The 115,343-nt window shown below is 60.2% G+C and carries 95 protein-coding genes and 2 riboswitches (1 of these 97 running past the window's edge); of the genes, 65 read left to right on the top strand and 30 right to left on the bottom strand.

Translation table 11 applies throughout. The features are described from left to right. Positions 1–104: 104 nt before the first annotated feature. Positions 105–1,298 carry a knotted carbamoyltransferase YgeW gene (gene ygeW, locus H8S62_RS05870; protein ID WP_186918766.1) on the bottom strand — a complete coding sequence of 398 codons (1,194 nt, stop codon included), beginning with the start codon at positions 1,296–1,298 and terminating at the stop codon, positions 105–107. Positions 1,299–1,503: 205 nt separating this feature from the next. Between ygeW and H8S62_RS05875 the strand changes: the two genes are divergently transcribed. The 3 genes from H8S62_RS05875 (at position 1,504) to thrC (ending at position 4,951) form a co-directional block, all read left to right on the top strand. After that, positions 1,504–2,160, top strand: a complete 657-nt coding sequence (locus H8S62_RS05875) for a helix-turn-helix transcriptional regulator (RefSeq protein ID WP_155151281.1) — start codon at positions 1,504–1,506, stop codon at positions 2,158–2,160. Beyond that, entirely contained in the window at positions 2,157–3,632 is a 1,476-nt protein-coding gene (locus H8S62_RS05880) for a pyridoxal-phosphate dependent enzyme (RefSeq protein WP_186918767.1), read from the top strand. Before H8S62_RS05875 ends, H8S62_RS05880 begins: the two co-directional genes overlap by 4 nt. An 80-nt stretch (positions 3,633–3,712) precedes the next feature. Next, positions 3,713–4,951 carry a threonine synthase gene (gene thrC, locus H8S62_RS05885; protein WP_186918768.1) on the top strand — a complete coding sequence of 413 codons (1,239 nt, stop codon included), beginning with the start codon at positions 3,713–3,715 and terminating at the stop codon, positions 4,949–4,951. 254 nt (positions 4,952–5,205) lie between these two features. Here thrC and H8S62_RS05890 read toward each other — a convergent pair whose 3' ends face one another. From H8S62_RS05890 to H8S62_RS05900, 3 genes are read right to left on the bottom strand one after another with little or no spacing between them, the layout of a single operon-like run. Continuing rightward, on the bottom strand, positions 5,206–7,230 hold the full coding sequence (locus H8S62_RS05890) for a hypothetical protein (RefSeq protein WP_186918769.1): 2,025 nt from the start codon (positions 7,228–7,230) through the stop codon (positions 5,206–5,208). Further along, positions 7,184–8,086, bottom strand: a complete 903-nt coding sequence (locus tag H8S62_RS05895) for an ABC transporter ATP-binding protein (RefSeq protein ID WP_155151291.1) — start codon at positions 8,084–8,086, stop codon at positions 7,184–7,186. Before H8S62_RS05895 ends, H8S62_RS05890 begins: the two co-directional genes overlap by 47 nt. Continuing rightward, positions 8,083–8,478: a GntR family transcriptional regulator gene (locus tag H8S62_RS05900; RefSeq protein ID WP_155151296.1), complete on the bottom strand. Its 396-nt coding sequence runs from the start codon at positions 8,476–8,478 to the stop codon at positions 8,083–8,085. Before H8S62_RS05900 ends, H8S62_RS05895 begins: the two co-directional genes overlap by 4 nt. Before the next feature lie 232 nt (positions 8,479–8,710). Here H8S62_RS05900 and H8S62_RS05905 point away from each other — a divergent pair, with 232 nt between their 5' ends. From H8S62_RS05905 to H8S62_RS05920, 4 genes are all read left to right on the top strand, one after another. Then, positions 8,711–9,199 (top strand): HD domain-containing protein, encoded by a 489-nt coding sequence (locus H8S62_RS05905; RefSeq protein ID WP_186918770.1) that lies wholly within the window; start codon positions 8,711–8,713, stop codon positions 9,197–9,199. Positions 9,200–9,542: 343 nt separating this feature from the next. Continuing rightward, the gene (gene ygfK / locus H8S62_RS05910; protein ID WP_155151301.1) at positions 9,543–12,536 is read left to right on the top strand and encodes a putative selenate reductase subunit YgfK; all 2,994 of its coding nucleotides are present in this window, start codon (positions 9,543–9,545) and stop codon (positions 12,534–12,536) included. A gap of 58 nt (positions 12,537–12,594) precedes the next feature. Continuing rightward, the gene (gene hydA / locus H8S62_RS05915; RefSeq protein WP_155151305.1) at positions 12,595–13,977 is read left to right on the top strand and encodes a dihydropyrimidinase; all 1,383 of its coding nucleotides are present in this window, start codon (positions 12,595–12,597) and stop codon (positions 13,975–13,977) included. A 136-nt stretch (positions 13,978–14,113) separates the two neighbouring features. Then, positions 14,114–14,683: a nucleotidyltransferase family protein gene (locus tag H8S62_RS05920; protein WP_243141964.1), complete on the top strand. Its 570-nt coding sequence runs from the start codon at positions 14,114–14,116 to the stop codon at positions 14,681–14,683. 537 nt (positions 14,684–15,220) lie between these two features. Here H8S62_RS05920 and H8S62_RS18320 read toward each other — a convergent pair. Together H8S62_RS18320 and tadA are read right to left on the bottom strand one after the other, a co-directional pair. Continuing rightward, on the bottom strand, positions 15,221–15,349 hold the full coding sequence (locus H8S62_RS18320; RefSeq protein WP_256285871.1) for a hypothetical protein: 129 nt from the start codon (positions 15,347–15,349) through the stop codon (positions 15,221–15,223). Positions 15,350–15,412: 63 nt separating this feature from the next. Then, entirely contained in the window at positions 15,413–15,877 is a 465-nt protein-coding gene (gene tadA, locus H8S62_RS05925; protein WP_155150523.1) for a tRNA adenosine(34) deaminase TadA, read from the bottom strand. 135 nt (positions 15,878–16,012) lie between these two features. On the opposite strand from tadA, the gene H8S62_RS05930 reads away from it, so the two are divergent. The 6 genes from H8S62_RS05930 (at position 16,013) to H8S62_RS05955 (ending at position 20,871) form a co-directional block, all read left to right on the top strand. Continuing rightward, entirely contained in the window at positions 16,013–16,570 is a 558-nt protein-coding gene (locus H8S62_RS05930) for a manganese efflux pump MntP (RefSeq protein WP_341481025.1), read from the top strand. Positions 16,571–16,604: 34 nt separating this feature from the next. Next, positions 16,605–17,324: a selenium cofactor biosynthesis protein YqeC gene (gene yqeC / locus H8S62_RS05935; RefSeq protein WP_186918771.1), complete on the top strand. Its 720-nt coding sequence runs from the start codon at positions 16,605–16,607 to the stop codon at positions 17,322–17,324. Next, positions 17,312–18,112: a selenium-dependent molybdenum cofactor biosynthesis protein YqeB gene (gene yqeB, locus H8S62_RS05940; RefSeq protein WP_155150529.1), complete on the top strand. Its 801-nt coding sequence runs from the start codon at positions 17,312–17,314 to the stop codon at positions 18,110–18,112. Before yqeC ends, yqeB begins: the two co-directional genes overlap by 13 nt. Before the next feature lie 229 nt (positions 18,113–18,341). Next, the gene (locus H8S62_RS05945) at positions 18,342–19,097 is read left to right on the top strand and encodes an XdhC family protein (RefSeq protein WP_186918772.1); all 756 of its coding nucleotides are present in this window, start codon (positions 18,342–18,344) and stop codon (positions 19,095–19,097) included. A gap of 34 nt (positions 19,098–19,131) precedes the next feature. Next, positions 19,132–19,383 carry a thioredoxin family protein gene (locus tag H8S62_RS05950; RefSeq protein WP_279233779.1) on the top strand — a complete coding sequence of 84 codons (252 nt, stop codon included), beginning with the start codon at positions 19,132–19,134 and terminating at the stop codon, positions 19,381–19,383. A 180-nt stretch (positions 19,384–19,563) separates the two neighbouring features. Continuing rightward, positions 19,564–20,871, top strand: a complete 1,308-nt coding sequence (locus H8S62_RS05955) for an alpha-amylase family glycosyl hydrolase (RefSeq protein ID WP_186918774.1) — start codon at positions 19,564–19,566, stop codon at positions 20,869–20,871. Between the two features lie 784 nt (positions 20,872–21,655). Here H8S62_RS05955 and H8S62_RS05960 read toward each other — a convergent pair. The 5 genes from H8S62_RS05960 to H8S62_RS05980 all read right to left on the bottom strand — a co-directional run bounded on the left by H8S62_RS05960 (position 21,656) and on the right by H8S62_RS05980 (position 28,338). Next, positions 21,656–22,642 carry an ABC transporter permease gene (locus H8S62_RS05960; RefSeq protein ID WP_155150539.1) on the bottom strand — a complete coding sequence of 329 codons (987 nt, stop codon included), beginning with the start codon at positions 22,640–22,642 and terminating at the stop codon, positions 21,656–21,658. After that, positions 22,635–23,744, bottom strand: a complete 1,110-nt coding sequence (locus H8S62_RS05965; RefSeq protein WP_173023924.1) for an ABC transporter permease subunit — start codon at positions 23,742–23,744, stop codon at positions 22,635–22,637. Before H8S62_RS05965 ends, H8S62_RS05960 begins: the two co-directional genes overlap by 8 nt. Continuing rightward, positions 23,741–25,363, bottom strand: coding sequence for an ABC transporter ATP-binding protein (locus tag H8S62_RS05970; RefSeq protein ID WP_186918775.1), 1,623 nt, complete (start codon positions 25,361–25,363; stop codon positions 23,741–23,743). Before H8S62_RS05970 ends, H8S62_RS05965 begins: the two co-directional genes overlap by 4 nt. A 666-nt stretch (positions 25,364–26,029) precedes the next feature. Then, positions 26,030–27,283, bottom strand: a complete 1,254-nt coding sequence (locus tag H8S62_RS05975) for a BMP family ABC transporter substrate-binding protein (RefSeq protein ID WP_155150545.1) — start codon at positions 27,281–27,283, stop codon at positions 26,030–26,032. 482 nt (positions 27,284–27,765) lie between these two features. Further along, positions 27,766–28,338, bottom strand: coding sequence for a xanthine phosphoribosyltransferase (locus H8S62_RS05980; protein ID WP_155150548.1), 573 nt, complete (start codon positions 28,336–28,338; stop codon positions 27,766–27,768). Positions 28,339–28,639: 301 nt separating this feature from the next. On the opposite strand from H8S62_RS05980, the gene H8S62_RS05985 reads away from it, so the two are divergent. The 27 genes from H8S62_RS05985 (at position 28,640) to H8S62_RS18670 (ending at position 59,512) form a co-directional block, all read left to right on the top strand. Beyond that, entirely contained in the window at positions 28,640–29,092 is a 453-nt protein-coding gene (locus H8S62_RS05985; RefSeq protein WP_186918776.1) for a hypothetical protein, read from the top strand. Between the two features lie 73 nt (positions 29,093–29,165). Next, positions 29,166–30,830 carry a glycosyl hydrolase family 18 protein gene (locus H8S62_RS05990; protein ID WP_186918777.1) on the top strand — a complete coding sequence of 555 codons (1,665 nt, stop codon included), beginning with the start codon at positions 29,166–29,168 and terminating at the stop codon, positions 30,828–30,830. A gap of 63 nt (positions 30,831–30,893) precedes the next feature. Further along, positions 30,894–31,763, top strand: coding sequence for a YitT family protein (locus H8S62_RS05995; RefSeq protein ID WP_341481026.1), 870 nt, complete (start codon positions 30,894–30,896; stop codon positions 31,761–31,763). Positions 31,764–31,971: 208 nt separating this feature from the next. Beyond that, positions 31,972–32,673, top strand: a complete 702-nt coding sequence (locus H8S62_RS06000; RefSeq protein ID WP_155150556.1) for an ABC transporter ATP-binding protein — start codon at positions 31,972–31,974, stop codon at positions 32,671–32,673. Positions 32,674–32,822: 149 nt separating this feature from the next. After that, positions 32,823–36,818 carry an FtsX-like permease family protein gene (locus tag H8S62_RS06005; RefSeq protein WP_186918778.1) on the top strand — a complete coding sequence of 1,332 codons (3,996 nt, stop codon included), beginning with the start codon at positions 32,823–32,825 and terminating at the stop codon, positions 36,816–36,818. A 209-nt stretch (positions 36,819–37,027) separates the two neighbouring features. Continuing rightward, positions 37,028–37,843 (top strand): ParB/RepB/Spo0J family partition protein, encoded by an 816-nt coding sequence (locus H8S62_RS06010; protein ID WP_155150562.1) that lies wholly within the window; start codon positions 37,028–37,030, stop codon positions 37,841–37,843. A 237-nt stretch (positions 37,844–38,080) separates the two neighbouring features. Further along, on the top strand, positions 38,081–38,842 hold the full coding sequence (locus tag H8S62_RS06015; RefSeq protein ID WP_186918779.1) for a ParA family protein: 762 nt from the start codon (positions 38,081–38,083) through the stop codon (positions 38,840–38,842). A gap of 86 nt (positions 38,843–38,928) precedes the next feature. Next, complete coding sequence (locus tag H8S62_RS06020) at positions 38,929–39,840, top strand: ParB/RepB/Spo0J family partition protein (RefSeq protein WP_155150569.1); 912 nt, start codon at positions 38,929–38,931, stop codon at positions 39,838–39,840. Beyond that, complete coding sequence (locus tag H8S62_RS06025) at positions 39,837–40,400, top strand: hypothetical protein (RefSeq protein ID WP_186918780.1); 564 nt, start codon at positions 39,837–39,839, stop codon at positions 40,398–40,400. Before H8S62_RS06020 ends, H8S62_RS06025 begins: the two co-directional genes overlap by 4 nt. A gap of 161 nt (positions 40,401–40,561) precedes the next feature. Beyond that, positions 40,562–41,866 carry a serine--tRNA ligase gene (gene serS / locus H8S62_RS06030; protein WP_186918781.1) on the top strand — a complete coding sequence of 435 codons (1,305 nt, stop codon included), beginning with the start codon at positions 40,562–40,564 and terminating at the stop codon, positions 41,864–41,866. 218 nt (positions 41,867–42,084) lie between these two features. After that, positions 42,085–42,507: a large-conductance mechanosensitive channel protein MscL gene (gene mscL / locus H8S62_RS06035; protein ID WP_186918782.1), complete on the top strand. Its 423-nt coding sequence runs from the start codon at positions 42,085–42,087 to the stop codon at positions 42,505–42,507. A 111-nt stretch (positions 42,508–42,618) separates the two neighbouring features. After that, a complete protein-coding gene (locus H8S62_RS06040; protein WP_155150581.1) occupies positions 42,619–42,981 on the top strand; it encodes a hypothetical protein in 363 nt (120 codons plus the stop codon). Between the two features lie 3 nt (positions 42,982–42,984). After that, positions 42,985–43,704 (top strand): 16S rRNA (guanine(527)-N(7))-methyltransferase RsmG, encoded by a 720-nt coding sequence (gene rsmG, locus H8S62_RS06045; protein ID WP_155150584.1) that lies wholly within the window; start codon positions 42,985–42,987, stop codon positions 43,702–43,704. A gap of 149 nt (positions 43,705–43,853) precedes the next feature. Then, positions 43,854–44,594, top strand: coding sequence for a septum site-determining protein MinD (minD, locus tag H8S62_RS06050; protein ID WP_186918783.1), 741 nt, complete (start codon positions 43,854–43,856; stop codon positions 44,592–44,594). A gap of 456 nt (positions 44,595–45,050) precedes the next feature. Beyond that, positions 45,051–45,659, top strand: coding sequence for a zinc ribbon domain-containing protein (locus H8S62_RS06055; RefSeq protein ID WP_186918784.1), 609 nt, complete (start codon positions 45,051–45,053; stop codon positions 45,657–45,659). 43 nt (positions 45,660–45,702) lie between these two features. Beyond that, positions 45,703–46,119, top strand: coding sequence for a methylglyoxal synthase (locus H8S62_RS06060; RefSeq protein WP_155150593.1), 417 nt, complete (start codon positions 45,703–45,705; stop codon positions 46,117–46,119). 962 nt (positions 46,120–47,081) lie between these two features. Then, the gene (gene hisS, locus H8S62_RS06065; RefSeq protein ID WP_186918785.1) at positions 47,082–48,437 is read left to right on the top strand and encodes a histidine--tRNA ligase; all 1,356 of its coding nucleotides are present in this window, start codon (positions 47,082–47,084) and stop codon (positions 48,435–48,437) included. Further along, positions 48,430–49,074, top strand: coding sequence for an HD domain-containing protein (locus H8S62_RS06070; protein WP_155150598.1), 645 nt, complete (start codon positions 48,430–48,432; stop codon positions 49,072–49,074). Before hisS ends, H8S62_RS06070 begins: the two co-directional genes overlap by 8 nt. A gap of 119 nt (positions 49,075–49,193) precedes the next feature. After that, a complete protein-coding gene (locus tag H8S62_RS06075) occupies positions 49,194–50,147 on the top strand; it encodes an S-layer homology domain-containing protein (protein ID WP_186918786.1) in 954 nt (317 codons plus the stop codon). Between the two features lie 134 nt (positions 50,148–50,281). Beyond that, a complete protein-coding gene (locus H8S62_RS06080; RefSeq protein ID WP_186918787.1) occupies positions 50,282–51,421 on the top strand; it encodes an S-layer homology domain-containing protein in 1,140 nt (379 codons plus the stop codon). 39 nt (positions 51,422–51,460) lie between these two features. Beyond that, positions 51,461–53,254 (top strand): aspartate--tRNA ligase, encoded by a 1,794-nt coding sequence (gene aspS, locus H8S62_RS06085; protein ID WP_186918788.1) that lies wholly within the window; start codon positions 51,461–51,463, stop codon positions 53,252–53,254. Next, positions 53,251–53,553, top strand: a complete 303-nt coding sequence (locus H8S62_RS17970; RefSeq protein ID WP_186918789.1) for a DUF2087 domain-containing protein — start codon at positions 53,251–53,253, stop codon at positions 53,551–53,553. Before aspS ends, H8S62_RS17970 begins: the two co-directional genes overlap by 4 nt. A 113-nt stretch (positions 53,554–53,666) precedes the next feature. Then, positions 53,667–54,485 (top strand): tyrosine-protein phosphatase, encoded by an 819-nt coding sequence (locus H8S62_RS06095; RefSeq protein ID WP_186918790.1) that lies wholly within the window; start codon positions 53,667–53,669, stop codon positions 54,483–54,485. Between the two features lie 765 nt (positions 54,486–55,250). Next, positions 55,251–56,759 (top strand): aminotransferase class I/II-fold pyridoxal phosphate-dependent enzyme, encoded by a 1,509-nt coding sequence (locus H8S62_RS06100; RefSeq protein ID WP_186918791.1) that lies wholly within the window; start codon positions 55,251–55,253, stop codon positions 56,757–56,759. Beyond that, positions 56,756–57,079 carry a cyclic-di-AMP receptor gene (locus tag H8S62_RS06105; protein WP_155150620.1) on the top strand — a complete coding sequence of 108 codons (324 nt, stop codon included), beginning with the start codon at positions 56,756–56,758 and terminating at the stop codon, positions 57,077–57,079. Before H8S62_RS06100 ends, H8S62_RS06105 begins: the two co-directional genes overlap by 4 nt. After that, positions 57,080–58,078 carry a DNA polymerase III subunit gene (locus tag H8S62_RS06110; RefSeq protein ID WP_186918792.1) on the top strand — a complete coding sequence of 333 codons (999 nt, stop codon included), beginning with the start codon at positions 57,080–57,082 and terminating at the stop codon, positions 58,076–58,078. Positions 58,079–58,186: 108 nt separating this feature from the next. Further along, positions 58,187–59,512, top strand: coding sequence for a PSP1 domain-containing protein (locus H8S62_RS18670; RefSeq protein WP_186918793.1), 1,326 nt, complete (start codon positions 58,187–58,189; stop codon positions 59,510–59,512). Between the two features lie 263 nt (positions 59,513–59,775). Here the strand turns inward: H8S62_RS18670 and jag are convergent, their stop codons facing one another. The 5 genes from jag to rpmH form a co-directional block, all read right to left on the bottom strand. After that, entirely contained in the window at positions 59,776–60,603 is an 828-nt protein-coding gene (gene jag, locus H8S62_RS06120) for an RNA-binding cell elongation regulator Jag/EloR (RefSeq protein ID WP_186918794.1), read from the bottom strand. Positions 60,604–60,638: 35 nt separating this feature from the next. Beyond that, a complete protein-coding gene (locus H8S62_RS06125) occupies positions 60,639–62,048 on the bottom strand; it encodes a YidC/Oxa1 family membrane protein insertase (protein WP_186918795.1) in 1,410 nt (469 codons plus the stop codon). A 180-nt stretch (positions 62,049–62,228) separates the two neighbouring features. Beyond that, positions 62,229–62,447, bottom strand: a complete 219-nt coding sequence (yidD, locus tag H8S62_RS06130) for a membrane protein insertion efficiency factor YidD (RefSeq protein ID WP_155150638.1) — start codon at positions 62,445–62,447, stop codon at positions 62,229–62,231. Then, positions 62,444–62,797, bottom strand: a complete 354-nt coding sequence (gene rnpA, locus H8S62_RS06135; RefSeq protein ID WP_155150641.1) for a ribonuclease P protein component — start codon at positions 62,795–62,797, stop codon at positions 62,444–62,446. Before rnpA ends, yidD begins: the two co-directional genes overlap by 4 nt. 282 nt (positions 62,798–63,079) lie before the next feature. Continuing rightward, positions 63,080–63,214 (bottom strand): 50S ribosomal protein L34, encoded by a 135-nt coding sequence (gene rpmH, locus H8S62_RS06140; protein WP_006570963.1) that lies wholly within the window; start codon positions 63,212–63,214, stop codon positions 63,080–63,082. A 426-nt stretch (positions 63,215–63,640) separates the two neighbouring features. Between rpmH and dnaA the strand changes: the two genes are divergently transcribed. The 9 genes from dnaA to rnhA all read left to right on the top strand — a co-directional run bounded on the left by dnaA (position 63,641) and on the right by rnhA (position 74,090). After that, positions 63,641–64,957: a chromosomal replication initiator protein DnaA gene (dnaA, locus tag H8S62_RS06145; protein WP_186918796.1), complete on the top strand. Its 1,317-nt coding sequence runs from the start codon at positions 63,641–63,643 to the stop codon at positions 64,955–64,957. 317 nt (positions 64,958–65,274) lie between these two features. Beyond that, entirely contained in the window at positions 65,275–66,387 is a 1,113-nt protein-coding gene (gene dnaN, locus H8S62_RS06150; RefSeq protein ID WP_186918797.1) for a DNA polymerase III subunit beta, read from the top strand. 75 nt (positions 66,388–66,462) lie between these two features. Beyond that, entirely contained in the window at positions 66,463–66,675 is a 213-nt protein-coding gene (locus H8S62_RS06155) for an RNA-binding S4 domain-containing protein (RefSeq protein ID WP_155150646.1), read from the top strand. Next, positions 66,672–67,775, top strand: a complete 1,104-nt coding sequence (gene recF, locus H8S62_RS06160; protein WP_155150649.1) for a DNA replication/repair protein RecF — start codon at positions 66,672–66,674, stop codon at positions 67,773–67,775. Before H8S62_RS06155 ends, recF begins: the two co-directional genes overlap by 4 nt. A gap of 325 nt (positions 67,776–68,100) precedes the next feature. After that, positions 68,101–68,412 carry a Tat pathway signal protein gene (locus H8S62_RS06165; protein WP_155150652.1) on the top strand — a complete coding sequence of 104 codons (312 nt, stop codon included), beginning with the start codon at positions 68,101–68,103 and terminating at the stop codon, positions 68,410–68,412. Positions 68,413–68,436: 24 nt separating this feature from the next. Beyond that, positions 68,437–68,706 carry an extracellular matrix regulator RemB gene (remB, locus tag H8S62_RS06170; RefSeq protein ID WP_155150656.1) on the top strand — a complete coding sequence of 90 codons (270 nt, stop codon included), beginning with the start codon at positions 68,437–68,439 and terminating at the stop codon, positions 68,704–68,706. A 250-nt stretch (positions 68,707–68,956) separates the two neighbouring features. Then, positions 68,957–70,909, top strand: coding sequence for a DNA topoisomerase (ATP-hydrolyzing) subunit B (gene gyrB, locus H8S62_RS06175; protein ID WP_155150659.1), 1,953 nt, complete (start codon positions 68,957–68,959; stop codon positions 70,907–70,909). Between the two features lie 98 nt (positions 70,910–71,007). Next, positions 71,008–73,545, top strand: coding sequence for a DNA gyrase subunit A (gyrA, locus tag H8S62_RS06180; RefSeq protein ID WP_186918798.1), 2,538 nt, complete (start codon positions 71,008–71,010; stop codon positions 73,543–73,545). Positions 73,546–73,646: 101 nt separating this feature from the next. Beyond that, positions 73,647–74,090: a ribonuclease HI gene (rnhA, locus tag H8S62_RS06185; protein WP_155150665.1), complete on the top strand. Its 444-nt coding sequence runs from the start codon at positions 73,647–73,649 to the stop codon at positions 74,088–74,090. 246 nt (positions 74,091–74,336) lie between these two features. Here rnhA and H8S62_RS06190 read toward each other — a convergent pair whose 3' ends face one another. From H8S62_RS06190 to H8S62_RS18325, 4 genes are all read right to left on the bottom strand, one after another. Then, on the bottom strand, positions 74,337–74,540 hold the full coding sequence (locus tag H8S62_RS06190; protein ID WP_186918799.1) for a helix-turn-helix transcriptional regulator: 204 nt from the start codon (positions 74,538–74,540) through the stop codon (positions 74,337–74,339). Then, positions 74,540–74,743: a hypothetical protein gene (locus H8S62_RS18765; protein ID WP_480175757.1), complete on the bottom strand. Its 204-nt coding sequence runs from the start codon at positions 74,741–74,743 to the stop codon at positions 74,540–74,542. Before H8S62_RS18765 ends, H8S62_RS06190 begins: the two co-directional genes overlap by 1 nt. Positions 74,744–75,003: 260 nt before the next feature. Continuing rightward, positions 75,004–75,657: a pentapeptide repeat-containing protein gene (locus H8S62_RS06200; RefSeq protein ID WP_186918801.1), complete on the bottom strand. Its 654-nt coding sequence runs from the start codon at positions 75,655–75,657 to the stop codon at positions 75,004–75,006. A gap of 421 nt (positions 75,658–76,078) precedes the next feature. Continuing rightward, positions 76,079–78,028, bottom strand: coding sequence for an FAD-dependent oxidoreductase (locus H8S62_RS18325; protein ID WP_186918802.1), 1,950 nt, complete (start codon positions 78,026–78,028; stop codon positions 76,079–76,081). 193 nt (positions 78,029–78,221) lie between these two features. Here H8S62_RS18325 and H8S62_RS06210 point away from each other — a divergent pair, with 193 nt between their 5' ends. The 5 genes from H8S62_RS06210 to H8S62_RS06230 all read left to right on the top strand — a co-directional run bounded on the left by H8S62_RS06210 (position 78,222) and on the right by H8S62_RS06230 (position 82,906). Beyond that, positions 78,222–79,481: a helix-turn-helix domain-containing protein gene (locus tag H8S62_RS06210; RefSeq protein ID WP_186918803.1), complete on the top strand. Its 1,260-nt coding sequence runs from the start codon at positions 78,222–78,224 to the stop codon at positions 79,479–79,481. A 77-nt stretch (positions 79,482–79,558) separates the two neighbouring features. After that, complete coding sequence (locus H8S62_RS06215) at positions 79,559–80,866, top strand: SPFH domain-containing protein (protein WP_155150685.1); 1,308 nt, start codon at positions 79,559–79,561, stop codon at positions 80,864–80,866. A 3-nt stretch (positions 80,867–80,869) separates the two neighbouring features. After that, the gene (locus H8S62_RS06220) at positions 80,870–81,562 is read left to right on the top strand and encodes a hypothetical protein (protein ID WP_186918804.1); all 693 of its coding nucleotides are present in this window, start codon (positions 80,870–80,872) and stop codon (positions 81,560–81,562) included. Further along, positions 81,562–82,134 (top strand): PCI domain-containing protein, encoded by a 573-nt coding sequence (locus H8S62_RS06225; RefSeq protein ID WP_186918805.1) that lies wholly within the window; start codon positions 81,562–81,564, stop codon positions 82,132–82,134. Before H8S62_RS06220 ends, H8S62_RS06225 begins: the two co-directional genes overlap by 1 nt. Positions 82,135–82,156: 22 nt before the next feature. Next, complete coding sequence (locus H8S62_RS06230; protein ID WP_155150695.1) at positions 82,157–82,906, top strand: hypothetical protein; 750 nt, start codon at positions 82,157–82,159, stop codon at positions 82,904–82,906. Between the two features lie 331 nt (positions 82,907–83,237). Here the strand turns inward: H8S62_RS06230 and H8S62_RS06235 are convergent, their stop codons facing one another. The 3 genes from H8S62_RS06235 to gpr all read right to left on the bottom strand — a co-directional run bounded on the left by H8S62_RS06235 (position 83,238) and on the right by gpr (position 87,719). After that, positions 83,238–85,052 carry an LTA synthase family protein gene (locus H8S62_RS06235; protein ID WP_186918806.1) on the bottom strand — a complete coding sequence of 605 codons (1,815 nt, stop codon included), beginning with the start codon at positions 85,050–85,052 and terminating at the stop codon, positions 83,238–83,240. Positions 85,053–85,235: 183 nt separating this feature from the next. Next, complete coding sequence (locus H8S62_RS06240) at positions 85,236–86,660, bottom strand: glycine--tRNA ligase (protein ID WP_155150701.1); 1,425 nt, start codon at positions 86,658–86,660, stop codon at positions 85,236–85,238. A 153-nt stretch (positions 86,661–86,813) separates the two neighbouring features. Then, on the bottom strand, positions 86,814–87,719 hold the full coding sequence (gene gpr / locus H8S62_RS06245) for a GPR endopeptidase (protein WP_256285461.1): 906 nt from the start codon (positions 87,717–87,719) through the stop codon (positions 86,814–86,816). Between the two features lie 232 nt (positions 87,720–87,951). On the opposite strand from gpr, the gene rpsT reads away from it, so the two are divergent. Together rpsT and H8S62_RS06255 are read left to right on the top strand one after the other, a co-directional pair. Beyond that, positions 87,952–88,215 carry a 30S ribosomal protein S20 gene (gene rpsT, locus H8S62_RS06250; RefSeq protein ID WP_155150707.1) on the top strand — a complete coding sequence of 88 codons (264 nt, stop codon included), beginning with the start codon at positions 87,952–87,954 and terminating at the stop codon, positions 88,213–88,215. Positions 88,216–88,486: 271 nt separating this feature from the next. After that, positions 88,487–89,374, top strand: coding sequence for a YihY/virulence factor BrkB family protein (locus H8S62_RS06255; protein ID WP_173023927.1), 888 nt, complete (start codon positions 88,487–88,489; stop codon positions 89,372–89,374). A gap of 161 nt (positions 89,375–89,535) precedes the next feature. Here the strand turns inward: H8S62_RS06255 and H8S62_RS06260 are convergent, their stop codons facing one another. From H8S62_RS06260 to H8S62_RS06275, 4 genes are read right to left on the bottom strand one after another with little or no spacing between them, the layout of a single operon-like run. Then, complete coding sequence (locus tag H8S62_RS06260) at positions 89,536–90,360, bottom strand: AraC family transcriptional regulator (RefSeq protein WP_155151128.1); 825 nt, start codon at positions 90,358–90,360, stop codon at positions 89,536–89,538. Between the two features lie 55 nt (positions 90,361–90,415). Next, on the bottom strand, positions 90,416–91,174 hold the full coding sequence (locus tag H8S62_RS06265; RefSeq protein WP_173023883.1) for an ABC transporter ATP-binding protein: 759 nt from the start codon (positions 91,172–91,174) through the stop codon (positions 90,416–90,418). 15 nt (positions 91,175–91,189) lie between these two features. Further along, positions 91,190–92,257: a FecCD family ABC transporter permease gene (locus tag H8S62_RS06270; protein ID WP_155151122.1), complete on the bottom strand. Its 1,068-nt coding sequence runs from the start codon at positions 92,255–92,257 to the stop codon at positions 91,190–91,192. Positions 92,258–92,266: 9 nt separating this feature from the next. After that, positions 92,267–93,289 carry an ABC transporter substrate-binding protein gene (locus H8S62_RS06275; protein WP_155151119.1) on the bottom strand — a complete coding sequence of 341 codons (1,023 nt, stop codon included), beginning with the start codon at positions 93,287–93,289 and terminating at the stop codon, positions 92,267–92,269. Positions 93,290–93,504: 215 nt separating this feature from the next. Next, positions 93,505–93,684: riboswitch (cobalamin riboswitch) on the bottom strand. Between the two features lie 805 nt (positions 93,685–94,489). On the opposite strand from H8S62_RS06275, the gene H8S62_RS06280 reads away from it, so the two are divergent. The 8 genes from H8S62_RS06280 (at position 94,490) to H8S62_RS06315 (ending at position 108,636) form a co-directional block, all read left to right on the top strand. After that, positions 94,490–96,403, top strand: a complete 1,914-nt coding sequence (locus H8S62_RS06280) for an S-layer homology domain-containing protein (RefSeq protein WP_155151116.1) — start codon at positions 94,490–94,492, stop codon at positions 96,401–96,403. A gap of 8 nt (positions 96,404–96,411) precedes the next feature. Then, on the top strand, positions 96,412–97,269 hold the full coding sequence (locus tag H8S62_RS06285; protein WP_155151113.1) for a DUF4430 domain-containing protein: 858 nt from the start codon (positions 96,412–96,414) through the stop codon (positions 97,267–97,269). Then, positions 97,263–98,189, top strand: coding sequence for an energy-coupling factor transporter transmembrane component T (locus tag H8S62_RS06290; RefSeq protein ID WP_155151110.1), 927 nt, complete (start codon positions 97,263–97,265; stop codon positions 98,187–98,189). The genes H8S62_RS06285 and H8S62_RS06290 overlap by 7 nt, the downstream gene beginning before the upstream one ends. Then, a complete protein-coding gene (locus tag H8S62_RS06295) occupies positions 98,162–99,868 on the top strand; it encodes an ABC transporter ATP-binding protein (RefSeq protein ID WP_155151107.1) in 1,707 nt (568 codons plus the stop codon). Before H8S62_RS06290 ends, H8S62_RS06295 begins: the two co-directional genes overlap by 28 nt. Then, positions 99,847–100,788 carry an ECF transporter S component gene (locus H8S62_RS06300; RefSeq protein WP_155151104.1) on the top strand — a complete coding sequence of 314 codons (942 nt, stop codon included), beginning with the start codon at positions 99,847–99,849 and terminating at the stop codon, positions 100,786–100,788. The genes H8S62_RS06295 and H8S62_RS06300 overlap by 22 nt, the downstream gene beginning before the upstream one ends. Before the next feature lie 11 nt (positions 100,789–100,799). After that, a complete protein-coding gene (locus H8S62_RS06305; protein ID WP_155151101.1) occupies positions 100,800–101,357 on the top strand; it encodes a bifunctional adenosylcobinamide kinase/adenosylcobinamide-phosphate guanylyltransferase in 558 nt (185 codons plus the stop codon). After that, positions 101,357–101,719 carry a bifunctional adenosylcobinamide kinase/adenosylcobinamide-phosphate guanylyltransferase gene (locus H8S62_RS06310; protein WP_155151098.1) on the top strand — a complete coding sequence of 121 codons (363 nt, stop codon included), beginning with the start codon at positions 101,357–101,359 and terminating at the stop codon, positions 101,717–101,719. The genes H8S62_RS06305 and H8S62_RS06310 overlap by 1 nt, the downstream gene beginning before the upstream one ends. Before the next feature lie 296 nt (positions 101,720–102,015). Further along, positions 102,016–108,636, top strand: coding sequence for an S-layer homology domain-containing protein (locus H8S62_RS06315; RefSeq protein ID WP_186918807.1), 6,621 nt, complete (start codon positions 102,016–102,018; stop codon positions 108,634–108,636). A gap of 640 nt (positions 108,637–109,276) precedes the next feature. On the opposite strand, the gene istB is transcribed toward H8S62_RS06315, so the two are convergent. Genes istB through istA form a run of 3 tightly spaced genes read right to left on the bottom strand, consistent with a single transcriptional unit; the run spans position 109,277 to position 111,497 of the window. Then, on the bottom strand, positions 109,277–109,762 hold the full coding sequence (gene istB, locus H8S62_RS06320) for an IS21-like element helper ATPase IstB (protein ID WP_087397874.1): 486 nt from the start codon (positions 109,760–109,762) through the stop codon (positions 109,277–109,279). A gap of 6 nt (positions 109,763–109,768) precedes the next feature. Further along, positions 109,769–110,011 carry a hypothetical protein gene (locus tag H8S62_RS06325; RefSeq protein ID WP_155151092.1) on the bottom strand — a complete coding sequence of 81 codons (243 nt, stop codon included), beginning with the start codon at positions 110,009–110,011 and terminating at the stop codon, positions 109,769–109,771. Next, complete coding sequence (gene istA, locus H8S62_RS06330) at positions 110,004–111,497, bottom strand: IS21 family transposase (RefSeq protein ID WP_155151090.1); 1,494 nt, start codon at positions 111,495–111,497, stop codon at positions 110,004–110,006. Before istA ends, H8S62_RS06325 begins: the two co-directional genes overlap by 8 nt. 250 nt (positions 111,498–111,747) lie before the next feature. Beyond that, positions 111,748–112,023: riboswitch (cobalamin riboswitch) on the top strand. A 627-nt stretch (positions 112,024–112,650) separates the two neighbouring features. On the opposite strand from istA, the gene H8S62_RS06335 reads away from it, so the two are divergent. Continuing rightward, positions 112,651–115,343: the beginning of an S-layer homology domain-containing protein gene (locus H8S62_RS06335; protein WP_186918808.1), read on the top strand. The gene runs 2,863 nt beyond the window's last position; 2,693 of the gene's 5,556 nt are visible here — the first part of the coding sequence; it begins with the start codon at positions 112,651–112,653; the stop codon falls past the right edge of the window.

The raw sequence follows: 115,343 nt of genomic DNA on the forward strand, positions 1-115,343 counted from the left end.
CCAGGAAGGCCGTCTCACGGAAGGCTTTCCGGTTCCGGGGCGAATCGGAGGACATAGCGCCCCGACGTCCCGAGGGACGTTCGGCAGGCCGAGGCGCGTGGCTATTATCTCTTTTTCCGGCTCTTCCCCTCCCGCTCAAGGGATTTCAACATTTCCACGGGGTTTTCCACCTGGGCGAGGAAAATCATCGCCGCTATCACATAGGGCTTGAAGGACGCCTCCCGGTACAGGGGCGTGCGGTAGCGGTCGAAGACGCTGGCGGCCACCTCTCCCTGATTGCAGGACACGCCGGAGATATCGGCGGGCAGGCAGTGCAGGTACAGCCCCCGCCCGCCGTTGGTGCGGGCCATGCGCTGCTCCGTGCACTCCCAGTCGGTGTGCCGGGCATTCTGGGCCAGCAGCTCCTGCTCCAGCGCGGCGATGCCCGCGCTGTCCCCCGCGCCGTAGAACCCGGTGCGCTCCTCCATGGCGGCGAAGGGGGCCCAGCTCTTGGGGTAGACGATGTCCGCCCCCTCAAAGGCCGCGTCCATATCGTTCACAACGCTGAACCGTCCCCCGCTCTGCTCCGCATTGCGCCGGGCCAGCTCCGCCACCTCGGGCATGATCTCGTAGCCCTCCGGATGGGCCAGCACCACATCCATGCCGAAGCGGGTCATCAGTCCCACCACGCCCTGGGGCACGCTGAGGGGCTTGCCGTAGCTGGGGGAGTAGGCCCAGGTCATGGCAATCCTCTTCCCCCGCAGCTTGTCCACGCCGCCGAAGTGGTGGACCAGGTGGAGGGCGTCTGCCATGCACTGGGTGGGGTGGTCGATGTCGCACTGGAGGTTTACCAGCGTGGGCCTCTGCTCCAGGACGCCGTCGGCCTTCCCCCGGGCCACCGCATCGGAGACCTCCTGCATATAGGCATGTCCCCGGCCGATGTACATATCGTCCCGGATGCCGATGACGTCGGCCATGAAGGAGATCATGTTGGCGGTCTCGCGCACGGTCTCGCCGTGGGCGATCTGGCTCTTGCCCTCGTCCAGATCCTGGACCTCCAGGCCCAGCAGGTTGCAGGCGCTGGCGAAGGAGAAGCGTGTGCGGGTGGAGTTGTCCCGGAAGAGGGAGACGCCCAGCCCGGAGTCAAAAATCCGGGTGGAGATATTCCGCTCCCGCAGGTTGCGCAGGGCGTCCGCCACGGCGAAGACCCCGCCCAGCTCCTGCATGCTTTTGTCCCAGGTGAGGAGAAAATCCTGCCCGTACATCCCCCTCAGATCCAGCGTGCCGAGTTCTTTCAGAATCTCTTCAAACTTACTCATGTAAAAAGCCCCCTTTTCATTCCGGTTTCGTATTATCATATCGTCTCTTATCCGGTTGAATCAACAGACATTTTGTAAACATTGGGACGCATTCCTTGATAAATTTTTAGCACGCCTAAAACTTTTTTATTTTCTGCTTGCTTTCTCCCGCGCCTGTGCTATGATGGAGAAAAGAAACTCTCATCCCCGGAAAGGAGCCCTGCCCATGTTGGATGAAGCGCGCCTCACCCTGCTCAAGCAGATGGCCCACGGTCTGGCCGCGGAGTTCGGCCCCTCCTGCGAGGTGGTGATTCACGACCTGACGGTGGAAGATTTGGAGCACACGGTGGTCCATATTGAAAACGGCCAGGTGACGGGCCGCAGCCTGGGGGGCGGCCCGTCCCACGCGGTGCTGGACCTGCTGCGGGAGGGGGCCAAGGCCCCGGAGGACCATCTGGCCTACCTGACCCGCACCCCGGACGGAAAGATTTTAAAGTCCACCACCCTCTATATCGGCAATGCCGACGGCGTGCCCGAGGCGGTGTTCGCCATCAATTACGATATCTCCGCCCTCCTGACGGTGGAGACCGCCCTCAAGTCCCTCACCGGTCCCCGGGAGGAGTCCGGCCGGGAGCCGGAGCGGATCACCCGCAGCGTATCGGACCTGCTGGACGATCTGCTGGAGGAGTCGGTGGCCCTGGTGGGCAAGCCCGTTGCCCTCATGGACCGTGAGGACAAGGTGCGGGCCGTCCGTTTCCTCTCCGACTCAGGCGCCCTGCTCATCACCAAGTCCGGCGATAAGATCGCAAACTATTTTGGGATCTCCAAGTATACACTGTACAGTTACTTAGATGACAATAAATCGAAGGAGGCAGTGCAATGATCGACCTGAGCGTGAACCGCGAAAATTTGGACCGAAACATCAAGAAGGCCCGGGAGAACCATGTCGTCATCCCCACCTACCAGCAGATGAAGCACCCCGACACCATCCCCGGCAAGGTGCGCGACGCCCTGAAGGACGTGGGCCTGTGGGACGTGAACCCCCTGAACCTCTTCCGCGTCACCTGGAAGAACGAGGCCAAGGAGACCGGCGGGCTGTTTCAGGCCGTGCCCAACTACGTGGAGCTGCCCCCCTCCCTCACCGGCGTGCCCTGCCGGATCGTGGCCATGGTGGGCAAGTGGTTCCCCACCGGCTGCCATAAGGTGGGCGCCTCCTTCGGCTGCCTGGTGCCCCGTCTGGTCACCGGCCAGTTCGACGCCACCTACCACCGGGCGGTCTGGCCCTCCACCGGCAACTACTGCCGGGGCGGCGCGTTCAACTCCAAGCTGCTGGGCGTGAAGTCCGTCGCAATCCTGCCCCAGGGCATGAGCCGGGAGCGGTTCGACTGGCTGAAGACCATCGCCGGCGAGATCATCGCCACCCCCGGCTGCGAGTCCAACGTGAAGGAGATCTTCGACAAGACTCACGAGCTCTCCCAGGAGCCTGACTGCATGATCTTCAACCAGTTCGCCGAGATGGGAAACCACCTCTGGCACTACCAGGTCACCGGTGACGCCATCGCCACCCTCTTCGAGGCCGTCAAGCGCCCGGGCGACAGCCTGGCGGGCGCCTGCTTCACCTCCGGCAGCGCCGGCACCATCGGCTGCGGCGACTACCTCAAGGAGCGCTACCCCGGCATGAAGCTGGGCGTGGGCGAGGCCCTCCAGTGCCCCACCATTCTGAATAACGGCTTTGGCGACCACCGGATTGAGGGCATCGGCGACAAGCACATCCCCTGGATTCATAACGTCAAGAACACCGATATGGTCATCGCCATCGATGACGAGGACTCCCAGCGTCTGCTCCGCCTCTTCAACGATCCCGCGGGCCTCCGATACCTCAAGGAGGAGGCCGGGGTGGACGACGAGACCATTGAAAAGCTCTCGTGGCTGGGCATCAGCGGCATCGCCAACGTCCTCTGCTGCATCAAGATGGCCAAGTACTACGAGTTCACCGCCCGGGACGTGGTGGCCACCGTCCTCACCGACTCGGCCAGCATGTACGGCTCCCGCATCCAGGAGCTGGCGGACCAGTACGGCCCCTATTCGGATAAGGCCGCCGCCGTGGACCACAGCCTTCATATACTGGGCGTGCGCACCGACTCCATGGAGGAGCTGACCTATCAGGAGCGCAAGCGCATCCACAACCTGAAGTACTACACCTGGGTGGAGCAGCAGGGCAAGACCGCCCAGGAGCTCAACGACCTCTGGTATGACGAGGACCGGACCTGGAAGGGCGTCCACAGCCAGGCCGACGCCCTCGACGAGCTGATCTGTGCCTTCAACGAGGCCACCGGCGTGCTGAAAGCGCTGTAAAAACCGCGGCCCTTTTCCCGGCGCGCCGCGCGTTTCCCATCCCCTTCTCCCCGCATCACCCAAAAACGGAGGTTGAAAGCATGAAAAACGTCCGCTGTGCCAAATGTACCAAGTGCGGCAGGGAGTACGAGGCTCTTCCCGGCATTACTACCTGCGCCTGCGGCGGCATTTTGGACATTGAGTACCACTATGACTACATCAAATCCGTCTTTTCCCGGGAGAGCCTGGCCCGCTGCGGCGACTACTCCATGTGGCGCTACCGCCCCTTCCTCCCCGTGGAGCCGGATTCGCCCCCCACGCCCCTGCGGGTGGGCTGGTCCCCGCTCTACCGGGCGGACGCCCTGGCGCAGGCGCTCGGCCTTCACACCCTCTACATCAAGGACGACGGCCAGAATCCCACCGCCTCCCTCAAGGACCGGGCCTCCGCCATGGCGGTGGTCAAGGCCCGGGAGGCGGGGGCGGACACCATCGCCTGCTCCTCCACCGGGAACGCCGCCTCCTCCCTGGCGGGCAACGCAGCGGCGGCGGGGTTCAAGACCTACATATTCGTCCCCTCCCGGGCGCCCAAGGGCAAGGTGGCCCAGCTCATGATCTTCGGGGCCACCGTCATCAGCGTGGACGGCTCCTATGAGGACACCTTCGAGCTCTCCAAGGCCGCCATCGACAGGTGGGGCTGGTACAACCGCAACGCCGCCATCAACCCCTACCTCTCCGAGGGCAAGAAGACGGTGACGCTGGAGATTATGGAGCAGCTCCACTGGCAGGTGCCCGACTATATCGCCCTCTCCGTGGGCGACGGCTGCACCATCGCCGGGGCCTGGAAGGGCCTCAAGGACCTCTACGCCGCAGGATTTATCGACCGTCTCCCCAAATTGATCTCCGTCCAGGCCGAGGGCTGCTGCCCCCTGAACCGCGCAATCGCCACCGGAGAGCCCTGGACCCCCATGGAGGAGAACACCCTGGCCGACTCCATCGCCGTGGGCGTTCCCCGGAACGCGGACAAGGCCCTGGCCGCCATCCGGGAATCCCAGGGCGTGGTGGTGAACGTCTCCGACGAGGAAATTCTGGCCGCCATGCGGCTGCTGGGCCGCACCTGCGGCGTCTTCGGTGAGCCCGCCGGAGTCACCGGTACCGCCGGAGTCAGGAAGGCTCTGGAGCTGAGCCTCATCGACCCGGACTCCTCCGTGGTCAGCGTGGTCACGGGCAACGGCCTAAAGGACACCGCCAACGGCATACGGGCCGCGGGCGAGCCGATGCTGGTGAAGCCGGAAATGGGCGCTCTGCTCTCCGCCTTCGGCGCGCGGGATATCCGCCCCTGACCGGGCAGAGCACGGAGCCTCCACCCCCGCAAGGCTCCATTCAGCCTCTCACCGCCGCAGGACTTGAACCTTTGGTTTCCACAAAAAGCCGCGTCAACGGCCCGGCCCGGTGTCTGTGCATCGGACCGGGCCGTTTTTTCTGCGCATGTTCCCCGCGCCCTGTCCCGCCCGCGGCGCGCTGTCCGCCCCCATCATGCGCAGGAACCCCGGCGGTCCGATGGACCGCCGGGGTTCCTGCGTTATTTCAAGTATCTTTAAGGCGTCCGGGGCGCAGCCTCAGCCGGAAGGGCTTCGTCCGCGGCCCGGATTACCCACTCCTCCGCCTCCCCCGCGGCATTCGTCTCCGCTCTGGTCTCGTACTCGCTCACATCCTGGTCATGGGTGACCAGGATGTGAGCGTCGTCGATGAGGCCCAGCTCCGTGAGGCACCTGAGGGTCTCGGTGGCCGTGGTCTGGAGGGAGATCTCCACCCGGCCGTCCCAGCTGCGGTCATAGGGCTTCCCATCCTCGTCCAGCACGGTGGAGGACCGGTAGAAGATAAGCCGCAGATTGGCGGTGTAGCAGGTGCTGCGCCGCTCCGCGTCCTCAAAGAGGAACCGCTTTCCGATCCGCCCGGCGGCCAGGTCGGCCTTCACCGCGGCCAGCAGGGCCTCCCGGTCCGCCTCAGTGTCGGCGATCACGCTGTTATAGGTGGCGGTGGCGGTGTCAAACACGCGGTCGATGCTCACCTCCACCAGCTCCGCGTCCCCGGGGATTTTGTTAAAATACTGTCCCTCCACCAGGTCCCACCGGCCGGCCAGGGCGGCAATCTGGGCGGTGATGGACTCCGGGTCGCTGAGGTCTGCGAGATAGAGGGGCAGCTCGTACCGCCGCGAGAGGGAGGTGCCGTCGGCCATCTCGTAGTAGAGATAGAGCCGTTCCTGGTTGTACTCCCCGTACTCGTAATTGTTTAAGCCGCTGATGAGCCCCTCCTGCAGCTCCCGGCGTTCCCGGGCGATGGTGCTGTGGAGGTCCAGAACGGCCTGGATGTCCTCGGGGTCGGTGAGGTAAAAGCTGGCGTTGGAGGCGTCGTCGCTGGGCCAGGTGTTGAGGCCGCTCACCTGCACCGCCGCCACCCGGTCGGCGCTGGGGGCCCGGTTGAAGCCCAGCAGGTCGAAATCCATGACGCAGCAGGCGCCCACCAGCACCAGGCAGAGGGCCAGGCCGCCCTTCCAGCTCTTCGCAAATACCCTGAAGCTCTTGCGCAGCAGCATCTCGGAGGCAAAGTAGCCGATGAGGCCGCTCAGGAGGATGAGGCACAGCATGGGCCAGATTCCACCGGGAAGCACGCCGCCGAAAAGGAAATAGAGAAACTGCCCCAGGGTCACGGCCACGCAGAAGGCCACGCCGTACTTAAAGACCGGCCGCACCCACCGCACGGACACCACGTCCCCCGCGGTCTCCAGGCTCCTGCGCCGGTAGACCGCCAGGGCGGCGCCCGCCAGGACCAGTCCCACAAGGGCGTAGAGCAGGATGATATGAAGCCCATACAGGCGGTAGCCGCCCCCGCCCGTCACCGCCACCTCCCCCGCCCGGTAAAAAACCAGGGCGGGAGTAAGCCAGTAGGCCGCCCGCTCCATGATGTAGGACCCGTAGTAGCCGTAGACAAACTGCTGCAGCAGTTGATTGAGCAGCAGATAGAGTCCCCCGGCCAGGAAGTTAAGAACGCCGTAGAACACCGGCAGAGCCAGGATGTTTCCGGTAAACATGGCGCAGAAGACGGCGAAGGAGTAGAAGAAGAGCACGAAGCAGACCTGGCTCAGCAGCCACTGGATCAGTGCGCCCACGGGTACCGCCCCCAGGAGGGCGCTGACACCCAGGGTCAGCAGGAAAACCACGACCTGGGGCACCACCATGAAGGCCAATCCCGAGACGTAGTTGGTAAGGAAAAGCCCCTCCCGCCGGATGGGCAGCGCATGCATCAGCCCCACGCTGCGGGGATTGTAGAGGTAGGAGAAGACCGCCATGGCGGCGAGGATGGAGAAGACCGCCGCCAGCACCAGCCCGATGGGGCAGGCCATAACAAGAATGGACTCCGACAGGTAAGATACCGTGGGTGGCCTCCGGTTCAGCCCGTCGGTGAGCAGCAGCAGGGGCATCAGCAGCAGCGCGGCGCCGTAGGCCCCCCAGATGGGCCAGAAGCGCGTGGCGTTCTTCCTGAGCAGCGCCGCGTTCCACCAGGGATTGGGCGCTTTAGAGCACGATGTCCCGGACTGCATAGTCTTCACCTCCCAGCTCATAAATAAAGATCTCCTCCAGCGTGAGGGGCAGGGCCTCCATCAGGATGGGCGCGTAGACCGCCAGCCGGTTGGTGACCTCCACGGCGGATCCGCGTATAATAAGCGTGTGAATGCGTCCCACCTGGGAAATATTGAGGACCTCCATATCGTCCGGAAGAGGCGGCAGAACCTTCTCCTGGAAGACGATCTGCATCTTCACCAGATTCTCCTGGAGATCGGAGAGGCTGCGCTCCACGAGCACTTTACCGTGGTTAAGGATGCCCACATGGTCGCACACGTCCTCCAGCTCCCGCAGATTGTGGGAGGACACCAGCACCGTGGTGCCGTGCTCCGCCACGTCCCCCATTAAAAGGCCCCATACCTGCCGCCGCATCACCGGGTCCAGGCCGTCCACCGGCTCGTCGAGCACCAGGATATCAGGCCGGCAGCACAGGGCCAGCCAGAAGGCGGCCTGCTTCTGCATCCCCTTGGAGAGGCGGCGGATGGACTGCTTCTCGTCCACGGTGGTGAACACATCCCGCAGCGCTGCGTACCGGGCGGCGTCGAACCTGGGGTAGAAGCCCCGGTAGAACCCCGCCATATCCTTGGTGGAGGCGGAGAGGAAGTAGTAAAACTCGTCGGGGATGGAGGCGATGCGGGCCTTGACGGCGGCGTTTTCATACACCCGCTCGCCGTCCACCAGCACATCGCCGCCGTCCTGCCGCCACACGCCGGTGATGTGGCGCAGCACGGTGGACTTGCCCGCGCCGTTGGGCCCCACAAGGCCGTAGATGGCGCCGTCGGGGACGGTCATATTCAGCCCGTCCAGGGCCTTGAAGCCGTCGAAGCTCTTGACCAAATCCAGGACCTGTATCATGGGCGCACCTCCTGCTGAATTCCCGCCACCGGAGCAATCCGGGCCCGGCGCAGCCGCTGGGCCAGCTCGTCGGGTGTGAGCCCCAGGAACAGAAGCTCCGCCGCGGAATCGTCAAACTGCTTCAAAAGCCGCTCCCGGCGGTCCCGGTTCACGTCGGTCTGGGGCGCGGCAAAGGACCCCTTCCCCTGCACGGAGTAGAGATACCCCTCCTGCTCCAGGGACTCATAGGCCCGCTGAATGGTGTTGGGATTGATGGCCAGATTGGACGCCAGCGCCCGCACCGACGGCAGCTTGTCGCCGGCCTGGAGCGCTCCGGTGACCACCAGATGGCGCAGGCCGTCCTTTACCTGCTCGTAGATGGGGCGCGCGTCCCTGTAGTTGAGAGAGATCATGGGGCTTCCCCTTTCCCGTCCCGGCAACTGTATGAGTCCGGGTAGTACAGTCAGTATACACATCTTCCAGCCTGGAATCTTTAAGAATTTATGATGATTTATTGACAGTTTGCTTTTTAGACATGACAAACCCAAAACCGTGATATATAATGGCCTCATAAAAATAAAGCCAGGGGCGCAACGGGGCGGGCTGCTATCCCCGCCGGTACGCCCTGAGAAAGGTGAACTGTCCATGACGGTTGTCAACGATATCAATTGGCAGTGCTTCGTCTCCTGCGTGGGAGATCTCCTCACCACCGACGAGGTCCACTCCATGAAACGCATCCCTCACCATCCCGGCACCAGCTGCTATGAGCACTCGGTCTTCGTGGCCTATATCGCCTTCCGGCTGGCCCGGCGGTGGAATCTGGACTATGTGGCGGCGGCCCGGGGCGGCCTGCTCCACGACCTGTACCTCTACAATCCCAAGGACCGCACTGCCCATCCCGGCAACCAGTGCTTCGACCACCCCAAGTTCGCCCTCAGAAACGCCGAGACCCTCTGCGGGCGGCTCACCCCCAAGGAGCAGAATATCATCATCTCCCACATGTGGCCCCTGGCCCGGCGGATGCCCCGCTGCAGGGAGGCTTTTGTGGTCAATCTGTCCGACAAGCTCTGCGCCACCGCCGAGGTGGCGGGCTACTGGCGCCGCTCCCGGGTGCGGGAGATGGCTATGGCCTGAATCAGTTTTGATTATCACCCCCGGGGACGCGCCGTGCGTCCCCGGGGGTGTTTCTATAGGCGGGCCCGCCCCGGCGCTGACCTTAACGGCGGCTCCCCCCTCCCCGCTCTTTTCCGTTTCATTTTTCCCGCTCTTTTCTTCCCCCGTTCTCATTGCAATTCCCTCTTCCCTTTGCTACAATGAATCCATGAAACACTCTCTTTACAACTCCATACCGAGCTGTAACGGAGCGCTCCGCGCGCGGGCTTTCTTTTGGGTCCTCTGACTCAGGAGAGGGCTTTTTTGCTTATTTTGCCCACGAGACCGATTTAACCACCACACTACGGGAATCGAGGTAATCCATATGTCCGACCGTATGCGCCCCATCCCCATCGGCAAGCTGCTTGACGGTATTTTTTCCGAGTACTTCTCCTCCGGCGCGGTCTTCGGCGTGTCCCCCGCCTTCCGGGGGGATCCCGCGCGCGCCGTGCCCCTGCCCGGCGGCGGCGCGGAGGTTCCTCTGGGAAGCGCCGCCGGACCCCACACCCAGCTCTGCCAGAACATCGTGGCCGCATATGTGGGCGGCGCCCGCTTCTTTGAGCTGAAGACCGTCCAGACCCTGGACGGCGAGGCCCTCCACGTGGAAAAGCCCTGCATTCTGGCAGAGGACGAGGGCTGCAATGTGGAGTGGTCCACCGAGCTCACCGTCCCCCAGGCCCTGGACGAGTACGTCAAGGCCTGGTTCGTCCTGAAAATTCTCTCCCGGGAGCTGGGCCTGGGGAGCGAGGACGGCTTTCTCTTCAACATGAGCGTGGGGTACGACCTGGCAGGCATCCGCTCGCCCAAAATTGACGGCTTTATCGAGGGCCTCAAAAATGCCGCCGCCCTCCCCGTCTGGTCCGACTGCATGGAGGCCGCCCGGGCCCTCCTGCCCCGGCTTCACAACGTGGACGAGGCGTACCTGACTACCATCGACCCCCGGCTCTGCGCCAGTGTCACCCTCTCCACCCTCCACGGCTGCCCGCCCAGGGAGATCGAGGCCATCGCCTCCCATCTGCTCACGGAGAAGGGCCTGCACACCTACGTGAAGCTGAACCCCACCCTGCTGGGGTATGAGTTCTGCCGGGAGACACTGGACGCCATGGGGTACGACTACCTGGTCTTTGACGAGCGCCACTTCCTGGACGACCTCCAGTTCGAGGAAGCGGTACCCATGCTGGACCGCCTGATGGACCTGGCCGCGGCCCAGGGCCGCGCCTTCGGCGTGAAGCTCACCAACACCTTCCCCGTGGACATCGTCCGGGGGGAGCTGCCCGGCGGGGAGATGTACCTCTCCGGCAAGGCCCTCTACCCCCTCGCCCTCGCCCTGGCCGAGCGGCTGGGGCGGGTCTTCAGCGGAAGCCTGCCCATCTCCTTCTCCGGCGGGGCGGACGCCTTCAATGTCCGCGCCCTCTGCGCCGCGGGCATCCGGCCCGTCACGGTTGCCACCACCCTCCTGAAGCCCGGCGGCTACCAGCGTCTGAGCCAGATGGCAAAGCTCCTCTCCGGCCTCAGCTGTCCCGACATGGTGGACCCGGCGGCGGTGACGGCCCTTGCCAAGGCCGCCCGGACCGACGCCCACTATACAAAGCCCGCCAAGCCCGCCGCGCCCCGGAAGCTCTCCGCCCATGTGCCCCTGCTGGACTGCTTTACCGCCCCCTGTAAGGGGGGATGTCCCATCCACCAGGACATCCCCGAGTACATCCGCCTGCTGGGAGAGGGCCGCCAGGCCGAGGCCCTGCGGGTGATTCTGGACCGCAACCCCCTGCCCCACATCACGGGCAGCATCTGCGCCCACCCCTGCGCGGCAAAGTGCACCCGCGCCTTCTACGAGACTCCCATCCGTATACGTGAAGCCAAGCTGGCCGCCGCCGAGGGCGGGTGGAAGACCGTCCTGCCGGAGATAAGGCCCCTCGCCAGCCGCCCGGATTTAAAGGTGGCCGTGGTGGGCGGGGGGCCGGCGGGCATGGCCGCGGCCTTCTTCCTGGCCCGGGGCGGGGCTGCGGTCACCCTCTTTGAGCTGCGTGAGGCCCTGGGCGGCGTTGTACGCCACATTATCCCCCACTTCCGCATCTCCCCCGAGGCCGTGGAGGCCGACGCCGAGCTTTTGACCCAGCTGGGGGTGGACATCCGCCTCAACACCCCCGCTCCCCTGCCGGAGAAGCTCTTCGACCAGGGGTACACCCACATCGTCCTGGCCGTGGGGGCCTGGTCCCCCGGCGAACTGCCCCTGGAGGGCAGCCCCGCCATGAACGCCCTGGACTTTTTGGGCCGCTGCCGGGCGTGGGGCGCGCTCCACCGAAGGCCCCGCCGGGTGGCGGTCATCGGCGGCGGCAACACCGCCATGGACGCGGCCCGCGCCGCCAAGCGGCTCCCCGGGGTGGAGGAGGTGTCCATCATCTACCGCCGCACCCGCCGCTATATGCCCGCCGACCTGGAGGAGCTGGAGCTGGCCGCCAAGGTCGGCGTGGAGCTGAAGGAGCTGCTCTCCCCCGTGTCCTGGCATAACGGGGAGCTGACGTGCAGCCTGTTGGAGCTGGGCGAGTACGATGCGTCGGGCCGCCGTATCCCCGTGGAGACCGGTGAGACCGTGACCATCCCCGCCGACCTGGTGGTCGCCGCCGTGGGCGAGCGGGTGGACGGCGAGACCCTGGCCGCCTACGGCGTGGCCTCCGAGCCCCGGCACGGCCTGCCCATTGTCAAGGCAGGCACCCTGGAGTCCTCCGCGCCCAACATCTACGTGGCGGGCGACGCACGCAGAGGCCCCTCCACCGTGGTGGAGGCCATCGCCGACGCCGCAGCGGTGGCCGAGGCCATTCTGGGCGCGTCCCCCGTTCCCCACAGGCCGCTGCCCGCCGGGCGGCGGGGGGAGGCCATGCTCAAAAAAGGCATCCTCCAGGAGCCCCGCTCCCCCCGTCGGGAGTACGAGCGGTGCCTGGAGTGCAACACCCTCTGCGAGACCTGTGTGGGGGTCTGCCCCAACCGGGCCAACGTGGCCGTAGTGGTCCCCACCCGTCGGATGCCCCAGATTGTCCATATCGACGGCCTCTGCAACGAGTGCGGCAACTGCGCTGCCTTCTGTCCCTACGACAGCGCTCCCTACCGGGACAAGTTCACCGTCTTCGGCGCGGCGGCGGACTTCCAACAGAGCAGCAACGACGGCTTTGTCCTGCTGGACCCCATCGACCGCCTGGTCCGGGTCCGGCTGGACGGCGTCACCATCGACACCACCCTCATGGACGAGGACTCCCCCCTCCCCTCCGGCATCCAGGAGCTCATCGAGACCATCGTCACCGACTACTCCTACCTGTTATACTGATTGTCCCGGCCTCCCCTCGACGGGAGCCTTAAACTCATCAATCTATCGGAGGTGCATCATGTCCACACTGATTCAAAACGGCACCCTGGTCCTCCCCACCGGCCTTACCAAGGCCGACCTGCGCATTGCGGACGGGAAAATTACCGAGATTGGCCCCTGCCTTCCCCTTGGGGACAGCGCGCCGGTGGATGCGGCGGGTAAACTCATTTTTCCCGGCTTCATCGACACCCACACCCATTTTGAGATGAACAAGGGCCTTCCCAACGAGACTGCAGACGACTGGGTAACCGGCACCAGGGCCGCCGTTGTGGGGGGCACCACCTGCGTGCTGGACTTCGCCGAGCCGCTGCGGGGCTGCTCCCTGGCCTCCGCGCTGGATACCTGGCACGGCCGTGCGGACGGCAGAGCCTCCTGCCACTACAGCTTCCATATGACCATCAAGGACTGGGACCCGCGCATCCGGGCCGAGCTGAAGGACATGACAGCCGCGGGAATCACCTCTTACAAGGTCTATCTGGCCTATGACAACCTCCGGGTCTCCGACGCCGCCGCCTACGAGGTCATCCGCGCGGTGGGGGAGGAGGGCGGCGTGCTGGGCTGCCACTGTGAGAACGGCGACCTGGTCACCGAGGGCATCAGGGCGCAAAAAGCCGCCGGGCACATGGGCCCCTCGGCCCACCCCCGCTCCCGTCCCCCTCTGGTGGAGGCCGAGGCCATTGACCGCTGGCTCTCCATCGCGGAGCTGGCCGGGTACCCGGTGAACATCGTCCATCTCTCTACCCGGCGGGGGCTGGAGGTGGCCCGGGCTGCCCGCAGCCGGGGCCAGGAGCTGTATATTGAGAGCTGTCCACAATACTTTCTGTTGAATGAAAGCAAATATCAACTCCCCGGATTTGAATCCGCCAAATTTGTCCTTTCGCCCCCCCTCCGCGCCGCCGCCGACAACGCCGCCCTCTGGGAGGCTCTGGCCGCCGGCGAGGTGGATACCATGGGCACCGACCACTGCTCCTTCGACTACGACGGCGTGAAGACCCTGGGGCGGGACGACTTCTCCAAAATTCCCAACGGGATGCCCGGCGTGGAGCACCGACCGGTGCTGATGTACACGGCGGGAGTGGCCGCAGGCCGCATTACGGCGGTGGACATGGCCCGGGTCCTGGCGGAAAACCCCGCCCGGCTCTTCGGCATGTATCCCCATAAGGGCGTGCTGGCCGTGGGGAGCGACGCGGACATCGTGGTCTGGGACCCCGCCGCCCGCTGGACCATCTCCGTGGAGAACCAGACCCAGAACGTGGACTACACCCCCTATGAGGGCTGCAGCGTCCAGGGCCGGGCCGAGTCCGTCTACCTCAGCGGCGAGCGCGTCGTTGAGGGCGGCAGGCTGGTCCGGGAAAACCGGGGCGGCTTCGTCCGCCGGGGCAGCGCCCAGTTCTGGCGGTAGCGCTCAAGCCTCTCACCCTTTATCATGGGAGGCGCCGCCCCACAGGTACGGCGCGCCCCTTCGCAGGTGCGGCCTTTGTCGTGCGCTCCCGCTCCACGCCCCTTTTTACTCTTTACGTCCAAAGGAGTTGTCCACCATGCGCGTCGGTCTCATCCTCATGGCCTCGGGCTTCGCTTCCCGGTTCGGGGCAAATAAGCTCCTGGCGGAGGTGGACGGCACACCCCTCATCCGCCGGGCCATGGCCGCCTACCCGCCCGGACTGTTCCAATGTGCGGCGGTGGTCAGCCAGTACCCCGAGATCCTCTCCCTGGCGGAGGAACGGGGCTATACGGCCGTCCCCAACCCGGCAGCGGCGGAGGGCATCTCCTCCAGCATCCGCCTGGGTCTCGCGGCCCTGGTCGGCACCGACGCCGCACTCTTTGCCGTCAGCGACCAGCCCTGGCTCACTGTGGAGAGCGTCCAGAGGGTCCTCTCCGCACCGGAGGCCGCGTCCGGCAGTATCATCGCCCTCTCCTGGCGGGGCCGCAAGGGCAACCCCTGCCTCTTTCCCAGGGAATTTTACGGCGAGCTCTCCGCCCTCACCGGCGACCGGGGCGGCGGCGCGGTCATCCGCGCCCACCCGGACCGCCTCCTCCTGGTGGAGGCCGGAACGGAGCGGGAGCTGCTGGACGTGGACACACAGGCCGACCTCCCGCCCCGTGAATAAATTAAAACGCGGGACAAAACCGTTGGTTTTGTCCCGCGTTTTTTAGCGGCTGAAGGCCTCATATGAGGCCTGTCGGGGCAGCTGCCCAGCGTCTCCCGCGCCCGGCCCTCCCCCCGGACAACGACAAAGGCCGGACGCCCGCTCCTGGCGTCCGGCCTCAGCCGAAGGAAAGAGGATACAATGAAATGAAAAGAAACTGTCTCTTGCAGGTATTATCATAACCGAGAGATGTTAACAGAGAAAGTGAAAGATGTTACAAGAGCTTTAAATCTTTCATCTTTTATGTAAAGTTGCCGTAACGTACCCTCCGCGCTGTAAAAAAGCCGCGAAACGTGGACATGGCAGCGGCTTGCGCCGCTGCCATGTCCGAAGGATTGGAGGATAGAATGAAAAGAAGTCGCTGTCTCTTGCAAGTATTATGTTACCAGGAGACTGTTACAAATGTAAGCTTCAATTGTTACAAATGATTTAAATATAAAAAGTTATCCCCATCCCGCACGTCGAATGGGGATAACTTTTGTCTTTTGTACCGATTCGTCATTCGGTAATGGGTTTTGCCTTCTCTTTGGTCCGCTTTGCCCTGCCCTGGAGCTCTGGAACGGGGGGAACGTCGTTCCGGGGCTGGGTGTGGGTCACCTCGGGGCGCTTCATGCCCTGCTTTGCCATCTTTCTCACCTCAGGAGCAGTTTTCCCCCAAAATGGACCTTTTATTCTAGAAACAGCAGGCAGCTAACTGTTTTTCTTCCGCTTGTCCCGTATTTTTTGAAAAAAAACCTGCAAGAGCGCGCCGCACTCCTCCTCCAGAATGCCGCCCACCAGCCGTGGCTTATGATTGAACCGCTCCTCAAAGAGGTTGACGACCGACCCGCAGGCCCCGGCCTTGTCGTCCCGCGCGCCGTAGTAGACCTCGGGAATACGGGCGTTGATAATCCCCCCGGCGCACATGGGGCAGGGCTCCAGGGTCACATACATCCGCGCCTTGTGCAGGCGCCAGCCGCCCAGGGTCCGGTTGGCCTCCTGAATGGCCTGGAGCTCCGCGTGGGCCAGCGCGTCGCGGTCCTCCTCCCGGCGGTTGCGTCCTCTGCCCACGATTTCCCCCTCCCAGACAATCACACAGCCCACGGGAACCTCCCCCGCCTCCATAGCCTCCTCTGCCAGGGCCAGGGCCTGGCGCATATAGTACTCGTGGTCCATAGGGGCCTCCTCTGTGCAAGCATCGCCGCCCCGCAAGGGGCGGCTTATATTTGAAGTCATTTTATCCATTTTTCTCATGTTGCGCAAGGGAGTAGCATAAATTCCTGATATGTGTTATTATCTGGGGGTAGTGTTGTGCTGGAAATATTATTCATTGCGGTCAGTTTGGCCATGGATGCGTTCGCGGTCTCGGTGTCCAGCGGCATCTCGGTGCGGGGCTTCTCCTGGCGCCAGGCGGTGAAGCTGGGCATTTGGTTCGGCGCGTTCCAGTTCGCCATGCCCCTGCTGGGCTGGTTTGCGGGCAGCAGCATCAGCGCATACATCGTGGCGGTTGACCACTACATTGCCTTCGGCCTGCTGGCCTTTATCGGCGGGCGGATGGTATGGGAGGCGCTGAGCAGCCCCTGCGGCGTGGAGCCCGGCCCCACGGAGCTGTCCGCCCGGCGTCTGGCAGGTCTGGCCCTGGCCACCAGCATCGACGCGCTGGCGGTAGGGGTCTCGATGGCGTTTATTGAAGTGGATATCCTGCTGGCGGCGGGTATTATCGGCCTGGTTGCCTTTACCTTTTCCATCCTGGGAGGACTGCTGGGCCGGCGGCTGGGCTGTCTCTTCCAGCGGCGGGCGGAGGTTCTGGGGGGACTGGTTCTGATCGGCATCGGCATTAAAATTTTATGGGAACATCTGAGTGTTTAATGCGTCTCCGGGACGCGTCGGGGGGTTAATACCAATGAATTTATGGGAAAGACTACGTCTGGACATGGACCGCCACCGGCTTCTCGCGCTGGTGGGCGGCGGCGGCAAGACCACCAATATGTACGCCCTGGCAAAGGAGGCCCGGGACGCGGGAAAAACGGTGGTGGTGACCACCACCACCCACATCATGCCCCATCCCTCCCTCTTCCTGGTGGACGAGTCCGACCCCGCCAGGCTGCGGGCGCTTTTGAAGACCTACGGCATTCTGACCGTGGGCCGGCTGGACCGGCGGGACAAGATGACGGGGGGCGACGTGGCCGCCTGCCTGGCCGCGGCGGACGTGGTGCTGGTGGAGGCCGACGGCGCGCGGCTTCATCCCCTGAAGGTCCCCGCCGACCATGAGCCGGTCATCCCGCCCGAGGCGGACGCGGTCATCGCCGTGGCGGGTATGGACAGCCTGGGGGGTAAGATCGGCGTGGTCTGTCACCGGCCGGAGAAGGTCTGCGACCTGCTGGACAAGCCTATGGACGCGCTGGTGGGTCCCGCCGACGTGGCGGCCATTCTCTCCAGCCCCAGGGGCGGGCGAAAGCATGTGGGAGAACACATGGCCTTCCGCTGTATTCTCAACAAGGCGGACGAGCCCGCCCGGCAGGCTCTGGCAGGCGAGGTTGCCGGGATACTGAAGGCCGGTGGGATTCCCACGGTCGTCACTTGTTATACGGAGGAGGAGCAGGGCGGATTATGCTGGTTTTAATTAAGGGCGCGGGAGATCTGGCCACAGGCACGGCCATCCGGCTGTACCGGGCGGGCTTCACCCTGGTGATGACGGACATTGAAAAGCCCACGGCCGTGCGGCGGACTGTGGCTTTCTGCCAGTGTATCTACGACGGCGCCGTCACCGTGGAGGGCATCACCGCCCGGCGGGCGGCGGACGCCGGGGAGGCCCGGAGAATTCTGGACCGGGGCGAGATCCCCGTTCTGGTGGACCCTGCGGCAGAGATCCGCGGGGAGATGAAGTTTGACGCCGTTGTGGACGCCATCCTGGCAAAGAAGAACATCGGTACAGCCATCGACGACGCTCCCATCGTGCTGGCTCTGGGCCCCGGCTTTACCGCCGGGGTGGACTGTCACGGCGTGGTGGAGACCATGCGGGGGCATGACCTGGGGCGGCTCCTCACCGAGGGCTCGGCCATCCCCAACACCGGCGTGCCGGGGGATATCGGAGGGTTCAGCAGGGAGCGGATCATCCGCGCCGGTGCGGACGGCCCCTTTGAACCGGTGGCCGAGATCGGCCAGACAGTGCGGAAGGGCGACGTGGTGGCCCGGGTAAACGGCGTGGAGACCGCCGCCCAGCTCGACGGCGTGGTCCGCGGGATGCTCCCCGCCGGGCTGGAGGTCTTTCAGGGCATGAAGTCCGGGGATATCGATCCCCGGTGCGAGGTGCGGCACTGCTTTACCATCTCCGACAAGGCCCGCGCCATTGGCGGCGGCGTGCTGGAGGGGCTGCTGTATTTTCAGAGGCGTAACCCCGCGGTCGGATAGCAGCAGGCCATGCGGGGCGGGATGTACCAAAGCCGCGTAAACGCTTGAACCTCTGCCGGGCGGTAACGCCGCTCACCGGGCGGGCCGTTGGCGGCGGCGCACTGCGATTGAGCCGGCGGGCTGCTTTTTTAAGTTTTTTGCTCCGTTTTCCCGAGCAGACAGGGGCTCGCAGCACATCAATGCCTGGCAAGGCGTGAAAAAGGCCTATTTGAATTAAACGGAGGATACTATGGAACGTCTTATTATCTGCGGCGGGGGACACGTGTCCCTGGCCCTGGCGCATATCGCGTCTATTCTGGAGTTTGACATCACCGTCGTCGACGACCGGGAGGAGTTCGCCAACCCGGAGCGCTTCCCCATGGTGGGGCAGACCCTCTGTATGCCCTTTTCCAAGGCGCTGGAGACGCTGGGCAGCCGCCCCGGCGACTACTACGTCATTGTCACCCGGGGTCACGCCTTTGACCGTGACTGCCTCGCTCAGGTCCTGCGGGGGCAGTACGCCTACGCGGGGATGATCGGCAGCAGACTCAAAATCAAGGCGGTTATGGACAGCCTTCTGTCCGAGGGCTTCCCCCAGGAGGTGCTGGACGCCGTCCACTCGCCCATCGGCATTAGGCTCGGCGGCCAGACCCCGGCGGAGGTGGCGGTGTCCATTGCCGCGGAGCTGGTGGCGGAGCGGGCACGGCTGGGGCCCGCAGTGGTGCCCGCTCCGGAAAAAGATCCCGGCGTGCTGGTGACCATCACCAGGAAGACCGGCTCCGCCCCCCGGGGCGAGGGCGCCTGGATGCTGGTCCGGCCCGACGGCTCCACCATCGGCACCATCGGCGGCGGCTCGGTGGAGTTCCAGGCCAGGAAGGACGCGCTGGAGCTCTGGGGGAATAACGGCGGGCCTCTGGAGAGAACCTATGATTTATCCCCCAAGGCGGCCCAGCTGGGCATGGTCTGCGGCGGAAAGATCGACGTAAAATTTGAGGTGCGGAGATAAGGAGAACCCCATGCAGGAGATTTTGATGTTTGTGATGGCAGGGTGCCCCCACTGCCGGCTGGCTCATAAACTTATGGACGAGCTGCTCGAGGAGCACCCCGGCTGGAAGGACATTCCCGTCCGGGTGGTGGACGAGCGCAGAGAGGCGGCCCTGGCCGACTCCTACGACTACTACTATGTCCCCTCCTACTATGTGAACGGCAAGAAGGTCCATGAGGGCCATGCGGAGAAGGCCGACGTGGAGGCCGTGTACCGCGCCGCCCTGGGTGAGACGGCCGGCGTGTAAAAAAACGGGCGCACTGCAAACCAGACGTTTTGCAGCGCGCTCTTTTTGATAGGCTCTTTCGGGGGGAGAGTTTTTCAAACGGTCCTTTTTAGACACTCGGGGCAAATCATCTATTGACTTCGCGGCCCCCTTCCCCCAAGATAAGGGAGTATCAAATCCAAGGGCAAAGGAGCAAACACCGTGTGGGCATATAACAGCGTATTTTATCAAATCTACCCCCTGGGCTTGTGCGGCGCGCCCCGTGAGAACGACGGCGCCACCGTCCATCGCATCCGCAGGGTCCTGGACTGGGGGGACCATCTGGAGCGGCTGGGCGTGGGGGCCGTGGTCTTTAACCCGATCTTCCAATCCGACTGCCACGGCTACGACACCCGGGACTACCTGACCCTGGACTGCCGCCTCGGCACCAACGAGGACTTTCGCGCGGTATGCGCCGACCTCCACCGGCGGGGTATCCGGGTGGTGCTGGACGGGGTCTTCAACCATGTGGGCCGGGGGTTCTGGGCCTTTCAGGACGTCGTCCGCAACCGGGAGAACAGCCCATACCGGGACTGGTTTTTCATCAACTTCGGCGGCAACTCGGGCTATAACGACGGCCTCTGGTACGAGGGCTGGGAGGGGCATTTTGAGCTGGTGAAGCTCAATCTGCGCAACCCACAGGTGACGGACTATCTCTTCTCCTGCATTGCCAAATGGGTGGAGGAGTTTGATATCGACGGCCTGCGGCTGGACGTGGCCTACTGCCTGGACGGTGATTTTCTCAAGGCCCTGCGGCGGTTCTGCGGCGGCCTCAAAAGCGATTTCTTCCTCTACGGCGAAATTCTGGGCGGGGACTACAGGCGCATACTGAACGGCGAGATGCTCCCCTCCTGCACCAATTACGAGTGCTTCAAGGGCCTTTGGTCCAGCTTCAACGACAAGAATCTTTTTGAAATCAACCACTCCCTGAGCCGGATGTTCTCCGACGACCTCTACGCCCTCTACCGGGGCAGCCACCTCTTCTCCTTCGCGGACAACCACGACGTAACGCGGCTGGCCAGCAATCTGAAGGACGGACGCTGCCTCCCCCTGGCCTACGCCGTGCTCTTTGCCATGCCGGGCGTGCCCTGCCTTTACTACGGCAGCGAGTGGGGCGTGAAGGGCGACAAGCGGGACGGGGACGCCGCCCTGCGGCCCTGTTTGGACGCGCCGGAGTGGAACGAGCTGACGAATCTAATCTCGGCCCTGACCCGGGCCAGGACGGGCAGCATGGCCCTGTGTCACGGCGGGTACCGTACGGTGGTTATCACCAACCGCCAGCTTGTCTTTCTCCGTGAGTATGAGGGGGAGCGTGCGCTGTGTGCGGTGAATCTGGACGACGCGCCCAGCACCGCCAATCTCGGCGGGTTCGCCGGAAGGGCCACGGATTTGATTTCCGGGGAAATGGTGGAACTGGCGCAGAATCAGATATTGGAGCCCTGCTCGGCAAAAATTTGGAGACTGGGGTAGAAACTGCGGCATATAGCCGACTTTGAAACGACCATGCGGCGTACTGCATTATTTACGAAAACGCATAAGAGGGGCGCGCGGTATAAGCCGCGCGCCCCTCACCTTTTATTCATTGCCGCCCTTCCCGGAAATATGCCAGTCCCAGGCTGTCGGGGGGCTGATTCCGTCCCCACGGGGCAGGCCCCGCGGGGGCCCCTTGATTTTATCTGCCCAGGCGAAATCAATCCGCCTGGCATCAAGGTTTGGCCCGCGGGCCAAACGCTTGGACGCCGCATCTGCGGCGGCTTATGCGCATTCGCGCGCGAAAATCAGTGGGAGGTATCTTCGTTGCACAAATTACCGCTCTTTCCGGAAATATGCCAGTCCCAGGCTGTTGGGCGGCTGATTCCGTCCCCACGGGGCAGGCCCCGCGGGGGCCCCTTGATTTTATCTGCCCAGGCGGAATCAATCCGCCTGGCATCAAGGTTTGGCCCGCGGGCCAAACGCTTGGACGCCGCACCTGCGGCGGCTTATGCGCATTCGCGCGCGAAAATCAGTGGGAGGTATCTTCGCTACACAAATTACCGCTCTTCCCGGAAATATGCCAGTCCCAGGCTGTTGGGCGGCTGATTCCGTCCCCACGGGGCAGGCCCCGCGGGGGCCCCTTGATTTTATCTGCTCAGGCGGAATCAATCCGCCTGGCATCAAGGTTTGGCCCGCGGGCCAAACGCTTGGACGCCGCACCTGCGGCGGCTTATGCGCATTCGCGCGCGAAAATCAGTGGGAGGTATCTTCGCTGCACAAATTACCGCTCTTCCCGGAAATATGCCAGTCCCAGGCTGTTGGGCGGCTGATTCTCGCGCTTTCTCCGCATACTGACAGCAATCAGGACAATTACCGTGGCAATATAGGGGAAGATGCTGTAAATCTGCGCGGGAATCCCCAGGTTGATGTAAAGCCGCATGATGGACAGCGCGCCGAAGACCAGGCTGCCGAGAATGGCGCGGGTGGGACTCCAGGTGGCGAAGATGACCAGGGCGACGGCAATCCACCCACGGCCGCCCACGCAGTTATGGACCCAGGTGCCGCCCACGCCGCTGGAGGCGTTCATGACGATATACAGCCCGCCAAGGCCGCAGATGCCGCCTCCCAAAACGGTGGCGAGGTATTTGTACGCCGTGACGTTGATGCCCGCCGCGTCGGCGGTGGCAGGGCTCTCGCCCACAGACCGGAGGTTCAGCCCCTTCCGGCTTCGGCCCAGAAACCAGGCCAGGAAGCCCGCCAGGAGAAGACCCAGCACCACCATAAAGTTCATGGACGCAAAGAAATCCCCCACGCCGCCGGCGCCCTTGAGCCCCATAATGCCGTTGTTGAAGGCGTCCACGGTGGGCTTGCCCACGGACATATAATTGCTGGCGTTGGTGCTGCCGATGGCCTCTCCGAAGAAGTTGGCGAAGCCGGTGCCGAAGATGGTGAGGGCCAGGCCGGTCACGTTCTGGTTGGCCCGGAGGGTGATGGTGAGCACACTGTAGAGAAACGCGCCGAAGGCGGCGCAGAGGAAGGCCAGAACAAGCCCCAGCAGCACGGCGATGATCTGGCTGGTTCCGCCGACCTGCTCATAGAAGTAGGGTCCGGCCAGGCCCCCCACGGCCCCCATGAACATCATACCCTCCACGCCCAGGTTCAGGTTGCCGGATTTCTCGGTAAGAATTTCGCCCAGTGTACCGAAGAGAAGCGGCACGCCCGCCAGGACGGCGGCGGTGAGGAAGCCTGCCAAATTAAAATCACCCATGGTGCGCCTCCCCCTTTCCACGGAAAATCAGCCGGTAGTTGATGAAGAATTCGCAGCCCAGCATAAAAAACAAGATGATGCCGGTGAGCACGTCGGCCATGGACTTGGGAATGCCGAAATTCGTCTGAATGGTGCCCGAACCCTTGGTGAGGACGGCCAGGAACGCCGCGATGAAGACCATGACGATGGGGTTGAGCTTGGCAAGCCACGCCACGGTGATGGCGGTGAAGCCCACGCCGCCGGCGGTGTTGGCGTTGAGGGTGTAGTCCGCGCCGGAGACCGTCATAAAGCCCACCACGCCCGCAATCGCGCCGGAGATGCACATGGTGCGTATAATAATTTTGGACACGTTCATGCCCGCGTACCGGGCGGTAGGCTCGCTCTCGCCCACCACGGAGATCTCATAGCCCTGCTTGGTGTACCGGAGGTAGAGGAACATCAGCACCACGAAAATGAGCACGATGATCCAGCCCGCGTGGACGCCGAAGACCTTGGGCAGCCGCGCCCCCTTGGCAAATTGGGCGATGATGGGAAAGCCCGTGCCCTTGGTGTCCTTCCAGGGGCCGTTCTGAAGATACTGCTCAATGCCCAGGGCAATATAATTGAGCATGAGGGTGAAAAGTGTCTCGTTGGTGCCCCATTTGGCCTTGAATACCGCGGGGATAAGTCCCCAGAAGGCCCCCGCTACCGCAGCGGCCAGGAACATGAGGAGCAGCAGGGGGACCTGGGGCAGCTTATCCGCCCAGAAGAGGGCGAAATAGGTGGCGGCGATGCCGCCGGCCAGAATCTGGCCCTCGGCGCCGATGTTCCAGAACTTCATCTTGAACGCCGGGGCGATGGCCAGGGCCGCCCCCAACAGGGGCACGGCAATCTTTACCGTCTCCTTCAGGCCCGTCTTGTTGCCCAGGGCGCCGCCGGCCATGTCGGCGTAGACCAGGAAGGGATTATGCCCCATGGCCAGGACGATGAGACCCCCGGCCACCAGGGCCAGGAGAATGGCGGCGGCTCGAATTGCCCAGGCCTGCCCCTTTGAGATGTCGGTGCGCTTGGCAATGCGGACCAGGGGCTCTCGGAGCGCGGCGGCTTTGACCTGGCTGCTCACTGGTCCTCCCCCCTCTCCGTCCGGCCCGCCTGCAAAACGGATACGGCGGACGCCTCGCGCCCGCCGGGCAGATGCGTCATCATCAGGCCGACCTCCTCCTTGGTGGTGCTCCGCCCGTCCACGATGCCGGAGATCTTGCCCCCGCAGAGGACCAGGATACGGTCGCACAGCTCCAGCAGCACGTCCAGGTCCTCACCCACCAGGAGGACCGCCACACCCTTCATCTTCTGCTCGTTGAGCAGGTGATAGATGGTGTAGGACGAGTTGATGTCCAGCCCCCGGACCGGGTAGGCGGTCATGAGCACCGTGGGGCTGGAGGCGATCTCCCGGCCCACCAGAACCTTCTGCACATTGCCGCCCGAGAGCTTGCGCACGGGGGTGCCGACGCCGGGAGTGACGATCTCCAGCTCTGAAATCAGGTCCTCGGCCAGCTTTTTTGGGGGCCTGCGATCCACCAGGGGGCCTCTGCCGTTTTTATAGGTCTTGAGCATCATGTTGTCCACCATGTCCATGCCCGCCACCAGGCCCATGCCCAGCCGGTCCTCGGGCACGAAGGCCAGGGAGACGCCGATTTTCTCGATCTGGGTGGGGTTCTTCCCCACCAGCTCCTCCCCGTCCCGTTTGACCGGTATATGCTTCCCGGCGATAGGCTCCTCCGACTCAGGCGGGAAATAGCGGATATGTGCCCCGGCCTGGGCCTTCTGCAGTCCGGCGATGGCCTCCAGCAGCTCCTTCTGGCCGCTGCCGGCGATGCCCGCGATGCCCAGGATCTCGCCGCCGAAGGCGGAGAAGGACACGCCGCTGAGCATTTTGACCCCCTCGCCGCTGAGGACGGTGAGGTTTTCCACCTCCAGGCGGAGATTGCGGTGTTCGGCCCGGGGTCGGTCGATGTCCAGGCTCACCGCCCGGCCCACCATCATGTCGGTAAGCCTCTGGGGGTCGGTCTCGGATGTATTGACGGTGCCGATGTATTTGCCCTTGCGCAGGACGGCCACCTTGTCGGAGATGTCCATCACCTCGTGGAGCTTGTGAGTGATGATGATGGCCTTGCCGTCGGCCTTCATATTGCGCAGGATGGCGAAGAGCTTGTCGGTCTCCTGGGGGGTGAGAACCGCGGTGGGCTCATCCAGAATGAGGATGTTGGCGCCCCGGTAGAGGACCTTGACGATCTCCACCGTCTGCTTTTGGGAGACCGACATATCATAGATCTTCTGGCCCGGGTCGATATCGAAGCCGTACTTTTCGCTGATGGCCTTGATGTCCCGGGCCACCGCCTTCCGGTCCAGCTTGCCCTGCCCCTTCAGACCCAGAATGATGTTCTCCGCCGCCGTCAGAACATCCACCAGCTTAAAGTGCTGGTGGATCATACCGATGCCCAGACCGAAGGCGTCCTTGGGGGAGCGGACGGTTACCGTCTTGCCGTCCACCTGAATCTCGCCGCTGTCGGGGAAATAGATGCCGGAGAGCATGTTCATCAGCGTGGTCTTGCCGCTGCCGTTCTCCCCCAGCAGGGCCAGGATCTCGCCCCAGTCCACATCCAGGCTGACGGCGTCGTTGGCCACCACCTCACCGAAGGTTTTGGTGATGTCTTTCAGTCGTATGGCCGTTCTTTCTTCCAAATCCCTCACCTCAATCGTCGGAGCAAGCTCCATATCCTTCGCCCGTTTCGCGGGGGAACGGGCTCCCTCATTGCGCTGCTCCTCCTCTCCCCACAAAGCCCCGATGGCTTCGCGGGGGCCCCATTGCCTGAGCAAGCTTCATATCCTTCGCCCGTTTCGCGGGGGAACGGGCTCTCTCATTGCGCTGCTCCTCCTCTCCCCACAAAGCCCCAGTGGCTTCGCGGGGGCCCCATTGCCTGAGCAAGCTCCATATCCTTCGCCCGTTTCGCGGGGGAACGGGCTCTCTCATTGCGCTGCTCCTCCTCTCCCCACAAAGCCCCAGTGGCTTCGCGGGGGCCCCATTGCCAGGGACGCGGTCTACGCGCCCCCACGATATTCGTTATATGGCCCGCGGGCGGCCAATGGCTGCATCCATCGCATGGGTGTACCCATTGTTCGTCCGCAGCACGGGGGAGAATGGGTGCCTGGCAGCTAAAATCGACGCCGCCTGCGCAGGGGAACTCAGCCGCACCCTTTTGTGACTGGGCCTCCGGAATATCTGCCCGGAGGCAAATTACATTCTGAAATAAATAGGGCGGGACTGCGGGAACCGCAGCCCCGCCCGGGGTAGCAAACCTAAAATCCTATCCGAATCGTAATATAAACGGGTCAGTATACTCTTCGGATTTACTTAATGGTGTTGGTGATGCCGTCAATAATCCAGCAGAAGGACGGCGCGGAAGCCTCGCCGCTCTCGTCGTAGAAGTCTCCCTCGGCCAAACTCCAGTCGGCAACCTTGTCGCCGGTGCTGGAGTCAAATTCATAGCCGTTCAGGGGGCCGGAGAAGACGTGGAAGTCCTCCTCCATAAACTTCTTCTCGGCGGCCTCGATGGCCTCCTGGGTGCCGGGCGCAATGATAGCCTCATTCAGGCGGCTGAGGTAGACTGCACCGTCCTTGAAGCCCTGGCACCAGTCGGTGGGGATCTCCTCGCCATTCATCATGCAGTTGAGGGCAAAGGTGTAGTACACGCCCCAGTCCACCCGGGCGGAGACCAGGCTGGCCTCGGGGGCGGCGTCGATCATGTCGGCGTTGTAGCCCACCTGGAAGGCGCCGGCGTTCTGGGCGGTGGTGGCGGGGGCGGTGGTGTCGGAGTGCTGGGAGATAACCCCGCAGCCGTTGTCAATCAGAGCCTTGGCCACCTGGGCCTCCAGAGCGGCATCGGACCAGGAGTTGGTGTACTGGACCTCCATGGTCACCTCGGGATAGACGCTCTTGGCGCCCAGATAGAAGGCGGTAAAGCCGGAGACCACCTCAGCGAAGGGGAACGCGCCCACGTAGCCCAGCTTGGGGTTATTGATCTCCTTGGCCTTCAGACCGGCGGCAATACCCGCCAGGTAGCGGGCCTCGAAGATCTTGGTGAAGTAGTTGTGGTCGTTGGTGTTCTCGGTCTGAGACGCCTGATAGCCGGTGGCGTGGCAGAACTGGATGTCCGGGTTCTCCTCCGCCAGGGGGATCATAAACTGCTCATGGCCGAAGCTGTTGCAGAAGATGATCTGGGCGCCGGCGTCAATGCACTCCTGGATGGCGGTGGTGCAGCCCGCGTCCTCTCCCACGTTGCGCTTGATGACAAGCTGGTCCTTGGAGAGGCCGCAGTTTGCAAGGGCCTCTTCCATGCCTACCATGTGGTTGTAGTTGTAACCGTTGTCGTTCTCCTCGCCGATCATCACCAGGCCGATTTTCAGGTCGGCGGCGGCGATGCCCGCGCCGGAGGGGGCGGGGGACTGACCGGCGTCGTCTGGGGTCGCGGGGGTGGTGGCCGGAGTGGAGCTGTCGGTGCCGGGGGCCGGGCTCTGTCCGCCCTCGCTGGGTTTGTCGCCGCAGGCGGCCAGGGCGAACACCATGGCGCCCGCCAGGAGCAGTGCAAGCAGTCTTTTCTTCATGTTCCGTTCCTCCTTATTCTGTTGGGCCGTTGCAAGAGGTACTATCATTTACGGTTTCAAAAACCGGAAATGCCTGCTTCCCTGCGCCGCAGACAGTATCTGAATCATCCGGCTGCTTTCGCCGGAAGCCGGGTCGTCCGGCTGATTCAGACACTCCCTCCAGGGGCGCTGACAGATCTATCCGCTCATCACAAAAGGCGCGAAACGCGCGCCTTTTGCCTGCGGCAGCAGGGGTGGTGCTGTGGTGCGCCCGGTAAACCGGCGCGCAGGTCTGCAATATTTTTACCGGAGGCCAGAATCGGCGGCCACGCTTACCTATGCGCCTAAGCTCGCGCTTCTCTGTCACGTTCGCTTTGGGCGCATCATCGGCGCGCTAAGGCGACATTCCGCCAAAAATGCCGCCGGGCCTTGCGGGGGACGGCCCGCCCTGTTTTTTGTCTCCGTGCCGTCTTAGCTTACCTATGCGCCTAAGCTCGCGCTTCTCAGCAGAACTCCACGCCGCCTTCGACGCTCATGCTCTTGATGCGGGCCAGGGACTCCACGCGCACGCCCATCTCTCGGATGAGGTCGCCGCCGGGCTGGAAGGCCTTCTCCACGCAGATACCCGCGCCCACCACGGTGGCGCCTGCGGCCTCCACCAGCTTGATGAGGCCCTGGAGGGCGCTGCCGTTGGCCAGAAAGTCGTCAATGAGGAGCACCCGGTCCTCGCTGTGCAAAAACTCCTTGGAGACGATGATATCGTAAACCTTTCCGTGGGTGAAGGACTCCACCTTGGAGGTGTACACGTCCCCGGCGATGTTCTTGGTCTTGTTCTTCTTGGCGAAGATGACCGGCACGTTAAAATACTGGGCGGCAATACAGGCGATGCCGATGCCGGAGGCCTCGATAGTCAAAATTTTTGTGACGTTCTGTCCTTCAAAGAGGCGGGCAAACTCCCTGCCAATCTCGCCGAAGAGCGCCACGTCCATCTGGTGGTTCAGGAAGCTGTCGACTTTCAGTACTCCGCCCTCGCGAATTTTTCCGTCCCTGCGGATCCGCTCCTCCAATAACTGCATATCCCGCTCTCCTGTCCTATCATTCTATATGTAAAAAAGATACCTTTTATTTTACAGGAAAAACACTTGTACTTCAATCAAGCATATTCTATCAAAAAAAACCGCCGCCGTCACCTGGTTTTATAAATTTTGTTACCGGCCATTTCCAGTAAAATCGTCAATTGGCTATTTTCTGCCAGTTGCGGGCCCCTGGTTTTTTGTCCCCCGGCCCCCTCCTCTCTTTTCATTCCGGCCCGACTGTGTTATGATGGCCGTGGATAATCCCGTCGGGCCACAACCCGCCCTCGGGGAGGTGCGTAAGTTGGAAAATCCGTTCGTGCGCCGCTTGGCCGTCTCCGTCGCCGCGCCGCCGGACGCCGTGCTGCGTGCGCTTAAGTCCCTGGCCTGGAACCGGGGTGAAAACGCTTTCGGATCTCAATCGTTTTTCTTTCGCATGCACTGTTCCCGGCACTACAGCAGCGCCGTCCGGGTGTCCGGCTCGGTGGAGCGCCGGGGGCCGGTCTGCATCGTCCGGGCCGAAATGCGTCTCTCGCCGGCCGATATCATCGGCGCCTGGGCGGTCTTTCTCCTCTTTGCGCCTGCCGCGTTCCTCTGCGGATATCTGGCCCTGACCCAGCCCTACGCGTCTCCGGTGCCCTGCTTCGCGGCAGGCGCCTTTCTCCTGCTGACCGCCCTTCTGCCCATGCCGCTGAAGCTGCGCTCCTGCGGGAGACGGCTGGACGCAAGGCTCAGGCTGCTGGAGCCGCCCATTTAGGCCGGCTGCTCGCTTTGCCTGTCTCACAATTCGAGAACCATTTCATTTTGTAAATTGAGAAACGGAGGTCCCTATGAAACGACGTATCCTCGCCGCCGCCCTGGCCGTCTGCCTGCTGCTGGCGGTCCCCGCGGCCGCCGCACCGGCCCAGAGCAGCTACCCCGACGTGCCTGAGGGCGACTGGTCCATTGAGTCCATTGAAAAGGCCAGAGAATACGGCCTCATGCAGGGCGGCAGCGACGGCGGCTTCGGCTTTAATAAAGATATGACCCGGGGCGAATTCGTCACCGTCCTCCGGCGGATGTTCGGCTGGGAGGAGGCCAAGCCCGAGGCCCCCTCCTTCTCCGACGTGAAGAGCGGCGACTGGTTTTACTCGGCCGTGGAGGCGGCCCTGGTGCACGGCGCCATCGACGCGGGCCTGTACTTCAACCCCAAGGACCCCATCAGCCGCCAGGACATGGCGGTGATGCTGATCCGCGCCCTGGGCTATCAGCCCCTGGCCGCCGCAAAGGAAAGCGCCGCGCTTCCCTTTGACGATGTGGCCGAAAACCGGGGGTACATCGCCCTGGCCTACTCCATGGGCGTCATCAGCGGCATCCCCCAGGGCGGCAAGCTCCTCTTCCAGCCCACCAAGACCTCCACCCGGCAGGAGACCGCCGCCATGCTGGTGCGCACCTATGAGCGGTACACCTCCAAGACCTCCTGGCTCCACGGGTTTTACGCCCAGGGGTCTTACGGTCAGATCGCCTGCGCCGACTCCATGGACGGCGTATCCCTGGGCTGGAGCCGCATCAGCGTGGACCCGGAGAAGGGGCCCTATCTCAACCAGTCCTCCAAGAGCGGCAACGAATGGGCCGTTCCTCAGCAGTCGGAGCTGGCCACCGGCCATCTGACGGACAATAAGGTGCCCTATAATCTCTCGGTCTACGCCTCCGCCTCCGATAAACTGACCCTGGGCGGGACCTCCACCTCCTCGGCGGCTGCGGCCATCTCCACTGCGGAGAGCCGCACCCAGACCGTGGAGGCCATTGTGGATGCGGCGGCGGACTACGCCGGCGTGACCATCGACTTTGAGAACCTCCGCGACGCGCTGAAAGAGCCCTTCACCGCCTTTATGACCCAGCTGCGCGCCGCACTTCCCGCGGGCAAGACCCTCTTCGTCTGTGTCCAGCCCCTGGACTGGTTTGAGGGGTATGATTACCGCACACTGGGGAACCTTTGCGACAAGGTGATCCTCATGGCCCACGACTACCACGACCGCAGCCTCCCCGCCGGCTGGGTGGGCACAGGCCAGATTACCAATCCGCCCGCGCCTCTTAATAAGGTATACGACGCTCTGGCCGCCATTACCGACCCAAATACCGGCGTGGCCGACCGCTCCAAGATCGCCCTGGCCATCTCCTTCACCAGCGTGGGGCTGAAGCTGGACAAGGACGGCAAGCTGGCCGAGACCACCATCTACTCCCCCGCCCCCGACACCATCGTGGGGCGCCTGCGCCAGTCGGACACCGTCCGGGGCTGGGACGACACCGCCGCCACCCCCTACGCGGACTACACCGCCGAGGGCGACCGCTACCGCCTCTGGTATGAGGACGCGAGGAGCGTCAGCGCCAAGATGCAGCTGGCCCGGATGTTCGGCGTGGGCGGCGTATCCCTCTGGCGGCTGGGGACCATCCCCAACTACGGCGACGCGGGGCTGGATTACGACGTGTGGAGCGCCGTGCTGGCCGCGGAGTAATATTGTTTCCCGGGCCCCTCTCCTCAGGGAGGCCCCGACAGTAAGTTTGTGGAGTTGATTTTTGTGCAGGAGGCACTTAAGCACAAGCGCCTTGCCCAGGAGCTTCTGCTGATGACCCTGGGCACCGCCCTGGTCTCCGTGGGCGTCTATTTCTTTAAGTTTCCCAACCATTTCTCCATGGGCGGCGTATCCGGCCTCTCGGTGCTGCTGGGCGAGGTGGTCCGTATCCCCTGGCTCTCTCCGTCCACCTTCAACACCATTATCAACACCCTCTTCCTGGTGCTGGGCTTCATCTTTCTCAACAAGGGCTTCGGCTTCAAAACGGTGTACTGCTCCCTGCTCTACGCGGGACTGATCCAGGTGTTTGAGGTCCTGATTCCCTTGGCCCGGCCCCTCACCAGCAACAAAATGCTGGAGGCCTTCTTTGCCATCATCCTGCCCGCCCTGGGCTCGGGCATCCTCTTCAATATCAACGCCTCCACCGGCGGCACCGACATCGCCGCCATGATACTGCAGAAGTTTTCCGGCCTGGACGTGGGCCGGGCGCTGCTCATCTCCGACGTGCTCATCGCCGGGGCCGCACTCTTTATCTTCGACATTGAGACCGGCCTCTTCTCCCTGCTGGGCCTGGTGCTCAAGTCGGTGCTGGTGGACAGCGTCATCGAGTCCCTCAACCGGCGCAAGAGCTTTAATATCATCACCTCCCGTCCCCAAATTGTCTGCGACTATATCACCAAGCAGCTCAACCGGGGCGCCACCGTCTGGGAGGGCCAGGGGGCCTATACCCACCAGACTCACTGGGTGGTGCTCACCGTCCTCACCCGGGGCCAGGCCGTTGTCCTGCGCCGCTACCTCAAGGAGGAGGACCCCACCGCGTTCATGCTGGTGTCCAATACCAGCGAAATCTTCGGCAAGGGATTTCTTCGGGCTTAGGGACAGATTCCGCCCTCCGCCCCGCCGCTGCTGACCGATTCGTCATAACACATCTCTTAAGCGCCCTGTGAACCACACAGGGCGCTTTTTATATCATTTGCCGCCCCCAGATAATAGACAATTCCACCCATCTTTGTTTCTTGCAACCACCCATAAATGCTCTATAATAAGGATAGCGCACAAACAATACGCGGGAGGCGGGACGCTCATGGCCTATATCTCACTGGAGCACGTGGTCAAGCGGTACAAAATGGGCGAGGTCGTAATTACGGCGGTGAGCGACATCTCCTTTGAAATAGAAAAGGGCGAATTCGCCATCATTGTGGGCCCCTCGGGCGCGGGCAAGACCACGGTTTTAAATATTCTGGGCGGCATGGACGAGAGCGACGAGGGCGCCATCCTGGTGGACGGCGCCCAGGTGGACCGCTACTCCTCCAAGCAGCTCACCACCTACCGCCGGTACGACATCGGCTTTGTCTTCCAGTTCTATAATCTGGTGCAAAATCTGACGGCCCTGGAGAATGTGGAGCTGGCGGCGCAGATCTGCCGCGAGCCGCTGGACGCCGCCGACGTGCTGCGCCACGTGGGCCTGGGCGAGCGGATGAACAACTTTCCCGGCCAGCTCTCCGGCGGCGAGCAGCAGCGGGTGGCCATCGCCCGGGCGCTGGCCAAGAACCCCAAGCTCCTCCTCTGCGACGAGCCCACCGGCGCGCTGGACTATGTGACCGGCAAGCAGATTTTAAAGCTGCTCCAGGACACCTGCCGTCTCCAGGGCATGACGGTGGTGGTCATCACCCACAACACCGCCCTCACCCCCATGGCCGACCGGGTCATCCACATCAAAAACGGTACCGTGGCGGATATCGAGCGCAACTCAAACCCCACCCCCGTGGAGGAGATCGAGTGGTAGTGCAAAAGGGTCCGTGAGGCGCGGGAAGGCGGTCCGGCTTGTACGGCAGCCGGCCGCTTTTTCTTCTGATCAGAGCGTCGTTTCGTCTAACTGCGCTGCTCGCCGAGGGGCGTTTCTTATTTTCTATTTTTCTTGAAGGGGGTGCCGGCTTGCAGCAAAAACCCAACCGTCTCCTGACCGACGCTTTCCGGGAGATCCGAAAGACCGCCAGCCGGTTTCTCTCCCTGTTTCTGCTGTCTGCGCTGGCGGTGGCCTTTCTGGCCGGCCTGCGGACCACCGCGCCCGACATGGAGCGCACCGCCGACGGCTATTACGACGCACACAACCTGATGGACCTGCATATCCTGTCCACCCTGGGCCTTACCGACGAGGATATCGCCGTGCTGGCCGTCCAGGAGGGCGTCTCCGCCGCCGAGGGGGCCTACACCGCCGACGCGCTGGTCCATCTGGACCAGAACGACCTCATTGTTAAGCTCCACTCCCTCTCCCCCCTGGGCATCAATGCCCCGGAGCTGCTCACCGGCCGCCTGCCGGAGGGGGACGACGAGTGCTTGGTGGAGGCCGCGCTGCTGGAAAAAGCGGGCTTGTCCCTGGGGGATGAGATCTCCTTTGACACCGGTGACGGCACCTACGAGGACGCACTCGGATATGAGGACTACACCGTGGTGGGCACGGTAAACTCCCCCCTATACGTCTCGGTGGAGCGGGGCAGCTCCTCCCTGGGCACCGGACGGGTGTCCGCCTTTGCCCTCATCCCCCCAGGGGGCTTTTCCATGGATTACTATACCGACGCCTACCTTCTCGCCGACGGCGCAGCGGCCCTGTGGTGCTATGACGACGCTTATCAAGACCTCATCGACAGCCTCTCCGACGCTCTGGAGCCCCTCTCCGACCAGCGGGCCGGTCTGCGCTACGACGAGGTCATCGGCGAGGCCAACGAGAAGCTTGACGAAGCCCAGCAGGAGTTTGACGACGCGGAGGCCGAGACCAATCAGGAGCTGGCCGACGCCCAGCAGGAGCTGGTGGACGCCCGCAAAAAGCTGGACGACGGCTGGGCCGAGTACGAGGACGGCAAGGTCACCCTGGTGCGGGAGACGGCTGACGCCCGGCAGCAGATTGCGGATGCCGAGCAGAAGCTGCCGGACGCCCTCAGGGAGCTGGAGGACGGCGAGGCCGACTACCAGGACGGCGCAGCCGAGCTCTCAGACGGCAAGGCCCAGTACTGGGACGGCCTCAAGGACTGGCAGGACGGCAGGAGGGAATACGAAGACGGCTACCGGAAGCTCCTGGACGGCGAGACCGAGTACGGCGAGAACGTGGATAAACTCCAGAGCGCCCAGCAGGAGTACGACGACGGCTGGGCCGACTACCTGGACGGCCTGGACCAGCTTCAGGACGGCGCGGCGGCGCTGGACGACGCCCGCCGGCAGCTGGAGAGCGCCGCCGCAGAGCTGGACGCCGGTTCCGCGGCGCTGGCCGAGGGCCAGGCCCAGCTGGAGGAGGGCAAGCGGCAGCTTGAAATGGCCCAGGCCGCCTATGACACGGCCCTCTCCGCCTTGACCGGGCTGCTGCAGGCAATCGACCCCAGCCTGGATGAGAACAGCACCGACCAGGAGATTGCCGACGCCCTCACCGCCTATCTGGACGAAAACCTGACCAAGGAGAACGCAGACGAGTATGTGGGCGAGCTCCAGGCCTGGGTGGACGGCCTGGCCGGGCAGGGTGTGGAGCTGCCCGACGAGCTTCTGGAGTACGTGGACGGCCTCACCGGCGCGGATTTGCTGGCGGCCAAAGAACAGGTGGTCGCCAATATGCTGGATGCCGTCGCCGCAGCCCGCGCCGCCCAGACTGCCGCAGCCGGGCAGCTGGACGCCCTGGCCCGGCAGGTGGCCGACGGCGAGGCGCAGCTTGCAGCCGGGTCCGCAGCCCTCTCCGCGGGCTATGCCCAATACCGGGAGGGCAAGCGGCAGTACGAGGAGGGCATGTCGGAGCTTGAGGATTCGGTGGCCCAGCTCCAGGACGCCAGGCAGCAGCTGGACGACGCCCAGGCTCAGCTGGACGACGGCTGGCGCCAGCTCAAGGACGGCCGCCGTGAGCTGGACGACGGCTGGGCGGACCTGGAGGACGCCAAGGCCCAGCTGGATGACGGCTGGGCCGAGCTGGAGGACGCCCGGCAGGAGATCCTAAGCGGCGAGGCCGAGCTGCAGGACGCGCGACAGAAGCTGGACGACGGCTGGACCGAATACAACGACGGTGTGGCGGAATTGGCCGACGCCAAGGAGCGGCTCCCCCGGGAGACCGACAAGGCCCAGAGGGAGCTCTCCGATGCCTACGCCGAGCTCACCGACGGCGAGGCAGAGTACGCCGACGGCCTTCAGGAGTATGAGGACGGCAGGGCCGAGGCAGACGAGAAGCTCTCCGACGCCCGCAGGAAGCTCAACGACGCCCGCCGGGAGATCGCAGACATCGAGAACTGCCAGTGGTACGTGCTGGGCCGGAACACCAACGTGGGCTATGTATCCTACCAGCAGGACGCGGAGCGCATGGGGAACCTGGCCAACGTCTTCCCCCTTATCTTTTTCCTGGTTGCGGCCCTGGTGTGCCTGACCACCATGCAGCGCATGGTGGAGGAGCAGCGCATTGAAATCGGCGGGAAGAAGGCCATGGGGTACGGCAAATGGGCCATCTCCCTCAAATACGTGGGGTACGGCTTTCTGGCCTCCGCCCTGGGCGGCATTGTGGGCCTGGCGGCGGGCTGCCTCCTCATCCCATGGATTATCTTCAACGCCTGGAAGATCCTCTACACCGTGGGCGAGCTGAGCATCCCCGTCTACCCCGGCATCTCCCTCTTCTCGGTGGGGGCGGCGGTCTTCTGCGTCACCGGCACCGCCTTTGCCGCCTGCTTCGCAACCCTGGCTGCGGTCCCGGCGGAGCTGATGCGGCCCCGGGCGCCCAAGCCGGGAAAGCGGGTCTTTCTGGAGTACTTAAAGCCCCTTTGGAAGCACATGTCCTTCACCTGGAAGGTGACCGCCCGCAACCTCTTCCGCTACCAGCGCCGGTTTTGGATGACGGTCATCGGCATCGGCGGCTGCACCGCCCTGCTCATCACGGGCTTCGGCCTGCGCAATTCCATTTACGACATTCTGGATAAGCAGTATGATGAGATTTCCACCTACTCCAGCCAGGTGGGCCTGGTGGACGACGTCACGAACGACGAGATGACCGAGATCGCCCGTGTCCTGGACGGGAGCGCCCACGTGGACGAGTGGATGCCCGGCTTCAGTGAGTCCCTCTCGGTGGAGGGTCCCAAGCGCTCCATGGACGCCTATCTATTTGCCGTGGAGGACGAGGCGCGCTTCGGCGATTTCATCCACCTCCGCGGCCGGCTGGACGGGCAGGCCGTGGAGCTGCCCCGGGAGGGCGCAGTCCTCACCGAGAAGCTGGCTGATATGCTGGGCGTCGAACCCGGCGACACCATCACCCTGGACGGCGACAAGCGGGTGGAGGTCCCGGTCACCGCCCTGACGGAGAACTACGTCTTCCACTACGTATACCTCTCCTCGGAGTACTACGAACAGCTCTTCGGCGAACCGCCCGCCACCAATCTCATCATGGCCCGGTATACCGAGGACACCAAGGAGATCTCCGACGAGGTGTCCGCCTCCCTCATCCCCCTCTCCGGAATCACCTCCGTCAGCCGTATCCGGGACAGCCGGGAGACCTTCTCCAAGAGTATGGAGAGCGTGGACTACGCGGTCATCCTCATCACCGTCTGCGCCGGGGCGCTGGCCTTTGTGGTGCTCTTCAACCTGACCAACATCAACATCACCGAGCGCCTGCGGGAGCTGGCCACGCTGAAAGTCCTGGGCTTCTACAACAAGGAGCTGAGCGCCTACGTATACCGGGAAAACATTTTTCTCACCGCCTTTGGTGTGCTGATGGGACTGGCGATGGGCAAATTCCTCCACCAGTGGCTGGTGCTCACGGTGGAGATTGATATGGTGATGTTCGGCCGCTCCATCCGTCCCTCCAGCTATCTCTACTCCATCGGCCTCACCATCCTCTTTTCCCTGCTGGTCAATCTGGTGGCCGGCAGGCGTCTCAGGCAAATCGATATGGTGGAATCCCTCAAGACGGTGGACTGATTCGGATGCTATCCCCCCGGCGGAATGATTGCCGCCCGGGGGGATGGTTTTCTCTATCCGCCCCGGGCCGTCCTGTCCGCCCTCCTCTTGGTCTTTTCCCAGCAAAATGTAAAATATTTCCCATTCGACTATTTTCCCATTATTTAGCATTAATCTATGGTAAAATATGGTTGTCCACAGAGGTTATCCGTGACGAGGAGGGTGCTATTATGCCGCTTATCCGCAAAAAGGGTCTCTTTGAGAGCAACCGGGTTCTCTATCTCTCTCCGGCAGCCATTGTGCCCAACCCCTCCCAGCCCCGCAGGCGCTTTGCCCAGGACGGACTGGAGGAGCTGGCCGCCAGTATTAAGGAGCATGGCGTACTCCAGCCCCTGTCGGTGCGGCGGACCGACGCGGGCTATGAGCTCATCTCCGGCGAGCGCCGCCTCCGGGCCTCAAAGCTGGCGGGACTCAGCGAGGTCCCCTGTATTTTGGTCAACGTGGACAGCGAGGGCTCTTCTCTGCTGGCGCTGGTGGAAAATCTCCAGCGCCGGGATTTGGACTTTGTGGAGGAGGCCGCGGCCCTGGCCCGGCTGATCCGTACATTTGGTCTCTCTCAGGAGGAGGCGGCCAAACGCATCGGAAAGTCCCAGTCCGCGGTGGCAAACAAGCTGCGTCTGCTCCGCCTCTCCCCGGATGTGCTCACCCTCCTGAGGGACTCGGGCTGCACCGAACGCCACGCCCGTGCGCTCCTGCGCCTGGAGGACGAGGAGGTCCAGCTCTCAGCGGCCCGCTATTTGGTGGAAAACCAGCTTACCGTGGCCAGGACGGAGGAGTATGTGGAGACCCTGCTCTCCCCCGCCGAACCTGCGCCGAAAAAATTAAAGAAACCCATGTTTGTCATTAAGGATGTGCGTCTCTTTCTCAATACCGTCACCAGAGGTCTCTCCATGATGAAGACCGCCGGTGTGGACGCCAACTGCGAGCGGCAGGAGACCGATGACTCAATTCTGCTGACAATCCGTATTCCCAAGCAGACGGCATAGGCTTTTTTAAAGCGGCCCGATGTTTCACGTGAAACATCGGGCCGCCTTTTTTATATTACAAGATGAGTCTTAGATACATACAATTTCAAAAGCATTGTTTCACGTGAAACATAACTGCTTCCCTTATTCGCTCTTTTGTCGTTTTGTTTTCCGGAAAGCAGTTGAAAAGCCGCGGGCATCCGTCTATAATAAAGAACATCCGTGCAAACTATAGAAACAGGTAAGGCAGGTGCCCCTATGTCAAAAACCGTTTCAATTGTCAATCAGAAAGGCGGCGTGGGCAAGACCACCACGTGCGTCAATCTGGCCGCCGCTCTGAGAGAGCAGGGCGCCCGGGTCCTGGTTTGCGACTTTGACCCCCAGGCCAACGCCACCTCCGGTCTCGGTGTGGATAAGACCACCGCCTCACCAAATATCTACGACGTGCTGATCAACGGCGCGGATATCCATAAGGCGGTGGTTTCCACATCCTACAGCGACGTCCTCCCGGCCAACAAGGCCCTGGCGGGCGCAACGGTCGAGATGATCGGCATCGACCACCGGGAGCATCTTCTCAAACAGGCCCTCTCTCAATTAAAGGATGACTACGACTACATTCTGGTGGACTGCCCCCCCTCCCTGGAACTGCTGACACTGAACGCCCTCTGCGCCTCCGACACGGTGCTGGTGCCCGTCCAGTGCGAGTATTATGCCCTGGAGGGTCTCTCGGACCTGCTCACCACCATCCGTATTGTCAAGCGCTCCCTCAACCCCTCCATTGCACTGGAGGGAGTGGTCCTCACCATGTTTGACACCCGCACGAATCTCGCCATGCAGGTGGCGGAGGAGGTTAAACGCCACTTTCCAGGCCAGGTCTTCGCCACGGTCATTCCCCGGAACGTCCGCCTGGCCGAGGCTCCCAGCTATGGCAAGCCCGTCACCGCCTACGACAGCCTTTCCAGAGGCTCTGAGGCCTATCTGGAGTTGGCGGCTGAGCTTATTGAGAAAAACAAGGATTAAGGGGCCAGTCGGCGGCAAGCAGACGGTATTTTGCCGGATTTTTTGCTCCTTATCGACCATTACCGAAACCGAAAGGGTGATATACTTTGGCAGCTAATAAAGACCGGGGCCTTGGCAAGGGTCTTGGCGCTCTGTTGGGCGACGCCGCGCTCCAGACCCAGGAGGGCGGATCGGTGCTCCTTCCCATCTCGCAGGTGGAGCCCGGTCTCAAACAGCCCCGCAAGCGTTTTGACGAGAGTGCCCTGAATGATCTGGCCGACTCCATCCGTACCCACGGCCTCATCCAACCCCTCACTGTCCGCCGCCTTGCCTCCGGATACTATCAGATTATTGCCGGTGAACGCCGCTGGCGTGCCTCAAAGCTGGCCGGCCTCTCAGAGATCCCGGCTGTGGTCGTCGAGGCGGATGACCGCAAGGTCATGGAGCTGGGCCTCATCGAAAATCTTCAGCGTGAAGACCTGAATCCCGTGGAGGAGGCCAACGGCTTTAAAGTGCTTATGGAAGAATACGGTCTCACCCAGGAGGAGGTCGCCCAGCGGGTGGGCAAATCCCGCTCAGCGGTGGCCAATGCCCTCCGTCTGCTGGCACTGCCCGATGCGGTCCACCTCCTGCTGGAGGAGGGCAGGCTCTCTGCGGGTCATGCCCGGGCCATCCTTTCAGTCAGCCGCAAGGACCAGCAGAAGAGGCTGGCGCAGATCGTGATTGACGAGGACCTGTCCGTCCGTCAGACAGAGGCCGCCGCCAAGCGGCTGAATCATCTGGCGGAAGAAGCAGATACCCTCGGCGGCCCTTCCCCCAAGCCCGAGGACCCCAATAAAATCTATCGGGAGGCCGCGGCAAAGGACCTCACATCACGGTTTGGCCGCAAGGTCTCCATTGTCCACGGAGCCAAAAAGGGCAAGGTGGAGCTCGAGTACTATGACGATGAAGATCTGACCGCGCTTTTGGAGCTTTTGGAGCAAGCCCCCGCTGCCGGGAAGGGAGGCACCGCCCGTTGAGTCAGGAACAGGAAAAGCGGGAGCACTCCCACCTCCAGCACGAGGCGGAACACGCCAAGCCCCACAAAAAAGTATCCGTTATGGGATATCTGGCCATCCTGTTTGCCGCCGCCTTTCTTCTTCTGCTGCTGAGCTACTTTATGCAGCAGCGCAGCAGCGAGCAGACAATCAGCGGCCTCAAGGACTCGGTCTCCGCCATGCAGTCAGTGGAAAACCTGATTGCGGACAATGATGAGCTGCATCAAAAAGTCGATGAGCTGGAAACCCAGATAGAGGCGTTGGAGACGGCCAAAATGGAGTTGGAACGGACACAGCGCGCCCAGGAGTCAGCTGTGAGTGAACTGAAGAACCAGGTTGCTTCCATGGACTGGCTCTGGCGCATACAGCGGGCCTACTCCCGGGGTTCCAAGGCCGACTGTCGGGCGCTGGTAGACCAGTTTGAGGCCAGCGGCCTTCCCCAGTACCTCTCCGACACCACCCTTGCCCAGGTGGAGGGCCCCTCCCCCGCCGACCAGTACAACGCTCTGCTGGACGCCCTGGACTATCGCCCGGAGCCATAAAAGGACTGTGCCCGGTGAGTGTTTCACGTGAAACATTATCGGGGTAACGTCCCGCATGGCTTTGCAGGGACCTAACTATTCAAGTATTTTAGCGCGGTCATTTGCGCCGCCCGCATCTCGGCCGTTTATCCTTATTCTTATTTAACTGAGGTGTCATAACAATGCTCGATATTCGTCTAATCCGTGAAAACCCCGACATGGTAAAGGAAAATATAAAAAAGAAGTTTCAGGACGAAAAACTCCCCCTGGTGGACCGAATTCTGGACCTGGACAGGGAGAACCGGGATACCATTCAGGAGGCCCAGAATCTGCGCACCGCCCGCAACGCCCTCTCCAAGCAGATTGGAGTACTAATGGGCCAGTCCAAGAAGGACCCCTCCAAGCTCCAGGAGGCCGAGACCGTCAAGGCCCAAGTGGTGGCCAACGCCGAGCGCCTGGCCGCCCTGGAAAAGCGCGAGGACGAGCTGGCCGAGGAAATTCGCAAGATTATGCTGGTGATCCCCAACATAATTGATCCCTCTGTCCCCATTGGCCCCGACGATGAGCACAATGTGGAGGTCGAGCGCTTTGGTGAGCCCCTGGTGCCCAACTTTGAAATTCCCTACCACACCCAGATCATGGAGCGCTTTGACGGTGTGGACATGGACGCAGCAGGCAGGGTCTCCGGCGCGGGCTTCTACTACCTCCTGGGCGATATCGCCCGTCTCCATGAGGCTGTACTGGCCTACGGCCGGGACTTCATGATCGACAAGGGCTTCACTTACTGCATCCCCCCCTTCATGATCCACGGCAACGTGGTGGAGGGCGTAATGAGCCAGACCGACATGGACGCCATGATGTATAAGGTGGAGGGCGAGGATCTCTACCTCATCGGCACCAGCGAGCACTCTATGATCGGCCGCTATATCGACCAGATGCTGCCCGAGTCCAAACTGCCCCAGACCCTCACCTCCTACTCCCCCTGCTTCCGCAAGGAGAAGGGCTCCCACGGCATTGAGGAACGAGGCGTCTACCGCATTCACCAGTTCGAGAAGCAGGAGATGATCGTCGTCTGCAAGCCGGAGGACAGCATGGACTGGTACGAGAAGATGTGGCGCTACTCTGTGGAGCTCTTCCGCAGCTTTGACATTCCAGTCCGCCAGCTGGAGTGCTGCTCCGGCGATCTGGCCGATTTGAAGGTTAAATCCTGCGATATTGAGGCCTGGAGCCCCCGCCAGAAGAAGTATTTTGAGGTATGCTCCTGCTCCAACCTGGGTGATGCCCAGGCGAGAAGGCTGAAAATCCGCGTAAAGGGCGAGGACGGCAAGACCTACCTGCCCCACACCCTCAACAATACCTGTGTGGCCCCTCCCCGCATGCTCATTGCCCTGCTGGAGAACAATCTCCAGTCCGACGGCAGCGTAAAGATTCCCAAGGTGCTCCAGCCCTATATGGGCGGCAAAGAAGTACTGCTGCCCAAGCAGTAATGGTGCGGAGACAGGGCCAACAGGCCCGCCATTCACGCGAACGACAGGGGAAATTGCTGTAAAGTAAGATTGCTTGTCGGTTATTGTCGTTTTTCCTTGCCGTCGGCGGCAGCCGACTGCCGCCGGCAAGGCAGGGTCGATAAGCCGCCGGGCGGGGTGCTCCCCCGGTCCCAGGTCCACAGATAACCATCAAATAAAGATAGAGAGGCTGGTCAAGCATGAGTGCCAAAGAGAAAACCAAGGGCTTCGCGGCTGAATTCAAGCAGTTTATCGCCCGAGGCAATGTGATGGACATGGCGGTGGGCGTCATTGTAGGCGGCGCGTTCAAGGCCATCGCCGACTCTCTCACCGCGGACATCATTATGCCTATCGTGGGCATTTTTGTCAGCCAGAATTCCTTTGCCGACCTACAGATAACCGTCGGCAGCGCCGTCGTCACATACGGCAATTTTATTCAGGCCGTTCTCAACTTCCTCATCATGGCCCTGGTGGTGTTCTGTCTCGTCAAGGCCATCAACTCCTTCCACCGCAAGAAGGAGGCCGCCCCCCCGGCGCCCCCAGCCCCGCCGGAGCCCTCCAGTGAGGAAAAGCTCCTCACGGAGATCCGGGACTTGCTGAAGGCGGGTACCGGGCAGTCCTGACGGGTTTTGCCGCGCTCATGCCACGGCGCAATTGGGGCGGGAAAGCGTGCCGGCCCCTGCGAGTCCCGGCAGAGTACGGCGCATTTCAGCCTATTGTTAAGGAGTAACTCTATGCCGGATAACGAAAAAAATACCAACCTCCCCGAGGACGGCTCCCCCAAGGAGCCCATTTCCTACGCCTCCCCCATGAAGCGGATTTGGGCCTGGGTGGGCGTGGCATACATGGTGATTATTGTCTTCTTAATGACCTATATGTACGCCAAGGGGGTTTATCTAAACAACATCGCCTCCCTGATGGTCATACCCGCCCTGGGCGGCGTGGCCGCCTCCTCCGTCTGCGTGTGGCGCACCGGCGGCAGACACGACGCCGCCCACGCCGCGGGCCTGGCCGCCATTCTGCTAGCCTGCGCGGCCCTCATCATTCTGGGATTGGTGAACGGTATTCCCGCCCTGATAAGCAATTTTGGAGGGTAGGCCATGGTGGAACGCATCCGCGCGGGGCTTGAGGCCCTGGGCATCCCCTCCCCCGGGGCGGCGGCCACGCTGTCCCGGTATGGAGAGCTGCTCATTGAGAAAAACAAGGTTATGAACCTGACCGCGATTACCGAGCCGGACCAGGTGGCCGACCTACATTTCCTGGACTGCGCTGCACTGCTGACCATAGGCGGTGAGCGGGCGGTTTCCTTCCGGGACAAGTCGCTCATCGACGTGGGAACCGGCGCGGGCTTTCCGGGACTGCCTCTGCGCATTCTGGAGCCCTCCCTCTCCCTCACTCTGCTGGACAGCCTCGGCAAGCGGGTCACCTGGCTGGAGGAGGTGTGCTCCGGGCTGGGGCTGGAGGACGTGCGCTGCATCCACGCCCGGGCCGAGGAGCAGGCCCTTCTGAAGGGCTGGCGGGACGCCTTTGACATCGCCACCTCCCGGGCTGTGGCCGATCTGCGGCTGCTGTGCGAGCTGTGCCTGCCCTATGTAAAGGTGGGCGGGGTTTTCCTGGCCATGAAGTCCACAGACTGCGACCAGGAGCTCTCTGCCGCCGGGCGGGGGATCCAGCTGCTGGGCGGCAGGGTGCAAGCCGCCTGGGACTACACCATCCCCGGAACCGACGTAACCCACCGCGTGGTGGTCATTGAAAAGACCTCCCCCACCCCCAGGGGCTACCCCCGGCGCTGGGCCAAAATTCAAAAGGCCCCGCTGTAACCGGAAACCCCGCCGGAAACCGCAGTCCGATTGCTCTGCGTCACGGCGCAGCCGCAAATGGCTCAGAAATTTTAAACATTTTGCACAAAGACTATTGGAAAATTTCTATCTTTATGATATACTATACCACATGAAACTGGAGGGACGCTATGGGCACCGCAATCGTGGTCACGTCGGGCAAGGGGGGCACCGGAAAAACCTCTCTCACCGGCGGCGTCTCGTCCTGTCTGGCGGCCCTGGGGAACCGGGTCCTCTGCATCGACATGGACATCGGCCTGCGCAATCTGGATATCTCTCTGGGCATGACCGACCGCGCCCTGATGGACTTTACCGACGTGCTGGAGGGCCGCTGTGCATTGAAGCGGGCCGCCGTTCAACATCCCGTCATTGAAAATCTCTTTCTCCTCACCGCCCCTCTCACCCTGGCCGACGGCTCCATCCCTGAGGGGCGGATGCGCGCCTTTCTCGCTCAGGCCAAGACAGAGTACGATTACATCCTTATGGACTCCCCCGCGGGGCTGGGAGAGGGCTTTCGCCTGGCAGTCTGCGGGGCGGACCGGGGCGTAGTGGTCTCCACCACCGACACCTCCGCCCTGCGGGATGCGCAGCGGGTGGTGGCGCAGCTCTCCAAGCGCCTGCCCTACATCCATCTGGTGATGAACCGGGTGCAGCCTAAGCTCCTGCGGCGGCTCCACACCACAATCGACGACGCGATGGACGCCGCGGGCCTGCCCCTCCTGGGCGTGGTGCCCGAGGACGAGCAGGTGATGCTCTCCGCCAATTGCGGCCAGCCCATTATCCTGGCCAGCCGTAAGGGCGCGGCGGTGGCATATCTGAATATCGCCCGCAGGCTGATGGGGCAGAAAATCCCCCTCATGCATATCCGCTGAGTCCGCCGCTCCATTCCCAAGCGTTTTGGCCCCGGACAAAACCTTGATGCCGGGCCGATTCATTCGGCCCTGGCAGTAAATAAACGGGGTCCCCGCACGGCCTTGGCCGGGTGGGGTACGCGGCGGCGGCATATCTGAATATCGCCCGCAGGCTGATGGGGCAGAAAATCCCCCTCATGCATATCCGCTGAGTCCGCCGCGCCATTCCCAAGCGTTTTGGCCCCGGACAAAACCTTGATGCCGGGCCGATTCATTCGGCCCTGGCAGTAAATAAACGGGGTCCCCGCACGGCCTTGGCCGGGCGGGGTACGCGGCGGTGGCATATCTGAATATCGCCCGCAGGCTGATGGGGCAGAAAATTCCCCTCATGCATATCCGCTGAGTCCGCCGCGCCATTCCCAAGCGTTTTGGCCCCGGATGCTCCGGGCGGATTCCGTGACGAAAAGGAGGCCGGTCATGCCCTGCTGTACCAAATGCGGCGCTGAATTGAAGGCGTCCGGCCGCTTCTGTCCCAAGTGCGGCGCACCGGTGTCGGCATTAGCCGGTGCTGCCCCGGTTCACCCAACCGGCCGGTCCGGCGCGAAAATAGCGTGTCTTGGCGCCTCCCCCCTGCTGCGCACGGCGCTTTTGTCCGCGCTGGTACTGGCGCTGGCCTTCGGCTTGTTCCGCCTGGCGGCGGCGCCCAGGCAGAATACCCCGGAGGGCACCCTGACCCTCCTCCTGGATGCCTTGGCAGCCGGGGATACGGATGGAAGCCTGCGCTGCCTGGATCTGTCCGTGCAGGCCCAGGCTAACGCCCGGTCCACGCTCAGCGCCAACGGCTCCGCCGTACTTCTCAACCTCTTTAACGCTTACGCGGAGCAGGGCGGCTCCCTTTTCCGGCTGGAGAAAGGGATCTCCTCGGTCCGTGTGCTGGCCAGCCGCTTCCAGTATACCGACTACAACGGCAACGCCTGCGCGCTGGACGCGCTTGTGCGCGTCACCACCCCCGTCGGGGAATTCGACCTGGCTTTGAGCGGGGTTCCATCTGTCAAGCGGAACGGGACCTGGCTGATCGTCACATAACCGCACATCCCCCGCGCCACATTGAGAAAGGAATGAAATTCCAATGAACATCGCCCTTATGTCCCATGACCGCAAAAAGGAACTTATGGTGCAGTTCTGCATCGCCTATTGCGGCATTCTCTCCAAGCACACCGTCTGCGCCACCAACACCACCGGCAAGCTGGTGGCTGAGGCCACGGGCCTTCCCGTGTACCTCTTCCTCTCCCATGAGCACGGCGGCAGCCAGCAGATTGGCGCCCGGATCGCCTATAACGAGATTGATATGGTTCTCTTCTTCTCCGATCCCCAGTCCAGCGAGCTGGACGCGGACCTGAGCTATATCACGCGCCTGTGCGACCAATACAATATCCCCTACGCCACCAACGTGGGCACCGCCGAGATGCTGATCCACGGCCTGGAGCGGGGCGATTTGGACTGGCGTGAAATTTTAAATCCCAAGACCAAGCCCTTTACAGTCTGATAATCTGCCGACCGTGCGCCCGCTCCAGGACGGCGCAGCTGCGCCGTCAAGCGTTTTGTCCCACAGGACAAAACCTTGAAACAGGCGGAATTTACTTTCGCCTGTTTGAGCTCAATACGGGTCCCCGTGCGGCCTTGGCCGGATGGGGTGCGGGGCGATTTGGACTGGCGTGAAATTTTAAATCCCAAGACCAAGCCCTTTACGGTCTGATAATCTGCCGACCGTGCGCCCCGCTCCAGGACGGCGCAGCTGCGCCGTCAAGCGTTTTGGCCCACAGGACAAAACCTTGAAACAGGCGGAATTTACTTTCGCCTGTTTGAGCTCAATACGGGTCCCCGTGCGGCCTTGGCCGGATGGGGTGCGGGGCGATTTGGACTGGCGTAACGTCTGGGGTCCCAAGCAAAGTTTTCTACGGTATCGACAGGTAAAAATTCGCAGGTCCGGGCATTCTTATGTCCAATTTTGCCCGCCCACGGTTGACTTTTCCCTTGTTTTGGGATAATATCTATCCCATAGCACCGCGAAGACGGAGCACAAGTACCGGGTCCGCCACCGGACAGAGAAAGACGCCGCTGGCTGAAAGCGTCTCACGGACAGGCCCCCGGGAAGACGGCTCTAAGCGTCCGCGAATCCTATTCGCGCAATACGGATTGGATTTGGCGGCCGCGTCAGCGGGGATGGAGACATCCACGGCGCGCTCCCCGTAACAGGAGCTTGGAGGGCGCGGCGCCGGACTGCCGTGCCGAACATGGGTGGTACCACGGGAGCAGGCGCTTTCGTCCCATACAAGGGGCGAGAGCGCTTTTTTTGTCCCGGTGCGGCCCACCCGCCCCGGAGGGGCTTTTGGTCGTTGTGCACCTGCCGCGGGGCGTCTCCTCAGACGATATCGCACACCCTCCCCTCCACCGAAACAGGTCTGACTTTCACCGAGTCCATTCAATATCACGTCAAGGAGTGTTTTTATGGCAATTCAAAAGCCCCGCACCCTCTCCGGCTTCATGGAGCTTCTGCCCGGAGACCAGGTGCTCTTCGACCGCATGGTGGCCCTCCTCCGGGAGAGCTACTCCCTCTACGGCTTCACCCCCCTGGACACCCCCGCCATTGAGTCCAGCGAGGTGCTCCTGGCCAAGGGCGGCGGCGAGACCGAGAAGCAGATCTACCGCTTTACCAAGGGGGATAGCGATCTCTCCCTCCGCTTTGACCTGACCGTCCCTCTGGCCAAGTATGTGGCCCTGCACTACAACGAGCTGACCTTTCCCTTCCGGCGGTTCCAGATCGGCAAGGTCTACCGGGGCGAGCGCGCCCAGCGGGGCCGCTTCCGGGAGTTCTACCAGGCGGACATCGACGTGATCGGCGACGGCGCGCTCGATATTTCCAACGAGGCGGAAATTCCCTCCATCATTTACCGGGCCTTTACCTCCCTGGGGCTTGAGCGCTTTAAAATCCGGGTAAACAACCGGAAAGTCCTCAACGGCCTCTTTGACATCCTGGGCCTGGGCGAGCGTGCCGGGGACGTCATGCGCACCATCGACAAGCTGGAGAAGATCGGCCGGGAGAAGGTTCTCGCCATTCTCACCGACGATTTCGGCGTGAGCGCAGCCGCAGCCGCCGGCCTTCTGGACCTGCTGGAGTCCCCCGATCCCCTGACCGCGCTGGAGGCGTACCGTGCCAAGGACGAGACCTTCGACGCGGGGCTGGAGGAGCTGGGGACCGTGGTGAAATACATGTCCGCTTTCGGCGTACCCGCCGACCACTTCATGGTGGATTTGACCATCGCCCGGGGCCTGGACTACTACACCGGCACCGTCTATGAGACCGTCATGCTGGACCATCCCGAAATCGGCTCCATCTGTTCCGGGGGCAGATATGATAACTTAGCGGAATATTACACCGATAAACAACTCCCTGGAGTCGGTATTTCCATCGGTTTGACCCGTCTCTTCTTTGTACTCCAGGATCAGGGCCTGCTGAACGGCGACCTCATCACCGCCCCGGCAGACGTGCTGGTTCTGCCCATGACCGAGGATCTGTCCCACGCCATCTCCCTGTCCACCTCCCTGCGGGGGGCGGGCATCCGGACCCAGGTCTACACCGAGCCGAAGAAATTCAAGGCCAAAATGAATTACGCCAACAAGCTGGGCATCCCCTTCGTCGCCTTCCTGGGCGAGGACGAGGTGCGCGCCGGGAAGGTCACTGTGAAGAATATGCTCACCGGCGAGCAGGAGTCCCTGGACCTGGGGGCCGCTCCGACGGCACTGGCGGCCCGGGCGGCGGCACTGGGCGGCGGCGCGCCCATCCGGGAGCCTGCAAATGGATAAGGCGATGTACGCCGCCATTGAGTCCCATATGCTCTCCTGCATGGGAGACAGCGCCCACGACAAGGAGCACATCTACCGGGTGCTCCACATGGCCCTCGATCTGGCCGGCCACGAGGGGGAGGACGTGGACCGGGACATCCTGACCGCCGCCGCACTGCTCCATGACATCGGCCGGGAGGACCAGTTCCGGGACCCCTCCCTCTGCCACGCGGAGGCGGGAAGCGTCAAGGCCTATGACTTTCTCCTCTCGCTGGGCTGGGATGAGGGGCGGGCCGGGTGGGTGCGCGCGTGCATCCTTACCCACCGATACCGCTCGGACCGTCCGCCGCAGTCCATTGAGGCCAAGCTCCTCTTCGACGCGGACAAGCTGGACGTGACCGGGGCCATCGGCATCGCCCGGACCCTCTACTACGGCGGGGCCGTCGGCAGCGCGCTCTACTCCCTGGATGAGCACGGCCTGGTGCTGGACGGAACTGAGGCTGGGCCCAACACCTTCCTGCAGGAGTACCGGCACAAGCTGGAACACATCGGCGAGAAGTTGTATACCTCCAGGGCCAGGGAGATCGCCGCCGGGCGGAAGCAGGCCGCCCAGAGCTTTTATGAAAACCTATTGGCGGAAATCCGCGGGTGCTGTTAAATCGGCACCCGCCGGGACGCCGCTCCGGCCTGCGCGGTCCGCAGCGGAACTTCCTCCCCGCTCCTCCCGTCTAAACAGGGCGCATTCATGCGACATTTATCCTCTGGAGGAACCACACTATGAGACGCAAACTCGCGGCCATCTGCCTCGCCGCAGCCCTGACCCTGTCCGCCCTGCCCGCCTCTGCGGCCGGTACGGAGCGCTTTCCCTCCGTCAACGAGTACCCCGGCTATGCCGACGTGTCCGCCGGAATCTGGTACGGTGACAACGCAAAAATCTGCTATGAGACGGGGCTCATCATGGGCACCGACCGGGGCTTTGAGCCGGGCAGAGTGATGCAGATCTCCGAGGCGGCGGCCATCGCCGCCCGGATGCACCATATCCTCAGCGGCGGGGACGGCGCCATTCCCAACCTGCCCGGCGCGGCCAACTGGTACGACGGACAGCTCGCCTACCTCCGTTCGCTGGCGTCTGGGGACAGCGTGGTCCTCTCCCTCCTGGCCCAGCCGGAGCAGGAGATCACCCGCCTGGGCTTCCTGCGGCTTCTGGCCGCGGCGCTCCCGGAGGAGGCCCTCTCCCCCATCAATACCATCTCCGCCCTGCCCGACAGTGCCGACAGCCATGTGCTGCGCTTTTATAACGCAGGCATTCTCACCGGCGTCAGCCAGTACGGTTTCTTCCGTGGGAGCGGCACTCTGTCCCGGGCAGAGGCCGCCGCGATGGTCTCCCGGGTGGCCAGGGAGGACCTGCGGCAGGCCTTTTCCCCCACCTTTGACGCAGCCGTCTGGGCCTCCGGCATGACCCCGGACACGGTGCTGTTCCAGGGCGGGGGGAAGACTGTCACCGCGAAAGCCTATCTCAACGAGGTCGTGGCCCTGGCCGGCGGGCTGAAAACCGATTACAACTGGAACGATCTGCGGGAGGATGGCAGAACCCAGATGGCCTATGTGAAAGAGACGGCCCTCTCTAATCTGGGCGTATCGGCTGGAATGGGGACCTTGCATTATCAGAGCTTTGATCTCCAGGTGTTCTACAGCCGCTATCTGGACTTGACTGAGACCGTTATGGCGTAACAGCGCCCGCTATTGCGCTGAGACAATGTGTTTCCCGGCGCGGTTGTTGTTGCGCGTCCATCGCCCGGTGCGGCGCCCGCGGCAGTCTGGAGTGCAGCGGTTATCCCTTTAAAGAGAATGTGGAGGAACTTGACATGAAACAGCGTTTCTTGTCCCTGGCGCTCACGCTGGCCCTCTGTCTGGGCCTGGCCGTCCCCACGCTGGCCGCAGAGGGGGACCTCTTTCCCGCCACCGGCACCATGCCCTCCCTCATCGACCTCTCTCCCGACGGCCCCGCCGCCGGCGAGTGGTACGACTACGAGAGCGTCAAGGTCTGCGTGGAGGCCGGTCTGCTGAAGGGCTCCGGCATGTGCTTCTATCCCGGCAATGACATCACCCTGGCCGAGCTCGCCACCGTGGCCGCCCGTATCTATGAGAAGACCAGCGGCCGGTCCCTCCCGGAGGAGGCCGAGGGCGACCCATGGTACGGCAACGGCGTCCGCGTGATGGAGGAGCTGGGCCTCCCCCTCCCCGCCGACCCTGTGGTCCCCGCCGACCGGGCCGATTTTGTGGCCATGCTGGGCGCCGTGCTGCCGGACGGCATGCTCTCCCCCATCAATTCCATCACCGCCCTGCCGGACACCGGCAGCGCCGACGTGCTGCGCTTTTATAACGCGGGCATTCTCACCGGCACGGACGACTCCGGCACTTTTGAGGGAGATAAGCGCCTCTCCCGGGCAGAGGCCGCAGCCATGATCGCCCGCATCGTCCGGCCCTCCCTCCGCAGACGCTTTACCCCGGCCGCTGCTGCGGACGGCATCCAGTTTGGCAAGATGGACCCCACTCTCCCCTTTACTCAGGCGCTCTACCAGCGTGACCCCCTCGTCTATCTGAACGAGGAGGAGTTTGCCACATTCTGCGTCCTGGCCGGCATTCCCCAGGAGACCGTCATGCTTACCTTCGACGGTTTGGACGCCGTCACCGCCCGGGAGTATATTCCCCTGCTCTATCAGGCCATCAGAAGCATTGAGCAGGACTATCTGGAGAACGGCTACGACCCCGAGGCCTTCTGGACCACCTCCTATGTCTGGTATTACCTGCCACGTGAGATGCCCCAGCACGTGAAGCAGGTGGCGGTCAACTACTGCACCACCGCGGCCCTCAAGGCTGAGGGCGTTACGGAAATCACCGCCGAGGACATGTACCAGTTTCAGGACGAACGCAACGCCACCCTCTCCCAGGCCGCAAAGGACCTGGACCCTCAGCTCTTCTACGAGGCTATCCTAAACAGTTAGTGATATATAAGACAAAGTATACAAACTGGAGTTGATTTTATGGACAACAACAAGACCTTTTTCCGCACCCGCACCTGCGGGGAGCTGCGTATGGAGCACGTGGGAGAGGCCGTCACCCTGGCGGGCTTCCTGGAGAATTTTCGCGAGGTGGGCGCCACCCTGGGCTTTGCCGTCCTCCGGGACTTCTACGGCACCACTCAGGTGGTGTGCGAGAGCGAGGAACTGGTGAAGACCTTTAAGACCCTCAACAAGGAGTCCACCGTCCAGGTCTCCGGCACCGTTCGGGAGCGGGACAGCAAGAATCCCAAGCTGCCCACCGGCGACATTGAGGTGGTCCCCGCGAAAATTGAAGTGCTGGGCCGCTGCCGCCACAACGAGCTGCCCTTCCCCGTGAACCGCAGCCGGGAGGCCGACGAGTCCCAGCGGCTCAAGTTCCGCTACCTGGATCTGCGCAACCCCGAGGTGAAGGACAATATTGTCCTGCGCTGCCAGGTGGTTTCCGCCCTGCGGCAGGCCATGACGGGCCACGGCTTCATGGAGATTACCACCCCCATCCTCACGGCATCCTCCCCCGAAGGCGCGCGGGATTACCTGGTGCCCAGCCGAAAGCATCCGGGCAAGTTCTACGCCCTGCCCCAGGCCCCCCAGCAGTTCAAGCAGCTGTTGATGGCCTCCGGGTTTGACAAGTACTTTCAGATTGCCCCCTGCTTCCGGGACGAAGACGCCCGGGGCGACCGCTCCCCCGGCGAATTCTACCAGCTGGACATGGAGATGGCCTTCGCCGGGCAGGAGGACGTCTTTGCCGTCCTGGAGGACGTGCTTCCCCCCATCTTTGCCAAGTACGGCAAGTACGGCGCCGCATCCTCCGCGCCCTTTCAGCGCATCTCCTTCCTGGACGCCATGGAGACCTACGGCTCCGACAAGCCCGATCTGCGCATCCGTCTGAAGCTCCAGGACGCCACGGCGGTTCTGGCCGGCTGCGGCTTCGCCCCCTTCGAGGGTCAGACCGTCAAGGCCGTTTGTGTTCCCGGCTTTGCCGCCACCCGCAAGCAGATCGACAAGCTCTGCGCCGACGTGGAGGTCCAGGCCGGGCAGAAGGTCTACTGGTTCCGCCTGGATGAGAACGGCGAGATCGTGGGCGGCATCGCCAAGTTCCTCCAGGAGTGCAAGGGCCAGGTCGTGGAGGCCCTGGGCCTCCAGCCCAATACCTTTGTGGGTCTCACCGCCGGAAAGAAGCTCACCGCCCAGAAGACCGGCGGCGTGCTCATCAAGCAGCTTGCCCCCCTGTGCCCCGGACATTTCGATAAGGAGCGGTACGAATTCTGCTGGATCGTGGACTTCCCCATGTACGAGATCGGCGAGGAGTCGGGCGAGCTGGAGTTCTGCCACAACCCCTTCTCCATGCCCAACGGCGGCGCTGAGATCCTGAAGAAAGCCGCGGCGGGCGAGGTGGACCCCCTCAGTATCACCGCGTTCCAGTACGATCTGGTCTGCAACGGCGTGGAGCTCTCCTCCGGCGCGGTGCGTAACCATGACCCCGAGATTATGATTGAGGCCTTCCAGCTCGTCCGCCTGGGCGAAGAGGACGTGAAGGCCAAGTTCCCCGCCATGTATAACGCCTTCACCTACGGCGCACCCCCCCACGCGGGCATCGCCCCGGGCGTGGATCGTATGGTCATGCTCCTGGCGGGAGAGGACTCTATCCGCGAGATCATCCCCTTCCCCATGAACAAGAACGCCCAGGACCTGATGATGGGCGCACCGGGAATCGTGGAGCAGAGGCAGCTTGACGAGCTGAACATCATGTGCACCAAGACCGGGGACGAGGTGTGACCGCCCCCGAGCTGAGCGCCCAGGAGAAGGAGCGCATCCTCCGGGGGGCGGTCTCCTCCCTGAGCCCCCTGCGGCTGAAGGTCCTGCCCTCCAAGACGGCCAAGAAGCTGGTCGTCCTGGAGGCGGTGGCCGAGCTCTTCTACCCCGGCGAGACATACACCCAGGCGGAGGTCAACGCACGCCTGGAGGAGATCTACCCCGACCCCGTCACCCTGCGGCGGGATCTCGTGGATTTCCATTTTCTCTGCCGCACCAGCGACGGCGCCCGCTACTGGCGCCCGGAACCAATGCAGAAATAAGCCCACTGTCCGGCGGGGCCGCCGATCCCCGCGGGTCTGCCTTTGGGGGCCGCCGACCCCGGCGGTACTGTGCGGCATTCCATATGACCGTCAAGAAAAAGGAGTGAGCTTTTATGGATACCCCTTCCCTCCCCCAGTCCATCCGCTTGGCTGGGGTGAGCAACGCCCGTGAGCTGGGCGGCTACGCCGCTCCGGACAACCAACACGTCAGGCGGGGCGTGCTGCTCCGCACCGCCCATCTCGCCGCCGCCACGGAGGAGGACCTGCGGCGGCTCACGGAGGAGTTCAGCTTGGGGTGTATCGTGGACTTCCGCACCACCGCCGAGTGGAGCAACCAGCCCGACAGGTCCGTGCCCGGCGCGGCCTATTACCATCTGCTGGTGGTGGACGAGAGCGACCCGGGCGGCTCCATCGCCCGGGACACCGCCCAGTTCCAGCGGGGGGACTACCACCAGGTCCTTCTGGACTTGGTGGCCAGCGGTCGTTACAACATCAATATCTATGTGGATATGCTCCTCTCCCCCTGGGGCCTGGAGGCCTACCGGGCCTTTTTTCGGCTGCTGCTGCGAAACGACGGCGGCCGCGCCCTCCTCTTTCACTGCACGGCGGGCAAGGACCGCACCGGCATCGCCGCCGCACTCCTCCTCTCCGCCCTGGGGGTGGGGAGAGAGACCGTGCTGGAGGACTTTGTGCTCACCAACCGCTATTTGACGGAGCAGATCTCCGCCGCGGTGGACGCCGTCCGGGCCAGGGGGGCCGACGATGAGGTCATCCGGCTGGTCCGGGGGCTGGCCGGTGTGGATCGTTCCTGCATGGAGACGCTGCTGGATACCCTGGATGAACGTTACGGCGGTGTGCCCGGCTTCCTCTCCGCCGAACTGGGCTTCTCTCAGGAGGAGCTGGCGCGCCTGCGGGAGCTCTATCTGGAGTGACGCAATGGATACGGTCCTGACTCTAGGTGGGTGCCGCGTTCTGCAGCGAAGTCCGCCGTTCCCTGTCCGGCAGGGCCTGCGTCAGCTCCTGCGCGCTTCCGCGTTCCCTGAGACAACTCCGCCGCCCCAACCCCTGAATTCATCGGTCCCGTCTTTTTTCTCCGTTTTCAGACTATTTTCAGGATTGTGGTTTATACTGACCTCAGCAAAACCCCCTGTGTCCACGGGCCTGGCGCACGCGGCAGGCGGCGGGCCCGTCTTCGTTTCACCTCCTTTTTCCTTCTGTCAAAGGACCGCCCTGACAGGGCGGTCCTTTGACGTTTTGGATTCCTCTCACACAATGCTGACTGGTTTTTTTCAATCCCTTGCTGGTTTTTGACCACCCTGTGCACACACTGTCTGCAGTCCGACAGAATGCTGAGGAGGAAACCACATTGAAACAGTCCTTGACCCATCACGCCATTGCGTCCCTGATGGCCGCAACCATAGCCGTCTCCACTTTGCCCGCGGGGCCGCCGGGGCGGACATCAGCCGCGGCGCGTTCGTCTCCGCCCTCTGGGAGCAGTCGGGCAAGGCGGCCGCCGCTGCCGCCCCCTTTATTGATGTGCACAGCGGGGAAAGAACCTATGCCGCCATCCTCTGGGCCGCTGAGACAGGCGTGGTGGCCGGCGTAAGAGGCCCGTCCCCCATAGGGGACGGGCCTCTTGTCGTTTTTCCGCAATTCTGATATACTATGGGAACATTTTGGTCCGGGAGGTAACGCCGATGGGCCCCACGCCGCTCTATGACGCACTGAAAAATTTTGCAGGTGAAGACCCTTTGCGGATGCATATGCCGGGTCACAAGGGAAAGGCCATGCCCGCCCCGGAATTCTCCCCCCTGGCGGCAATTGACTTTACGGAGCTGGGCCCCACCGGGGACCTCTTCTCCGGAGACGGTCCCATCCGGGAGGCGGAGGCCCTCTGGGCGCAGGCCCTTGGGATGTCCGGCTGTCTCTTCCTTACCGGGGGCAGCACTCAGGGGATGCTCTCCGCCCTGACCCTGGCATGCCGGCCGGGGGATACGCTTCTCCTGGACCGGGGGAGCCACCGCTCGGCCTACAACGCCCTCGCCCTTCTGGATCTGACTCCGGTCTATCTGAACCGGCCCTGGCTGGAGGGGGCCGGCGTCACCGGCCCAGTTTCTCCACATACGGTGGAGAAACTGCTGAAAACCCACCCGGAAATCAAAACGGTCTGTATAACCTCTCCCACTTATTACGGTGTATTATCAGATATTCCCACCCTGGCGGCTGTGGTCCATACACATGGCGGTACGCTGGTGGTGGATGCCGCCCACGGGGCGCATCTGCCTTTCCTGGGAAATGACGATCTCTCCACCGCCGATCTGGCGGTGGTCTCCGCCCATAAGACCCTCCCCGCCCTGGGGCAGGCTGCGCTTCTCCTTGCCGGGCGCGGAGAGACGGCTGCGGAACTTTGCTCCCGCCCCACAGGCGCTGGGGGCGGTCACCGCTTTTCCCACGCGGCCCTGCGGCGGGCGGCCTCCCTCTTCGGCAGCTCCAGCCCCTCCTATGTGCTGATGGCTTCCCTGGACCTGGCCCGGGCCTGGATGGAGGAGGAGGGCCGGGCGGCCTGCGAAAAGACCGCCCTGGCCGTCGCCGCTCTGCGGGGGCGCTTTCCATCCCTCACGGCGCTGGACGCCCCCCTGGACCCCTGCCGCCTGGTCCTGCGGTCAGCCGACGGCTTTGCCCTCCAATCCGCGCTGGAGGAGCAGGGCGTCTATGTGGAGATGGCCGACCGGGGTCATGTGGTGTGCATCCTCACCGCCGCCGACAGCGGCGCCGACCTTGCGCGGCTGGAGGACGCGCTGGCCCAAACTCTGGGCAGCCACCTGACACCGGAAGCGCAGGCACGTGCCTGCGCCGCTGCCGCCTTACCGCCCCCCCCTCCTCTGCCGGAGGCTGCCTTATCCCCGCGCGCGGCCCGCTTCGCTCCCTCGCAGCGCGTCCCGCTCCGCCGGGCGGAGGGTCGCACCGCGGCCTGCCAGATCGCGCCCTATCCGCCGGGTGTCCCGGTAATTGCTCCAGGTGAGCACGTGGGCAAAAAACATCTCGCATATTTACGCGAGATAGGTTATAATATGGAAGAAGTTATAGAGGTCGTCCGGCCCGCAGCGTGTGTGGCGGAGACGGACGGGCCCTTTCAAGCGTCCGGGCGCGCCGCTGAGGAGCTGAGCGCGCAGAAAGACGCAGGTTCTAAGGAGGGATTTTCATGAAACTGATCCTTGCCATCATCAACCACGACGACGCCAATGCCGTCACCCAGTCGCTGACCAAGAGCGGCTTCTCCTCCACCAAGCTGGCCACCACCGGCGGCTTCCTCATGGCGGGGAACGTCACCATTCTGGTGGGCGTGGACGAGGAAAAGGTCCAGACCGTCATCGATATCATCAAGGAGCAGTCCCACAGCCGTAAGCAGATGATCCCCACCACCACCGAGATGAGCTATGGGTACTACCCCAGTATGCCGGTGGAGGTCGTTGTGGGCGGCGCCACGATCTTTGTTGTGGATATCGAGCGGTTCGAGCGCGTCTAAATGGATCTCAGTCAGCTTGCGGGCAACGCTGCGCTGAAGCGGCAGCTGGAGGCCGAGTCGGCCCGGCGGGGCCTCTCCCACGCGTACATTCTCAGCGGCAGCGCCGGATCGGGGCGGAGGACTCTTGCCCGCGTCCTGGCCGCCGCCCTGGTCTGTGACGGGGCCGAGCCGGAGGCGCGGCCCTGTTTGGCCTGCTCCGGCTGCCGTAAGGTCCTGGCGGGCATCCACCCGGACGTGAACTACACCGGCACCGACGGGCGCGACATCACCGTGGCCCAGGTGCGCGCCCTGCGCTCCGACGCCTATATCCGTCCCAACGAGGCGGCCAGGAAGGTCTATGTGGTTATAAACGCCCAAACCATGAATCCCAGCGCCCAAAACGCCATGCTCAAGCTTTTGGAGGAGGGCCCGGCCTATGCGGCCTTCCTCCTCCTTACCGATAACGCCGCCGCTCTTTTGCAGACGGTTCGCTCCCGGTGCGAGACCCTCTCCCTCTCTCCCGTCACCCTATTGGAGGCGGAGGACTATCTTCTGCGCCGCTTTCCGGACAAGCCCGAAGCCGAGGTCCGCGCCGCGGCCGGGCGCTGCGAGGGCCTGATCGGCCGGGCGGTGGAGGAGCTCTCCGGCGCCGAGGCTGATGAGAGCCGGGCACGGGAGGGGGCCATCACCCTCCTGGAGCGCTTCGTGGGGGGGGACGAGCTTTCTCTGATGGAGTATGCCGTCTCTCTGGAGAAGTGGGACCGGGACTCCCTCTCCTCCCTCTTCGGCGAGACCGTCCTGCTGCTCCGCTCCGCCCTGGTGCTCCGCGCCGGGGGCGGCTGCGGCGAGACCGATCCCCAGCGGCTTTGCGTAGCACGGGAGGCCGCGGACAAGTGCTCCGCCAACATGCTCCTCTCCGCAGTGGATACCCTGGAGAAGCTGCGCGCCGCCACCCTCTACAACGCCGGCGCGGGACACCTGGCTGGGTGGCTCTGTGCGGCGCTCATGAGTGAAAAATGATCCGAGCACCGTAAAAACGGCGGTCTCTTCTCCCGCTTTTTTCCGCTGTCCGGCGCATCTCTTTTCTATTCATTTTTCATTCGTCATTTTTCACTTTTGGAGGTTACTATGACCGAAATCATCGGCGTCCGCTTCAAGAGCGGGGGCAAGGAATACTACTTCGACCCCAAGGGCGTGGCCGTCGAGCCCGGGCAGGGCGTTATTATCGAGACCTCCCGGGGTATTGAGTATGGTGAGTGCACCAAGCCCAACACCATGGTGGAGGACTCCGCCGTGGTCCAGCCCCTCCGCGCCCTGGTCCGCATCGCCACAGAAAAGGACCTGGAGACCGTGGCCAAAAACCGGGAGAAAGAGGAGAAGGCCTTCAAGGTCTGCCAGGAGAAGATTGCCGAACACAAGCTGGACATGAAGCTGGTGGAGGTGGAGTACAACTTCGAGGGAAATAAAATTCTCTTTTTCTTCACCAGCGAGGGCCGGGTGGATTTTCGCAGCCTGGTCAAGGATCTGGCCGGTATCTTCCACACCCGCATTGAGCTGCGCCAGATCGGCGTCCGGGACGAGGCCAAGATGCTGGGCGGCCTGGGCATCTGCGGAAAGCCCTTCTGCTGCTCCACCTTCCTGGAGGAGTTCCAGCCCGTCTCCATCAAGATGGCCAAAACCCAGTCCCTCTCCCTCAACCCCACCAAAATTTCCGGTACCTGCGGGCGGCTGATGTGCTGCCTCAAGTACGAACAGGACGCCTATGAGGACGCCGTAAAACGGATGCCCAAGCAGGAATCCTTTGTGGAGACCCCCGAGGGGGTGGGCACCGTCTCCCAGGTTAACCTCCTGCGCGAGCAGGTGAAGGTCCGCCTGGAGGAGGCCCCCGAGACCCCCCGCTGCTTCCACAACTGCGAAATCTGTGTGGTGCGCAACGGCAAGGGCAAGCGTCCCGAGGGCTATGTAGCCCCACCCCCGGAGGAACTTGCCAAGCTCCGCAAGGTCACGCCGCCCCCCGAGGACCCCGCCGCAGCGCTCCAGAGCCGTCTTGGCTCCACCCTGGCGGGGCTTGGTATGACCGCCCCCGCCGAGCCACAGGCGCGCCGGGAACATGGTGAGAACCGCCCACGGGGCGGCAGAGGCCGCGGCAGGGGCGGCAGCAAGCCTCCCGAGGCAACCAGAGAGGAGGCATCCGGCGAGCAGAAGCCCCGACAGGAGCGCCAGGAAAAGCCCCGACAGGAGCGGCCCAGAGGCGACAAGCCCCAGGCGCAGCCCAAACCCCAGAATCCGCCCAAGCCCAAGGCCGAAAAGGCCCCCCAACAGAGCGCCGGGGACCGGGCTCCCCAGGGCGAGGGCGAGTCCAAGCCGGGCGGCAGCCGCCACCGCCACCGCCGTTACCGCGGCAGGCCCAAGGGCGACGGCGGCAAGAGCGCTCCCCCTCCCGCCGGACAGTAATCCCCAGTGAAAAACCGCCCCCGGTCGTGGCACTTGTCCACATCCGGGGGCGGTTTTGTGGATTGGGGCGGCCGGCGATGCCTCTCTCGATTGAGCCGTCATACCTCTCGGGCGATCCGGCAAGCCGCTCCTTCGGGTCTTTGAACCCATGGTACTGTCGTATCACAGTTCCTTCCTGAGGAAGCTACACGCAGGTTTCTCCCCATTTTTTTCTCAAACTGTGGAAAAAGCGCGGGACATTTATGTCCCGCGCTTTTTTCCGTCTATTGCCCGCTCCGGTGCTCGCCGCGGCTGTAAGCCACCACGGTCCGGCGGTTGGGCTCGGTGCCGGTGGAATAGGTGGTCACGTCCGGATAATCCTGGAGGGCGGTGTGAATCACATGGCGCTCATAGGCGTTCATGGGCTCCAGCGTGACGTTCCGGCGGTACTTGACCACCTTCCCCGCCACCTTCACTGCCAGGCGCTCCAGGGACTCCTCCCGCTTGGAGCGGTAGCCCTCCGCGTCCACATGAATACGCACCCGCTTGGCGGCCCCGTGGTTCACGGCGTAGTTGGTGATCTGCTGGATGGCGTCCAGGGTCTCACCCCGGCGGCCGATGAGGCTGCCCAGGTGCTCCCCCAGCAGCTCCACCTCGTAGGTGTTCTCCTCCCCCTTGCGGATGGAGGGCACTGCCTGGGCGCCCATATGGGCAAGCAGTCCGGTGAGGAACCGCGCGATCTGGGCGGCCTTCTCGTCGTCTTCCGGCATGACGGCCTCTGCGGGGGCGGCGGGCTTCTCCGCGGCAGGGGCGGACGCTTCCGTCTTGGGTACCTCTGCGGGGGCGGGCTTCACCCTCTCCCGTCCGGATGCCTCGCGCTCCGTACGGACAGGCTCCTTCACGGGGGCGGCGGCTACGACGGCCTCCTCCTCGTCGGGCGCCTCATAGGTGACCTTCACCTTGGCGGGGCTGCCGCCGATGCCCAGGAAGCCGGTCTTGGCCCGCTCCAGGACCTCCACGGAAACGTCGTCCCGGTCCATGCCCAGCTTTTTAAGGGCGGCCTCAATGGCGTACTCCTCCGTGCGGCCGGTGCTCTCGATATATTTCAGCATGAGCTGTATCACTCCTTACATCTGGCGTACAGGAATCAGTCCTTGTTCTCGTCGTCGCTATCGCCGTCATAGTCGGGCGTGTCGTACTCGGGCGCGTCATAGGAGGGTGTCTCGAAGTCGCCGTCCTCCCCGGCCGCAGCGCCCTGCTCCTCCAGAATCTCCTCTACGATCATATCGTCGGCGGCCTTCTCCAGCGCCACCTGCTCCAGCTCGTCGGACTCCTTCTCAAATTCTTTGGCCATCCCCGTCTTCTCCGTCTGGACGCCGCCAGGCGCCTCGTAGGGGGTCGGTCCGTCGCTGCTGTAGCGGTAGGGGTCGTAGTTGCGTCCGCGGGCGTAGGCGCGTATGCCGACGCGGCTGGCCTCCTTTACGCTGGCGGGGATCCTGTCGTCCTCTGGGTCCTTCTTCTTGGCTGCGGGCTTCTTCTTGCCCTTGTTCTGTTTGGCCTCCTCTATCCGGCGGGCGCGCTCTGCGCGCTCCTCCTCCTTTTGGCGGCGCTCTTCTTCCTTCTCCTCGGCCTCGCGTCGGGCAGCCTCCTCGGCGGCCTTCTCGTAGTCCTTCTTCAGCATCTTGCTGGCGAGGAACTCCTGAAGCATGGAGAGAAGGTTCTGGGCAATCCAGTACACACACAGGCCGGCAGGCATGACAAAGCCGATGTAGAGGGACATCAGGGGCGAGACAATCAGCATCATCTTGCTGGTGGAGTTGTTGGCCGCCTGGGCGCTCTGCTGGTTCACGGCGTTGGTCTTCATGGAGATCATGGAGAACAGGAAGCCGGTGGCCGCGGAGATCACGGGCAGCAGGAACAGGCCGAAGCCGCCGGCCACGGTCCAGAACTTAAGCTGGGGGGTGGCGGCCAGGTTCAGACCCAGAAAGTCAAAATTGACGGCGAAAAGGCTCTTGGCCGCGTCGCCCACGGCCGCCTGGACGGCGGCCACGTTTTCGTTTGTGATGAGGGACGCCAGGTAGAGCTGGTTGTAGCCCGCGTTGCTGTAAGCGGCGGCCTCCTTGATCCAGCCCATATTCTGGGCCACGGTCTCCCAGTTCAGGGCGCCGGCGATCTGATTAATGACGTCGGGGCTCAGGTTCATCATATAGGTCAGGGGCTGGCGGATAATGGCGTACAGGGGCAGCAGGATCAGCAGCGGAATGAACGACCAGAGGCAGCCGCTCATGGGGTTGACCTTCTCCTTTTCGTAGAGCTTCTGCACCTCAAGGTTGTATTTTTCCTTGTTGTTGCCATACATTTTCTGGAGCTTCTGCATCTTTCCAGACATCATGTTCATCTGGATCATGCTCCGCTTGCCCTTCAGGGAAAAGGGAAACAGGATTAGCTTGACCAGAACGGCGAACAAAATCAGCGCGATGCCGTAGTTGTGAAAAAAGTTGTAAAACAGCATCAGAATCCATACGAAGGGAGTCAAAACAAGCTGTAAGCCTTGCATTTAGGAGCCTCCAAGTTATTGATAAGTGAACGGTAAACGGCAAAAAATGAAAAAGCCTTTTTCCCGGCTGGTGCCCTTTGCGCCTATCCAGATGCATTCAGCCCGCAGCATACGGCGTTTTCGGTCATTGTCTCTCTTCTCTTCCGCAGTCAGCCGCTTTTTCATTTTTCTTTTTCACCCTTATGGAACTGGATCATATTCAATGGATTTCTGCCGATGAAACGGCTGGCACTTGGCAATCCGCTTCAGCGCCAGTGCGCCGCCCCTGAACGCGCCGTATTTCTCCACCGCCTCCAGGGCATAGGCCGAGCAGGTGGGGATAAAACGGCAGCAGGGCGGTCTCGCCGGGGAGATATGGGTGCGGTATGCGCGGATCAACAGGAGCAAAAGGCGTTTCATGCCTGCTCCCCCCCGGGCAGCAGCAGCCCCAGCTTGTCCGCCGTCTGGAGAAATTGCCGCTCCAGCTCACGGTAGCGGCTGTGTCCGGCGCGGACCCGGGCCACCACGACGATATCATACCCGGTGCGAATCCCCGCCTCGTTGGTGCGGTAGACCTCCCTCAAGCGGCGGCGGATCCGGTTGCGCACCACCGCGTTCCCCAGCTTGGTCCCCGTCGTAAAGCCAATACGGTTGATTCCAAATCGGTTTTTGCGGCAGTAGATTGCCATACTGGGCGCGACGGCGCTCTTCCCTTTCGCGTACAGGCGCCGGAACTCGTGATTTTGTTTGAGTGTGACGGTGTGTTCCATGGAGCGCCCTTTCTTTTGTATGAGGGATGGGAAAAGCCCCCCTTTTGAGGGGAGGTGAGACGGCTGCCCCTTTTTAAAGGGGTCTAGACAGATGAGGGCCCTTCGACCGTTTCTTCGCCCCCGTAACGGGCGTTCAGCCCTGCAGGGAACATGGGGGGTTGAGACAGGCGCTTTCCCGCAGGGTGTTCCTACTGCGGCGTTCTTTGCCCCGACGATGCTACGCAGGGGCGGAAGGAATGCTCCCCCGCCCCTCAAAAAGCCCTTATTTGGTTGCCGCCTCCATTAGTGGGTCAGACGGGCGCGGCCCTTCGCACGGCGGCGGGCCAGAACCTTGCGGCCGTTGGCAGTGCGCATCCGCTTACGGAAACCGTGCTCCTTGGAACGCTGGCGCTTCTTGGGCTGATAGGTACGAACCATGATTGTACACCTCCTGTTCGTTTCAAGCGGGCCCACCCGGGCCCCTCACCACAACGGCCCCTTGCGTTGCATCTGATAACTGCCGTCTCATCGGACGGCGGCGCTTTTCGTCATTGCGCCTATTCTTCAGATACCCCGCATGCGGCCGCGGTCGTCAAACGATTATGCCTTACACCCAAATGGGTATAATGGCGCATTGGGTATTATACAGGATAAACAAAAGCCCTGTCAACCACATTTTTTGATGGGTTTTCCACAATCTTTTCCCGAAATGACGTCGCTATACAACATCTTGTACCATATATTTTTCAAAACACAAAAATAGCTTATTATTTAATAAGGTATCTGTGGAAAACCGTTGCCTGATCACCGCTTTTTTGATATAATATTTTGGATACCTTATTTGCGAAAAAGGGGGACAAGAGCGTGAATTCACCGGCCGATATATGGGCCAAAGTCCTCTCCCTGATGGAGGCGGATATGACCGCCACGGCCATCAACACCTGGTTTGACGACTGCACCGCCGTCGCCCTGGAAGAGGACCGCTTTATTATCCACTCACCTACCAACTTCAAGCGGGACATCATTGAAAAGCGCTATCTGCCCACCATTCAGAAGGCGCTGTTTGAGCTCTTCGCCTGCGAGTTCAAAGTTGAGGTTCTGGGCGAGGGGGAGCTGGAGAGCTTCACCGTCAAACCCCAGGACACCTCCTTCCTGCCGGGGACCGAGGACTACACCTTCGACCGCTTTGTGGTCGGCTCCTCCAACAAATTTGCCCACGCGGCGGCCCTGGCGGTGGCGGAACACCCCGCCCACAGCTATAACCCCCTCTTTATCTACGGGGAGTCCGGCCTGGGTAAGACCCACCTTCTCTACGCCATCGCCCACAAGATCCACGCCGCCCATCCCGACTTCCGGGTGGTCTACATCAAGGGTGACAACTTCACCAATGAGCTGGTCCAAGCCATCCGGGAGGGCAGAAACCAGGAATTTCGGGAGAAGTTCCGCTCCGCCGACGTGTTTCTCATGGACGACGTGCAGTTTATCGCCGGGCGCGAGAGCAGCCAGGAGGAAATGTTCCATACCTTTAACACCCTCTATGAGGCGGGCCGCCAGATCGTCTTCACTGCCGACCGTCCTCCCAAAGAGATGATGCGGCTGGACGACCGGCTGAAGACCCGCTTCGAGTGGGGACTCCCCGTGGATATCCAGCCGCCCGACTACGAGACTCGGGTGGCCATCATCAAGAACAAGGCCATCCGCCGCGGCATGAATCTCCCTGACCCGGTTCTGCGCTACATCGCGGACAACATTACCTCCAACGTGAGGCAGATTGAGGGCACCGTCAATAAAATTCTCGCCTTTCAGGAGCTGATGGGCGAGAGCGTGGACGTGGAGACCGTCACCAGGGCGGTACGGGATATGTTTAAGGAGAAGGCGGAGTTTCTTCCCTCCTCCGACGTCATTATCGAAGAGGTCTGTAAGTTCTATAACATCGAGAACGACGCCCTCCGGGGCCAGGGCCGCACCAAGGACACCGCCCTCGCCCGCCAGATAGCCATGTACCTTATCCGCCGCATGACCTCCCTCTCCCTCAAGGAGATCGGGCGGGAGTTCGAGGGACGGGACCACACCACCGTTATGCACTCCATTGAGCGGGTGGAGAACCTGATGAAGACCAACCCGGAGATTGCAGAGATTATCAAGGATCTCAACGCCAACATCAACGCCCGCTACGAATAGGCCTCTCCCTACTCACCCAGGTAAACCGTCAGACCCCCCCTGACATGCCCGAAGCTATTACAATCTGTATAGAAGATCTCCACCGCTTTTTGTGGATAAGTGGAAACGGCTTTGTGGACAAGTAGTTCCAACCTCCTCACAGTGTGTATAATGATCTTTTTTGTACACATACCCTGTGGACGTGGTATCCCCTGGCGCTCTAGGCTCAGCGGCATTTGTCCACATTATTTCCGCCTACTACGATCACTACGAAATAATAATCCCTTACCTCTCCTTCTTGCGTAGAGGATTTTGACAGAGAAAGGTCGGTGTTCTATATGAAATTTTCCTGTGAGAAAGCCCTGCTGCAGTCAGCCATCTCTACCGCCAGCCGGGCAGTCTCCCCTAAAAGCTCCATCCCCGCACTGGAAGGCATTCTTCTGGAGGCGCAGAGCGAACTGCGCCTGACCGGCTACAACCTGGAGACGGGTATCCGCACCATCGTCCCCGCCGATATTCAGGAAAGCGGTTCGCTGGTTCTGGGCGCCCGTCTCTTTGGCGACATTATCCGCAAGCTGCCCGACGACATTGTGGTCTTTTCCTCTGAAAACTATACGGTCAACATCAAGTGCGGCATGAGTGAATTCAACATTCTGGGCACCGATCCCGAGGAATTTCCGGAACTTCCCACCGTGGAGTATCAGAACTCCCTGGAGATGAGCCAGGAGAAGCTAAAATCCATGATCTCCCAGACCCTCTTTGCCGTCAGCGACAACGAGAGCCGGCCCATCCATACCGGCTCCCTCTTCGAGGTGGAGGGACAGGGCCTGACCATTGTCTCCGTCGACGGTTACCGCCTGGCCCTGCGCCACGAGGAGATCGACAAAAAGGAGGGCGCCGACGCCTTCTCCTTTGTCGTTCCCGGCGCGGCCCTCTCCGAGGTGGAGAAGATCTGCGACCACGTGGACGAGGCCGCCTCCGTCACACAGGGCGCCCGCCACGTCATGTTTAAAGTGGGCGACACCATGCTGGTGGCCCGCAGGCTGGAGGGCGAGTTTCTGGCCTATCGTCAGGCCGTGCCCCGCAACAACCCCATCAGGATTGAGGGCGATACACGCAGCCTGATTGCCTCCATTGACCGCGTGTCCCTTATCATCAGCGATAAGCTCAAGAGCCCCCTGCGATGCGTCTTCGAGGAAAATCTCCTGAAGATCTCCACCCGCACCGCCATCGGCGACGCCCGGGACGAGTGCGCCGTTGACGGCGATGGCGGCGGCCTGGAGATCGGCTTTAACAACAAATATCTGATGGACGCGCTCAAGGCGGCGCCGGCCGACCGGGTCCGTCTGGAACTCTCCACCGGGGTGTCCCCCTGTGTCATTCTGCCGGACGACGACAGTGAAAACTTCCTCTATATGGTCCTGCCCGTGCGGCTGAAAGCCGGGGATTAAGCCGCGCCCGGAATACTATGCTGATTGCGGCAGCAACGGGCCCTATACCCGGAACGGGCCGGGAAAGGATGTCTTATGCAAGAAGAAATTATTCATATCACCACTGAGTTCATTAAGCTGGAAGGGCTTTTAAAGTTTGCCGGTGTGGTGGAGACCGGCGGCGAGGCCAAGCTTGCCATACAGCAGGGCGACGTATCCGTCAATGGCGAGGTCTGCACCATGCGTGGAAAGAAAATTCGCCCCGGCGATGTGGTGACCCTTCCCGATATCAAGCTGTCTGTCCAATGATAGTCAAAGGGATCGAGCTGGACTTCTTCCGCAACTACCTCCATATGGACGCCAAATTCTCCCCGGAGCTGAACGTCATCTGTGGGGAGAACGCGCAGGGGAAAACCAATCTGCTGGAGGCCGTCGCCTATCTCTCCACAGCCTCCTCCCACCGGGCCAGGTACGATAAGGAGCTCATCCAGTTTGGCGTGGACAGCGCCTTTATCAAGGGCGAGCTTCTCTCTCGGGACCGGGACTTTACCCTGGAAGCCCGGCTCTCCCGGAATGCCCGTAAGCAGCTCTTTTCCAACGGCGTCCGTCTCAAGACAGCCGGGGAGCTGGCGGGTGTGCTGAATACGGTGCTCTTCTGCCCGGAGGATCTCTATCTCATCCGTGAGGGCGCCGTGGAGCGCAGGCGCTTTTTGGACAGCTGCATCTGCCAGCTCCGGCCCCGCTATGCCGCCGCCCTGGCCGAGTACCGCAAGCTCTACGACCAGAAAACCCGCATTTTGCGGGACTGGGAGGAGAAGCCATCCCTGCTGGAAACGCTGGATGACTTCAATCTTCGTATGGCCCAGACGGGGGCTGTATTGATCCACTACCGGGCCCATTTTATCCGCAAGCTGCGGGAATACGCCCCCCCTATCCACCGGGAGTTTTCAGGCGGGCGGGAGATCTTGGCCCTGCGCTATGAGACGGTGAAGACGGTCGTTGACCCGGAGGCGAGCCCCAAGGAGATCTTCCCACAGCTTTTAGACCATCAGGAGAGTCACCGGCAGGCGGAGCTGGACGCCCGGCAATGTCTCTCAGGCCCCCATAAGGACGACCTGACGGTGGAGCTGGACGGCATGAGCGCCAAGCAGTTCGCCTCCCAGGGGCAGACCCGTACCGCCGCCCTCTCGCTGAAGCTGGGCAGCCGGGAGATCTTTTTTCACGATACCGGAGAGTGGCCCGTTCTCCTCCTGGACGACGTGCTCTCCGAGCTGGATGCCCGCCGCCAGGCGTTTGTTCTGGGGCATATCAACGGCGGACAGGTGTTTATTACCTGCTGTGAGGACGAGAAGCTGGAGGGGCTGGGCCGGGAGAAGGTCTTCCGCATTCACGCCGGCCGGCTGGTATAGCGGCGCGCCGCGTTTCGGTGCGCTGTAAGGGAGGGTAGCCGCTCTTGGCTCTGTTTCTGCCGACTTTTGTGGTGTTTGTTGTTTTTTGGCGCTCAGTTTGCCTGTATGGAGTCGTCCAAGCGGACGGGGCAGGGTTTTCTCCCGGGCGGCGTGGTGGCTCTGCTGGGTCTTTGCTATCTTGCATGCGCCGACTTCAGTCCTATACACAGTCTGGGCCCGTTGATACTCGGCGTTCTGTTTTTATTCCTGCGGCTTTGGGCGTTCTCCTGGGTCTGCTGGCGTGGTGACTGGCGAGGGGGAGAGGCCCTGAATGAGGTAATGATTTATGCCTGTGATTCTTGCACTGTGTCTGCTCCCAGTCCTGCTGGGGGCTGTCTGCGAATATGCCGTCTGCCGATTTACCAAGCGCCGCCCCTGGCGCTGGGCGCTGCCCCTGACCGCCCTGGCCGGGACGGTCATTGTGTTTCTGGTCCGCTACCACGGCTGGTCCGCCGACGTGGCCCACGGCGGCAGCGCGCCTATAGAGACGCTGCTCTTCATCCCCGGTCTTCCCGCTGCGCTCCTCTTCCTGGGACTGTTCATCGGCTACCGCCTCTGGCGGCGGGTCTGGCGGCCCAGGGTGATTGACGAAAAATAGCGACGGTAAAGGACGATTATTATTATGTATCTGCATCTGGGCCAGTCCGTGGTTGTTCCCTACCGCGACGTCATAGGTCTCTTTGACATGGACAACACCACCTCCTCCCACCTGACGCGCAGATTTTTAGAGCGCTCTGAGAAGGAGGGTAGGCTGGAGATGGTGGGGGACGATATCCCCAAAGCCTTTGTCCTGTGCGGCAGGCAGGGGGAGAAAACACGAATTTACCTCTCCCAGCTCTCCACCGCCACCCTGAAGGGACGGGCGGAGGATAATCAATTTACCCTGGATTAGATACGGCGGGCGGAAAGAAAACGCTGCGCCCAATATGGAAACGAGAACTGCGGGCGCCCAATGGGCGCCCCTACATGGACCCGGGCCCAGTTCGGGCTACCGTTTAAACCGAACGGTTTTACGGGAAGGAGAGGGGCAGGGACGCGCAGAGGGAAGCGCCTGAACGGGCAAAAAACTGCGCGGACGCTGCACCCGAGATGTGGGAGCGGCCATTGGTCGCCCGCGACCAAAGTGATTCGGAGGTTAACTTATGTCTGACGAGTTAGAACTGGAACAAAACAGCACCCAGGTGGAGCATGAGTACGGCGGCAGCGAGATTCAGGTCCTGGAGGGCCTGGAGGCGGTGCGCAAGCGCCCCGGTATGTACATCGGCTCCACCTCCTCCTCCGGTCTCCACCACCTGGTGTACGAGATCGTGGACAACGCCATCGACGAGGCGCTGGCCGGGCACTGCGACGAGATTAACGTCATCATCAGAGAGGGCGACATCATCACCGTAACGGACAACGGGCGAGGCATACCCGTGGACGTACAGCCGCAGACCGGCCTTCCCGCCCTGGAGGTGGTCTTTACCATCCTGCATGCCGGCGGCAAATTCGGCGGCGGGGGCTATAAGGTCTCCGGCGGCCTCCACGGCGTGGGCGCCAGCGTGGTCAACGCCCTCAGCGAGTGGCTGGAGGTCCAGGTCCATAAGGACGGAAAAATTTACGAGATGAAGTTTGCCCGGGGCAAGGTGACCCAGCCCATCACCGTGGTGGGAGATACCGACAAGCACGGCACCACCGTCTCCTTTAAGCCCGACCCAGAGATGTTCACCGACACCACGGTGTACGACTATGATATCCTCCACACCCGTATGCGGGAGGAGGCCTTTCTGAACGCCGGCCTGCGCATCCACACCATTGACGAGCGCGCGGGACAGGAGCAGCACGACGATATGTGCTATGAGGGCGGTATCCGGGAGTTCGTCACATACATCAACCGCAATAAGACGGCCCTCCACGAGGACGTCATCTATATGTCCGGCCAGAAGGGGGACTCCATCGCGGAGGTGGCCTTCCAGTATAACGACAGCTACAACGAGATTATACTCTCCTTTGCCAATAATGTGCACACCCCCGAGGGAGGCATGCACGAGGAGGGCTTCAAGCGGGCGCTGACCACCACGCTCAACGCGTACGGCCTTAAAAAGGGCATACTCAAGGGCGACGACAAGGTCACCGGCGAGGACTGCAGAGAGGGACTCTCGTGCATTATCTCCGTCAAGCTGACCGACGCTCAGTTTGAGGGCCAGACCAAGGCCAAGCTGGGCAACAGCGAGATCCGCACCCTCGTCAACGCCGTGGTGTCGGAAAAGCTGGAGGAGTTTCTGGAGGAGCACCCGGCGGTGGGAAAGGTCATCCTGGAGAAGGCAATGACCGCCAACCGCGCCCGGGAGGCCGCCCGCCGCGCCCGGGAGAACATCCGCCGCAAGAATGCCCTGGAGGGTGCCACCCTCCCCGGCAAGCTGGCAGACTGCTATGAGCGGGACGCATCCCTCACTGAAATCTACATCGTCGAGGGCGACAGCGCCGGCGGCTCCGCCAAGCAGGGCCGGGACTCCCGCTTCCAGGCCATTCTGCCACTCTGGGGCAAGATGCTCAACGTGGAAAAGGCCAGAGCCGACAAGGTGTACGGCAACGACAAGCTCACCCCCGTCATTACCGCGCTGGGCGCGGGCATCGGCGACGAGTTCGACGCGGAGAAGCTGCGCTACCACAAGGTCATCATTATGGCCGATGCCGACGTCGACGGATCCCATATCCGCACACTGCTGCTCACCTTCTTTTTCCGCTTTATGCGGCCCCTGATTGAGCACGGATACGTCTACGCCGCCGTACCCCCCCTCTACAAGCTGACCCGGGGCAAGCAGAGCCGGGTCGCCTTCTCCGACCCGGAGCGGGATGCCATATCCGCCGAGATGCGGGGCGACAACCCCAACGCCAAAATCGATATCAGCCGCTTCAAGGGCCTGGGCGAGATGGACGACCACGAGCTCTGGGAGACCACCATGAATCCCGAGACCCGCACCCTCAAGCGAATCACCATGGAGGACGCAGTCCAGGCCGACGCCATCTTTACCCTGCTCATGGGCGAGAAGGTGGAGCCCCGGCGGGAGTATATCGAACAAAATGCCTTCCGCGCGGTGAATCTGGATTACTAATGCGCATCAAACGATTCCTTCCGCCGTTTGATAAGCAGACATAAGAAGCGCCAGGCGGCCCGGCCCCACGGCGCGACAGATAGGAGCACCAAAATTTTATGAAAAAAGGCTACGAGGACAAGGATATCTCTTATCCCAATCAGAAAATAGTCGATATCAACCTGGAGCATGAGATGCAGTCGGCCTACATTGAGTACGCCATGAGCGTCATTGTCGGCCGCGCCCTGCCCGACGTGAGAGACGGGCTGAAGCCCGTCCACCGCCGCATCCTCTACTCCATGTACGAGGTGGGCCTCACCAGCGACAAGCCCTTTAAAAAGTCCGCGACCTGCGTGGGCGACGTGCTGGGCAAGTATCACCCTCACGGCGACCAGTCGGTTTACGACGCGCTGGTCCGTCTGGCCCAGAGCTTTTCCATGCGCTATCCCCTGGTGGACGGCCACGGAAACTTTGGCTCCATCGACGGCGATCCCCCGGCTGCCTACCGTTATACCGAGGCCCGTATGGCCAAGATGGCCAATGAGATGATGCGGGACATCGACAAGGAGACCGTGGACTGGGACCCCAACTTCGACGAGTCGCTGAAGGAGCCCAGAGTGGTCCCCTCCCGCTTCCCCAACCTGCTGGTGAACGGCTCCTCCGGCATCGCCGTGGGCATGACCACCAATATCCCGCCCCACAACCTGCGGGAGGTCATCAACGCCACCGTCTGTGTGCTGGAGAATCCCGAGGCCGGGCTGGAGGACCTGATGGAGCATATCAAGGGCCCGGACTTTCCCACCAACGGCATCATCATGGGCCGCAGCGGCATCCGCGCGGCCTATGCCACAGGCAAGGGCCATATCCGCGTCCGCGCCCGGACCGAGATGGAGGAATTCGGCCAGGGCCGGGTGCGTATTATCGTTACGGAGCTGCCCTACCAGGTCAACAAGGCCCGGCTGGTGGAGAACATCGCCGACCAGGTGAAGGATAAGAAGCTGGACGGCATCTCCGGCCTGCGGGACGAGTCAGACGGCAAGAAGGGTATGCGCATCGTGATAGAGCTGAAAAAGGACGCCAATCCCCAGGTGGTGCTCAACCGGCTCTTTTCCCAGACCCAGATGCAGACCACCTTCGCCATCGTGCTGCTGGCACTGGTGGACAACCAGAAGCAGCCGAAGATCCTGACCCTCCGCCAGATATTGGACGAGTACATCGCGTTTCAGGAGCAGATTATTACCCGCCGCACCGTGTATGACCTGAGGAAGGCCCAGGAGCGGGCCCACCTCCTGCAGGGACTGCTCATAGCCCAGGACAATATCGATGAGGTCATCAAGATCATCCGCTCCGCCTACGACGACGCCAGGGAGAAGCTGATGGAGCGCTTCGGCCTGGATGAGGTGCAGGCCCAGGCCATCCTGGAGATGCGCCTCAAGGCCCTGCAGGGACTGGACAGGGAGAAGCTGCAGGCCGAGTTCGACGAGCTGCAGAAGAAGATCGCCTACTTCAATCAGCTTCTCTCCGACGAGGAGATGCTCCGGGGCGTTTTGAAGGAAGAGCTACTCGAGATCCGGGACAAGTACGGCGACGACCGCAAGACCGAGATCGGCTTTGCAGAGGACGATATCGACATTGAGGACCTCATTGAGGAGGAGGAGTGCGTCTTCACCCTTACCTCAGGCGGGTACATTAAGCGGACCCCCGCCTCCACCTACCGCGCCCAGAAGCGGGGCGGCAGGGGCATCACCGCCATGACCACCAAAGAGGAGGACTGCGTGGATACGGTCTTTACCTCCTCCACCCACGACTTCATCCTCTTCTTCACCAACATGGGCCGGGTCCACAGGAAGAAGGGCTACCAAATCCCCGAGGCAGGCCGGGCGGCCAAGGGCACCAATATCGTCAACGTGCTCCCCGTGGAGCCGGGCGAGAAGGTCACGGCCATGATCCACCTCAAGGAGTACAGCGAGGACCGTTATCTGGTTATGGTCACCCGCAACGGCACCGTGAAGCGGATCTCGCTGCCCGTCATCAACACCGCCCGTAAGGCCGGCATCCGCTGCATCACCCTCGACGAGGGCGACGAGCTAATCGCTGTCCGGGAGACCGACGGAGAGCAGGCCATCCTCATCGTCAGCCACGACGGCATGGCCATCTGCTTCAAGGAGGACGACGTGCGCTGCATGGGCCGCGACGCCACCGGCGTGCGGGGCATCAAGCTGCGTGAGGGCGACTACGTCATCGGCGCGGCCCGGGCCAAGTACGACCACTATGTCCTCATGGTCACGGAGAACGGCTTTGGCAAGCGGACCGAGATGGACGAGTATATCCGCGCCGACGGCCCACAGAACCGCGGCGGATACGGACTCAAGGGCTACCAGGTGACGGAGAAGACCGGCCCCATCGCCGGCGTAAAGGTTGTGGACGGCACCGAGGATATCCTGCTCATCAACAGCCAGGGCGTCATTATCCGCATGGCAACCGCTGACGTAAACGTCTACAGCCGCGGCGCCCAGGGCGTCAAGGTCATGAATCTGGACGAGGGCGTCAAGGTCATCTCCATCGCCCGCACCGAGCATGAGGAGGAAGAGCCGGAGGAGACGGAAGCCGACGGCGGAGAGGACGTAGAAACCGCCGGTGAGGAAGTGGAGGAATAAGAAATAAAACACCCTCCCCGGCCGAAAACCGGGGAGGGTGTCCGGTTCGCCAGGAAAAAGCCCTCCCCCTCCGGGGGGGCCACAAGGCAGGGAATAATAAGATGAAACAAGTCACGATTTATACCGACGGGGCCTGCTCCGGCAATCCCGGTCCCGGCGGCTGGGGGGCCATCCTCCAGTACGGGCAGATGCAGAAGGAGCTCTCCGGCGGAGAGCCCCAGACCACCAACAACCGTATGGAGCTGACAGGCGTTATCACGGCGCTGGAGGCACTCAAGGAGCCCTGTGTGGTGGAGCTTTATTCCGATTCCAAGTACGTGATCGACGGCCTGCAGAAGGGCTGGGCCAAGGGCTGGAAGGCCAGGGGCTGGATTAAATCGGACAAGAAGCCGGCCCTGAACCCGGATCTATGGGACCGCCTGCTGACGCTGTACGACTATCACACGGTGCATCTCCACTGGGTCAAGGGCCACGCGGAGAATAAGTACAACAACCGCTGCGACGAGCTTGCCGTGGCGGAGAGCAGAAAATATAAACAGGCTTAGCGGCGCGGCCCCGGGACCCCACGGCGTGGGGCGGCGCGAGCAGCGCCGAAGGCCGGCAGAATTCATTTTTGGCTGCCGCAAAATAAGAAGGAAAAGGGCTTCCGCCCGGCCCGGGCGGAAAATAAGTACAATAACCGCTGTGACGATCTTCCCGTGGCGGAGGGCAGAAATAAGCAGGAAAAAGCGTGCTGCAGGATAAATGCAGCACGCTTTTGATATGGGTAAACAAAGATCAAATATATAGACTCAATCAAAGATAAAAAGCGCCTCAATAGGGGCGTCTACGGCACGGGATAGAGCAATGGCCAGCTTGAGGGACGGGTTGTACCGCCCGGCCTCCAGGCGTATAATGGTCTCCCTGCGTACCCCTACCCGGTCGGCCAGATCTTCCTGGGTGAGGCCGGCCAGAATGCGGTATTTCTTGAGGTCGCACCGGAACTGACTGTCCATCAGTCAGCCTTCCTGTCAAAGAAGAGGGTAAGGGCCGGGGCGAGGACAAAGCCCGTCGCGTATCCCAGGGAACCCACCAGCAGCACCGTGTCAGCCGGAACCTGACGGTCCAGCAGAAAGAGCAGAGCAAAGGAGAGCAGGGTAAAAAACGAGAGCATCACCGCAGCGGCCCGCTTTCGGTTTTCCAGCAGCCGCTCATCCACTCCGTCCTTCTCCAGATGATAGTAAAAGAAAAAAGCAAAGAAGCCAAAGAAAATAAAGAAAAAATAGCTGGGGTGGCCGTTAAACTTGGGTAGAAGCCCTAAAAACCCGAAAAAGCCCAACAGACTGAACCAGGGAAAAAGTCTGAGAAGCCGTTGGCCCTTTGTCACCGAAGACGCCTCCTGCTGGTGATAAATACATCACTTGATGTGATAAATATATCACACACACCGCACTCTGTCAAGAAAACAAAACCCCAATTTCACTCTCGAATCACCACGCCGAAGCGCTTTGCCAGCGCGGCGGCCTGGTAGAGATCCACAATGGCGCCCTTCAGCTCCCAGGCGGTATCGGAGAAGACCGGGCCGCTGAGGGTGCAGGAGGTCAAATCCACGCCGGTGAGAGCGGTCTTGTAGAAGCTGGTGCCCACCAGGCGGCAGTCCGCCAGCTCCAGACCGGAGAGCTTACACTCGGAGAGTGAGAGCCCCTCCATGTCGCAGCCCTGGAAGCGGAGACTGCGCAGTCTCGAGCCGTCCAGATTGGCATATTTCAGGGCGCAGCGGTCAAAGAGGACGTCCCGCTGGGCGCTCTTGTGGAGGTTTGCCCCCACCCCCTTGCACTCAGCAAAGGATACCCGCTGAAAAAAACAGTCGGAGAAGAGGCTGTTGGAACAGTCGCAGCACTCAAACACCACGTCCTGAAATCCGGTGCGGGAGAAGTCGCAGTCAAGCAGGCGGCAATGGAAAAAGCGGACGGAGCGGAAATTCAGGCCGTCCAGTGCGGCTGCGGTGAGGGTCAGGCGGTCACAGAGCAAACACTCCAGGTCCGCATCGTCCTCGCGGGCGCGGCAAGACAGGTCCTCCAGGTCCTCTACGGGTGAAAGTTGGGGGGCGAGAAGGGGTTTTGAGAGCTTCATGGGGGGAGCCTCCCTTATGGTAATTGAAAAAACGGTCTGCATACGAGAACAAGTGTACCATAAACCAAATCAAAGAACAAGGCAGGGAAAGGTGTAACGCGGCCGGAGCGCAAAACCCCTGCGAAGCATCAGCAAAAGAGCCCTTTTCGCTGGCAGCAAGGCGTTTTCTGGCGGTCAAAACCCTCCGCGGAGCGCCTCGCAGAGTTCCGCCGTCTGCAGACGGCGGCAAAAAATTAAAAAGCGTCATATCTTGGGATATGCGCCTCAGAAATGATACATCCCATGACGGATCGGGGGGAAACTTTTCCCAAGAAAGCGAGCCCCATCTGTCATGCGGCTTGCCAAAGAAGCGCGACAGGACTGCTTTGACAAGCTGAAAAAAGACCCGCGGCGCTCAGCGCCGCGGGTCTTTCCATAGTAATTATTTTACCTGGGAGAGGGCGTCCTCGACGGCCTCTTTGATGGCTTTGCTGGTAATGGTGGCGCCGGAGACATTGTCCACCTCGGTGGAGTTTGCCTCCACGATGGCGCCCGGGATCTGGTCGCGGGCGGGGTCGGAGATGCCGTCGGTCTCGGCGTGCTGGACAATCTCCACAGTGGAAATCTTGTCGCCGTCCATGGTGACCTTCACGTACAGGTCGCCGCCCATGCCGTTGTGGCTCACGCCCAGGTATTCGTTCTCGCCCAGCGTCACGTCGGGCGCCTCGGAGGCCGCCAGGTCGGTGGTCACGCCGGGGGTGTGGACGATATTGGAGGTGACCTTCTCAGCGGCGGTGTAGGCGGGCAGGGTGTCGTTCTTAACCTCAGCCGCGTTCTTGCCGGCGATCTGGCCGAAGATGACGCACTCGGCAATGTTGCCGCCGCCCTGATACTGGAAGGCGGTGATGCCGCCGAATTCACCGGCGGAGTACAGGTGGGGAATGGGGTTTCCGCTGCGGTCCAGGACCTCGGCGTTCTCGTTGCGGCGGGCGCCGCCCTGGGTGTTCAGCATGGCGGCGGTCAGCTCCACGGCGTAGTAGGTGCCGCCGGTGATGGGGGCCATGCTCTCGGCACTGCGGCCGAACTGGGGATCGTAGCCGGCCTTGGCATAGCTGTTGTAGTTTTCCACGGTCTTGACCAGAGTATCGGCGTCCACGTCGATGAGGGCCGCCAGATCAGCGATGGAGGAGGCGCTCTGGACATTGACGGCGTTTTCCGGCATGGTGAAAGCGTTGAACTGGGTCTCGTCGCAGATGACAAAGGAGCGCAGGGGACGGCGGGCGTTCATCCAGGCGTCGCCCAGCTTGATGTGGCCGTGACGGGTGAGCTCATCCTCGCGGAGGTAGCGGTTGCCGTCGCCGGCGATGAAGATGGAGCCGCCCTGGGTGAAGGAGGAGCCGAACATGGTGGTGCCGCGCTCGCCCTCAGGGACCTTGACCACGCTGCCGGAGAAGTCGCCGATGCCCTCATAGGCCTCCATGTGCCAAAGGTCGGCGCCCACATCCAGGACCATGTCGATGCCGTCACCGGTGTTGTAGAGGGTGCCGATGGCGCGGCTGTCGGTGAGGCCCAGGTAATCGGCCAGCATCTCGGGGTTGTTCTCAAAGCCGCCCAGGGTCAGTACCACGCCGTTGTCGGCGCGGACATTCAGCTTCTCTCCGCCCCGCTCCACGGTGACGCCCAGAATGGTCTTGGAGGCCGGGTCCTGCACGAGGGAGACGGCGGGAGACTCAAACCACACGTCAATCTTGTCGGCCCGGTCGGTGACCTGCTTGCGCATGGCCTGCCAGAGGTAGCCGTCGCTGATGCCGGCATGGGTGGAGGTCAGGGTAATGCTGTCGCTGCCGGGGAACTCAGGGTACTCGGGGGACATGGAGCCGATGACCGGAATACCGTTCCAGGCCATAAACTCCTCCTTGTTGAGGCCCAGCTTGTCGGAAATGGTGTCGGCCAGGTTGGCGATCTCGCGGGCGTAGAGCTCCAGCATGGCCTTGGGGATCTCGTGGTCGCCGGCCAGGGCCTTGTAGTAGGCCAGGGTGTCCTCATAGTTGCCGTTGCCGTTGGCGAAGAGCTGGCCGCAGTAGCGGGTATTGCCGCCCTCATGGCCCTCGGGGGCCTTCTCCACCAGGAGGACACGGGCGCCCTCATCGGCGGCGGCCATGGCGGCCATGGAGCCGGCGCCGCCAAAGCCCACGATCACCACGTCGTACCGGCCGTCCCAGGCAACGGTGTCGGCGTATGTATAGGTCTCGGAGACGGTCTGGCTGGGAGAGGGCTCTGCGGGGGTGCTTGCGGAGGGGCTGGGAGAGGGCGCGGTGTCCTGGGTGCATCCGCTCAGCAGGGAGACGCCCAGAGCCGCGGCAAGAGACAGGGCAAGGAATTTCTTTTTCATGTTTTTCCTCCTCATTCCATAGGTGTATCGGTAGGACCTTCTTATTTTTATTATACAAAATGTTAGAAATTTAACAAGGGAGAGAAATTTCACCCCTCCTGTGAAAAATCCACCCCTCAGCCTTAACAACAGGGGTATTTTCCTGTATAATAGACGCAAATATGACGTGCCCAGTGAAACGGAGGCGGAAGGGATGCCCTATTTCGGAACGGACCCAAACAAGGTTGTCATGGGGGACTATCATATCGCCTCGGGCTATCTCTACACCCATGCCATGAACGAGTGCCTGCACAACCACCCCGTGCCCAGGACACTGGCCATCCTGAGCCAGTGCAGAGTGGAGCTCTCCTTCTCGCTTAACCGCTTTTGGTTCTGCCTGACGGGGCTGAAGAAGGACGTCTATTACGATGTGTACGGCCTGGAGGCCGGGGATTATCTGGAGATATTTGATCGTTTCCGGATCCTGGCGGAGTCCGCCGTAGCGGAAAACGGCTACCGTGCGGACATCTTTATGGTCATGGAGGAGGACGTGAAGCAGATGGCCGTCCTCTTCAGCGCGGACGGGGTGACGGCCTGTTCACCGGAGGAGCTGGCCGGGCAGATAGACGCACTGGGCCAGCAGGTCTATGAGCGGGACCTCTTCTGCGGAGACTGCCGATACCGCAACGTCACGGCCCTCTCCCCTCCCCTGTCCGGGTTTGCCGCCATCCGGGAGGGCTACCTCCTCACCCGCCGGCTCAACGACCTCTCCTTCTTCCGTATGGACGGCGGCGTAATTACGGCTGAGCGGGTGGAGGCCCAGCGCAGCGCGGCGGACTACCAGACGGTCATGGAGGGCTGCGTCCGTCTGTGCCGGGCGCTGGACGAGGGAGACCGGACCGAGTGCCGGGCAGCGCTGGAGGACCTCTTTTTGAAGCTGCTGCGCGGCTCCTACAGCGTCTCCCTCCTGCGAGACACCCTGTCCTACTGCAAGCATATGCTTCAAGTGCGCTGCACCGCCCGGGGACTGATGGATCAGGTGGACCTGGAGCGGCTGTGCGACGCGGACCGCTATCTGCGCATCGAGGAATGCGTGCAGTCCCTCTGGCAGACCCTGGACACGGTGGGGGCCGCCATTGAGCGGCAGGGGCGGTTCAGCCGGGCGGTGCTCAACGCGGTCTACTATATCAGAATTCACTGCGCGGAGGATCTCTCCCTGCCCGATATCGCGGCCTATGCCGGGGTAAGCCCCAACTACCTGAGCGGCATTTTTCGGGAAAACACGGGCTTTTCAGTCCGGGACTTTATCACAATGGTGCGGATTGAAAAGGGCAAGGCACTGCTCTCCGGCGGCGCACGGGTGGCTGAAGCGGCGGAGGCCGTGGGCTTTTACGACGCAAAGTACTTCACCCGCGTCTTTAAAAAACACACCGGCGTCAGTCCGGCCCGGTACAGGGCGGAGGCGGGCGGATAATCATTGACAGGCGCGGGCCAACGCGGGTACAATGGACTAGGATATCACCCGCTGAAACCTGGGAGGAGAGGGAAGCCATGGCAATTGTGGAAGTGGTAAAGTACAACGGAAATCCCGATGTCTTCGCGTGGAAATATCCCAGCGAGGAGCTGGGGACCTGGACCCAACTGATCGTCAATGAGTCCCAGGAGGCTGTCCTCTTTAAGGGAGGCAAGGCGCTGGATGTCTTCACCAGCGGACGGCATACCCTGGACACCGCCAATATCCCCCTGCTGAACAAGGTGGTCAACCTGCCCTTCGGCGGCCGGTCCCCCTTTACGGCGGAGGTGTGGTACGTCAACCGCGTCAACTCCCTGGACGTCAAGTGGGGCACGGCCACGCCCATTCAGCTCCAGGACCCGAAGTACGGCGTTTTTGTGCCGGTGCGATCCTTTGGGCAGTTCGGCGTGCGCATTGACGACGCGAAGAAGTTTCTCGTCAAGCTGGTGGGCACCCTGCCCCAGTTTGACAAGAGCAGCCTGCTGAGGTATTTCCGCGGCCTCTTTATCACCAAGGCCAAGGATACCATCTCCTCCTACCTCATCCACAAGGAGATCAGCGCACTGGAGATCAACGCCTATCTCGACGAACTCTCCGCCTATATGAAGGAGCGCATCGAGCCCGTCATGGCGGAGTACGGCATTACGCTGGTGAACTTCTACGTCAACGACATCAATATTCCGGAGGACGACCCGGCGGTGCGGAAGCTGAAGGCCGCGCTGGCCAAGCGGGCGGAGATGGATATTATCGGCTACAACTACCAGCAGGAGCGCTCCTTCGACACCCTGGAGGGCGCGGCCACCAATCAGGGCTCCGCCGCGTCCGGCCTCATGGGGGCCGGGCTGGGGCTTGGGATGGGCGTCGCCGCGGGCGGCGCGGTAGGCGGACAGTTCGGCGGCATGGCGAATGTGCTGGATACCGCTGCGCCGGGGAGCGAGTGCCCCCAGTGCCACGCCAAGGTCCCCGCAGGGAAAAAATTCTGCCCGGACTGCGGCTGCAGCCTGACCAAAGGCGGGCCGGAGAAGGGGGAAGAAATTAGCTGCGCCTCCTGTGGGACGGCTCTGACTCAAAAGACGAAGTTCTGTCCGGAGTGCGGAAAGAAATACAATCCATGCCCAAACTGCGGCGCGGACCTGCCGGAGGGGGCAGGCGCCTGCGCGAAATGCGGCGCCGATGTACCCACCCTCTGCCCCAACTGCGGGAAGACCATCGCGGAGAAAAAAGCCAAGTTCTGTCCGGAGTGCGGCGCGCGCCTCCAACGCACCTGTCCCAAGTGTGGAAAAGAGGTTGACGGGAAGCAGAAATTCTGCCCGGAGTGCGGTGAAAAGCTGAAAGAGGGAGAGTAAGCCATGAAGGGTCGTCAAAAAATTGTGGCCCTGGCGGGCCTTATTATAATTGCGGTGACGCTGTTGCTCTTCTTCCTTCCCGGGGGAGAGCGGGAGACGGTGGACTGGGTCTGTCTGACCTTCTTCCTCCTGGCCGAGGCGGTGCTCTGCGGCGGCGGCATCCTGGCGGACCGGATGGCCGGGGCGTGCGGGGGGATCTTTTTCCGTGCAAGCGCGTTTACGGCGCTGTTTATCTGCTGCATTGTCTCCCTGGCCGTCTCTCTGGTGTCCATCCTGTGGATGCGGCCCCCGGTGGCGGGGCTGGTGGGTGTTCAAATCGTGCTGTTTGCGGCGGGCTTAATTTTGCTGCTGGTCCTCTCCGCCTTCGGGCGGCGTGCAGGGGCGGCCCAGGCCGCCGAGGAGCAGGCGCTCTCCGCGCTCAAGGCCCTGGAGGGCCGGGTCCGGACCCTGGCGGGCGCGCCGGCCAACCGGGACTACGCAGCACCGCTGGAGCGCTTGGCGGAGGCCATACGGTTTGCCGACGGCGCCTGCGCGTCCGCACTGGACAGTGAGATCGCCGATAAGCTGACGGCGCTTGAAACCTGCCTTTCCGGTGAGACCGCGGCGGGCGAGGTAGAGCCCAGAGTGGAGGAGCTGCTGTGGACCGTGGAGCGGCGGGGCCGTGAGGTGAAGGAGAGAAAGGCTGGGAAGACTTGATGAATGAAGGCGCGGGTCGGTCAAAGGTCGTCCTCATGGGGATTGCCTCTAAGATACAGATCATTCTCGGCGCTCTGATCGCGGCATTTTTCGGACTGGGGCTTATCGGCTGCCTCAGTCAGAAAACTGAGGTCAGTGTGACCATCGCTATTTTGCTCTTTTTGGCCCTTGGCGTTTGGCTCATTTTAAGGGGCGTCAAAAAGGGCAGATTGATTAAGCTCTTTCAGCGGTATGTGGCGCTGCTGTCCGGCGACTCTGAGCGCTCCCTGGACAGTCTGGCGGGGGCGCTCGGCGTGAGTGTGGACGCCGTAAGGGACAATGTGGAGCGGATGATCAAGCGCGGCCTGATGCCCAACGCATATATCAACCGGGATACCAACTGCCTGGTGTTTGCCGGGCGGGTACCCGCCGGACAGGCGGCCTCCAGGCCCGCTGCCGCGCCCGGCGGTCAAAGGGGCAACCCGGGCGGGACGGGCTATAGGACCGTGGTGTGCAAGGGCTGCGGCGCCGCCAATCAGATTCCAGTGGGCGGAACCGGGGAGTGCGAATTCTGCGGGTCCCGACTGGGATAAGCAATCAGGAGGAGAGACAGATATGGCTGAGAGAAGATATCAAATAGACCGCAGGGACATTCGTTACGACGCCAGCGGTCTGGACGGCACCCCCAGAAGGAAGACCTCCTCCTGGGTGCCGATTATTGTGTTTATGCTGCTGTTCTGGCCGGTAGGCATTGTACTGCTGATCCTCAAGCTGAAAAACGATCGATCCGGAACGATGCAAAACGGCAAGGTGGTCTTCGGCATCGGCGTCTTCCTGGCTGTGATGGGGGTGATGTACCTCATCATGTTTGTCAGCGGCAGTCTGACCACCAGCGGCGGGAGGCCCTATCCCCTGAATTCCTTTCTCTCGCTCTTGCTTTTCTTCGTCCTGGGCGGCGCGGCGCTGATTGTCGTCGGGACCAGGATGAAAAAGACCGGCCTGAAGTACCGGCGGTACATCAATCTGGTGGTGAATAACCGGCTCAGCTCCATTGATAAGATCGCCTCCGGGATGGGCTGCTCTTACGACCAGGCCGTCGTGGATCTGCAGAAGATGCAGGACGACGGCTATTTCCCCCACGCGCTTATCGATTTCAGCAAGGGCCTTTTCTATCTGGACGGTATTCCCCGGGACATGGGCGGCACGGCGGACGCGCCTCCCCCCGCCTCCCCCCGGCCGGGCGCGGGAGTGGAAGCGCCGCCCGCCGTCAAGGTGGTCACCTGCAGGAGCTGCGGCGCGCAGAACACCGTTGCAGCGGGCACGGTCTGCGAGTGCGAGTACTGCGGATCGCCCATCAGTTCCTGAACGTAAAACGACCGCCCGCCTTTTAAAAGGCGGGCGGTCGTTCAGTTTGTCAAAGAAGCCCCAAAGGGCTTCTTTGACAGGGAGCTGCATGACGGCTGGGGCTCGGTTTCATGGGAAAAAGTCTCCCCATCCGTCATGAGAGGTGTTTTTTCTGAGGCTCGTGTTCCCGGAAATGACGGATTTTCATTTGACTGCGACATCTGCGGACGACGCAGCGCTGCGAGGCTTTCTCTGCGGAGGGTATTTCCCTCAAGATAATCTGGCAGGGCGGGTCGGCCCGCCGTTTCGCAGCAAATATACAACGCCGCGCCACGTTCCCATTTAAGGCGCCCTATGGATCAAAGTGCTTGCGCCAGAAATACTGCAGGCTCTCGTAGTCCTGGATCAGGGCCGCGCCCTCTGGGGTGAGGGCATCGGTGAGGACGCCATCCTCCAGATAGAGGCCCGTGGGGGTATTGATGACCGGAACCTGTTCCGCCACGGCATTGGTGGCCTGGAGGTAAGCCGGGCCCTCCCAGCCGCAGAGCTTGAAGACTTCGTTCATCAGGAAGTTGGGGCTCAGGTCCGGACCCTCGCCCCGGAAATCATTGCCCAGGGCCTCCCTGGCCGCGTCGTTGGCCCAGATGAGGTACCGGGTGGCGTAATAATTTAAAAAGCCCTCCTTGGTGGAGAGATCCAGATCAATGCCCAGCAGATGGTAAATGCTGTTGCCGTCCCCCATCCAGGGGTTGTGGTCCCCAAAGAGGACGATGACCACCGGCTGGTCGGAGGCGCGGTAGTAGTCGAAGAACGTCTTCAGATGATCCCCCGTGTCCTTGAGGGAACCGAAGTAGTTGTTCATCAGGTTCAGTTCCTCCCGGGTGTAGGATCCATCGTCCACCACCCAGCCGTCCCCCCACCAGAGGACGTCGGTGTCGTAGGGGCCGTGGCCCTGATAGGTGACGTTGAAGCCGAAATAGGGCTGGTCGGAAGTCTCCTTGTGCTGAGCATAGAGCTTGATCATCTCCGGAAACAGGACCGCGTCAAAGCCCACGCCGCCGCCGGTCAGCGCGCCGTAGTAGTTCTCCACATAGTAGTAGTTCTGAAGCCCCAGGTTGGCGTTGACATTCTCCCGGTTGTAGAACCACGCATAGCAGGAGTGGCTTCCCTCGGTGTAATACCCCTGCTTTTGCAGATACCAGGCGTAGGAATTTGTGGGGGCGCGGAAGGAGCCCAGCCGGGAGTACCCGGTGAGGAAGCAGCGCTCGGTGTCCACCGTGCCGCCGGCAAAGATGTTGGTGACCAGATTGCCCGTGTAGCCCTCGGCCTCCAGCTTGTGGAACTCCTCGTATACCGCAGGATTCAGCTCCGGCACGCCGAACTTGGTGAAGTCGTTGTAGGCCTCCAGCTGGATCGCGATGAGGTCCACCCTCTTCTCCTCAGGGATGTCCGCGTCCTCATAGGCGGCGAGGATGGACTGGGCCGCCGCTGCGCTGTACCCCTCCGGCGGCGCGTCCGAGGCGGACTTGACGCTGTAGAGAAAGGGGTAAAGAAACCCCTTGGAGGTATAGACCTGGGTGGCCGACCAGGGGGAGATCAGAGCCTCGTTCCGGGTCCGGTTGGTATAGGTATTGGCGTCGGCATAGAGCCACTGGAGGGGCAGAAACACCATCAGCAGCACTGCCACGCCTCCCAACCTGGGCCAGAGGGGCATCCGCCCCCGGGCCAAAAAGTGGAGAACCACCCAGCCCAGAAACACCAGGACGATGGCCAGCAGCATGCTCTTGTTGAGAAAGAGCTGGTACTTCCCCGCCATATTGCCCGCCTCTTTGATGAGGAGGATGTCCTCAAACATCATGGGGTCGTTGCGGAAGGTCAGCTTGAAGAAGCTGGCGGCGGTGAGACCCAGGGTGAGGACCGCGGTAATACCGTAGGAGAGGCCTGCCCGCCCCGTCATAAAGTAGAGCAGCAGAGCCAAAAAGACCACCGGGAGGAGATTGAGTACGGCGATCAGCGGGTGGGTAAAGTAGCTTATAAACATGGCCGTGCGGTTGTCCACACAGGCAAACCACAGGGAGAGCACGCCCAGACAGACCGCCGCAAGCGCCAAGAGCACAAGCGTCAGGGCACGGGAGTTGGCAAGCTTGGATTCTTTTATTTTTTTCATGTACGTTACTCCGATTTTACAGTGGGGATAAGGAAAAACGGATTGTCACACAGGCGTGGCAATCCGTTTTTGTCGGCGGCTCCTGCTGCATAGACCGATATCCGGCCTGCGGTAGGGGTTTGACTTTGGTCAAAGCACTTGAGCGCCGCAGGCGTCGGACATGGAGCGTGCGCGTGCGCTTTCTCAGAAGGAGATCTTCTCCTCGATATAGGCTTTCAGCTCAGAAATGGGCATCCGGACCTGCGCCATGGTATCCCGGTCCCGGACGGTGACGCAGTGGTCGGCCTCCTCGGTCTCGCTGCCCACGGTCTGGAAGTCCACGGTGACGCACAGTGGGGTGCCGATCTCGTCCTGGCGGCGGTAGCGCTTGCCGATGGAGCCGGCGTCGTCAAAGTCCACCATGAAGTGCTTGGAGAGCTCCGCATAGACCTCCTGGGCGGCGCCGCTCAACTTCTTGGAGAGTGGCAGTACCGCGCACTTGAACGGGGCCAGAGCGGGATGGAAGCGCATAACCACGCGGGTGTCGTTCTTCTCCGCGTCCACGACCTCCTCGTCGTAGGCGTCCACCAGGAAGGCCAGCACCGAACGCTCCACGCCCAGGGAGGGCTCGATGACGTAGGGAATATAGTGCTCGTTCTTCTCCTGGTCGTAGTATGTCATGTCCTTGCCGGAGGTATTCTGGTGCTGGGTCAGGTCGTAGTCCGTGCGGTCGGCCACGCCCCAGAGCTCGCCCCAGCCGAAGGGGAACAGGAACTCGAAGTCGGTGGTCGCCTTGGAGTAGAAGCAAAGCTCCTCCGGGTCGTGGTCCCGCAGGCGCAGGTTCTCGTCTCTGAGGCCCAGGGAGAGCAGCCACTCGCGGCAGAAGGTGCGCCAGTACTGGAACCACTCCAGATCGGTGCCCGGCTGGCAGAAAAACTCCAGCTCCATCTGTTCAAACTCACGGACCCGGAAGATGAAGTTGCCCGGCGTAATCTCATTACGGAAGCTCTTGCCAATCTGTCCGATGCCGAAGGGCAGCTTCTTCCGGGTGGTGCGCTGCACGTTGGGGAAGTTGACAAAAATGCCCTGGGCGGTCTCGGGCCGGAGATAGACGGTGTTCTTGCTGTCCTCGGTGACGCCCTGGAAGGTCTTGAACATCAGGTTGAACTGACGGATGTCGGTAAAATTGTGCTTGCCGCAGGTGGGGCAGGGGATGTTGTGCTCCTCAATGAAGTCCTTCATCTCCTGCTGGGTAAAGGCGTCGATGGGCTTGGGCAGCTCAAAGCTGTTCTGGGCGCACCAGTCCTCAATGAGCTTGTCGGCGCGGAAGCGCTCATGGCACTCCCGGCAGTCCATCAGCGGGTCGGAAAAACCGCCCAGGTGGCCGGAGGCCACCCAGGTCTGGGGGTTCATGAGGATGGCGGCGTCCAGACCGACGTTGTAGGGGTTCTCCTGCACAAACTTCTTCCACCAGGCGCGCTTGACGTTGTTCTTCAGCTCCGCGCCCAGGGGTCCGTAGTCCCAGGTGTTGGCGAGACCGCCGTAGATCTCGCTGCCGGCAAAGATAAAGCCCCGGCCTTTGCACAGGGCCACCAGTTTTTCCATTGATTTTTCGGGATTGGTGAGCATGGATACCCCTCCAACTGATTATTTCGATAACATTTCAATTATATACGGATTGAAGGGGATGTCAACCTAAAGAGGCCAAAAAACCATGGAATTACAGGGGTCGAGCCTTACGGAAAAACGTTTGACGGCAAGATGTCCCGGAGCGGCGAACAGTCAGCTCAAAAACATCTCCACGTCCTGCACGGTGAGGCCGGTCTGGAGGGCCAGATTAACCCCAAAGCCGATGACCTTGGAGATATCGGCCACATGGCTGTCAATCTCCTTGGGGGTGACGATGACCCCGCTCCCCGCCCTGCGCAGGGCGTCCGGGTCCAGGTCGTCCCGGCCCGCCTCTGCCAGCACGTCGGCGCAGAGGGTGGCGGCGTCCACCACGGTGGGCACGCCGATGGCAATGACAGGGACGCCCAGGGTCTCACGGTTCAGCGCGGCCCGGGCGTTGCCCACCCCCGAGCCGGGGACAATGCCCGTGTCCGCAATCTGGATGGTCCGGCAGACCCGGTCCAGGCTCCGGGAGGCCAGAGCGTCCACCGCCAGGACGCAGTCGGGCTTGAGCTTCGCCACCACGGCCTGTACCAGCTCGCCGCTCTCCATGCCTGTGGTGCCCAGCACACCGGCCGCCAGGGCCGCTACGGGCCGAAAGCTGCCGAAATGCTCCGGCACCCGCTCCACCAGGTGGCGGGTGACCATGGTGTGCTCCGCCGCCTTGGGTCCCACCGCGTCGGGGGTGATGGCCCGGTTGCCAAGGCCCACCACCAGGGCGCTGGCCCCGTCGGGCAGCTTCAGCAGTGCCCTCAGTTCCCCGCCCAGGGCCCGGGCCGCCCGGCCGAAGGCGTCCTCCTCCCTGCGGGCCAGCCCGTCCAGGAGGAGGGTCACGTAATTGCCCACCGGCTTCTCCAGGGCGGCCGCCCCGCGCTCGTTGAGTATCCGCACGGTGGTGACCTTATAGCCCTCCCGCTCCGTGTCCCGGGCCTCCACCCCCTCCAGCCTGGTCTCCTTCTCCGCGCTCTCTTCCCAGAGGGTTTTGGCCTCCATCGCCAGGTCCGTCCGTCTTTTCAGCACGCCGCGCCCCATCCTTTCCTTGTATCTTGACCAAAAATATCCCTATATCTTGTACTGCTTTTTTGCTTTACACACTATTTTTTGCGTATGAGAGCGCACTATACAAAAAAGACGCAAAAAAATGAAATTAATCCTTGCAATTTCAGCGGTTGGCTGTTAAAATAAGTATCTGCACGGGCAAACTATGCGCATATCGCTATGCGTTAAATCGTCATCGGAGGAGGTGTTTGGTTTGCCGAATATCAAGTCTGCCAAGAAGCGTGTGCTGGTCAACCAGGCCAAAGCCATGCAGAACAAGGCCGTTAAGTCCGCCATCAAGACCGATCTGAAGAAGTTCGAGGCCGCCGTGGCTGAGGGCAACCGCAGCGAGGCCGAGGGCGCTTACAAGGTGGCCGTCAAGGCTGTCGACAAGGCCGTGGGCCACGGGCTGCTGCACAAGAACAACGCCGCGCGCAAGAAGAGCAGCATGACCGTTAAGCTGAACAAGCTGGCCTAAGCGCTTTAAAAAGAGCGGAAACAAGAGCCGCCTGCTGATTGCAGGCGGTTTTTTGCCGTTATTTGCCCTTTTTTCCCAATGGTGGTATAATAGCCGCGTTAGATCGTAAGCGCTTGGTTTTGGTGCGCCCGGCTCCCGCCTGGAGGCGTAGCCGCCGGCAGAGCCAGATACCGCCATTTTGCAAAAATCCCCCCGGCCATGCCGCGCAGCGTGAATTCCTGCGGTTTTGCGGCATACTGTCACAGACGAAACGAGGAGAGGAGGCGCCGCCGTGAAGGGTATCTGGGAGTCCGGACCGGTCCGCTTTATCCGTGAAATGGTGGATATCTACTTTGGCAAGCGGGTCTCCCGCTCCGCGGCGGAGCTGGCCTATTTTCTCATTCTCACCTTCTTCCCCATTCTGGTTTGCATCAACGGCTTTATCGGTATCCTCCATCTGGACAGCTTTGCCGTTATGGCGGCGATGGAGGACTTTCTGCCCAAGGAGGCCCTGAGCGTGGTGGGAGAGTATATCGGCTATATCTCCACCAACCAGTCCAACGCCATGCTGATTGCGGGTATCACGATGACGCTCTTCTCCGCGTCGGCGGCCTTCCGCGCGCTGATGAACATCATGGACGATATTTATGAGCGCAAGAGCTATACGGGGCTGTGGCAGATTGTGGCCAGCGTCATATTTTCCATTCTCTTCCTTGTCACCATCTATCTCTCAATCGTGGTGGTGCTGACGGGCAACTGGCTCTTCGCCCTCATCGAGGGCTTCTTCCACCTGGACCCCAGCGCCCTGCCCTGGGACTGGCAGTGGCTGCGCTTCCTCATCCTCTTCGCGCTGGTGCTCCTCTTCGTGCTGCTGGCCTACCGCATGGCCGCGCCCCGGGGGAAGCCCCGGCCCCCCATCCTCACCGGCGGCATCATCGCCGCCGCGGCCCTGGTGGCGGCCTCCATCCTCTTCTCCTGGTTCATCGGAATGTCCTCCAAGTACTCCCTGGTGTACGGGTCCCTGGCAAGCGTCATCATTCTGCTGCTGTGGCTCTACCTCTGCGGGAACATCCTCATATTGGGAAACGTCTTTAACTGCGTGTGGTACAAGCGCAAGAAGATTCGCTATTTAAAGAAGCTGAAAAAAGAATCCGGCCCGCCGGAGCAGCTGGGCGGGTAGCAAAAAACCGGTGGCGGCCAAAGGGCGAGGCTCCACAGGGGTATCACCGAAACCGTCCAGAGTAAAACGGGCACGGCTGCTATATCATAGCAGCCGTGCCCTTGTATTTTATTATGCTATTCTATTCCAGCATAGGTTCAGCTCCGTTTTCAAGGCGGAAACTATAACCGGCTGACCGGAACGTAGAGGGAGGTCCTGCCACTGTGGTAGACTTCCAAGTCAATCTTGCCCTCAGCGGTGCGGTAATTCTTGTTTTGCGGCAGCCACTCGCCGAAGATATACTTCCACATCCGCCGGACGTTTTCATTGAGCAGCGTCATATTGCCGTTACCGGGCGGGACAGGAAACACGGCATAGTCCGCAGACTCCACCTCCAGCGGCTCCAGGCCGTCCGGGATAAAATCGGTACTCTGCACGACCGGCCCGAAGAAATAAAATAGTTCGCCTGTGTTACGGTCCGGCTGAATCCACGCACCGATCTCTGTGGGTTCCGGTCCGCTAAGCCGCCGGTAATCCTCCGGGCTGACAAAGGCGAACTCCCTTCCCATCCAGTAAGCGCCGGCATTCAACACATCGGACTCTCCCTGCGGCGGTGAGAGCCGGTACCCCACAGCGGTAAAGGAGGCCAACGAGCGGAATTCCGGTTCTATGCGGAACCGTTCATCAGCCAGCTCCTTCTGATATTCAGATGGCGACAGCCCATAATGCTTCCGAAACGCTTTTGCAAAGCCGGACAGCGTTTGAAAGCCCCGGGCAGCCGCCACGCTGACGGATGATTTCCCGGACAGCAGGTCCCGCGCGGCAGCCGCCATTCTGCGCCTGCGCAGGTATGCGGCCACCGGAACGCCGGTATAGCTGGAAAAGGCATGGCAGAAATGATAGAACGAGTAATCCAAAAGCGCAGCCAGCTCGCCCACCGTGATATTTTTATCAGGGTGGGCGTCAATATAGGCAAGGATTTGCTCCATATTGTCGCTGCGCTTCATGATAATCTTCTCCGTGTACTATAATTTCTTGTTTCTCTCGGGAATTCATCGCTTTTTACTTGGAATAGAAAAACACCCGCATGGCGCCGTCGCGGCCGGATAGGATCTCGGCCTCCACTTCATAGAGGGCCCGCAGGAAATCCGTCGTCAGCAGCTCCCGCGGAGCGCCGTGGCCTACGATGACGCCGTCCTTCATGGCGTACAGCCGGTCACAGTAGGCCGCGGCCAGATTCAGGTCGTGAATCGCCGCGACCACGGTGCAGCCGCTTTTTCGCACCAGCTCCATGAGCTGCAGCTGGTACTTGATATCCAGGTGGTTGGTGGGCTCATCCAGCACCAGCACGGCGGTCTGTTGGGCCAGGGCGCGGGCGATGAGCACCCGCTGCTTCTCCCCGCCGGACAGCGTGATGAAGCCCTGCTTCCGGAGAGGCGACAGCCCGGTGAGGTCAAGGATCTCACCCACCAGCGCCCAGTCCTCCCGGCTGTCGGTTTCCAGCAGGCGCTTGCGGGCCTGCCGGCCCATCATCACAACTTCTTCCACCGTAAAGTCAAAGGCGGCCTCCTGCTCCTGCACCATGACGGCCATGCGCTGGGCCATCTCCCGGTTGCTCATGGACAGCAGGTCCTCGCCGCACAGGGTGATGGCGCCCCTTTGGGGGCGCAGGACTTTATACAGGTTCTTCAGGAAGGTGGACTTGCCGCTGCCGTTGGGTCCGATGAGGCCGACAAATTCCCCCTCTGTCACCTGAAAATCCACGCCGCGGAGGATCTCGCGGCTGCCGGCGGCGTAATGTATCTCGTTTGCGGTAATCACAGCGGTACCCTCCAGCTAAAACTCATAGCGCCGGACGCGGATCATCCACAGGAACAGGGGCGCTCCCAGGAAGGCCGTCAGAATGCCGATGGGAAGCTCCGCCGGCGGCTTGATCATGCGGGCGCCCACATCCACCCAGATGAGAAAGATCGCGCCGGTGAGCATCGAGATCGGGATCAGCTTCCGGTGGTCCGGCCCCACCACGGAGCGGACCAGGTGGGGAATCACCAGCCCCACAAAGCCGATGCAGCCGCTGACCGCCACGGAAGAGGCGGTCAAAAGGGCCGTTATGACAATCAGCAGATTGCGAACGACATTCAGGTTGACGCCCAGGGTGATGGCGGAGCTATCCCCCATCATCATGGCGTTGAGGGACTTCGACAGCGCCAGCATCAGGAGGAAGGCCGGGGGCACCAGGCAGAGCAGCAGGGGCAGATCCTCCCATTCGGCGCTGCCAAGGCCGCCCAGCATCCAGAAGGTCGCCTCCCGGACGGCGGCGTCATCCGGTGCGGTGTAGACGATGTAGTTGGTGAAGGCCTGAAACATGGCCGAAACTGCGACGCCCACCAAAATCAGGCGGATGGGGGTGACAGAGCCGCGGCTTTTGGCCAGGAGATAGACCAGCAGGATGGAAACCAGCGCACCGGCAAAGGCGCCCATGGATACGGACAGCTTTCCCAGCACCGGAACGGACACGCCCAGCAGCATCGCCAGCACGGCACCCAGGGAGGCACCGGAGGAGATCCCCAGCACATACGGCTCTGCCAGCGGATTTTTGGTGAAGGCCTGCATGCCGACGCCGGAGAGCGTCAGCGCCGCCCCGATCAGCGCGCCCAGCAGAACCCGGGGCGCACGAAGGAACCAGACGATGTTCTGCGTGCTCTCCCGGATGCTCTCCAGCGGCGCTGTCTGACCGGTAAAAATCCCGGACAGGCGGTGGAACATCACCCGGTAGACGTCGGAAAAGCGGATGGAAACCGGCCCTAATCCGATGCCGAGAATGACGGAAACGACGAGCAGGCCAAGCAGAACCAAACAGGATGCCAGCGTATGCCGCTTCACCAGGTTGCAGAATCGCTTCATCGCTTCAAATCAAAAGCAGTCGGGATGGAACGCCTGCGCGAATTTCTCCACGGTGTCGCCGGTCATGGAGCTGGCAAATACTTCGCACAGCTTGACGGAGATAATCCGGTCGTTCTGGATGGCGGGCACCGTAGCCAGAGCGGGGTTTTCCTTCAGCTGGGCAATCTTCTCATCCAGAGAGGTGTCGCCGTAGTCGTTGATGACGATGACTTCCGGGGCGCGCTCCACAACGCTCTCCCAACTGACGGTGGCCCAGGTAGTGTCCAGGTCGTTGAAGATGTTGGTGCCGCCGGCGTGCTCAATGAGCTTGGAGGTAAAGTTGTTGCCGCAGGTGTAGGCACCTTCCTCCTGCGCCATATCAAAGACGAAGACCTTCGTGGCCTCCTGGCCGGCAACCGCCTCCTCTGCGGCGGCAATCTGGGCCTTCATGGCGCTGACGATCTCCTCCGCCTTGTCCTCCACCTGGAAGATGCGGCCGAGATTGTAGAAATCCTCATACACCACATCCACGTCCGCACCCACGGTATAGCCCTCGATGGAGGACAGGGACATGATGCCGTACTGGGAGAGGGTGTCATGCTCGGTGTTGTACTTTTCGGTAAAAGAGCTGGAGCGGCCGTAGACGAAGTCCGGCTCCAAATCCAAAATGGTTTCCAGAGAGATATAGGTTTCCGCTACCGAAGGGATGGCCTTATACTCGGCGTCCCATTGGGGGTTAATATCGGAGTTGGTATAGGCTGTGGCGATGATTTTGTCCCCAAGGCCCAAAGCCATCAGCTGGTCGCCCGCATTGGCGTTGGCCGCGATGACCCGCTCCGGCACATGGGTAAAGGTAACCTCCGCGCCGTCCTTGGTGGTCAGGGTAAAGGGGAAGCCGCTCTCCGTTTCTGTACCGTCGTCCGTCACAGTGGGTTCTTCCGTTTGGGAATTGCCACTGTCTGTGTTGTCCGTCTGGTTTTGGGATGCTGTGCCGCAGGCGGACAGGCTCAGCAGGAGCAGCAGCGTCAGGAACATGGCTGTCAGTCGTTTCATGACAAAGAATCTCCTTCTATTCACATGGTTTTCTCTAAATATATGGTATGAGGAATCGTATCTTGGCTGCGTGTCCCCTCCTTCTTGGGTCAAAATTGCCGCAAAAAAGCCCTGCTTTCGTCGGCAGAAAGCAGGACTGTGGCCGCTGGGCGGAATAAGAAATATTCCCTCCGCATCAGCGGCATACAGATGGACTCTTTCTGCGGAAGACTCCCATCTTTTCAGCACAGGCAGCAGGTTTCCTGACTTATGGATCGTCGCCGGGCCGCGTCTTCTCGCGAATATCGCAATGACATATGCGGCCGGCTCCCCATTTACAGTGACCGGATCGTTCGGGATTCCCACCCGATTCCCTTTTACCCGCCAATGGCGGCACTGCGTGGGCTATTCAGCTGTTGTGGTTCAGCGTCCCTTATCTTACCACGTTTGCAGGATTTGTCAAGCGCAATCCAGCCTGCGGCAATGCCTGCCGGTATCAATTCGCCGGTGATGGCGAAATGCGGACACCCGGCGCACCACTGAATTCGCAAGAACGGACACTTGTTTTTAGCAAAATTTGAGATAAAATAAAGATGCAGTCAGTCCTGCGGGGCATATACGGAGCAGCAAGCCCATGCGTGTTGACGCAGGAGCCGCATACAAAAAGGAATCATGAAGGGCCATGGCCCTTCATGCGTGGGTTACACCCACGCATGATTTCCCTCTGTCATAGGAAACCCAGACAACTGCATAGAGAAGATCCGGCTTTTGTGGCAAATGCGCGACCCGTTCCGGAGTGCCGGAGCGGACACGCATCCTTGTTCGGCTGAACAAGGGAATCAGGTGAAATTCCTGTACATGTTTTGCAGCAGGAACCGCAGCGAAAGCGGCGGCGACGTGCAATTCCATAGCTGTGATTGTGAAGTATATCCGTTTTCTGTGAAAACGGGCCACTGAGGAAGCCTAAGGGGGCGGAGGGCATGCGCAAGTCAGAATAACAAGGACAAGCAGACAAAGAGAGCGGGTTGTGGGAAAGTTCAAAACTTATCCTACTTTTTGTGAGCATGTTTTGTGGATTACCGGGTGAAACAGCTTTGTGCTGTGTAGCCCAGTACTTTTTTGAGAATTGATCTGGCTGTGGCCAGGTGTGTTTTGATGCAATCAAAGCATACCAATATGCTTTAAATAATGTAGCGATTAAAGGAAAGAGGGTCGAGTGCTATGAAAAAAATCATTCGCAGTGTTCTGTTGCTCGTATTGTCGCTGACGGTGCTGCTTATACCAGCTCTTGCGGCCGACTGGCCGCAGTTTTTGGGAGATCCGGGGGCGCAGGGAGTATCCGACGGCCACAGCGCGGTCAGCGGCGCAGATCTGATGCTGCGATGGGAGAAGAATACCGGAAACACCTGGGATGATGTACCAGGGACTCCCATTGTAATGGGAGATTTTGTCTATTATTACAGCTCTCAATATCTGAGAAAACTGGATCTGGCCACGGGGGAAGAAGTGAAAACTGCCAGGATTTATGGCGAGCCGGTAAACCAGTTTTTTATTGATATCGCTTTCGGCGACGGTATGATTTTTGTGCCCTGTCAGGTCAACAATCTGGACGACGGTACCGGCGTGAACGGCTGCTTTTTCCGTGTGTTTGACGCCGACACGCTGGAACAACTTTATGTTACAGAGTCCATAGCCACCGGACAGATGCAGTCGCCAGTTATGTACCATAATGGTTATTTTGTGACTGGCACCTATGGCCGTAACGGCGTTTACGCCTGCTTCACAGCAAAAGATGAGGATACCGCACGCGGCGATGAGGTGAAAAAAGCAGAATGGATTGTGGAATCTGACAGCAAATACGGCTTCAGCTTCAACGGCGCGGCGTTTGTGGGAAAGCACTGCTATTTTGGCTGTGGCAGTACGCTTTATGTGGTCGACTATAAGACCGGCGATACACGTACCTTTGATATCGGCGAAGGTTATGCGATAAAATCCACCATTACATATAGTGCTGAGACCGAGAGATTGTATGTGGCTTCCAATCATCCCACAGATGGTGCATCCATATTCTCCTATGCGCTGACTGCTGCTGGAATGCCCGATCCAACGACGGCGTTGGAGTGGGTATCACATACAAAGGGCGGCGGCACACAGTCCACGCCGGTCGTGCATAATGGCCGGCTTTACATCGGCGGCGGCGGGTATACCATGGGCTCCGCAGAGCCATTTCATGTGATTGATGCGGAAACCATGAAGGAGATCTATTCTGTTCCCATTCTGACTAAGGGATCCGCAGGCATTTCTACGGCATATGCCACAGACGAGAACGGCCAAATGATTTATCTGTATCTGGTCCCCTATGCGCCTAAGGATGAAACAGTATCTCAGATGTGGATTTTGACGGACCGCCAGGGACAGACAAAACCGGAATATGAAATTGTGGATGGGATCGGCCGCAGGCAATACTGCTCCCAGAGCGTGATCGTTGCGAAAGACGGCTCCCTGATTTGGTATAACGACGCAGGACGGATTTACTGCTATGAGAACGCGGCAAACATGGAGCCCGGCATATTTCGCGATACAAAGAACCACTGGGCAAAGGACCAGATTGCGTTGCTGGCAGGCGAGGATATCCTCAATGGAACGGGAGACGGCTATTTCTCCCCGGAGACGAAGGTGACCCGTTCCCAGTTTGTGCAGATGCTTTCCAAATTCTCAGGCGAAGATTGTTCTGCATATACAACTGATGAGTTTGCTGATGTCGGTTCCGGTGACTGGTATGCTCCGGCGGTTGCTTGGGCTGTTGAGCATGGGATTACCACAGGCAGCGGAAACGGACTTTTCTCGCCCAATGCACCAATCACACGGCAGGATATGGCGGTTATGCTCCAGCGGTATGTGGAGAAAGTAGCCAAGGAAGAGCTGCCGCAGGAAAATGCGATACTGGAGTTTACAGATGCATCGTCCATCGCAGTCTATGCGAAAGATGCGGTGGCAGCAATGCAGACGGCCGGCATCATCAATGGCATTTCCGACGGCGGCAGTTATCGTTTTGCGCCTGAGGCTCAGGCCACCCGCGCCCAGGCTGCTTCCATGATTGCGGGGCTATATCATGTGCTTTACGGACAGGATTGATTATTTTTATGAAGAAAAAGCAAATCAGAGCCATTGCGATTGCCGCAATTGCTTTGGTGTTTTTGGGACTTGGGATTGCACAACTAAAGATCGAACCGGCCGAGAATAGTGTGCCTTCCACATCGCCGGGAACGCTTTCTGATAAACCTGATGATAAGCAGCCGGAACTCTTCGATGATGCGCAGCAGCCGGATGACGTAGACCAGCCTGCTGAAGCTGAAAGCTCAGATAAGGTTGAGCAGTCTGCCGGGGTTAAGCAGCCGGAACAAGCGGAGCAGCCCGCTGTGATTGAAGAACCAGATCCGGTTGAACAGCCAGAACAAATAGAACAGCCGCCTGTAATTGAAGAACCAAAGCAGCCGGAACAGGCACCTGTTGTTGAGGAGCCGAAGCAGCCGGAACAACCAGCAGAGACCGAATCTCCGGCGCTGCCTCCTGAACCCCCGGAGGAATCAGTGATTCATACCTGTACACTGGAGATTCGGTGCGATACAGTGGTGGATACATCCAAGCTAGAGAACGAGGCGGTGATCCCCTATGTACCGGCAAACGGGGTAATTCTCGCCACAACAGAGGTGGAGTATACACCGGGCGAGAATGTGTTTGAGGTTCTCAAACGTGTGACTCGCGACCAGGGTATTCAGATGGAGTTCCGCGATGATCCGCTCTATAGCGGCGCGTATATTGAGGGAATCAATTATCTCTATGAATTCGATGGTGGAACATTGAGCGGCTGGATGTACAAAGTCAATGGTCAGTTTCCCAACTATGGTTGCAGCCAGTACTTTGTAGAGGATGGCGATGAGATCGTCTGGATGTACACCTGTGATCTTGGACGCGATGTGGGAGATAATTCCACATGGTGACAGATGCGTATTCTGTACGGGAGGGACTGGGAGAGGCTGCGGCATTTTACCGCAGCCATCCTCTGCTGAATTTCTCCTATTTTGCCATTGTTATTGGCGTTACCATGTTTGCCATGCACCCGGTTTTTCTATTGTCGTCTTTTTTTATGGCATGGTGCTATTCTATCCTGTTAAGGGGCATAAAGGCAATTCGATTTAACTGCTTAGTTTTAATTCCTGCAATCTTGCTGATGACGTTGTTTAATACGCTAAACGTTCACAACGGTGTGACGGTGCTGTTTTACCTCAATGACAACCGCATTACGCTGGAAGCGATTATATATGGTCTTGCTTCTGCAATCATGCTTACCAGTGTCATAATTTGGTTCAGCTGCTTCAGTGTCATAGTCACGGCAGACAAATTTATTTATTTATTTGGCCGCGCTGCACCGGTTTTGGCGTTGACGCTCTCCATGATTATGCGTTATATTCCGCTGCTGCAGCACCGATTTCGAGAGGTGGCCGCAGCGCAGCGATGCATGGGAAGGGGACTCAAGGGTTCCTCTTGGATTAAACGCATCCGGCAGTTTGGGAAAGAAGTATCCATTTTGATTGCGTGGTCACTGGAGGCATCCATTGAAAGTGCTGATTCGATGGAGGCGCGTGGATACGGCCTCCGTGGCCGCAGCAGTTTTCATCTGTTTCGCTTTGCCGGCGGTGAGAAAGTATTGCTGGCAGCCATCCTGCTTTTGGGCGGGGCGGTTGTGGCAGCCTGTGCAGCAGGAAGTATGTCAATCTACTATTATCCAGCCATTCTTCTGCCGCGCTTTACGGTTTTACAGTGGATCAGTCTGGCAGCGTATCTGGGATTGATGTCCATTCCCATGGTGCTGGATATGAGAGGAATACACGAATGGAAATTATCTCATGCAGCCATGTGAACTTCGCTTATCCAGGATGCGAAGAAGATGTATTGAAGGATGTGAGTTTCTCCATCCGGCGTTCAGAATTCGTGGTGCTTTGCGGCAAATCCGGGTGCGGCAAGAGCACCTTGCTGCGGCATCTGAAAAAGAATCTAATGCCATACGGAAAACTGGAGGGGCACATTCTGTACTGCGGTGAGGAAGTGGAGAATCTGGACGACCGCGTCAGCACTTCTCAGATCGGTTTTGTTCAACAAAATCCGGACAACCAGATTGTTACCGACAAAGTGTGGCATGAGCTGGCGTTCGGGTTGGAAAGCCTGGGGCTGGAGAGCCGCATTATGAAGCAGCGCGTCGCTGAAATGGCCAGCTTCTTTGGAATTCAGACATGGTTCCGCAAAAATGTCAGCGAGCTTTCCGGTGGGCAGAAACAGCTTTTGAATTTGGCATCCATTATGGTTATGCAGCCCAAACTCCTGATATTGGATGAACCCACCTCGCAGTTAGATCCCATTGCGGCTTCGGATTTCCTGGCTACGCTGAAAAAAATCAATACGGAGTTAGGAACAACGATCCTGATTTCCGAGCACCGATTGGAAGAGCTGCTTCCGATGGCGGATCGTGTATTGGTTATGGAGCACGGACAGCTTGCCATTGACGACGGGCCCCGGGAGGCGGCGGCTCTGGTTGCATCGGGTGTGTGCAGGGAAATGTTTTATGGACTTCCGGCGGTAGTAAAGATTGCGTCCGCGGTAAAACCAGAAGGCAGATTTCCCCTAACCGTGCGGGAGGGGCGCTTGTGGCTGGAGGAATGCCTTGGACAGCCGGGCCATGAGACGCCGGAGAAAAACAAGAGACCGCGACTGCGGCCTCATACCGTAAAATCAGCGCAGAGTACGAGTATGCCAAGCGTGGTGTCGATGCATGATGTATGGTTCCGTTACGGAAAGACTTCTTTGGACACGCTGCGCGGCGTCGAATTAGCAGTACGCGAGGGTGAGCTGTTTGCCATTTTGGGTGGAAACGGTGTGGGAAAAACAACGACTTTGAAAGCGCTTACCCGGCTGGTCAAGCCATACCGCGGCACGATTGAGATCCGGGGTAAGCGGCTGGAAAAACTCTCGGATATGGAACTGTTCCACCATGGACTTGCAATGCTGCCGCAAAACCCGCAGGCACTGTTCACGGAGATCACCGTCCGTGAGGAATTACTCGAAGCATTGTCCGATGAAAAACTTCCGGAGGATGAGCAGGCAGCCCGCGTGGCTGAGATTTCGAGAGAAATGGAACTTGACTCCCTGTTGGAGACGCATCCTTATGACCTCTCCGGCGGCGAGCAGCAGCGGCTGGCTTTGGGAAAAATTCTGCTGCGCCAGCCTGCGATTCTGCTGCTGGACGAGCCCACCAAGGGATTGGATCCCTTTTTTAAGCGAACGCTGGCCGATATCTTCAAGCGGTTATGCCAGAGCGGTATGACAATACTGATGGTAACGCACGATATTGAGTTCTGTGCCGAGTATGCAGACCGGTGCGCCCTGTTCTTTGACGGTGAAATTGTTTCCTGTGGGACTCCGAAAGAGTTCTTTTCGGGAAATAGTTTTTACACCACCACGGCCAACCGAGTGGCGGGACAGTGGTTTCCAGATGCCATCACATGGGAGGAGGTAGCGGCTCGATGCGGCGGGGATATCAAATAAGTCAGGTAGAGACCGCCCACCGCAAGCGCACTGCCGTTTCATCGCTGCTTATTTTTATAGCGATTCCAGCGGTGATTATTCTGGGGTTCACATTATTCAACGACCGAAAATATATCCTGGTCAGCTGGATGATTTTGGCTATGACTGTTGCACCGTTTTTTATGGTATTTGAAAAACGGAAACCAAAGGCGCGTGAAATCGTTCTGATTGCCATGATGTGTGCCCTAACGCTCTGCGTGCAGCTCCTGTGCCGTATGACCATTGCAATCCGCGCAGGAACAGCAATTATAATTGCCAGCGGAATTGCGCTGGGGCCGGAGGCGGGTTTTCTGATCGGCGCCCTGTCCAGGTTTGTACTGAATTTTTATGAAGGGCAGGGACCGTGGACGCCCTGGCAGATGTTTTGCTGGGGACTGTTGGGCTTCCTGGCCGGTCTGGCCTTTAACCGGGCCACGGTGGAAAAACTCAAGTCCAGGGATTTTAAGGTGGTGATGGGACCGCTGCTGTGTGTGGTATTTGCGGTCCTGACTGCCTACCTTCTTTACTTGCTTTTCCCACCGGTAGACAACGGCTCTTTTCTAGGCTGGCGCTTATATGTTTTCGGCGCCATTGGTTTACTGCTGGGCGTATTGGTACAGCGGAAACGCCTTCCGGTAGACGACATCACCTTGACTGTTTTTACGTTTTTTACAACGTTTATCATTTACGGCGGGCTGATGAATATCTGCGCCATGGTTACCGCGGCCAGTATCCCGGGAGGAAATGAGATCAGCTGGGACACGATGAAGCTGCTTTACATCTCCGGCGTGCCCTATGATGCAGCGCATGCCGGTTCCGCGGCGATTTTCAACTTTATCTTTGGGGATAAAATCATCAGGAAATTGGAGCGAATCAAGCTGAAATACGGAATCTATCGGTGAGGAGTGGATGCATGACAGTCTTTATCACAGGTGGGTGCAAAAATGGGAAATCCACTTTCGCTTTGCAATGTGCGCTGAGCCTGTCAGAAAGACGCCCGCGTTATTATGTAGCAACCATGGAGCCCCCATGTGACGCCGATGAATTGGAGCGGATACGCATCCACAGAGCGGCACGGGCGGGCAAGGGATTTGTAACCCTGGAACAGGGACGAAACTTGCCTGTTTGCTTGGAACAGGCGGATCATAGCGGTGTTTTTTTGCTGGACAGCGTCACGGCGCTGCTGGCCAATGAGATGTTCCCCACCAATGCACAGCCTGATGAGACCGCGACAGAGCGTATAGCGGCTGATCTGGGGACTTTTCTCGGCGCCGTGGAACATGCCGTCGTGGTCAGCGATTATCTGTACGGAGATGGAATTGCTTACGATCCTGTGACCGAACGATATAGGCGAGGCTTGGCATACCTGGATCGGTTCCTGGCAGAGCGTTGTGACTGCGTTGTGGAAATCTGTCTTGGGCGTCCGGTCGCTCATAAAGGCCGCCTGCCAGCGTTGGAGGGAAAAACATAATGGATATCATCATTGGCGGCGTCTATCAGGGAAAGCTGGATTATGCAAAAGCGCAATTCAGCTTGACTGATTCTGATGTGTTTTTCTGCAGCGAATGTCCTGTGCTCGACTTGACGAAGCGATGTATTTACGGCTTTGAACAATACCTGCGGGCTTGTGCGCAAAGCAGCATCCTGCCGCAGACGGAATATCCGGCGGAAACGGTGTTGATCTGTGAGGATATTTTTTGCGGCATCGTCCCGATGGAAGATTTGGAACGCAAATGGCGCGATTTAGCCGGTCGTACTCTCACTGTTTTAGCTTCCAAAGCGAACACGGTTACTCGTATTTTCTGCGGGCTGCCGCAGCAGCTGAAACCATAAATAAGACGATCATCAAAAAAAGAATATCATGGTACTATCCTGCCGGGAAACTCCCGAAGGGCGGAATGGGGTGAAAAGCCCCGCGAGCGGGTCACTGTGATGCCTCCGGAGAGAGGATAAGTCAGATACGCCGGACAGTATCTTTGTACCTGCCTGCACCGGGACATGCGCGACAACTGCCGGACTCCCGGCAGTTGTTTTTGCATCTTTGGTACAAAAGCAATCCGCACCTATATCATACCATGTGCGGTTTATATAAATTGAAACACATGAGCTAAAAAGGAGGATTATCACACATGAAAAAAAGAGTCCTATCTCTGCTGCTTGTGCTAGTTATGGCGGTCGGCATGCTGCCCGTCAGCGCCATGGCAGCAGAAGGGGAACCGGCGCCAGCGCCGGTCTTTCAAACGAATTTGAAAGAGCCGGAAGTAACGTATTACAGCGACAGTTCCATTCGCGCTCTATCAATTCAGATAACAAAAGATGAAGCAAGTTATACGAAAGACACATTGGAGATAAAATGGCAGAGCTCTAATAGCGGAGAAGAAGGGAGCTTTTCGGATGCCAAAGATGGTGTGTTCAACTTCTTGCTCTCGAGCAGCTACAAACCGGATATCCAGCCGGGCGAGACCAAGTATTACCGGGCAAAGGTAACCAATAACGGCCTTGGAGAAGGCATGACGCCCACAACGGTATATTCCGCAGTGACAAAGATTGTGGTTTTAGAGGAAGCGGCGCCAATTCCGGCGAAGCTTACCTTCCAACCTGCAGCAAAGCTGGCTGGAGAGGAGGGGAATTATACCACCGAAGCTGCCGGGGATATCAATGCGGAAGTGAAAAATTATTGGGGCGGCGACGAAGTAACCAACATCAGCACCGGCAATGTGAGCAATGTATCGATCAACAGCTGGGATACGGTCAAATATGACTTCACGGGCTGGCTGATGCAGGGGCAGGACGGCCTGCAGAAACTGCTTTCCATGCATGACAGCACAGAATATTTGGAGGTGCTGAAGGTTGCCGACGAAACGGCGTGGGCAGCGTATGTGAGTGCCTCTGATCTGGTTGTGCAGAGCTATATCTATACAGGTACACCAAATACGTATGCACTGCGTTTTAATACATCGGTCGAGATTCTCAAGGACTTCTCCATCACACCAGTGTTCACGGAGAAGGCAGCGCCTCAGCATACCTTGACGCTGGAACGGGCGAAGCACGGTACAGCTTCCTATATTCGCGAGGGGGAAAGCGAGACTTACACGCTGACTGCCGCAGCCGATAAAAACTACTTGTTTGCCCGCTGGGAGCAGTCTGCCGACAACGGCAGCACATGGACGCCCGTTGAAAGTAGCACCGCAAAAATGCAGGTTACGCTGGCTGCCGATACCTCCTATCGGGCGGTCTTTGTTCCCATTTCCATTGAGGAGATGAGCTTCGCCAGCTATTACCTTCCCTCTTCGGGAGACAACTGGACAGTTCGTCTGGATGTGGAAATGAGCGCGAACTTACAGGAAACCACCCCGTTTACGGTCAATGTCTATGAGGGCAGCAACAGCACTGGAACTCTGTTGGAAACTGTGCAGGTAGATGTATATCGGGGTTCCGCAAAGCGCACGATTGAGGTGGATTTGACCAAGCGGCCCAGCTCGGATACGACTCCCATCTATGTGACTGCCACGTTGCTGGGCGGGGAACCGGTAGGTGCGAGCAGGACTCTCTGCGGCACGTTGGATATGGAGCAGACAAGCCTTGAGGTGGACTGCGTCGCGGAGACGTTCATGAAGGACTCCGACTACGGGTATTTGCAGTTTTCCGCCACTTGTGAACCCAATGCGGTCATCACATGGTCGGGCGGTAATGACGAACTGGGGCAACCCGGTCAGGCGGGCACCGCCGTGATTGAGGCAGATACAGGTAAGGTGACCTTTACCCGGTTTTACAGCAATAATTCAAAGACATTTTATGCCGATGCTGGGGACGGACGTGTTGGCAAGATTGTTGTTTCTTTTATAAGAGGCAAGGATGTCGTGAAATTGGGTGAAACGGCTCTAACTGTTCTTGCAGGCGAGACAAACGAATACGCTTACAAGAGCACATTGCCCAAGCTCAAGGAAGCACAGGTTAAGGTGACATCTTCCGACGAAAGCATTTTTACTGCTGCGGTTACGACAAAAGAAGTGCCGGGGATGTTTTTCCCGGAGGTAGTCCTTGATAAAGTTACCATTACCGGCGTGAAGGCAGGAACGGCCGAACTGAGCATCGCGCTGACGAACGGCGGCGTTTGGACGTGCCCTGTCACCGTCACCAGCAGCGACATCGCCGTTGAGGGTATTACTGTAACTCCCAAAACCGCAGAACTCAATGTGGGCGGCACAACGGTGCTCTCTGCCGTTACCGCACCGGCCACTGCCGCTGTTACCGTGACCTACTCCAGCTCGAAGGAGGATGTGGCCCGGGTAAACGCTAATACCGGCGTGGTCACTGCAATCGGCGCAGGCGAGGCCGTTATTACTGCGACAGCTACCGACGGCAGCGGAAAGACCGTCACTGACACCTGTGTTGTCACCGTGACGGATGCTGCCTATACTGTGAAAGTTTATGTACCAACTGCGGCAGGGACTGCCGCGTTCTATCCCACTACCGGCTTTGACACCGCTGGCAGAGATACTTTTGCGGAAGAGTCCGCCATCGCCGCTGCTTCCGCTGTTGAAGGAGACTACACCGTTTATACCATGTCTCTTGAACCGGGGACCTACTCCTTCCGGGGCACGAGTTCCGGCGGCCAGAGCATGGGCGGCGGCTGCTTTGCCATTCCGGAGGCAGATACCGCTGCCGGAACGCGGGATGTGAGCATCTACCTGCGTCAGGTGGAGTTCTCCGTTACCAACAGCGAAATCACGGCGGACGACCTTACCCTGACGGTGAAAAACACGCTGGGAACGGTCACGCTGGGAGCGGCCGGTGCCAATGCGTCTGGACAGCTGAACTTCTCTACTTTGATGTATGCCAAGGGCGGCACAATGTTGTACTCTGTGACGGCCACGCCGAACGAGGATTATATGCAGTCCAATCATGTGGGCGTTTTGGCGCTTACACAGAGCATAGAGCAAGGCACAGATACCCAGAGCGTATCCATGACGTTGCCTGCTGCGACGGCTTTGACGCTCACCGTGCCTTCCGGAGCGAAGGCTGAATTGGCCATTGCCTCTCGTTACCAGGGTGTAGCCCATGTGCCTGTTGCCGCTGTTGGCCAGCCCAAGACAGAGGCTGGGAAGGATACCTATAGCTTCCTCATTGGAAAAGGCGTCTATGAATATCGCGTCAGCGGAACAGATTATGTCACGTATATTGGCACTACCCCGGTAGACAGCGACACGGTGGCCATAGAGGTCACCGAAGCACAGCTGAAGCCCGCAGGAAAAACGGCAGCCACTTTGGACCGGGATACTAAGTCCAATGGCGGAGCCAATGTGGGCGATATTCTGATGAATAACAATACTCAGGGATATCTGAAGCTGAATGCCAATGCGACCTACCAGCTCTCTCCCATGCGTCAGTGGTGGGGCAGCAATGCTACATGGGAAATGGGCGGAAATTATTACATTCTGGAGCCCGATTTCCACTATACAGTTGTGGGATTGGATGGTCAGCCGAACAGCAGCGTGATCACCGTAGACGAAAACGGGAAAATCTCCGCCGTGGGCGCTGGCACAGCCATTGTTCTCATTACCTACGATGCTATGACGGTGAATTACCACGACGGCGCCAAGGTGTCCTATGATAACTATGACCCCAACGGTTTCTTCGGCGCTATCTGGCCGGAGAACACCGGTGTGCTGGTCGTCTCTGTGGATGCCGCCGCCAGCGGCATTGACACCGGTTTGGTAATCAACACAGATAAGACGGTTTCGGATAAGCTGGACGGAGTGGCTTTGGACGCCGACTACGATGTCATCTACTTCATGGATGAGCAAGGCGAGTATACCTTTACCCCGGGCGCAGGGGTTACCGCCGTGTCTGTGGCCAATCCGACAATCAGTGATGGAAAGATGAGCTTTACCGGATTTACCGCTCTCACCGCCGGTCAGGACGGCCGGTATACGGTTCCGTTGACGGAAGGGCGCAATATTGTGAAGGTGGACAGCGCCAAGGGATCGGAGTATCAGGTCATTACAGCCAAGCAGGTCGATGTGACCGTCAACGGAAAGCCGCTGGAAGATGCTGTCCTTGTCCCCGGTGAGAAGGTCAGCATTCAGTTCGACACGCTCTATAACCCGGTCAACCGGATGTATGCCTATAACACCAGTGCGGCAGCGGTATATTTTAATGTCAGCGGCTATGAGGGAAAAAGTGCCGGCAATGGCCGCGGCGGCTATGGTTACTACTTCTTTGCATCCAATCCATACAATCAGGTCGTGGAGCATCTTGTCTCGGCCGGGAAAGATGATTCGGGATACGGCAACTCCATGGTCAATGTGGGCGATGAACTGACTGTTCCGGCAGATTTTGATGGGGATGTCTTCACGCTCTCCAACGGCGCGTTCAATGTGGGCGGCTTTTCTCACTATAAGTTCGGTGAACACCGCACAAAAATGGGGCAAAGCACCAGTGGAATGTCCGCCAATATGCTCTCTTATTTCGGGCAGCTGCCGGACATCTCTATCCCGGTTGGAGGAAAGTTGGACAGCATCAATGTGACAACGCAGCCTGAGATGACGGAGTATTGTATCGGTGATGTGTTTGACCCTGCCGGTATGAAAGTGACGGCCACCTATCAGGGAAGCGAAGGGAGCTTTACCAAAGAAATCGATGGCTACACCTACGATACCGTCGCGTTTACAGAGGCTGGCACGAAAACAATCACCATCAGCTACACCCATGGAGGCGTGACAAAGACGACTTCCATCCAGGTTACAGTTAAAAATGCCACATTGGAGAAAATAGAGGTTACCACTCCGCCTAATAAAACTGCATACAGTGTAGGAGCGGCTTTTGATCCTACCGGCATGGTAGTTACTGCCACCTATAGTGACGGCAGTACCAAAGCAATCACCGGGTACACTTACAGCCCTGAAACCTTCAGCGCAGGCGACAAAACGGTCACCATCACCTATGGCGGAAAGACTGCGGTTGTGGATGTGCAGCTCGGCTTGGTGACCCAAATTGCCATTACTACACCGCCTGCCAAAACTACGTATAAGGCTGGAGAAGGATTCAGTCCGGACGGCATGGTGGTTACCGCAACTTATAGCGATGGAAGTACAGTCGTTACCACCGACTACAACTATACGCCCTCCGGGAAATTGGCTGTGGGTGACTCCGCTGTAACAATCACATACACGGGCAGCGATGCAGACAGCACTTTGCAGCCTGTGACGCAGAGGATTACTGTTACGGAATCCTCCGGCGGAGAGGTGGATCCTGATTACGACTCCATTACCGTCACCATCTCCTATAGTGATAAAGGCGAATTTGTCACCGGCGTGGATGGTACCGTGCTATGCAATGCACCTGTTACCGTCTATGATAAAGATCAGGACGGACGCTATACCATGGGAGACGCTTTTGCCGCACTGCATGAGATGTATTACTCTGGCGGTGCATCAGGTTATGAAGAAATAGACACTGACGGCGGCGGTTGGGTCAATAAATTCTGGGGTAATCGTTCAGGTAACATTTCTTATGTCCTGAATCACAGTTGGGTTAACGGACCTAAGACGGAAATTGAAGGTAACGATAAGCTTGCAGTTTATGCATATAAGGATCTTGTTCAGTATTCCGATCTTTATACTTGGTTTGAAGAAGACAGTTATAATGCATCCGTTGGTACTGAGAAAGTCTTTACGGTTCATGGCATCAATGTCATGAACAGCAGCGAGAATCGGGACAGCGCGGCAACTCCGGTCAATGCTGCTGTTACCGTATATGACGAAGACGGCCGCGTTGTTTCGGCCATGGCTACAACGACGGACGAGAACGGTCAATTTGTGTTAACGTTCGCTTCTGCTGGCACCTACACAGTTGAAATCAGCGGAACCTGTGATTATACCTGCGAAGCGTATGGCGGATCTTCCGGGACATCTTACACGGACGCAACTGTTGTTCCGTCCCGTTGTGAGGTTGTTGTAAGCGGCGGCAGCGGCGCGCCGGACGGTGCGACCGGCGAAGATGACAAGAAAGCGGCGGATAAAGTCGCAGCGCTGATCGACGCCATCGGTACCGTCACCAAGGACAGCGGCAAGAAAATTGAGGCGGCCCGCAAGGCTTATGATGCGTTGACCGGGACACAAAAGAAACTTGTCGGCAATTACTCCAAGCTGACCGCGGCTGAGAAAGAGTTTGCAAAACTAACTGGAAGCCTGCCTTTCATGGATGTGCAGAAGCATTGGGCGCTGGAAGCAATCAAGTATGCTTATACCAACGATCTGATGAATGGAGTCAGCGATACCGCGTTCAGCCCCGACAGCACGCTCAACCGCGCCATGCTGGCTACGATCCTCTATCGCCTGGAGGGTGAGCCTGCCGTTAAGGGTAGGAATACCTACGCCGATGTGGCAGCTGATACCTGGTACACCGACGCCGTCATCTGGGCAAGCGAAAACGGGATTGTAACCGGCTACGGAGAAGGCAAGTTCGGGCCCACCGACAACATTACCCGGGAACAGATGGCTGTGATGCTGTACCGGTATGCGGAGTATAAGAAGTACGACACAACAGTGGCGGGTATGTCAGTGAAAGAATACGCGGACTACGAAGCGATTTCGGAGTGGGCGCTTGAGGCGATGGCTTGGGCCAACGCGGAGGGCCTCATTACCGGCCGCACCGCTTCGACCATCGTCCCCAGCGGCACAGCCACCCGCGCGGAAGCCGCTACCATCCTTATGCGCTTCCTGGAGAGCGCGGCGGCAAACAAATAAATAACCGATGCGAAGTCTGTGAAATTCAGCACGGGCCTGTCCCCGCCGTATAGCCGGCAAGCATCTATCAAAAGAGCAGACAGGTGGGCGAACCGGGCGGTTCCATCCCCGCAAGGGATGGGCCGCCCTTTCCTCTCCGTGACGCAGGGCGGACAGAAAATGCGAAAAGCTATTCATGGGATGGGTGCAGACCGATAACGCTTCCGATGAGGCTTGACATCGCTGAATTCGCAAGAACGGACACTTGTTTTTAGCAAAATTTGAGATAAAATAAAGATGTAGTCAGTCCTGCGGGGCATGGATGGGGCAGCAAGCCCATGCGTGTTGACGCAGGAGCCGCATACAAAAAGGAATCATGAAGGGCCATGGCTGTGTTTGTCAAACGAAAATGTGAGCAAAAGGGCCCCAAAAAAGTGAGCACCTTCAGCACCAGATTTCATGTCGTGAGCAATGTTTTTCCCAAGTACCAAATGCTCACCTTTTGAGTACCCGGAAAGATGAGGGCCTTTTGCAAGAGTGAGTGCCCTGGGGGCCTAATGCTCACATCGGTCCCCCGGAGGCCAAACGCTCGCATCGGTGCCAATAGGGGCCAAGTGCTCACATCGGTGCCCAAAGCCCTTTTGCACTAATTTTGAGTACCCTAAGTGTATGCTCTCTGGCGGTTTAGGGACTGGGTAAGCCGGTAGCTTTCCCCAGAGAAAATCACAATATGGCTGTGGTGGATAAGCCGGTCAACGAGCGCCGCAGTCAGGCGGTTGTCCCCAAAGACAGTGTTCCACTGAGAGAACTCCAGGTTTGAAGTAATAATCAGGCTCTTGCGCTCGTAGCAATCGGAAATCACTTGGAACAGCAGTTCAGCGGCATCCTTGTGCAGAGGGACGAAACCAATCTCGTCAATCACAACAAGCTCTACCTTTTTCAGCGTACCCAGGTAGTTGTTCAAGGTCCCCTTGGTGTTCTTCTCCAGCAGGATGTTTGCCAACTCCGCCGCAGTAAAGAAGCGGACACGCCGCCCCTCCTGGCAGGCTTTCAAAGCAATAGCCGTAGCCAGATGGGTCTTTCCCGTCCCAACGCTCCCCATAAAAATCAGGTTTTCTTTTGGGGCAAGGAACTGGAGGTCGGTCATGTATTCCTATGTCAAGCCGCCAGGAAGTTCAATGGCGGAGTTCCACACAAAATCATCCAGTGTCTTCATCACCCGGAAACCAGCCGTCTTTACCATGCGGTTAATCCGGTTGGCCTCTCGTTCCTGTAATTCCAGCGTCAAGAGGTCGGTCACATATTGCTCGGTATTTTCGTAGGGGACGCTCCGCCAGCCTTTCGCCATGCCGCCCAGCTTCACTTGCCGCATGAGCTGTTCAATCTGTTCAGCCATGAGCCTCACCTCCCATCAGGCCATCATAGGCTGAGAGGTTTGGATTGTAGTTCAGCAATGGGGCTCCGGAGAGTTTAAGCGGATCTGGGCGGTACTCCTTCTTGGCAATCATGTAATAACACTGCCGCAGGCTGTCCACATCGGCCCGGCCATTGGCGGCTGCCATTTCCAGAGCATCATCACAGAACTCAGAGTTTCCGTCAGCAACGATTTCGCTGAGAAGTTGCAGGGCGCTCTTCCGCTCTTTTCCCTTGGTGGAAGCAAGATAATCCTGCCACCGTTGCGGCATTTGGTGGAAGAAACGGGTATGCTCAATCGCTCCTGGCTTTTTGCAGAGGGTGGACATATACTGCGTCCAGTCGTAGACCTCATCATTGGTCTTGTAGCTTCTGGGAAAGCGTCCAACCGGTCTGTGGTCGTGGTAAAACTCTACATGGTCATAGAAGATTTTGGCCTGTACTTTTTCGCCGGCCAGCATGGGAGATAGCCCGTATTTATTCGTCTCAATCGTTGCGAAGCCTGTTTTACTCACGGTAAGCGTCGTGTAGCGGAACACAGAGAAGGGATACTGCGGCAGCTCTAAAAGTGCCGCCTTGTCCTCTTCCCAAAGTTCCCGGATGGGAACCTTGTGCTTGTAGTGGAGCCGGTCAGCGTCCTTTTCGCACCACTCCAAGAGCTGTTCATTAAATTCCTCAAACGAGGTAATGACTGGGACCGGGACAAACGCATTGCGGCGGCTGTAACCAACCTTGTTCTCTACATTGCCTTTTTCGTTGCCGGAAGCCGGATTGCAAAAATCAGCTTGGAAACGGTAGTGGAGCATAAAGCGGGTAAAGCCGTCCGTAAGGACACGCTCACCATCTTTTAGTACCTGAGCAACCGCCGTGGTCATGTTGTCAAACCGCAGCCTGGGAGGGACGCCGCCAATGTGCTCAAAAATCCGCTTCATGCCTTCCAGCAGGCACTCTTGGTTTTGAGACGGGAACGCTTGCGTTACTCCGTTGTTAGAGCCGGGGAATGAGATCGTCAGCGCATAGAACGGAAAGCGTTCTCCGGTAGCGGCCCATTCGCCTTCCGCAAGGCCAAAGTCCACCTGTCCCCAGCCTTTGGGGTGCTCCAGAGGGAGATAACCGGCACTCAGAGTTTTCATGACATATTTTTTCTTGCGGACATACTTCTTCACGGTGGAATAGCAGCCAGTAAACCCATGCTCATCACACAGGCGGTGGTAAATCCGCATTACTGTATGGCGCTGTTTCCTGGGGGCCTTTCGGTCCTCCTCCAGCCATTTATCAATGATGGGGATGAAGTCTTGCAGCACCGGATAGCTCTGTGGCTCAATATCCGGCAGATTGTCCTCGCTCCAGTTTTCCTGGTAGGCGTACTTGCGGACAGTCTCAAAGCTGTGGCCGGTTATGCGGCATATTTCCCGCAAACTTGCCTCTTCATTTTCGTAGAGGTCTTTGATATACTTGATTTGAGCCATTCGTAACACCTTTCTGCTACCCCCTTATGGTTATCCCACCTAAAGGGTAGCGTTTATTTCAGGTGCTGACAATGGCTCTTTTTATTTGCCATTGGGGTGCTCACTTTTTGAGTACCATTTGCTACATTTTCATTTTACCGAAAACAGCCATGGCCCTTCATGCGTGGGTTACACCCACGCATGATTTCCCTCTGTCATAGGAAACCCAGACAACTGCATAGGGAATATCCGGCTTTTGTGGCAAATGCGCGACCCGTTCCGGCACCCCGGGGCGGACACGCATCCTTGTTCGGCTGAACAAGGGAATCAGGTGAAATTCCTGTATATGTTTTGCAGCAGGAACCGCAGCGAAAGCGGCGGCGACGTGCAATTCAATAGCTGTGATTGTGAAGTATATCCGTTTTCTGCGAAAGCAGGTCACTGGCGGCTGTAATGGCTTAGCCGGGAAGGCTGCGGGTATGCGCTGGCGGGGATGGCCCCGCCTGAACACATCAGTCAGAAGACCTACTGAGAGCTCACCCCCGACGGTTCGGGGCTGCTCTGACAAGAATGCCAGGACGCGGCGCGGGAAGAGCGCGCCGGCAGCCTCCCCAGAGGGACAGGAGCGGATGCATCCAAACGATGCGTTCGCTTTTTTGCGTTCCAGGGAGGCATCGCCGAAGGGGCGCGCCCCTTCGGCGTCAGAGGGGACCCCTCTGACGCCGATAACCCTTGCCGGCCGGATAACCCCCTGCGCGCGGCCGTCAATGCGGCGCTGCGGCAGGGCCTTTGCCCGTTTCCGTATGGCCGATCCGCGGCCGACAACTGAATAGCCACATCGGGAGAGCATATCCGTTTCCGGGGAAGCACGCGACGACAGGAGCGTGCCAAGGGCGGAAGCACGCGGTCTACGTCGCGGCGGGCGGGAGCGCAGGAACCGGTACCGGGGATGTGGCGGGAAGTATTCAAAAACAATGTGGACGGCGCGCGTTGGAAGGCGGCCGTTCTTTGGAACAGGGCGCGGGCGGATCCCACCTCGCACGTCCTGACATAACGCTACCTTGAATTTGAAGAGAAGATAGGAGTTGGTTCAGTTATTATGATGCAAGAATATCACGCCGATGGGACAGATACGGGAAGGGCCGGGACAAGAGAACCGTCCCGGAGGAAAATGGTGGGCAAAATTGCCCACCGCGCCCTCGCACTATTGCTGACAATTTCTTTTGTGGTTGGCCTTATGCCAGCGGCCTGGGCAGCGGCGGACGGGGTGACAGTTACTGGCGGAAACCTAATGAATTCCATTGATGATACTGGAAATTCCCTCGGTTACACGTACATCATTGAGGCTACTGATGATGAAATATCAGTAGAGTTTACAGATGAGAATTTTCTGGATACTTCAAGTGCCCCTCTTTGCCAAATAAATGAAGACTATGAAACAATTGAAGTGAAAAAGTATTCTTTTTCTGGAAGCAACACGGTTGCTTTTTCATTGAATGGGCTCCAGACGGCCACCCCGGCAGCAGTTGCAGGATATTTGTCAGGAAAGAGCGATTTTGTTTTTTCTGGCATTGATTTCTATATCGTATATGTATATACACAAGATCAGGAGATATTCACGGCGAATTTTCTGATATATAAAGCATCTGCCAGTGAAGAGCCGGTTAATGCGGACGCCTTGAAATCTGCAATTGACAGCATCCCTGTGAGCGGCTACTATACTTCAGACGACCGCTACAATGGCAAGGATGCCGATACTATTACAAACAGCCAAGGCAGCTTTTGGGCGGAAGTTCAGAGTATCGCGGACGAAGCCAATAGAGTTTATACAAGTGCCCTGAATGGCAAAGCAAATCAAAATGCAGTTGATGAACAAACTGACAAATTGAACCAAAACGACCCGGGCAGCGCGCTGTCGCAGGCTCTTGCCAAGTGTATCCCCACCACCCAGGTCAACGCCACCGGGCTGTACGAAACGCTTGAACGGCATGAGGATGCTTACACGGGCGGCAATCCAAATCCTTCCGGCAGTTCCTATACTGATGCAAGCTGGGAGAACTTCACAACGAACTATGAGAATGCAAAGGAACTGCTGGATTCCCTGTTTTACCAAGAAGGTGATGCCATTCCGGAGGGGAAAGAAGCCGGCGATGCGACACCTGCAAACACAACAGGGCGGCAACGTGATTTGGAAAACGCTGCCGCAGTGTTAAACGCTGCAAGGAGCGACCTCTTTCTCACGGATTATGTGGAAATCCTGCCCTTATGGCAGAGCGCGGCAGACTGGCTGCTGGAGCAGCAGGCAAAACTCACTGCGGCAGATTATACCCCTGACAGCTGGAGCGCATGGTACAATGTGGAGGACAAGGACGAGAACGGCATTGGCGACGGAGCCTATCAGGTGCTTTCCGCCCTTGATCCATCATCGATTAGCACCCAATCTGCGTATACAGCCTACACCCAGGCTGTGGCCGCGGCCTCCACGGCCTACTATCAGCTGGAGGACGCAGGGGGATCTGTCGCCGTCCATGTCCGTGTGGCGGATAGTTTTGCCGCCAGATATCCGCAATATGCACTGAAAGACCCCGACTCCGCCGCTTTTGATGGGACGGTCACGCTGACGGATGACAAGACCATCGGCAGCCTGCTGGATGCTATAAAATTTGACTTCACACCGGCTGAATCAACGGGTAACTCCACTGTTTCCCCCTGCCTTATGGCCTATGTCAACGGCACGTTGGTTGTAGACCGGGATGCTTCTTTCTCACGCTGGACAGGATTGCTGATAAATGGGAATGGGATTGAAACCGGTGTTGCTGCTGTGGAACTGCATGACGGCGATGAGGTTGTCCTCGCAAGAGTACCGGCGCCAAATTATAAGTATTACACCAGTACCATTCCAGCAGCGCCCTACGAAACATATCGCTCTTACGTTTCCCAGCTGGAAATCAGCGGCGGGGATACCATGGAGGCGGAAGGCGGCGCGGAATTTTCTGTGCAAGTCACCAAGACCAGCGCTGTGCCGGAGAGCGGTAATTGGGGGAACCCCCTGTCGGCGGGCAATGCCACCATCTTCCTCAGCGAGGCGAAAGAAACTGCCGATGAAGCAAAGGCGGCTGCCGCCTATGAAAACACCGGTGTTGTGACCAGCTCTGATGGTACGGCCACACTCAGCCTGTATAAGGAAGGCTGGTACAAGCTGTTCGTGGCAGATGTCCGCGATCAGACGCCGGCGGAAACCACAGACCAGACAAGCTATACCGGAGGCGAATTCCCCGGCCTGGCTGCAGGCGATTCTGTGCTGCTGCATATTGTCACGCCCAGCGACCCAGCCTCCGCCGTGGCAACACTGCAAAAAGAACTGGATGCAGTTTACAACGCCTATGAGCAGGCATTTTACTCCGAGGCGCAGTGGGAAGAAATTACCAAGACCTATGAAACCGCTTCCGCAGCGATTGCTAGCTCGGATCTGCTGGCAGATGCCTATGAAAGCCAACAGGCTGCCATCACTGCCATCCAGGCGGTGCAAGACGCAAATCTGGAGGAAAATGAGCGGGTCAACGCCCTGATGACTGGATACCTGCAGTATCTTCCGTCTGCGGAGCAGGTTCTGGAGGGAAAATTCTATCAATCAGATGCTGCGCGCATGGAATGGGCTAAGTCGCTGTATAACGGCATGACGGAGTATCAGAAAGGGCAGCTTACTGGTTTGCAGATGGCACAGTGGAACGCCCTCCTGAGCGCCTATGGGGCAGATGGGAGCGGCCTCCCGGAAGGCCCTGGTTTTACCCTTACCATCGAGGCAGATCATGGCGGCAAGTTCGCCGCTTGTGAGGTTAATGCTTACGCCCGGGACAAAGAAAACAA

Source organism: Lawsonibacter faecis, from assembly GCF_014287675.1.
Lineage (GTDB): Bacteria > Bacillota > Clostridia > Oscillospirales > Oscillospiraceae > Pseudoflavonifractor > Pseudoflavonifractor faecis.

Bases quoted from the DNA above. Each gene is read 5' to 3' on its own strand.
- ygeW (WP_186918766.1), bottom strand. From the start codon at position 1,298: ATGAGTAAGTTTGAAGAGATTCTGAAAGAACTCGGCACGCTGGATCTG.
- H8S62_RS05875 (WP_155151281.1), top strand. From the start codon at position 1,504: ATGTTGGATGAAGCGCGCCTCACCCTGCTCAAGCAGATGGCCCACGGT.
- H8S62_RS05880 (WP_186918767.1), top strand. From the start codon at position 2,157: ATGATCGACCTGAGCGTGAACCGCGAAAATTTGGACCGAAACATCAAG.
- thrC (WP_186918768.1), top strand. From the start codon at position 3,713: ATGAAAAACGTCCGCTGTGCCAAATGTACCAAGTGCGGCAGGGAGTAC.
- H8S62_RS05890 (WP_186918769.1), bottom strand. From the start codon at position 7,230: ATGAGCTGGGAGGTGAAGACTATGCAGTCCGGGACATCGTGCTCTAAA.
- H8S62_RS05895 (WP_155151291.1), bottom strand. From the start codon at position 8,086: ATGATACAGGTCCTGGATTTGGTCAAGAGCTTCGACGGCTTCAAGGCC.
- H8S62_RS05900 (WP_155151296.1), bottom strand. From the start codon at position 8,478: ATGATCTCTCTCAACTACAGGGACGCGCGCCCCATCTACGAGCAGGTA.
- H8S62_RS05905 (WP_186918770.1), top strand. From the start codon at position 8,711: ATGACGGTTGTCAACGATATCAATTGGCAGTGCTTCGTCTCCTGCGTG.
- ygfK (WP_155151301.1), top strand. From the start codon at position 9,543: ATGTCCGACCGTATGCGCCCCATCCCCATCGGCAAGCTGCTTGACGGT.
- hydA (WP_155151305.1), top strand. From the start codon at position 12,595: ATGTCCACACTGATTCAAAACGGCACCCTGGTCCTCCCCACCGGCCTT.
- H8S62_RS05920 (WP_243141964.1), top strand. From the start codon at position 14,114: ATGCGCGTCGGTCTCATCCTCATGGCCTCGGGCTTCGCTTCCCGGTTC.
- H8S62_RS18320 (WP_256285871.1), bottom strand. From the start codon at position 15,349: ATGGCAAAGCAGGGCATGAAGCGCCCCGAGGTGACCCACACCCAGCCC.
- tadA (WP_155150523.1), bottom strand. From the start codon at position 15,877: ATGGACCACGAGTACTATATGCGCCAGGCCCTGGCCCTGGCAGAGGAG.
- yqeC (WP_186918771.1), top strand. From the start codon at position 16,605: ATGAATTTATGGGAAAGACTACGTCTGGACATGGACCGCCACCGGCTT.
- yqeB (WP_155150529.1), top strand. From the start codon at position 17,312: ATGCTGGTTTTAATTAAGGGCGCGGGAGATCTGGCCACAGGCACGGCC.
- H8S62_RS05945 (WP_186918772.1), top strand. From the start codon at position 18,342: ATGGAACGTCTTATTATCTGCGGCGGGGGACACGTGTCCCTGGCCCTG.
- H8S62_RS05950 (WP_279233779.1), top strand. From the start codon at position 19,132: ATGGCAGGGTGCCCCCACTGCCGGCTGGCTCATAAACTTATGGACGAG.
- H8S62_RS05960 (WP_155150539.1), bottom strand. From the start codon at position 22,642: ATGGGTGATTTTAATTTGGCAGGCTTCCTCACCGCCGCCGTCCTGGCG.
- H8S62_RS05975 (WP_155150545.1), bottom strand. From the start codon at position 27,283: ATGAAGAAAAGACTGCTTGCACTGCTCCTGGCGGGCGCCATGGTGTTC.
- H8S62_RS05980 (WP_155150548.1), bottom strand. From the start codon at position 28,338: ATGCAGTTATTGGAGGAGCGGATCCGCAGGGACGGAAAAATTCGCGAG.
- H8S62_RS05990 (WP_186918777.1), top strand. From the start codon at position 29,166: ATGAAACGACGTATCCTCGCCGCCGCCCTGGCCGTCTGCCTGCTGCTG.
- H8S62_RS06000 (WP_155150556.1), top strand. From the start codon at position 31,972: ATGGCCTATATCTCACTGGAGCACGTGGTCAAGCGGTACAAAATGGGC.
- H8S62_RS06010 (WP_155150562.1), top strand. From the start codon at position 37,028: ATGCCGCTTATCCGCAAAAAGGGTCTCTTTGAGAGCAACCGGGTTCTC.
- H8S62_RS06015 (WP_186918779.1), top strand. From the start codon at position 38,081: ATGTCAAAAACCGTTTCAATTGTCAATCAGAAAGGCGGCGTGGGCAAG.
- serS (WP_186918781.1), top strand. From the start codon at position 40,562: ATGCTCGATATTCGTCTAATCCGTGAAAACCCCGACATGGTAAAGGAA.
- mscL (WP_186918782.1), top strand. From the start codon at position 42,085: ATGAGTGCCAAAGAGAAAACCAAGGGCTTCGCGGCTGAATTCAAGCAG.
- H8S62_RS06040 (WP_155150581.1), top strand. From the start codon at position 42,619: ATGCCGGATAACGAAAAAAATACCAACCTCCCCGAGGACGGCTCCCCC.
- rsmG (WP_155150584.1), top strand. From the start codon at position 42,985: ATGGTGGAACGCATCCGCGCGGGGCTTGAGGCCCTGGGCATCCCCTCC.
- minD (WP_186918783.1), top strand. From the start codon at position 43,854: ATGGGCACCGCAATCGTGGTCACGTCGGGCAAGGGGGGCACCGGAAAA.
- H8S62_RS06055 (WP_186918784.1), top strand. From the start codon at position 45,051: ATGCCCTGCTGTACCAAATGCGGCGCTGAATTGAAGGCGTCCGGCCGC.
- H8S62_RS06060 (WP_155150593.1), top strand. From the start codon at position 45,703: ATGAACATCGCCCTTATGTCCCATGACCGCAAAAAGGAACTTATGGTG.
- hisS (WP_186918785.1), top strand. From the start codon at position 47,082: ATGGCAATTCAAAAGCCCCGCACCCTCTCCGGCTTCATGGAGCTTCTG.
- H8S62_RS06070 (WP_155150598.1), top strand. From the start codon at position 48,430: ATGGATAAGGCGATGTACGCCGCCATTGAGTCCCATATGCTCTCCTGC.
- H8S62_RS06075 (WP_186918786.1), top strand. From the start codon at position 49,194: ATGAGACGCAAACTCGCGGCCATCTGCCTCGCCGCAGCCCTGACCCTG.
- H8S62_RS06080 (WP_186918787.1), top strand. From the start codon at position 50,282: ATGAAACAGCGTTTCTTGTCCCTGGCGCTCACGCTGGCCCTCTGTCTG.
- aspS (WP_186918788.1), top strand. From the start codon at position 51,461: ATGGACAACAACAAGACCTTTTTCCGCACCCGCACCTGCGGGGAGCTG.
- H8S62_RS06095 (WP_186918790.1), top strand. From the start codon at position 53,667: ATGGATACCCCTTCCCTCCCCCAGTCCATCCGCTTGGCTGGGGTGAGC.
- H8S62_RS06100 (WP_186918791.1), top strand. From the start codon at position 55,251: ATGGGCCCCACGCCGCTCTATGACGCACTGAAAAATTTTGCAGGTGAA.
- H8S62_RS06105 (WP_155150620.1), top strand. From the start codon at position 56,756: ATGAAACTGATCCTTGCCATCATCAACCACGACGACGCCAATGCCGTC.
- H8S62_RS06110 (WP_186918792.1), top strand. From the start codon at position 57,080: ATGGATCTCAGTCAGCTTGCGGGCAACGCTGCGCTGAAGCGGCAGCTG.
- H8S62_RS18670 (WP_186918793.1), top strand. From the start codon at position 58,187: ATGACCGAAATCATCGGCGTCCGCTTCAAGAGCGGGGGCAAGGAATAC.
- jag (WP_186918794.1), bottom strand. From the start codon at position 60,603: ATGCTGAAATATATCGAGAGCACCGGCCGCACGGAGGAGTACGCCATT.
- H8S62_RS06125 (WP_186918795.1), bottom strand. From the start codon at position 62,048: ATGCAAGGCTTACAGCTTGTTTTGACTCCCTTCGTATGGATTCTGATG.
- yidD (WP_155150638.1), bottom strand. From the start codon at position 62,447: ATGAAACGCCTTTTGCTCCTGTTGATCCGCGCATACCGCACCCATATC.
- rnpA (WP_155150641.1), bottom strand. From the start codon at position 62,797: ATGGAACACACCGTCACACTCAAACAAAATCACGAGTTCCGGCGCCTG.
- rpmH (WP_006570963.1), bottom strand. From the start codon at position 63,214: ATGGTTCGTACCTATCAGCCCAAGAAGCGCCAGCGTTCCAAGGAGCAC.
- dnaN (WP_186918797.1), top strand. From the start codon at position 65,275: ATGAAATTTTCCTGTGAGAAAGCCCTGCTGCAGTCAGCCATCTCTACC.
- H8S62_RS06155 (WP_155150646.1), top strand. From the start codon at position 66,463: ATGCAAGAAGAAATTATTCATATCACCACTGAGTTCATTAAGCTGGAA.
- recF (WP_155150649.1), top strand. From the start codon at position 66,672: ATGATAGTCAAAGGGATCGAGCTGGACTTCTTCCGCAACTACCTCCAT.
- H8S62_RS06165 (WP_155150652.1), top strand. From the start codon at position 68,101: ATGCCTGTGATTCTTGCACTGTGTCTGCTCCCAGTCCTGCTGGGGGCT.
- remB (WP_155150656.1), top strand. From the start codon at position 68,437: ATGTATCTGCATCTGGGCCAGTCCGTGGTTGTTCCCTACCGCGACGTC.
- gyrB (WP_155150659.1), top strand. From the start codon at position 68,957: ATGTCTGACGAGTTAGAACTGGAACAAAACAGCACCCAGGTGGAGCAT.
- gyrA (WP_186918798.1), top strand. From the start codon at position 71,008: ATGAAAAAAGGCTACGAGGACAAGGATATCTCTTATCCCAATCAGAAA.
- rnhA (WP_155150665.1), top strand. From the start codon at position 73,647: ATGAAACAAGTCACGATTTATACCGACGGGGCCTGCTCCGGCAATCCC.
- H8S62_RS06190 (WP_186918799.1), bottom strand. From the start codon at position 74,540: ATGGACAGTCAGTTCCGGTGCGACCTCAAGAAATACCGCATTCTGGCC.
- H8S62_RS06200 (WP_186918801.1), bottom strand. From the start codon at position 75,657: ATGAAGCTCTCAAAACCCCTTCTCGCCCCCCAACTTTCACCCGTAGAG.
- H8S62_RS18325 (WP_186918802.1), bottom strand. From the start codon at position 78,028: ATGAAAAAGAAATTCCTTGCCCTGTCTCTTGCCGCGGCTCTGGGCGTC.
- H8S62_RS06210 (WP_186918803.1), top strand. From the start codon at position 78,222: ATGCCCTATTTCGGAACGGACCCAAACAAGGTTGTCATGGGGGACTAT.
- H8S62_RS06215 (WP_155150685.1), top strand. From the start codon at position 79,559: ATGGCAATTGTGGAAGTGGTAAAGTACAACGGAAATCCCGATGTCTTC.
- H8S62_RS06220 (WP_186918804.1), top strand. From the start codon at position 80,870: ATGAAGGGTCGTCAAAAAATTGTGGCCCTGGCGGGCCTTATTATAATT.
- H8S62_RS06225 (WP_186918805.1), top strand. From the start codon at position 81,562: ATGAATGAAGGCGCGGGTCGGTCAAAGGTCGTCCTCATGGGGATTGCC.
- H8S62_RS06230 (WP_155150695.1), top strand. From the start codon at position 82,157: ATGGCTGAGAGAAGATATCAAATAGACCGCAGGGACATTCGTTACGAC.
- H8S62_RS06235 (WP_186918806.1), bottom strand. From the start codon at position 85,052: ATGAAAAAAATAAAAGAATCCAAGCTTGCCAACTCCCGTGCCCTGACG.
- H8S62_RS06240 (WP_155150701.1), bottom strand. From the start codon at position 86,660: ATGCTCACCAATCCCGAAAAATCAATGGAAAAACTGGTGGCCCTGTGC.
- H8S62_RS06260 (WP_155151128.1), bottom strand. From the start codon at position 90,360: ATGAAGCGCAGCGACAATATGGAGCAAATCCTTGCCTATATTGACGCC.
- H8S62_RS06270 (WP_155151122.1), bottom strand. From the start codon at position 92,257: ATGAAGCGATTCTGCAACCTGGTGAAGCGGCATACGCTGGCATCCTGT.
- H8S62_RS06275 (WP_155151119.1), bottom strand. From the start codon at position 93,289: ATGAAACGACTGACAGCCATGTTCCTGACGCTGCTGCTCCTGCTGAGC.
- H8S62_RS06280 (WP_155151116.1), top strand. From the start codon at position 94,490: ATGAAAAAAATCATTCGCAGTGTTCTGTTGCTCGTATTGTCGCTGACG.
- H8S62_RS06285 (WP_155151113.1), top strand. From the start codon at position 96,412: ATGAAGAAAAAGCAAATCAGAGCCATTGCGATTGCCGCAATTGCTTTG.
- H8S62_RS06290 (WP_155151110.1), top strand. From the start codon at position 97,263: ATGGTGACAGATGCGTATTCTGTACGGGAGGGACTGGGAGAGGCTGCG.
- H8S62_RS06295 (WP_155151107.1), top strand. From the start codon at position 98,162: ATGGAAATTATCTCATGCAGCCATGTGAACTTCGCTTATCCAGGATGC.
- H8S62_RS06300 (WP_155151104.1), top strand. From the start codon at position 99,847: ATGCGGCGGGGATATCAAATAAGTCAGGTAGAGACCGCCCACCGCAAG.
- H8S62_RS06305 (WP_155151101.1), top strand. From the start codon at position 100,800: ATGACAGTCTTTATCACAGGTGGGTGCAAAAATGGGAAATCCACTTTC.
- H8S62_RS06310 (WP_155151098.1), top strand. From the start codon at position 101,357: ATGGATATCATCATTGGCGGCGTCTATCAGGGAAAGCTGGATTATGCA.
- H8S62_RS06315 (WP_186918807.1), top strand. From the start codon at position 102,016: ATGAAAAAAAGAGTCCTATCTCTGCTGCTTGTGCTAGTTATGGCGGTC.
- istB (WP_087397874.1), bottom strand. From the start codon at position 109,762: ATGACCGACCTCCAGTTCCTTGCCCCAAAAGAAAACCTGATTTTTATG.
- H8S62_RS06325 (WP_155151092.1), bottom strand. From the start codon at position 110,011: ATGGCTGAACAGATTGAACAGCTCATGCGGCAAGTGAAGCTGGGCGGC.
- istA (WP_155151090.1), bottom strand. From the start codon at position 111,497: ATGGCTCAAATCAAGTATATCAAAGACCTCTACGAAAATGAAGAGGCA.